The following is a 114,006-nucleotide window of genomic DNA, read 5'->3' as shown; positions in this document are numbered from 1 at the left end:
GGCAGCATCACGTGCACGCCCTCACCCAGCCAGTCCACCTGGGAGCCCGGTTCGAATTCCAATTGCTGGCCGCCGAGCTCAAGCTTCAATGCGTTTTCGATGCCACGGATATCGCTGATGCCCACCGCCAGAAACGCCGGTTCGAAGCGGTAATCGGCAAAGTTCTCGGTAATGCCCAACTGCGCAGGCAGCTCGAAACGCCCGCTGATGCGGTTGTCGGCATGGAACAGCCGCGCCTGGTAGATGCCCCGCGCACGCAGCTCCGTTTGCACCTTGCCGTCCAGCTCGAAACGGTCCGGCAGGAAATACAGACGACCCCGTTCCTCACGGGTGACTTCGTAGCGCTTGTTGAGTTTTTCATTGAGCTTCCACTCGCGCACGGTCTTGCGATACGGCACCACCATCACCGGGCCGGTGAGGCGCTGGCTGTTACTGGAACTGCGGGCGATGTCTTCCAGCACGTTGTCGCGCGTGAACTGACGGTCGGCGATGATGCCGTTGATCATCAGCAGCGGAATCAGCAACAGCAAAATCAGCAGCGCAATCGCGCCAAGTTTGAAAAGCAGGCTGCGGTTCATGGGGTCTCTCCCTGTTTTGATGGGGAGAGTCTGAGCAGCCCGTGTGGGGGATTTATGTGGGCAATGTGGAGACTGTGTGGAGATGCAGCACCGCTTGCACGCCGCCGGGCACGTTGCCGATCTGCAACGCGCCACCGTGCAGTTTCATCACTTCCTCGACAAAGTTGAGGCCCAGCCCGGTACTTTTGCGCCCGCTGGCCGGGCGCGGCAGCGAATAGAAACGTTCGCTCAGGCGCGGCAACGCGTAGTCGGGAATCGGCGCGGCCTGGTTGAACAGGCTCACCTGCACATCGTTGTGGCGCACCTGCGCGCTGAACTTCAACAGGCCGCCGGGCGGGGTGAAGTCCAAGGCATTGTCCAGCAGGTTGCCCAGGGCCTGACGCAGCAGGAACGGTTCGCCATACACCTTCACACCCTCCGCAATCGTCTGCTCGACCTGCAAGCCGGCGCCCTCAATGCGTGCGCACTGAGCCTTGAGCACTTCATCGACCATGGCCGCCAACGGGATACTGGCCTGCTCCTCCAGCCCCTGGCGTTGCTCGACCTGCGCCAGGTTCAGCAAGCGTTCGATCAACTGCTGCAGGCGCGCGCTCTCGCTGTCGATATTGCCGACAAAGCGCTGCTGTTGTTCGCGGCTCATGTCGCCCTGCAACAGCTCCGCCGCGCCGCGTATCGCGGCCAATGGGCTTTTCAGTTCATGAGTCAGTGTATGCACGTAATGTTCGACGTAGGCTTTGCCTTCCAGCTGTGTGCGCATGTGTTCCACGGCGGTGGACAACTGCTTGAGCTCGCCGCCCCGGTAATACGGCAACTCGGCGCGCCGGCCTTCGCTGACCGCCTCGGCGTACGCCGTCAACCGGCGTAGCGCAACGCTCAGCCACCAGGAGAGCAGCGCGCCGAGCAACAGGCCGAGAATCACCAGGCCGGCGCCGTACCACAGCAGGCGGCGCTCGGTGCGGTCGACATAGGGCTGCAATGAGCTGTTCGGCTTGGCCACGGTGACCACGCCGATGATCTGCCCGTTGTCGCGGATCGGTGCGCCCACGTGCATCACCGACGAGGTGGGATCATCCAGTTCGTTGCGCGAAGAACGCGCGCCGTACTCACCGCGCAGGGTCAGGTACACGTCGTTCCACTTGGAATAATCCTGCCCCACCGCCGTACCCGTGGAGTCGAGCAATACGGTGCCCTTGGCGTCGGTGACATAGATACGGTGGTTGACCTGGTTCTTCGGCAGCCCCCAGATGGTCGCCCCCGGCTGGCGATTGCCGTAGGCCTTGAGCAGCTCCGGCCAGTGGCTCTGGCCGAGCGTGCCGTTTTTGACGTCGTCGCGCAGGATCTCGGCCAGCAGGTTGGCGGTGTCCACCAGGGTTTCTTCGGTGGACTGGCGCACGCCGGGGCGGATTTCTTTCATCACGGTGCTGAGCACAAAGTAGCCGGTGAGGCCGATAAACAGCGCATACACCAGGAAAATCCGCAGCCCCAGGCGCATCAGCTGTGGCTCGGGCTGTAGCTGTAGCCGAGGCCGCGATGGGTCTGGATCGGCTCGGCGTCGGCGGCCACGTTGCGCAATTTGCCGCGCAGGCTTTTGATATGGCTGTCGATATTGCGCTCGTAACCGGCATCGGCCGGCACACCGACCGCGTCCAGCAGTTGCTCGCGGCTGAACACGCGCTCGGGTTGCTCCAGCAGGCTTTGCAGCAGGCGGAACTCATGACGCGTGAGGCTCAACGGCTGGCCGCGATAAGTAATCTGCATGCGCTCCAGGTCAACCTGGAACACGATGGGCGCAGCACTCGGGCCAATTCGTTTGAGAATCGCCCTGACCCGCGCGGTGACTTCCCGAGGGCTGAAGGGCTTGACCACGTAATCGTCGGCGCCGATCTCCAGCCCCACCACGCGGTCGATCTCGCCGTCCCGCGCGCTGAGGAACATCACCGGCACTTCGCTGAATCGGCGCAGTTGCTTGCAGGTTTCAAAGCCCGTGATGTCCGGCAGGCCGATGTCGAGGATGATCAGGTCGGCCGGGGTCTGGCGCTGATGCTCCAGCGCCGCCTGGCCGAGTGTCAGCCAGGTGGTGGTAAAGCCCTCGCCTTGCAGGGCGAATATCAGCGTGTCGGCTATCGCCGCTTCGTCTTCGACAATCAGGATATGCGGCATGTGGGTCCGTCAGCAGTCCGGTTTGTCGGCAGTGTAGCGACGGGCCGGGTTTACCGCAGCGTCGAATTCACGCAGGGCCTTGGCGCCGATCAGCAAGGGGTAGTTGAAGCTGCTGCGGTCGGTGAGGTTGACTTCGACGGTGCGCTTGACCTTGCCCAGGCACATTTCCAGGTCGATGACCGGGCGCTTGGCCACGCTGGCTTCGTCCTTGTCGTCGTCCTCGTCGGAGCGACTCTTGATCTTGCTGATACGCGAAACCTTGTGTTCGTAGACTTTGTCGGTAGCGTCCTTGCCGCCAAGGCGGAAACGCACCCAGTCGTCGCCGTCACGGGTGAAGGTTTCGATGTCGCGGGCCGACAGCGAAGCCGTCAATGCGCCGGTGTCCATCTTGGCCTTGAAGGTTTCGCCGATCTCCGGCAACTGGATGTATTCGTAGCGACCGTACAGGGTCGGTTCGGCGGCCATGACGGGCAAGGCAACCAGGGCGAGCGAGGCGAATAGCAGTTTCACGACGTGATTTCCTCGAAAAGAAGTAGGCGGATTCTAGACCGCAAACACAGCGCTTAGTTAGCTCACACCAGCATTGATCGTGCCCACGCTCTGCGTGGGCACGCCTGATGTGACGCTCTGCGTCACGACTTTAACAGCAGACGCAGAGCGTCCGGGGCTGCATTTCCACGCAGAGCGTGGGAACGATCACATTCGGCCGGCGAATCAGGATTTGGCCTCTGGACTCAAGCTGCTTATCATGACCCGCCCACAGGATCCCAAGAGTTATTTATGCGCCGCCTGCTCACCGGCTGTCTGGTCTCATTGCTGCTCTTGCTCAACACCTTGGTCCTCATCGGCCCGTTGACAGTGTTCGCCCTGCTCAAGCTGGTGGCTCCCGGTCGCTACCGCGACTACATGTCATGGGCGGTGATGTGGATCGCCGAAACCTGGGCCGAGATCGACAAGCTGATTTTTGCGCTGTGCATCCCCACCCAATGGGACATTCGCGGCGGTGACGATTTACGCAGTGACACCAGCTACCTGGTGATCAGTAACCACCAGTCGTGGGTGGATATCCCGGCGCTGATCCAGGCGTTCAACCGACGCACGCCGTTCTTCAAATTCTTCCTGAAAAAAGAGCTGATCTGGGTGCCGTTCCTGGGCCTGGCCTGGTGGGCGCTGGATTACCCGTTCATGAAGCGTTACACCAAGGCATTCCTGGCCAAGCACCCGGAACTGGCCGGGCAGGATTTAAAGATCACCAAAGAGGCCTGCGAACTCTTCAAGCGCCAGCCGGTGACGGTGGTCAATTACCTGGAAGGTACGCGGTTCAGCGAAGCCAAACGGGCACAGCAGGGTTCACCGTTCAGCCGCTTGCTCAAGCCCAAGGCGGGCGGCGTGGCGTTTGTGCTGGCCGCGATGGGCGAGCAACTGGATGCGGTGCTTGACGTGACCGTGGTCTATCCGCAGCAGAAGATCCCGGGGTTCTGGGATTTGATCTGCGGGTCGGTGCCCAACGTCATCATTGATATCCGCACCCGCGAGCTGAATCCGGCGTTGTGGCAAGGGGATTACGAGAACGACCCGGCGTTTCGCCAAACGGTCCAGAACTGGGTGAACCAGCTCTGGATGGAGAAGAACGCGCGCATCGAGCAATTGCGCGCCGAATCTCTTTAGCTGCCAGTGCCCCAGGCCTGGGCCAGCTTGCCCAGCAACGAACTGTTGGCGCCCTGGCCGCCCAGGTATTGCAGGATCACCGGGGCAAACTGGCCGACCATGCCACTGTCCATGCCCAAGGCGCTGAAGGCGGTATTCAGGTCGTTGGTGTTCTTGACGTTACCCAGCAGGCCGTCCAGGCCGCTGGTCTTGCTGCCGCCGGTCTGGCCGAGCAAACCGCTCAAGGCGCCGAGGCTGCCCAAGGCGTTATTGCCCGACAACTGGTCAAGACCCGGCACGCTGTTGCCCAGTTGCGAATAATCGTTACCGCTCAGCTTGTTCTTGGCCAGGCCCAGCATGGCGCCCGTGCCGCCAACGGCTTGTTCGGGAGTGATATTGAGTTGGGAGGTCAGTGCGCTGAGCAAGCCGGCCGTCTCGGACGACGGCGCGGCGGCGGCCGCCTTGTTGTTCCCCCCTTGCATGCCGGAGATGGCATTGGCCGCGTCGCCAAGGCTGAACCCGGCAGCGAACACTGGGCCGGCGGCCAGGGTCATCAGGCAGGAAAGGGCGAAACCGCGTGAAATCTTCATTGGAACAACCTCTGGGTGTAGGGGCGAAAGCAGGCGTTTGACTGGGCATCCCGTCGGTTGTTCCAAGGCTCCCGGAACCCAATCGGCAATAAGCCGGTCAATGAACTGACTAAAATTTGTCGGGAAGAGACTTATGACTACGATCCAGCCCCAAGTGATTGAGCACAAGCCTGCGTTCTGGAGCCGCCCTCGCCTGTTTATCGGCGCCTGTGTGGTCGTGGTTGCCGGCATCGGCGGCGCGCTCTACACCCAGGACAGCGTCAAGTCCGCCGCCACCCTGGTGACCACCACCCAGCAGCCGGCTGCGCAGATCATGGCCCACAAGGATTATCTGGAAGTAGAACCGATTGCCTCCACGGCGCCGGCACCGGACCAAAGCCTTGAACTCTGGGCGATACCCAAAGACGGCGCGCCGGTATCCCTTGGCCTGTTGCCGGAGGATGGCAAAGGTATCATTGGCCTGAATCCCCGCCAGCAGGAGACGATCAAACAACCGGTGGATTTGATGGTAAGTTCAGAAACCAAAGGTGGTTCAGTAAGTAAGCAGCCAACCGGCCCTACGGTGTATCAAGGGGCACTGGCAACGCGTTAACCCTCAAAGCATGTGATATGAGCGGTCAGTTGCCCGACATTTTTAAAGCCCCTGCTGCCGCTCATAATGAAATAGACGGAATATACCCCCCTCTTCTTATTTCTTGTCGATATGAATAACTGTCATTTCTCACAGTAGGCTTCGCTTATCACGCTTATTAAGATCCAGTTCCACACCTCGTTTCAGGGAACGGAAAAATGGATAAGACGTTAGTTTTAGGCTTGATGGCTGCCTGTTTATTAGCTGGCAATGCTTATGCTGCCGACATAGATAAATGCCCAAAAGTCAACGAGATAAAGTCAGAGCCCACAAAGCAAGAGTATTTTGTGGGTACGGAAAAGAAATTCGAAGACGGTTTCAAATACACTTCATCTAATGCTGAAGGCTCCTGGACAGGAGAAACTGCTGGAACAACGGATGACTACCTGGCGGACAAGTACGGACTTGCACCCGAGTCCTACGAGGTGGTTAATGGAGTACCTAGGTGCAACTACGGCGGAAAAACCATTGTTGAGGAGGACAAAACCGCCGTTCCGAATTTGAGGCTGAATCTACAAAAATAAGAAAGGGCGACCCACGGGTCGCCCTTTTTCATTTGCCCAACGCCTTACGCCGCACTAAACAACTTGTGCGGATCAATCACAAACTTCTTCGGCACACCCGCATCGAACTCGCCATACCCACGTGGCGCGTCATCCAGGCTGATCACCTGCACGCCGACGATTTCAGCGATGTTGATGCGGTCCCACATGATCGCCTGCATCAACTGGCGGTTGTACTTCATCACCGGGGTTTGCCCAGTGTGGAAGCTGTGGGATTTGGCCCAGCCCAGGCCGAAGCGAATGCTCAGGCTGCCCATTTTTGCGGCGGCGTCGACGGCACCTGGATCTTCGGTAACGTAAAGGCCAGGGATACCGATCTTGCCTGCCACGCGCACCACGCCCATCAGCGAGTTGAGCACGGTGGCCGGGGCTTCGGCCTTGACGCCGTCGTGGCCGTGGCCGCGTGCTTCAAAGCCGACGGCATCGACAGCGCAGTCCACTTCCGGCTCGCCGAGCAGCGCGGCGATCTGTTCGTGCAATGGCGTGTCGGTGGACAGGTCGGCGATCTCAAAACCCTGGGCCTTGGCGTGGGCCAGGCGAATCGGGTTGACGTCGCCGATGATCACCACTGCCGCGCCCAATAGGCGTGCGGAAGCGGCAGCCGCCAGGCCTACTGGGCCGGCACCTGCGATATAGACGGTGCTGCCTGGGCCAACGCCAGCGGTGACGGCGCCGTGATAGCCGGTCGGCAGGATGTCGGACAGGCAGGTCAGGTCACGGATTTTCTCCATGGCCTTATCGCGGTCCGGCAGTTTGAGCAGGTTGAAGTCGGCGTAAGGCACCAACACGTATTCGGCCTGGCCGCCGGTCCAATCGCCCATGTCGACGTAGCCGTAAGCACCGCCCGGACGGGCCGGGTTGACGCTCAGGCACACACCGGTGTGTTGTTCCTTGCAGGAGCGGCAGAGTCCGCAGGCGACGTTGAACGGTACCGAGACCAGGTCGCCGATTTTCAGGTTTTCGACGCCGCTGCCCATTTCGATCACTTCACCAGTGATCTCGTGACCGAGCACCAGGCCGGTCTGGGCGGTGGTACGGCCGCGCACCATGTGTTGGTCGGAGCCGCAGATATTGGTGGAGACCACGCGCAGGATGACGCCATGCTCGATCTTCCTGCCACGGGGGTCCTGCATTTTGGGATAGTCGATTTTCTGTACTTCGACCTTGCCGTTGCCGAGATACACGACACCACGATTACCAGACATGCTTTCACCTCGCTGTTGTTTTTATGGAACTGCGTTGCCGGTTGGATGGGCAGCGCGTTAAGTGCTTGGGTACAGATGCTGTTTCTTGTGTTGTTGCTGATGGCCTCTTCGCAGGCAAGCCAGCTCCCACATTTGATTGGGTTCACACATTCAAAATGTGGGAGCGGGCTTGCTCGCGAAGGCGGCGGTCAGAGCACCACCGTCCGATTGGCGTTCAAGAACACCCGCCGCTCAATGTGATACCCCACCGCCCGGGCCAATGTCAGCCCTTCAATATCTCGCCCCTTGGCGATCAAGTCCTCAGGATAGTGACTGTGATCCACGACCTCCACGCCCTGGGCGATGATCGGCCCTTCATCCAAGTCGTTATTGATGTAATGCGCTGTGGCACCGACCAGTTTCACGCCCTTGTTGTAGGCCTGGTGATACGGCTTGGCGCCCTTGAACCCTGGCAGCAACGAGTGGTGGATGTTGATCGCCTTGCCATCCAGCTTGCGGCACAGCTCCGGCGACAGCACTTGCATGTAGCGCGCAAGGATCACCAGTTCCGCGCCGGTGTCTTCCACCACTTGCCACACCTGACGTTCCTGGGACGGTTTGTCGTTGGGGTCCAATGGAAAATGGTAGTAGGGAATCTGGTGCCAGTCAGCCAACGGCTGCAAATCAGGGTGATTGGACACCACCGCAACCACGTCCATCGACAGTTGCCCAATGCGCTGGCGGTACAGCAAGTCATTAAGGCAGTGATCGGCCTTGGAGACCATGATCACCACTTTTGGCCGGTAGTTCGGCGCCGTCAGCTCGAAGATCATGCCGAAGGCTTCGCCGCGCGTGGCCAGGCCATCGCGGAATGCCTGCTCATCAAAGCCGTCGGGCTGGCGGAACTCCACGCGGATGAAAAACCGACCCGAAAGCCGGTCATCGAACGAATGGTGCTCGGTAACGTAGCATCCCTGCTCGAACAGGTAGCGGGTAACCGCGTCCACCGTGCCGAGCACGCTGGGGCAGTCGGCGGTCAAAATCCATGTATCAGGTGCGCGGCTCATAGTGCAATCCTCAGGCCCTTGTGGCGAGGGGGCTTGTCCCCCGTTGGGCTGCGAAGCAGCCCTTAAACCTGCTGCTCGGTTATTTCAGGAAAAATGCGCTGACCTTAATAGGACCGCTGCGCGCTCCAACGGGGGACAAGCCCCCTCGCCACAACAGCCCTCTTGCGCTCATTCGATCAGGCTTGAACGCTCAGGCCGAATTCGGCCGAGGCATCCTGCAGCCACAACCACCAGTAATCCGAGAAACTGCGACGAATCAGCAGTTCCCAGGTGTCTTCGGCCGTGTGGCGGATCACCAGTTGCGACTTGGCGAACACCGTGCCCACCGCCTTGCCTACCGGGAAGTTGTTGGGGTGCACGTCGTAGCTGGTGGATTTCATCAGCACATCGCGCACGTTCGGGCCGCTCAGTTCGAGGATCTGCTGGCCGCCGCTGACGTTGACGATCTGAATATGCAAATCACCCAGGGCTGCGCGCAGGTTTTGCTCGGCGGCGAACTCTTCGCCGCTCGGCACGATCAACAACCACTCGTCCGGGCCGAGCCATTGCAGGCTGGTGTCGCCGTTGACGATAACCGTCAGGGCGCCGGGAAGCTCGATACCCAGGGCCTTGTGCACGCCGGCGGCGAAGGCCGCGTCATGGCCGTCTCCACGAATGGTCAGGTGGCCCAGGAGTTTCTTTTCGCGCACGGTCACGCCGGCGTTCTTGCGGCCTTTGCCGACCAGGCTGGCGAGGTCGGCATGGTGCAGCGACGACTCGGCCTTGGCACCGGTGGTGGGGCGTTGTTGGTAAACATTGGCTGCTGTCATAAAGCACCTGTCTGAATTCTGTGGTGACTGTTCTGGCCTCATCGCGGGCAAGCCCGGCTCCCACATGTTTTGTGGGAGCTGGCTTGCCTGCGATGCAGGCGCCTCGGTCTGTCAGATGTTCTGCCGCTCACCTTTCGGGTCGAAGAACACCGAAGACACAATCTCCGCCTCGATCACGCTGCCATCGGCCTGCGGTGAGAACACGCGCTCACCGATACGCTTCAAGCCGCCCTTCACCACGCCCATGGCAAACGAATAACCCAGGGAGTTGTGCGCATAGCTGGAGGTGACATGGCCGACCATCTTCATCGGAATCGTCTGCTTCGGATCGAACACCAACTGCGCGCCTTCCGGCAGCCACACGTTCGGATCAATCGGTTTGAGCCCCACCAGTTGCTTGCGCTCTTCACGCACGCAGTCTTCACGGTTCATCCCGCGCCAGCCGATCCACGAGAACGGCTTGGTACGGCCCACGCACCAGCCCATGTTCAGGTCGTCCGGGGTCATCGAGCCGTCGGTGTCCTGGCCGACGATGATGAAGCCCTTCTCGGCCCGCAATACGTGCATGGTTTCGGTGCCGTACGGGGTCAGGTTGTACTGTTTGCCGGCCTCGACGATCTGTTCCAGCACGCCCATGGCGTAGTCGGCCTGCACGTTGACTTCGTACGACAGCTCACCGGTAAACGAAATACGGAACACCCGCGCCGGCACGCCGCCGACCAGGCCTTCCTTCCAGGTCATAAACGGAAAGCCGTCCTTGTCCAGGTCGATGTCGGTGACTTCCGCCAGCAGCTTGCGGCTGTTGGGGCCGGACAGGGTCATGGTCGCCCAGTGGTCGGTGACCGAGGTGAAATACACCTTGAGGTCCGGCCATTCGGTCTGCTGGTAGATTTCCAGCCACTGCAGCACGCGGGCGGCGCCGCCGGTGGTGGTGGTCATCAGGAAGTGGTTGTCGGCGAGACAGGCAGTGACGCCGTCGTCGAAGACCATGCCGTCTTCCTTGCACATCAGGCCGTAGCGCGCCTTGCCCACGTCGAGCTTGGTCCAGGCGTTGGTGTAGATGCGGTTGAGAAACTCACGCGCGTCCGGGCCCTGGATGTCGATCTTGCCCAGGGTGGACGCGTCCAGCAGGCCGACGCTGTCGCGCACGGCCAGGCATTCGCGTTTCACGGCGGCATGCAGGTCTTCACCGTTGCGTGGGAAGTACCATGGGCGCTTCCATTGGCCGACGTCTTCGAACTCGGCGCCGTTTTTCACGTGCCAGGCTTGCAGCGCGGTGTAGCGTACCGGCTCGAAAATGTGCCCACAGTGGCGTCCGGCAATCGCACCGAAGGTGACCGGCGTGTAGTTCGGACGAAACATGGTGGTGCCCATCTGCGGGATGGTCACGTTCAGCGAACGGGCCGCGATGGCCAGGCCGTTGACGTTGCCCAGCTTGCCCTGGTCGGTGCCGAAGCCCAGCGCGGTGTAGCGTTTGACGTGCTCGACCGACTCGAAACCTTCGCGTGTCGCCAGCTCGATGGCGGCGGCGGTCACGTCGTTCTGCAGGTCGACGAATTGCTTTGGCGCGCGGGCGGTGGGCTTATCGTGCGGCACTTGGTAAATGCCCAGGGTCGGTTCTTCCAGGCGGCTCAGGGCTTTTGGCAAGGTGCCTTCGACCGGTGCAAAACCGGCTTCGCTGGCCGCGCGCACGCCGCCTTCAAAACCGTCCGCCAGGGAATCGCCAAGGCCGTAGACACCGTTGATACCGCCGACGCACACGCGTTTCTGCGGCGCTTCGCCCGGCACGAAACCGAGGATGTCTTCACGCCAGGTCGGCTTGCCGCCCAGGTGCGAGGCCAAGTGAACGACTGGGCTGTAACCGCCGGAGCTGGTCACCAGGTCGCAGTCCAGCCACTCGCCGGGACTGGTAACTTTATGGGCCTTGACGTCAATCGCGGCGATACGCGCAGCCGTCACGCGCTTGGTGCCACGGGCTTCGATCACGGCGCTGCCGGTGAGGATACGGATGCCTTTGGCGCGGGCTTCTTCAACCAACGCGCCACGTGGGTTGTGGCGTACATCGGCCACCGCGACCACTTGCAGACCCGCATCGAGCCAGTCCAGCGCAACGCGGTAGGCGTGATCGTTGTTGGTCGACAGCACCAGTTTCTTGCCCGGTGCCACGCCGTAGCGGCGCACGTAGGTGGAGACTGCGCCGGCGAGCATGTTGCCCGGCACGTCGTTGTTGCCGTACACCAGCGGGCGCTCGCACGCACCGGTGGCCAGCACTACGCGTTTGGCGCGCACACGGTGGATACGCTGACGCACCACGCCGATCGGCGCACGATCACCCAGGTGATCGGTGAGGCGTTCGTGAATGGTCAGGAAGTTATGGTCGTGGTAACCGTTGACGGTCGCGCGGGGCAGCAGCACCACGTCCGGCAGGGCCTTGAGTTCGGCGATGACGCTGGCAACCCATTCGGTCGCCGGCTTGCCGTCGAGGCTTTCACGCGAATCGAGCAGCGAACCACCGAACTCTTCCTGCTCATCAGCGATGATCACCCGCGCACCGCTGCGCGCGGCAGCCAGTGCCGCGGCCAGGCCGGCAGGGCCTGCGCCGACCACCAGCACGTCGCAGTGACGGTTGAAGTTGTCGTAGGTGTCCGGGTCGTTCTCGGTCGGCGAGCGGCCCAAACCAGCAGCCTTGCGGATGTACTTCTCGTACGTCATCCAGAACGATTGCGGGTACATGAAGGTTTTGTAGTAGAAACCCGGCGGCATCAGCTTGCCGCCGACCTTGCCGAGAATGCCCATCATGTCGTTGTTCACGCTCGGCCAGCCGTTGGTGCTGGTGGCGACCAAGCCCTGGTACAGCGCCTGTTGCGTGGCGCGCACGTTGGGAATTTGAGTGGCTTCGGTAGCGCCGATCTGCAGCACCGCGTTCGGCTCTTCGGCGCCGGCGGCAAAGATGCCGCGCGGGCGCGAGTACTTGAAGCTGCGGCCGATGATGTCGACGCCATTGGCCAACAGGGCGGCGGCCAGGGTGTCGCCTTCAAAGCCTTTGTAGCTCTGGCCGTTGAAGGTAAACGTCAGGACTTTATTGCGGTCGATGCGGCCACCGTTGGACAGGCGATTGGTCTGGCTCATACCTTCTCTCCAGAAGCCTTGGCGGTGAATTGCGGCTTCTCGCCAATCTTGTAAGTTTCAAGAATTTCGTAGGTCAGGGTATCGCGGGTGGCGTTGAAGTACTGACGGCAACCGGCGGCGTGAATCCACAGTTCGTGATGCAGGCCACGGGGGTTGTCGCGAAAGAACATGTAGTCGCCCCACTGCGCATCGGTGCAAGCATTCGGGTCCAGCGGGCGCGGGATATGCGCTTGGCCGGACGCGTGGAATTCCTCTTCGGAGCGCAGTTCGCCACAGTGAGGACAGAAGATATGCAACATAGGAAATTTCTCCTGTTAGTGGGCGACAGCCGCTGCGCCGTGTTCGTCGATCAACGCACCGTTGTGGAAACGGTCGATGGAGAAAGGTGCAGCCAACGGGTGCATTTCACCCTTGGCGAGGCTGGCGGCAAACACGTTGCCCGAGCCTGGGGTGGCCTTGAAACCACCGGTGCCCCACCCGCAGTTGAAGAACATGTTCGGTACCGGGGTCTTGGAGATGATCGGGCAGGCGTCCGGCGTGGTGTCGACGATGCCGCCCCACTGGCGGTTCATGCGCACGCGGGACAACACCGGGAACATCTCGACGATGGCCTGGATGGTGTGTTCGATCACCGGGTACGAGCCGCGCTGGCCGTAGCCGTTGTAGCCGTCAATACCGGCACCGATCACCAGGTCGCCCTTGTCGGACTGGCTGATGTAGCCGTGCACGGCGTTGGACATGATCACACTGTCGATAATCGGCTTGATCGGCTCCGACACCAACGCTTGCAGCGGGTGGGACTCGATCGGCAGGCGAAAGCCCGCCAGCGAAGCCATGTGCCCCGAGTTACCGGCGGTGACCACACCGACGCGCTTGGCGCCGATAAAACCTTTGTTGGTTTCCACGCCGATGCATACACCGTTTTCCTTGCGGAAACCGATCACTTCGGTCTGCTGGATCAAGTCCACGCCGAGTGCGTCAGCGGCGCGGGCAAAGCCCCAGGCCACGGCATCGTGACGGGCCACGCCGCCGCGCCGTTGCACGGTGGCGCCGAGTACCGGGTAGCGGGTGTTTTTCGAGCAGTCGAGGTACGGGATCTCGTCGGCCACCTGCTTGGCGTTGAGCAACTCGCCGTCCACGCCGTTGAGACGGTTGGCGCTGACGCGACGCTCGGAATCCCGGATGTCCTGTAGGGTGTGGCACAGGTTATACACGCCGCGCTGGGAGAACATCACGTTGTAGTTCAGGTCCTGGGACAGGCCTTCCCAGAGTTTCATCGCGTGTTCATACAGGTGCGCCGACTCGTCCCACAGGTAGTTGGAACGCACGATGGTGGTGTTGCGTGCGGTGTTACCGCCGCCCAACCAGCCCTTTTCGACCACGGCCACGTTGGTGATGCCGTGCTCCTTGGCCAGGTAGTAAGCGGTTGCCAGACCATGCCCGCCGCCGCCGACGATGACCACGTCGTAGACCTTTTTTGGGGTGGGCGTGCGCCACATCTTCTGCCAGTTTTCGTGGTGGCTGAGGGAGTGCTTGAATAGGCCGAAGCCTGAGTAGCGTTGCATAGTCATTACTCCAAAACCGCGCTCAGCGATAAACCGGGAAATCAGCGCACAAGGCAGACACGTGCTTGGCCACGTTGGCCTCGACGTCGGCGTCGCCGAGGTTGTCGAGGATGTCGCAGATCCAGCCAGCCAACTCAACGCACTGCGGCACTTTGAAACCACGCGTGGTGACCGCCGGGGTGCCGATGCGCAGGCCCGAGGTCACGAACGGCGACTGCGGGTCATTCGGCACCGCGTTCTTGTTGACGGTGATGTGGGCACGGCCCAGGGCGGCGTCCGCGTCCTTGCCGGTGAGGCCCTGACGGATCAGGCTGACCAGGAACAGGTGGTTATCGGTGCCGCCGGACACTACATCGTAGCCGCGTTTGATAAACACCTCGGCCATGGCCTGGGCGTTGTCGATCACCTGCTGTTGGTAGACCTTGAAGCCCGGCTCCTGGGCTTCCTTGAAGCACACGGCCTTGCCGGCGATGACGTGCATCAGCGGGCCGCCCTGGGCACCGGGGAACACGGCGGCGTTGAGTTTTTTCTCAATCGCTTCGTTGGCCTTGGCCAGGATCAGGCCGCCACGCGGACCGCGCAGGGTCTTGTGGGTGGTGGTGGTGACCACGTCGGCGTAAGGCAGTGGGTTCGGGTACAGGCCGGCGGCGACCAGGCCGGCGACGTGGGCCATGTCGACGAACAGCAGCGCGCCAACCTTATCGGCGATCGCGCGAAAACGCGGGAAGTCCAGGGTTTTGGAATAAGCGGAGAAGCCGGCCACGACCATCTTCGGCTGGTGCTCCACGGCTAGGCGTTCGACTTCGTCGTAGTCGATCAGGCCGGTGTCGGTGTTGATGCCGTACTGTACGGCGTTGTACAGCTTGCCCGAGGACGACACTTTGGCGCCGTGGGTCAGGTGGCCGCCGTGGGCCAGGCTCATGCCCAGGATGGTGTCGCCGGCATTGATCAGCGCCAGGTACACCGCGCTGTTGGCGGACGAACCAGAGTGCGGTTGCACGTTGGCGTAATCGGCGCCGAACAGCTGCTTGGCGCGCTCGATGGCCAGTGCCTCGACCTTGTCTACGTGCTCGCAGCCACCGTAGTAGCGCTTGCCCGGGTAGCCTTCGGCGTATTTGTTGGTGAGGCCGCTGCCTTGCGCCTGCATCACGCGTTTGCTGGTGTAGTTCTCGGACGCGATCAGTTCGATGTGATCTTCCTGACGTTGCTCCTCGGCGTTCATGGCCGCCAACAGTGCATCGTCGTAACCCTGGATCTGATCTTGTTTGCTGAACATCGCGTCTCTCCCAGCCTTTCGTATTGTTGAGGCCCGTGCAGGGCCCTTTGATGCGATGGTAGGGCTGGCGCGTGCGGGCCAAATGCCTGCGCACGCCACGCAAAGGTGCGTTTACGACATGCCCTGACGCAGATGCGATTTATCGGGAGCAGGCTGCCGTCGGGCTGACAGCAAAGCGCGCAAAGATGAGAAAGGCCCGCCAGGAATAAAACCCACCCAAATGTTTATTTAACCTGAACTAAGCGGGATATATCCCACAAGCAAATACATACACTCATGCAAAATAAAAATTTAAAAGCCACATCCAAATACGCCATTACAAAACTCTTTTTGCAACGCCGTGAAAAACTGTCACTTAATGATCAAACGGGCAGTGCATCTGCTCGACACTTTGCATCCCGCTTGAGACTTACTTTGAAATATCAGGAGTTTAAGCATGGCGTTAATAGAGCAAGTAAAAAATATCTGCACACGTTTAGCCCCGGCCGGTTGGCACGACTTATTGCTTCACCATGGCATCGACATTCTTGCGCCTGACCTTGAAGGCGAACTGCGCAACATTATTCATGCGGACCGAACGCTCCCAGGGTTTGAAGACTTCGCCCTGGCCGGAACACGCGGCATTGAACCCGGCAAACCGGCACAAAGCCTGCTGTATCACGCATTCGCCCACGCCAACGTCACCGTGGATGCCCAGCACAACCCGCTCCAGGCTTATCCCAGCCCGGCAGAGCTGGAAACCCTCATGAACTACGTGTACGGCTGCCAACCTCCGAGCCTTCAACAATTGAAAGAGCGCGCCAATGGCGGCGCGCTAGCGGTGGTGGTGTTTGCTGTGGAATACCGCCCGGCACCGGACACCGTGCACAAGGTGCAGGCCGATTTGTGCTTTTCGCGAACCGGTATCGCGCGCGTGGGCACCACCGCGCCCTTGTACGATGCCAAAAGCAGGGGCTTCCTACCTTTCGTCGAGGACCACGCCCACGCTATTCGCGTCCTGCCGGCCCGGTACAGTGCCTATATCGCGGTACAGCGTAAGGGCGACAGTGCAAGCTTTGGCCCTATGCGTTTTAACAAGAAAGATGCAGGCCATGATTTCTGGGTCCCCCTGCACAAGTTGTTCAACGGCAACGAGTGCATCGCCGGCCTGACACTCGACGTGCAACTTCAGGCACAGCACAAAAACGAGAAGCTTCGCCGTATACACATGGAGCTGGGCGAGGGTTCGGGCTGGGAAGAGCCGGATATCAGCCAACCGCCCTTCGTCATCACCGATGGCCTCGGTGACTGGCTACCCGAACACGCGTTCGGCCCAGGGTTAATGGCAGCTACCGCGCGCAGCAGCCTGGTTGAAGTGGCGCACTATCAAGGCGCTCCACTGTCGTTCAATGTGCCGAAAAAACCAAGCCTGCTGGAATCCAGCCTGAAGCTGGCATCGGACGCGCCAGAATATGTGCATATTCGACATCAAGTCGATGACGCGGGAAACATCGTCAACCTCAATCAGCGGCCGGACATGCTCGACGAACTGATGCAGGGTGGCTTCAAAGCGCTGCACTACCTGGACTTTACCGCCGACGGCTGGATTGGCGCCGAATGCGCCGCGTTGGATATTTTCCTGCCGCAGCGGGTGAGCGCGTATTCACTGATTTGTGCGCCCGACTTCTACCCGTTGTGCAATCAACGCCACCTGAATGAATGGCTCGAGAGCCTGCCTGAGGATCGGCAAATGCCGGTATTTCATACGCCTCCTCAGTGCCTGTGCGACTCACGACACCCCGCTAATTTCCAATCGTTCCCCAAGCACTTTACCTACGCCGATGTCGGCATCACTGCCGTTGTTGCCCAGCAGGGCGCCTGCACTGCCCTTGCCGGGGCCATGCCCAAAGTTGCTCATGCCAGACGCGCCTCTCACCTTCCGGATGCGGCGTCGGGCGATTTCGCACCGGGCTGGGATGTCGGCGTGGTGGACTACGAAACCCCGTGGGGCAACGTAGAACATCTGGCCGCCTACAGGCTGGGCAGCCCTTTCCCCGAAGATGCCAAGCTGTGTGCTGCCCTCAGTTCATTCTGGCCGGCCGTTGCGCCCGATTCGGCCCAATCCTTTGAGCCGGACGGCGGTGCCGGCCCGACCATCAAGCCGATGCTAGATAAGGAGATCGGCAAAAACGGCAGTACGCCCTGGGATGGCGTGCCCCCACCCCGAACCTATGCCGTTGACGGCCACACACATAACGCTTATCAGGCGTTTGTCTACGCCGACTACACCGAGAACGCGCTGGCAGGGAAGTTCTCGCTGGCACTGACAGGCAAAGTCGACTCTCAGGAGTACCAAGCCCGGCTTGACGCATTCCGACGCGTCAAACTGTCACTCGGTGATGCCTTTGTGGACTGGTTTATCGACTCCTTCCAGGTCGCCCTACCTGCCGAGCTGGAAACCGTCGCGACGAATGAGCACTTATTCAACCCACCGTCCGGATTGGGTTACCGATTTGAACTCATTCGTTATGAGCCGGCTGAATCCCCCCAATTCGACCAGGTTCATATCAAAGTTATAGACACTTCCACGTATCTGGTCTGGCCAGACTTCATTTTTCGCAAGCAAGGCGAACAGCCTTGGCAGCGCGTTTAAACAGGGTTCAAGTCAGTCCTGATGAATAACTATGACGTTATTGTTATCGGCGCCGGGCCAGCGGGCTGTTCGGCTGCTATTTCGTGCGCTCAGCGTGGCCTGAAAGTGGCCATTGTCGAGCGCCTTTTTTTTCCACGCCATCGCCCAGGCGAAACATTACATCCAGGCGTAGAACCCCTCTTTCAAAAACTGGGCATCATTGAGCATGTGTTGAGCGCAGGGTTTATCCGGCCGGCGGGAAGTTGGGTGACGTGGGACAGACAGCGCACTTTCGTACCGTTCGGAAACGATGCCAGTGGCGCTTGGCATGGGTTTCAAATTCCGCGCGCAACGCTTGACGGGCTTTTACTCAAGCAGGCCATCGCATCGGGTGTACACGCCCTGCACCCCTGCGAGGCCAAAAAAGTGCTGGTGGAGAAAGGCCGTGTCGTTGGCATCCAGACCCAGACCGAGCAGCTGCTGTGCAGGCACCTGGTCGACGCCAGCGGGGCGCATGGCTGGTTGGCACGCCAACTGCGCCTGCCAACGCGGCGCTGCTCCCCCGGCCTTACCGCGCTCTATGGCTATAAGCGGGGGGATGTCGAGGAAAGTGCTCTGGGTATCTTCGCGGATAGATCGGGCTGGTACTGGACGGCCCATATCGGCCAGCAGTTGTACACCTGGACGCGGCTGTACTTTGCCCACGACCAGGTGTGCAAGGCTTCTGCCGCTCCCCACGCGGTTGCAGCATTGGCCTGCGCGGGAAACATACACGGCGCGGACGTCACCTGGAGAGCCTGCAACCAATCGGCCGGAAACGGCTATTTCATCATCGGAGATGCCGCCACCGTGGTGGACCCAGGCGCTTCCCATGGCGTGCTCAAGGCCCTGATGTCTGGAATGATGGCCGCACAGTGCATCGCCGACGAGGCCGCCGCCCCCGTGAATGGCGGCGCTATCGCAGTGCACTATCGGCAATGGATACAGGACTGGTTCGAACAGGATGTGCAGAAAATGCGCGACCTCTATACCGCCCACCCGTTCGCGCCTCGCTGGCTGGACGAACACGAGCACAACAAGTAGGTACTGGCCGTCAGGCAAGCGCCTGCCGAACCACCAGCAACAGCAAGAAATGTAACGGATACAAGGCATATGCCCAGCGGCGCATCGCAGGTGGCGAGGTTTTCTTCGCCTGTCGCAACACCATCAGGCCAACCCATGGCGCAATCAGGCATGCGGTCAAGCCCATCAACGCCACCGCTGAACCGCTGTTGAGCAAGACCTGCCATTGGTTGGCGGCCACGCACACCACGCCCGGTACGACGCTGAAATACCAGGGCCGCCGAAATACCAGCAGCATCGCCAACGGCAGCAATGAACCAAAGAAACCGAACATCAGTTGCGTGGAAAACACCGCCGCCAGCGTCAGCGCAATCAGCGCCAACCCTCGATCAACCAGTGCCCTGTGCTGCCAGCCTCGGGCAATCAGCAAGCCCAACGCCAATGTCGGCAACACGCTCAACGTATCCGCGTCGTCGATAAACCATCGGTACGGCACTTCGCTGATCACACTGAACAGCAGCAGCCAGCCCAGGTAACGCCAATGGCCGGTCACCGGGGCGTTCGGAGCCCGTTGCAGGTTTGCCGCAATCGCCAGGCAAAACCACGGGAACGCCAGGCGTCCTGGCACATACAGCCCATCCAGGCTCAAGCCGACATAACGCAAGTGATCCAGCACCATACTCAACAGCGCCAGCCACTTGAGCAGATCCAAAGCGCCATCACGGACATGTCCGACAGGCATCGTTCCAGTACCGTGCATAATTCCCCAGTGACTTTGCATTTACAGGGCGTGCGCACCCGCGACAATCTTGGTTACAGTGCGCATCAACATCGACCACAGGAATGGGCCATGACCGACAAGAGCCAACAATTCGCCAGTGACAACTATTCCGGCATCTGCCCGGAAGCCTGGGCCGCCATGGAACAAGCCAACCAGGGCCATCAGCGCGCCTACGGCGATGATGAATGGACCCATCGCGCCGCCGACGGTTTCCGCAACCTGTTCGAAACCGACTGCGAAGTGTTCTTCGCCTTCAATGGCACCGCCGCCAACTCCCTCGCCCTGTCATCTTTGTGCCAGAGCTACCATAGCGTGATTTGCTCGGAAACCGCCCACGTCGAGACCGATGAATGCGGCGCGCCGGAGTTTTTCTCCAACGGTTCCAAGCTGCTCACCGCCCGCACCGAAAACGGCAAGCTGACCCCGGAGTCGATCCGCGAGATCGCCCTCAAGCGCCAGGACATCCACTACCCCAAGCCGCGCGTGGTCACCCTCACCCAGGCCACTGAAGTCGGCAGCGTGTACACCCCGCAAGAAATCCGCGCCATCAGCGCCACCTGCAAGGAACTGGGCCTGAACCTGCACATGGACGGCGCGCGCTTCTCCAACGCCTGTGCGTTCCTCGGCTGCTCGCCGGCCGACCTGACCTGGAAGGCCGGCGTGGACGTGTTGTGCTTTGGCGGCACCAAGAACGGCATGGCGGTGGGCGAAGCGATTCTGTTCTTCAACCACAAGCTGGCCGAAGACTTCGACTACCGCTGCAAACAGGCCGGCCAACTGGCGTCGAAAATGCGTTTCCTCTCCGCCCCCTGGGTAGGCCTGCTGGAAAACGACGCCTGGCTCAAACACGCGCGCCACGCCAACCACTGCGCGCAACTGTTGAGCAGCCTGGTGGCGGATATTCCCGGCGTCGAGTTGATGTTCCCGGTACAAGCCAACGGCGTGTTCCTGCAACTCTCGGAACCGGCCATCGCGGCGCTGACCGCCAAGGGCTGGCGTTTCTACACCTTCATTGGCAAGGGCGGAGCGCGCTTCATGTGTGCGTGGGATACCGAGGAAGAGCGTGTAAGAGAATTGGCGGCGGATATTCGGAAAGTGATGGAGGCCTGAACCTGGCGAATACTGGCGGATTGCCGAGTCTGTCATTTGATATTTCTGACAGCAGCGCCCCACGCTTTCATTGACTAGCCTCTTGGAACCCGGAAGGAAAAGGCCCCTGCAGAGGCCGCCTTTCGGGATAACCACCTGCCGAACAATCGGCTGGAAACGGAAATCCAGAAGAGAGAGCGAACCCCATGGAATACCAAAGCAACGGCAACACCCTGCAAAGCGACGGCACTGTCAGCACCACCGTTATTGACTGGGATGAGTTCCGCAAGTACGCAAAAGTCGGGGATACCATTCGCGAGCCATCGAGGACGCTGAAAATTTACGACAAAGCCTATGAATTGACAGCATCAGGTCAGCACTTCGTTGTCCATATCTACGCCCAGTAACCGTTAACTTGACCATTCCTTAATCACCCAACCATCACTGGTGTAAACCGGCAAAACTGTGGGAGCGGGCTTGCTCGCGAATGCGGTGCATGATCGTTCCCACGCTCTGCGTGGGAATGCATCCCAAGACGCTCCGCGTCCAGCCCTCCCCCCAAAAAATTCAAGGATGAATGCATGGGCAGAAGTCGCTACACCATCACTGAACCCGAAAAACCGCACTTCCTGACATGCACCGTTATGGAGTGGCTGCCTTTGTTTACCCGCGACTACCTCGTCGGCCATCTGCTGGATTGCTGGCGCTATCAGCAAAGCCATAAAGACTTAAACCTTTATGGTTACGTCATCCTTGAAAACCACTTGCATTTCGTCGCTCAGGCTCCCGACCTGGCCAAGTGCGTCAGCCAATTCAAATCCTTCACCGCCCGCAGCATCATTGATGACCTGCAGAGCAAAGGCGCCGAGCGGGCATTAGAACGCCTGCGTTTCAGCAAACGCGCGCACAAGACAGATCGGGTTTATCAACTGTGGCAGGAGGGCTCACATGCAGAGTTGGTGTACAGCGAGAGCGTGATGCGCCAGAAGCTCGATTACAATCACCACAACCCGGTGAAACGGGGTTACGTGGATCTGGCGGAACACTGGCGGTACTCGAGTGCTCGCAACTATGCGGGAATGGAAGGATTAATCGAGATACAACGCTGGTCCTGAAGATCGTGCCCTGATCGTTCCCACGCTCCGCGTGGGAATGCATACCGGGAAGCTCCGCGTCCCCACCACTCAAGCGGGACGCGGAGCGTCCCGGGAGGCGTTACCACGCGGAGCGTGGGAACGATCATCTACGCCGCCCCCCTTACTGATCGTGCCCACGCTCTGCATGGGCATGCAGCCCGTGACGCTCTGCGTCACCACCACTCAAGCGGGACGCAGAGCGTCCCGGGAGGCGTTACCACGCGGAGCGTGGGAACGATCATCTACGCCGCCCCCCTTACTGATCGTGCCCACGCTCTGCGTGGGCATGCAGCCCGTGACGCTCTGCGTCACCACCACTCAAGCGGGACGCAGAGCGTCCCGGGAGGCGTTACCACGCGGAGCGTGGGAACGATTAGTGAGGGTTAGAACTCAATGCGCACATCACCCTTCGGCACGCTGCAGCACGACAGGATGTAGCCTTCGGCTTCGTCTTCCTCGGTAATCCCGCCGTTGTGCTCCATCTCGACCTCGCCGCCCAGCTTCATCACTTTGCACGTGCCGCAGATGCCCATGCCGCAGGCCTTGGGAATCAACAAGCCCAGCTTGGCGGCCGCGGCATGCACGGTTTCGCCCGGGGCCACGCGGATGCTTTTGCCCGAGGCGATGAATTCCACCTGGTGCAGGTCGGCCAGGTCGACTTCCGGCGCGTCGGCAGCTTGTTCGGCTTGCTCCACCGCATCCGCACGGGCTTCCGGTGGCGTGGCGCCAAAGGACTCCTCGTGGTAACGCGCCATGTCGAAACCGGCGGCTTCGAGCAGGCGCTTCACCGCGCTCATGTAAGGCGTGGGGCCGCAGCAGAACACTTCGCGTTCCAGGAAGTCCGGCACCATCAGTTCCAGCATCTTGTGGTTCAAATAGCCGCGATAACCCGCCCAAGGTTCGCCCAGGCCGTGTTTCTCGCAGATCAGGTGCAGGCTGAAGTTATCGATCCGCGACGCCATGTGCTCCAGTTCGCGGTGGTAGATGATGTCCTTGGGTGAACGGGCACTGTGAACGAACGTCATGTCGACATTGGCGTTGGTGTCGTAGAACCAGCGCGCCATGGACATCACCGGCGTGATGCCGACGCCGCCGCTCAGGTACAGCACCTTGGGGCTTGGGAAGTCGATGGCATTGAACAGCCCGACCGGCCCGTGCACCGCCAGTTCCTGGCCTTCGTGCAGCGTGTCATGCAGCCAGTTGGAAACACGGCCGCCCGGCACGCGCTTGATGGTCACCGAAAAGCTGTACGGCACCGACGGCGAGCTGGAAATGGTGTAGGAACGCATGATCGGCTGGCCTTCGATTTCCAGCTCCAGTGTGACGAACTGCCCCGGCTTGAAGAAGAACAGGATCGGCTGGTCGGCCATGAAGCAGAAGGTGCGCACGTCCCAGGTTTCCTGGATGACTTTGACGCAACGGACGATGTGCCGGCCATTGGCCCAGGTCTGGGTGGTTACCGGATTCAGGAAACTATTGGACATGTTGTTCTCCACCGCCGACGTCGGCCTTATGGTGGCGATTCTGCGTAACGCGAGAACCGTCCACTTACCTATCTGCGACATTCACATACTTACCGCGACCAGCCCCCAATAACAGGGGCTTGCGCGTCGGGATCAGATTGGGCCATGTCGCCCATGGATAAGGTTCCACGCAACGCGGGGCCCACACTCGCTCCCAACAACGACGCTTTCTTTACGCCTTGCTGCAAACCTGATCAGCCACTATTCGCCGGCCACACAGAATGGCCATGAGGACACACACGATGGACGTCACCGCAACCTTAAGCTTGGGCGATCCGCTGGAACCCGCACGCAAGGCCACCGCGCAGATGCTGCACGAGCGCGAGCGCACTTTTTCGCTGCCACAGCCGTTTTACTCTGATGAGCGGCTGTTTGATATCGACATGCAGGAGATCTTCCAGAAAGAGTGGTTGATCGCCGGCATGACCTGCGAGATCCCCACCAAGGGCAACTACCTGACCCTGCAAGTGGGCAAGAACCCGATCATCGTGATCCGTGGCGCCGAAGGCGTGGTGCATGCGTTTCACAACGTGTGCCGCCACCGTGGCTCGCGCTTGTGCACCAGCGACAAGGGCAAGGTTGCCAAGCTGGTTTGCCACTATCACCAGTGGACCTACGAGCTGGACGGTCGCCTGCTGTTCGCCGGCACCGAGATGGGCGCCGACTTCGACATGAAGCAGTACGGCCTCAAGCCGGTGAATGTGAAGACCGCCGGCGGCTACATCTTCATCAGCCTGGCCGAGAACCCGCCGGCCATCGACGACTTCCTGTCGACGCTCAACCACTACATGGAACCGTACGACATGGAGAACACCAAGGTGGCGATCCAGACCACCTTGTTCGAGAAAGCCAACTGGAAGCTGGTGCTGGAAAACAACCGCGAGTGCTACCACTGCAACGCCTCGCACCCGGAACTGCTCAAAACCCTGCTGGAATGGGACGACGTCACCGACCCGCGCGCCGACCAGGCGTTCAAGGACCACGTTGCCGCTTCGGCCGCCGCCTGGGATGCCGAGAAAATCCCTTACGCCCACGCCAGCTTCGGCCTGCGTAACCGCATCGTGCGCATGCCGCTGCTCAAGGGCACCGTGTCGATGACCCTGGATGGCAAGCAGGGCTGCGCCAAACTCATGGGCCGCATCAAGAACCCGGACCTGGGCTCGATGCGCATCCTGCACCTGCCGCACTCGTGGAACCACTGCATGGGCGACCACATCATCGTGTTCACCGTGTGGCCGCTCAGCGCCCAGGAAACCATGGTCACCACCAAGTGGATCGTGCACAAGGATGCCGTGGAAGGCGTGGACTACGACGTGGAGCGCATGCGCCAAGTGTGGGACGCCACCAACGACCAGGACCGTCGCCTGGCCGAAGAGAACCAGCGCGGCATCAACTCCACCGCTTACCAGCCGGGGCCATACTCCAAGACCTATGAATTTGGTGTGGTGAACTTCGTGGACTGGTACAGCGAGCGCATGCTCAACAACCTCGGCGCGGCGCCGGCGCCATACCTTAAAGGCGTGGCCGCACACGAATAACTGACACCCCACAGATCAAAATGTGGGAGCGGGCTTGCTCGCGAATGCGCAGTGACAGTCACCAGATATATTGACTGATCCACCGTATTCGCGAGCAAGCCCGCTCCCACATTTGAACCTCACACTGCTCAATATTTGATCAAGTCTCGCGCAGGCCATTATCTGCCTGCCCTCCAGCCTTTACCCAACAACTTATCCACAGAGCCACCCACAGCAATTGTGGGCAAGTGCGCTACGCCTCCCAAATTAAATCAAGAAAATCCGTGACTTATTCAAGGCAGCGGTTTCTGCCCACACTTGGTCATTTATTAACCAATCGCATGAGAGCCACGTTATACGTGGCCTGTAGCGGTACGTGAACACCTTATCCACAGAACCGCCAACAGACTTTGGGGGCAACTTGGGCACTGCTGTGGAAAACCACCTAAAACCGTCATAAACCGGGGTTTTCAGCGTCTTTCGCGCAGCCAAAAGCGTGAATTGATCAAATTTTGACCGAACTCACGAAAGCCTTTATTTACATGGGCTGCAGCCAATAGCGAACACCTTATCCACAGAAGCGCCAACAGAGTATGGGGGCAAGTTTGTCTGGAAAAATGTTTAGAAGTAGAGAAAAACCCAAGGAAAAACCGCCAGTTAGCTTGGTTGTTTTTCGTACAGGAGGCTGCAGGGCTTGATTTACAGGGGTTGTGGACAACCGCGAACAGGTTATCCACAGACGGGTCAACAGGGATTGTGGGTAAGCTTACAAACACTGCAAAACAAAGGTGGGAGCGAGCAAGCCCATTCCCACAGGGGGATCAGCGTACGACACCTTCTTCGATGAGCAATTTGAGGATGGCTTGCGCGCCCTCTTGCGCACTCACGCCCTTGAGCACCTGCCCCCCACCACCACTGGCCTTGGCCGTCGCGGCTTTCATTCGATCAGCACCGCTCTTGGCCTTGATCACTTTGAGGCGCTTGGGACGCGGTTTGGCCGGTTGCAGCACGGCACCTGTGAATAACTCGTCCTGTTCGATTTCGACTTCATGGGCCGCCAGCTCACCGCGCTGCGCCGGACCGTAGGCGCTTTGCCGCGGTTTGGGCGCGGCGTTATCCACCGTCGCAAGGAACGGCAAACGCACCTTCAAGCGCCGCCGTTGACCGCGTGGCAACGCTTGCAGCACATGAGCCACGCCGGCGTCGATGGACTCCACCTGCGCCAGCCCGACAATCAGCGGCCAACCCAATTGCTCGGCCAGCAGAAACGGCAACATGCCCGAACCTTCACCGGTTTCGGCCTGGCTGCCGGCAAGCACCACCTGGGCGCCGGCGTCGCGCAGGTACACGCTGAGTACCGGCAATGCATCGCTGCCCGCCGGTTGTTCCAACACGTGCAACTGTGGCAAGCCCATGCCCAGGTAGCTGCGCAGGGTCGGCTCGGCGATGTTGCCGGCGTGCAGCACCTGCAACTTATCCCCAGCCAATTGCAGGCCCAGCTCCACCGCACGCGCATCCTGCTCCGCACGGCGCGGGCGCCCTGAGGTGGGGTGGGCGCCGATGGACACCAGGCTGATTACATTTGTCGTCATGACCAACTCCTTAGGCCGCATCGCGCTTGGCGCCGTTGCGGTAGGCCTCGACCGCGTCGATCAAGGCTTGCAGTATCGCGGCGCTTTCGCCGATCACCGACAGGTCGGCACGCTTGATCATGTCGCAGCCAGGGTCCAGGTTGATCGCCACCACTTTGTCGCAGGCACCGATGCCCTGCAGGTGCTGGATCGCCCCGGAAATGCCCACCGCCACGTACACCCGCGCCGTGACCCAGGTGCCGCTGGCGCCGACTTGGCGATCACGTGCCATGAAGCCATCGTCCACGGCGACCCGCGAGGCGCCTTCGGTGGCGCCCAAGGCGGCGGCGGCCTGGTGGAAAAGCGCCCAGTCCTTCACGCCATTGCCGCCCGAGAAGATGAATTCGGCCTCGGCCATCGGAATCGCCGCCGGGTCCACGGCCACCGCGCCGAGGTCTTCGATACGCGGCAGGCTGCGCGCCAGGGCTGTGGATAACTCCACCGGCAACGCTTCATGCCGTGTCTCGCTGACGGGCTCGGCGCACTCGACGCCGGCCAGGATCAGGCGCGCCAAGGGTCGAGCCAGGTCTTCCTGGCCGGCACCGGCACGGCCGATGCACTCATTACCTTTGATCTGCCACACCCGTGTGGCCGGGCGTTCCTTGAGGCTGGCGGCAAAGCGCCGGCCCAGTTCGCCGCCCCCGCTGCGGCTGTCCGGCAGCAACCAGTGACGCGGGTTGAACTGGTTATCCACAGCGCGCAAACCCTGCACGCGCTGCTCCGGTGAATAACCGTCGAATTCGCGGCCTTCCAGCACCAGCAGGCGATCAACACCGGCGGTGGCAAAGGCCGTTTCCTTGTGGTCACCAAACACCACGGCCAGCACCGCGCCGTCGTTGCCGGCCAGTTGCCGGGCCAGGCCGAGCAAGTCGCGGTCGTGGCTGCTCAAGCGACCGCCAACCATATCCGGTACCACATTGATGTAGAACGCCGGGGCCGGGACCTGATGCAGTGGTAGTTGCACCTCCACAGCCGCCGTGCGTTTGGCGGCGCCGCCCTGTTGGGCGCCGCTGCGGTCGATGCGCTTGATGCCGTTGGGGCCGAGAAACCCCATGCCATGCACATTCTTGCGGATGACGCCGTTAGGCCCCATCCAACTGTGTTGCACCGGCTGCATCGCCGCGTACAACGGGTGCAGGCGGTTACGGGCGATCCATTCGGCCCGTGGGTCGCGGCGGATAATGTCGCTCATATGTGCACCTGCGCAAGTTCACGTTTAGGGGGAGCTTTGGCGGGTGCGGCGTCTTCCAGCAACGCGTCGGCCACCAGCTCGGCGATGTCCTTGATCAGCGGACGCGGTTCGACCACGCCTTCGAGCATCGCCGTGCACTGCGGGCAACCCACTGCCACCAGCTCGGCGCCGGTCTCGCGGATGTCGTCCATGCGCATGTCCGGAATACGTTGCTTGCCGGGAATGTCAGTGATCGGCGCACCGCCGCCGCCGCCGCAGCAGCGTGAGCGGAAGCCCGAGCGCTGCATCTCCTTGACCTCGATGCCCAACGCGCGCAGCACTTGGCGCGGCGCTTCGTATTCACCGTTGTAGCGGCCCAGGTAGCACGGGTCGTGATAGGTCACGCTGGTGCCTTTGTGCTGGCCCAGGTTCAGCGCGCCGTCGACGATCAGCTCGGCCATGAAGGTGCTGTGGTGCTGCACAAAGTAGTTGCCGTTGAAGGCGCCGTACTCGTTTTTCAATACATGGAAGCTATGCGGGTCGCAGGTGACGATGCGCTTGAAGCTGTACTTGGCCAACGTCTGGATATTGCGCGAGGCGAGCAGTTGGAACGTCGCTTCATCACCCAGACGCCGGGCCACGTCGCCGCTGTCGCGCTCTTCCAGGCCGAGCACGGCGAAGTCCACACCTGCAGCTTTGAGCACTTTGACGAACGCGCGCAGGGTGCGTTGGTTGCGCATGTCGAAGGCGCCGTCGCCAACCCAGAACAGCACTTCGCAGTTGCCCTTTTCACTGAGCAACGGCAGGTTCAGGTCCGCCGCCCAGTTCAGGCGACCGCCCGGGGCGAAGCCGCCAGGGTTGTCGGTGGCGATCAGGTTTTCGAGGACTTCGGCGCCCTTGTTCGGGGTGGCGCCTTTTTCCAGGGTGAGGTGGCGGCGCATGTCGACGATGGCATCGACGTGCTCGATCATCATCGGGCACTCTTCCACGCAGGCGCGGCAAGTAGTGCAGGACCACAGGGTCTCGGCGTCCACCAGGCCGTTGACGATCGGCTGGTGCGGGTTGCCGCCGTGTTCGCCAATCGGTTTGCCGGGGTACGGGCTGCCGGCGAATTTGGCATCGGTGCCGCCGGCCAGGCCGACCACCATGTCCTGGATCAGCTTTTTCGGGTTCAGCGGCTGGCCGGCGGCGAACGCCGGGCAGGCGGCTTCGCACTTGCCGCACTGCACGCAGGCATCGAAGCCGAGCAATTGGTTCCAGGTGAAATCCTTGGGTTTTTCCACGCCCAGGGGCGCGGTCTTGTCGCTGAGGTCCAGCGGCTTCAAACCGGTGGAACGGCCGCCACCGAAACGTTCGGCGCGGCGGTGCCAAGCCAGGTGCAACGCCCCGGCAAAGGCGTGCTTCATCGGGCCGCCCCAGGTCATGCCGAAGAACATTTCGCACACGCCCCACAGCACGCCCACGCTCAATAGTGCTGCGAGCAGCCAGCCACCGAAGTCGGCGGGCAGTATCCCGGCCACTGGCAGTGTGACAAGGAAGAAACTCACCGAGAACGCCATCAGGCTTTTCGGCAGGCGCATCCACGGGCCTTTGGACAGACGCGAAGGCGGGTTGCGACGGCGCAGGTACATGAAGATGGCGCCGACAAACATCAATGTCGAGGCCAGCAGCAGCGCGTAGCCGAGGATACGGTTCTGCAGGCCGAAACCATGCACCAGGATCGCCAGCAGCGCCGACAGCACGAAGCCCAACGCGGTAGCGACGTGGGTGTTGGCGATGTATTTGTCGCGGGCGACCACATGGTGCAGGTCAACCATGTAGCGCTTGGGCATGGCCAGCAGGCCGCCGAGCAGGTCGACTTTCGACGCGCGGCCACGGCGCCACATGTTCGCCCGGCGCAGGGCGCCGAGGACGGCAAGGCCCAGGGCGGCGAACAGCAGGATGGGAAGAAGGGTGTTCAGCATGGTGAAGCTCCCACTATGATCGTTCCCACGCTCTGCGTGGGAATGCATCCTGTGACGCTCTGCGTCACGATCTTAAGAGCGGACGCGGAGCGTCCAGGGCGGCATTACCACGCAGAGCGTGGGAACGATCAGGTGCGTCAAAAATCCTTGCAAAGGCGCAGGGCGTCATAGATCGCAGCGTGGGTATTGCGCTGGGCCACACAGTCGCCGATGCGGAACAGCAAGTACCCATCACCCGTCTCGCTCAGGCACGGCTGCGGCTTGATCGCGAACAACGCTTCGACGTCGATCTGGCCCTTGTTGCGCGAGCCTGGCTTGAGGGCGTAGTAGATCTCTTCGTCCGGACGCACGCCGTTCTCCACCACCACCTGGTCCACCACCCGCTCTTCCTTGGCGCCGGTGTATTCGTTCTCCAGCACCGCCACCAGCTTGTCGCCTTCGCGGTAGACCTTTTCCAGCATCATGTCGCCGGTCATGATCACTTCCTTGGGATACATGCTGCGGTAGTAGGTCGGGAACGACGTACCGCCGATGGCCACGCCCGGCTTGATGTCGTCGGTGACGATTTCCACCTGGCAGCCTTTGTCCGCCAGGAAGTCCGCCACCGACATGCCGGTGAATTCGCAGATGGTGTCGTACACCAGCACGTTCTTGCCCGGTGCTACCTTGCCGTCGAGCACATCCCAACTGCTCACCACCAAACCTTCGGCCGCGCCCCAGTGTTCGTTCTGCTCGATGAACGGATGGCCGCCCACCGCCAGCACCACCACGTCCGGGCGCAGGTCGAGAATGGTCTCGGCGTCGGCCGCAACGCCCAGGCGCAGGTCGACTTTCAAGCGCGCCAGTTCCAACTGGAACCAGCGCGTGATCCCGGCGATCTGGTCGCGTTGCGGGGCTTTGGAGGCCGTGGTGATCTGCCCGCCGATAAATTCTTTCTTCTCGAACAGGGTCACGTCGTGGCCGCGTTCGGCGGCAACGCGTGCGGCTTCCATCCCCGCCGGGCCGGCACCGACCACCACGACTTTGCGCTTGGGCCCGGTGGACTTCTCGATAATGTGCGGCACGCCCATGTATTCACGGGACGTCGCGGCGTTCTGGATGCACAGCACATCCAGGCCTTGGTACTGGCGGTCGATGCAATAGTTGGCGCCGACGCACTGTTTGATCTGGTCGATCTGGCCCATCTTGATCTTGGCGATCAGGTGCGGGTCGGCGATGTGCGCACGGGTCATGCCGACCATGTCCACATAGCCGCCTTCCAGAATGCGCGTGGCCTGGTTCGGGTCCTTGATGTTCTGCGCGTGCAGCACCGGAACCTTGACTACCTCCTTGATCCCGGCGGCCAGGTGCAGGAACGGCTCCGGCGGGTAACTCATGTTCGGGATAACGTTGGCCAAGGTGTTGTGCGTATCGCAACCCGAGCCCACCACACCGATGAAATCGAGCATGCCGGTGTCGTCGTAATACTTGGCGATCTGCTTCATGTCCTCGTGGGACAGGCCGTCCGGGTGGAACTCGTCACCGCACAGGCGCATGCCTACGCAGAAGTCATCACCCACTTCGGCGCGCACGGCCTTGAGCACTTCCAGGCCGAACTTCATGCGGCCTTCGAAGGTGCCGCCCCATTCATCGGTACGCTTGTTGACCCTTGGGCTCCAGAACTGGTCGATCATGTGCTGGTGCACGGCCGACAGTTCCACGCCGTCCAGGCCACCGGCCTTGGCACGGCGCGCGGCCTGGGCGTAGTTGCCGATCACGCGCCAGATTTCTTCCGGCTCGATGGTCTTGCAGGTGGCGCGGTGCACCGGCTCACGCACGCCGGAGGGCGACATCAGGGTCGGCCAGTTGAAACCGTCCCAGCGCGAGCGACGGCCCATGTGGGTAATCTGGATCATGATCTTGGCGCCATGCTTATGCATGGCGTCGGCCAGGTTCTGGAAGTGCGGGATGATGCGGTCGGTGGACAGGTTCACCGAGCTCCACCACTCCTGCGGGCTGTCGATGGCCACCACCGAGGAGCCGCCACAGATCGCCAGGCCGATACCGCCCTTGGCTTTCTCTTCGTAGTACTTCACATAGCGGTCGGTGGTCATCCCGCCGTCGGTGGCATACACCTCGGCGTGGGCGGTACTGAGCACGCGGTTGCGGATGGTAAGTTTGCCGATCTGGATCGGCGCAAACATTGCTTCGAAAGCCATGGCACGGTCCTCGGCTTACAACGGCTTGACGGTGAACAAGCCGTCATCGTGGCCCTCTTCGGAGCCTCCGTAGACTTGTTCGGCGACGGTGCGAATGGTGCTGCCACGCGCTTGAAGGATCTGGTCCATCGCGCCGGCAAACCAGCCGGTGAACATGTAGTCCACTTTGCGCCCGACCTTGCCGTACACATAGACAAACGCCGAGTGCTCGAGCTTGACGCTGGCGGTGCCTTTGTCGAGGTCGATGTCCTGGATCTTGAACAGGCCCCAGCCGCGTTGCGACAGGCGCTTCATGTAGTGCTCGAACACCGCGACGCCTTCCAGGCCGTGGCATTCGGCTTCTTTTTCACACCAGTGCCAGGCGGATTTGTAGCCGGCCTTGTAGAGGATCTCGGCGTAGGCGTCGGCGCCCAGCACTTCTTCGATACCCATGTGGTTGTTGACGAAGAAATGGCGTGGCACGTACAGCATCGGCAGGGCGTCGGAGGTCCAGACACCGGTTTCGCTGTCGACTTCGATAGGCAATTGCGGGGCGATCTTGGCCATGGAAACTTAACTCCAGAAAAATTCGTTGTGGTAGTGCCGGTGGGTGTCTGGCTTATTCGCCCCAGACGTCCTTCAAGACGTTGACCCAGTTTTCGCCCATGATCTTGCGCACCACACGCTCAGGGTGGCCGCGCTTGAGCAGGGTTTCGGTGAGGTTGGGAAACTCGCCCACGGTGCGGATGCCCAGCGGGTTGATGATTTTGCCGAAGCTGGTCAGGCGGCGCGCGTAACCCTTGTCATGGGTCAGCATTTCAAAGAAATCCTGGCCATGGCCCTGGGTGAAATCGGTACCGATGCCAATGGCGTCTTCGCCGACGATGTTCATGGTGTATTCAATGGCTTCGGCATAGTCGTCGATGGTTGAGTCGATGCCCTTGGCCAGGAACGGCGCGAACATGGTCACGCCGACAAAACCGCCGTGGTCGGCGATGAACTTGAGTTCTTCATCGGACTTGTTGCGCGGATGCTCCTTGAGCCCGGACGGCAGGCAGTGGGAGTAGCACACCGGCTTTTTCGATTCGAGGATGACTTCTTCGCTGGTTTTGGAGCCCACGTGGGACAGGTCGCACATGATGCCGACACGGTTCATCTCGGCGACGATCTCACGCCCGAAGCCCGACAGGCCGCCGTCGCGCTCGTAGCAGCCGGTACCCACCAGGTTCTGGGTGTTGTAGCACATCTGCACCACGCCAACGCCGAGCTGTTTGAAGATCTCGACGTAGCCGAGCTGGTCTTCGAAAGCATGGGCGTTCTGGAAACCGAAGATGATGCCAGTCTTGCCTTGTTCCTTGGCCTTGCGGATGTCCGCGGTGGTTTTCACCGGGATCACCAGGTCGCTGTTCTCGCGGATCAGGGTCTGGCTGGCCACGATATTGTTGATGGTGGCCTGGAACCCTTCCCACACCGACACCGTGCAGTTGGCGGCGGTAAGGCCACCTTTGCGCATATCCTCGAACAGGTCGCGGTTCCACTTGGCAATAATCAGCCCGTCGATAACGATGCTGTCGGCGTGCAACTCGGCTGGGCTCATCAGGCGTCCCCTTATTTTGGCGATTCATGCGCCGAATCGTCTGCCGGCGCTTTGGGGCCAGCATATGCCCAGGGGCCGACAGAGCCGGGTGCAAAAACGACAGGGGAATTGCCGAAAGCGTCAATCCGCGACAAAGGCTGTTAAGAGAGGTCTGACTGGCGGCTGTTCTTTGTCTGACGCTTGAGCCAGAATTCCCGCATCACCTGATATGAGACGGCGCAATGAAATCGATTTTCCTGGCTTTGGCACTCATCGCAACCGGCGCCCACGCGGCCGAAGACACCGATAGCACGCCGTGCGACGGCATCGAAAACGACAAGCAAACCCTGGAATGCGCCTCTTACAACAAGACCACCGCTGAGCAGTTGTTAAAAGACAACTATCAGGGCCTGCTGGAACGCATGGGTTCGATCTATGGCAGCGACAAGACCAAACTGGCGGACATTACCGCTCGTCTGAAGGATGCCCAGCAGAAGTGGGAAAAACTGCGCGACGCCGATTGCGCGGTGGACACCTTCCCGGCAGTGAACGGCACCAAGGCCTACGCGATTGCGCAGAATGACTGCCTGGCGCGAATGAGTGATGAGCGGTCGGAGTTTTTGGAGTCGTTAGGGCAGGAATAAGCGACAATCCCCGCCACTTTCTTTCTGAAGCAGGCTATTCATGACTCTCTGCGGCATCGAAATCAAAGGCAGCGAAGCCATCATCGCCGTCGCTTCCCTGGACAACCAGGTGCTGACCCACGTCGCCCTGTCCACCAAGAAAATCGCCCTGGAAGACGATGATGAAGCGGCCAACGTCAAAGCTTTCGCGGCTCAGGTGAAGGCGTTTGTGCAGGCAAACGCCATCACCCGTATCGCGATCAAGAAGCGCAGCAAGAAAGGCGAATTCGCCGGCGGCCCGACCACGTTCAAGATTGAAGGTGTGTTTCAGTTGCTGGAAGGGGTTGAGGTGACGTTGCTATCGCCACAGACCATCAATGCGCAGAACAAGAAGCACAACTTTGACCTGCCAGCGACGCTGAACAAGTATCAGCATGAGGCGTTCAAGGCGGCGTGTTCGGCACTGGTGAAAAAATAAGCCACCTCACATGTAGTGAGCGGGCTTGCCCCGCGCTGGGTGGCGAAGCCGCCCCTATAGAGGCATCGCCGAGCTTCAGGTAGAACGCAGGTGCCGGGTTTGGGGCCGCTTCGCAGCCCGGCGCGGGGCAAGCCCGCTCACTACTGGGAGAATCGCAGGCAAGCCAGCTCCCTCATTTGATCTGCATTTCCACAGAAGCGTTGCGGTGACCGTGCAATCGCCAATCCGTGAAACTGAGATTTATACCCAATTATGGAAACGACTATAAATTATAGTCGGCACTATAATTGTCTAAAAAACGATCAAACCACCTCCCGTCGCCGATCCTCTCTCGGACATTTCGCAAACCGCGCTCGATAGCTCCTGGTGAAATACGACGGCGACTCAAACCCGCAGGCGATGCTCACTTCCAGCACGCTCAGGTCGCTCTGGCGCAATAACTGCCGGGCTTTTTCCAGGCGCAGGCCCAGGTAAAAGTTGCTCGGGGTGTCGTTCAGGTGCAGCCGAAACAGGCGTTCCAGCTGGCGGCGCGTCACCTTGATCGCGTCGGCCAGGGCCAATGTGCTCAGCGGCGGCTCGGTGTGCTGCTCCATCTCGCCGATCACTTGCACCAGCTTCTTGTTGTTGATGCCGTAGCGCGTGGCGATCTGCATGCGCTGGTGGTCTTTGCGCGGGCGGATGCGGCCGAGCACGAACTGTTCGGAGACCTGGATCGCCAACTCCGGACCGTGGGCCTGGGCGATGAGGTCGAGCATCAGGTCGATGGAGGCGGTGCCGCCGGCGCAGGTGATGCGGCGGCGGTCGATCTCGAACAGTTCCTGGGTCACGCTCAGGTGCGGATACGACTCCTTGAAGGCATCGATGGCTTCCCAGTGCAGGGTCAGGCGGTGGCCGTCGAGCAGCCCCGCCTCAGCCAGCACGCAGGCGCCGGTGTCGATGGCGCCGAGGGTCACGCCGTCGTGGTCGAGGCGGCGCAGCCAGTGTTCCAGCGCGGGGGTGACGAACTGCAGCGGTTCGAAGCCGGCGACCACCATCAGCGTCGCGCCCTTTTTCAGCGGTTCCAGCGCGGCGTCGGCGTTGACCGACATGCCATTGCTCGCCAGCACCGCGCCGCCATCGGCGCTCAAGACATGCCAGCGGTACAGCTCGCCGCGAAACCGGTTGGCCACCCGCAGCGGCTCCAGCGCGGAGATAAAGCCGATGGCCGAGAACCCCGGCATCAGCAAGAAATAGTAATCCTGGGACATGGTGGCGCTCTCGTCGGACGGCCAGCGTGGCACTGTGATACTCCCGTTCTCGGGCGGATTCAAGAGGGCTGGTCGCTGCAGTGCAAGAGTGGGTCGCCGCCGTGCGCTTTACCGCCCCCCAAGCTGCGTAACGTGATCCCACGGCGCACAAAGACGCCGGACCCCACAATAACGACCTGCCGAGGGATCCACCATGAACCGACTGATCAGCCGCAGCGTGCTTGCACTCAGCATCAGCGCTATTTTGAGCACCCACGTCATGGCAGCGGATGCCGCTTCATGCCAGAACGTACGCCTGGGTGTGGTGAACTGGACCGACGTCATCGCCACCAGTGCCATGGCCCAGGTGCTGCTCGACGGCATCGGCTACAAGACCAAACAGACCAGCGCATCCCAGCAAATCATCTTTGCCGGCATTCGTGACCAGCGCCTGGACCTGTTCCTGGGCTACTGGAACCCGCTGATGACCCAGACCATCACGCCGTTCGTCGACGCCAAGCAAGTCAAAGTCCTCGACAAACCCAGCCTGGAAGACGCCCGCGCCACCCTCGCCGTGCCGACTTACCTGGCGGACAAGGGCCTGAAAACCTTCGCGGATATCGCCAAATTCGAAAAAGAACTGGGAGGTAAAATCTACGGCATCGAGCCAGGCTCGGGCGCCAACACCCAGATCAAGGCGATGATCGCCAAGAACCAGTTCGGCCTGGGCAAATTCCAGCTGGTGGAGTCCAGTGAAGCCGCCATGCTCTCCGCGGTCGACCGTGCGGTTCGGCGCAAGGAGCCGGTGGTGTTCTTCGGCTGGGCGCCGCACCCGATGAACGTCAACGTCGCCATGACCTACCTCACCGGCAGCGAAGACGCCCTGGGCCCGAACGAGGGCAAGGCGACCGTGTGGACAGTCACCGCGCCGACCTACGCAGCACAATGCCCCAACGTGCACAAATTGCTGACCAATCTCACCTTCACCGCCGCCGACGAGAGCCGAATGATGCAGCCCTTGCTGGATCACAAGGATCCTATCGAGTCGGCCAAGCAGTGGCTCAAGGATCACCCCCAAGACCAGGCTCGCTGGCTGGACGGTATGACCACCTTCGACGGCAAGCCGGCTGCGGCAAATATCCAACTGACCAGCAAATAACCTTATTTAAATCACCGCTTCGCAGCCCCGACCGGCTGCGAACGGCATCACCACGCCCTTGAATCATGCCCGTAAGGAACCGCCCCATGAACCACGACGTCATCATCACCTGCGCACTCACCGGTGCTGGCGACACGACCAGCCGAAGCCCGCACGTGCCGGTCACTCCCAAACAAATCGCCGCCGCCGCAGTGGAAGCCGCCAAGGCCGGCGCCACGGTGGTGCATTGCCATGTGCGTGACCCCGAAACCGGCAAGTTCAGCCGCGACGTGGCGCTGTACCGCGAGGTGATGGAGCGCATCCGCGAAGCGGACATCGACATCATCGTCAACCTGACCGCCGGCATGGGCGGCGACCTGGAGATCGGTGGCGGCGAGAACCCGATGGCCTTCGGTCCCAACACCGATCTGGTCGGCCCGTTGACCCGCCTGGCCCACGTGGAAGAGCTGTTGCCGGAAATCTGCACCCTGGATTGCGGCACGCTGAACTTCGGCGATGGCGACACCATTTACGTGTCCACCCCCGCGCAACTGCGGGCTGGCGCCAAGCGCATCCAGGAGTTGGGCGTAAAGGCCGAGCTGGAAATTTTCGACACCGGCCACCTGTGGTTCGCCAAGCAGATGATCAAGGAAGGCCTGCTGGACGACCCGCTGTTCCAACTGTGCCTGGGCATCCCCTGGGGGGCGCCGGCCGACACCACCACCATGAAAGCCATGGTCGACAACCTGCCCGCCGGCGCTGTGTGGGCCGGCTTCGGCATCGGCCGCATGCAAATGCCGATGGCGGCGCAAGCCGTGCTGCTGGGCGGCAACGTGCGGGTTGGCCTGGAAGACAACCTGTGGCTGGACAAGGGTGTGCTGGCGACCAACGGCCAACTGGTGGAGCGCGCCAGTGAAATCCTCAGCCGATTGGGTGCGCGGGTCATGACCCCGGCGGAAGGCCGAATCAAGATGGGCCTGACCAAGCGCGGCTGACCCACTGCCGAAACCGGATCAAAACTGTGGGAGCGGGCTTGCTCGCACAGGGGTTCATCACATTATTCAGGATCGTCGCCAATGAGCTTTATCACCGAAATCAAAACCTTCGCCGCCCTTGGCAGCGGTGTCATCGGCAGTGGCTGGGTGTCCCGTGCCCTGGCCCATGGCCTGGATGTGGTCGCCTGGGACCCGGCGCCTGGCGCCGAAGCCGCGCTGCGCAAACGCGTCGCCAATGCCTGGGGCGCCCTGGAGAAACAGGGCCTTGCAACGGGCGCCTCACAGGACCGCTTGCGCTTTGTCGCAACCATTGAGGAATGTGTGAAGGACGCCGACTTCATCCAGGAAAGCGCCCCGGAACGCCTGGAGCTGAAACTGGAACTGCACAGCAAAATCAGCGCCGCAGCCAAGCCCAATGCGCTGATTGGCTCGAGTACCTCGGGCCTGCTGCCAAGCGAATTCTATGAGGGCTCGACCCACCCGGAACGCTGCGTGGTCGGTCACCCATTCAACCCGGTTTACCTGTTGCCGCTGGTGGAAGTAGTCGGCGGTAAAAACACCGCGCCGGAGGCGATCCAGGCGGCGATCAAGGTGTATCAATCCTTGGGCATGCGCCCGCTGCATGTGCGCAAGGAAGTGCCGGGTTTTATCGCCGACCGCCTGCTGGAAGCGCTGTGGCGTGAGGCGCTGCATCTGGTGAATGACGGCGTGGCGACCACCGGTGAAATCGATGATGCCATCCGCTTCGGCGCAGGCCTGCGATGGTCGTTCATGGGCACCTTCCTGACCTACACCCTGGCAGGGGGCGATGCCGGAATGCGACATTTCATGGCCCAGTTCGGCCCCGCGCTGCAGCTGCCGTGGACCTATTTGCCAGCACCGGAGCTGACCGACAAGTTGATTGATGATGTGGTGGAGGGGACAAGCGATCAACTGGGCAAGCACAGCATTTCGGCGCTGGAGCGCTATCGTGATGATTGCTTGCTGGCGGTGCTTGAGGCTGTGAAGGTGACTAAAGCCAAACACGGCATGAGCTTCGCCGAATAACCCTGTGGGAGCTGGCTTGCCTGCGATAGCGGTGGTGAATCCTGCATCGCCATCGCAGGCAAGCCAGCTCCCACAGTTGACCGAGTATTCCAGGAATCCAAGTCATGCCTGCACTGACGACCTATACAACGAGCATCCAACCCGACTGGGTCGACTACAACGGCCATCTGCGCGATGCGTTCTACCTGTTGATCTTCAGCTACGCCACCGATGCGCTGATGGACAGGCTTGGCCTGGACAGCGAAAACCGCGAAGCCAGCGGCCATTCACTGTTCACCCTGGAACTGCACCTGAACTACCTGCACGAAGTGAAGCTCGGTGCCGACGTCGAGGTGCACACCCAACTGATTGCTTTTGATGCCAAGCGCCTGCACCTTTATCACAGCCTGCATCTAGTCGGTGATGAAAAGGCATTGGCCGGCAACGAACAGATGTTGCTGCACGTCGACCTCGCCGGGCCGCGTTCGGCGCCGTTCAGCGAGGCTACTATGGAAAAAATCATCGCCCTTAACGCGCAGCAGTTTGACCTGCTCCGCCCTGCACTCCTTGGCCGAGTGATTGGGTTGCCGCCAAAAAAATAAGAAGACACAACCTGTAAACCGCTAGTGGCGCTACATCGACAGGGATCAATTGCTATCGCGAACCCTGGTGCTTCAGCGCAAAGGTAAGAATTACCGAGATCGTTTACTGATGTTCCGGCGCTGGCAAATCAGCCGCTTCCAGAGCCTGTTTCTTTTCTACTGCGGCAGCAATGAGGGGAGCCATTTCACGGAGCATATCTATATCTTTGTTCTTCTCGTAAAGGCTCAGCCATTTGCGTCGAGGCCTTAGTATTCGTTCATCATCCCTGAGCGGTAGCTTTTTGAGGGTGTTTTCGGCTCGTTCTTTAAACGTCTCAGGTACCGCGTCAGTCAGGACGAGTTGGAGAGAGGGCAAACTGATCTCAAACCACCCCTCCTGAACTTCGAAGGGGTCCAATAAATCAGCAGCCACCTGCTTACTTTTAGAACTGTTGATCCATCCATCAATAAATCGGTAGTTCGACCACTCATAGGCGAGGGATGAGTCTTCGTTGAAACTGACGCCGTGATCGACTGTACCGCTGGGAATATACATCGCAGCATAGCCACATCGATCATCAAATCCATCAGCGAGCGCATGCCTGAAAGGAGACCACAAGTCTCTCGGCCGCTCGGCTGTCGGATTTTCCTTCAACCAGACCTCGCCTGGCTTTCGACACTTTTCGTCAAACTTTTCAGGCTCAGGAATAGGATTCAAAACCGGCGTCATTACTTTTTCCCTTCGGACGTTTTTTCAGGTTTTCCTTGAGACACTATCCAACGCGGCCAAAAGTCATCAAGGCCAGGCAACACACGAACCAGCTCTTGATGAATAGCTGATTGCGTTGCCAAGTGTTCTGGCAACCCGTCCTTATCATCACGCATCCAAGCTTCGGCGGCCTCGATAGCTTCCTCTGCGGCGACTGAGCGCGCCTGCTGCAAACCAAAAACATCCGACACCAACCAATTCACCACATCGCCCTGCTTGGACCACACTTCCTTAGTGACCTTGGCCTGTCCGTCTTCCAAATGGATGTTGAAAACCGCATCTTTTTCTTCAATAAACTCAGGCTCGGCAGAAGCCAAGACCAATGGGGAGTGAGTGGCCACAATCAGTTGTACGGCCACCTTCTCTTGCGTCATCTCCTCTACCACTTTCAGCAATGCAGGGACGATTCGACGCTGCCATTGAGGATGCAAATGGCACTCGACTTCGTCGATTAGAAAGATGATCTCTTTGGCGGGGTTAACTTTTCGCTGCTTGCATGCTCGTTTATGGCCGTTCCAGGTCCAAACAATCATGTAGGCCAATGCAGCAATTCGACGCATACCTGCAGAAGCATGAACCAGCGGGACGTCAAGGCCATAAGACATTCGCAATGTCGGGTATTCGGTCTCATCCAGAGGTCCAATATGACAAGGTTCCCCCGGCGATAGCTTCTCGATACCCGACGGAGACAGTGCATCCAGTGCCACCGTCAACTCCTTGAAAGAGGAGTCACCTGTGGTCCGCTGCCATCGCACCCAATCATGAATCAAGCCATTGCAGATATTGGTGCCCTTTTCGGACACAGCGCCTTTCCATACCTCATCAGGAGAAAAGTTAAAGGCCCGGATTTTCTCTTCAGTTCCCGCCTGTTGATCAGTCCAATAGTTACGCGCGGGATCCCAAGCAGAAAAACTACCATCGACTCCCGCATAAATAACGATGCCGGGGATAGATGGACGAGCCTTCGGCTGGCGCCATACACCGTCCTTGAACTGAACCTCACCGGCTTTGTCCCCAGCCGTAACCTTACTAAACGCAAACTCAATACTGGCCGAACTCGACGACTCTCTAGGAATAGCCTCTGACCCACGCGCCCATGTCCGGGTCAGCGCCCACCAGGCAGCATCCAGCAGGAAGCTTTTACCGAGACCGTTGTCACCCGTGATGAAATTGAGGCGAGGTGCGAACTCAACCGGGCCAAACTTTTCAGCAGGGCCGACACCTTTGAGAGACAAGAGCTTTAGCATTGCATTACCTTCTGATTTGCCTGAAAGCCTGGGCTGAGTTAAGCGCCAACAGGGCGAGTACAAGTCCCGGAGTGTAAACCGCTTATAGGCATTGTGTGCGTTTGAACTGTGGCAATGCTAATGCCAAACAATAATGGTAGCCATCCCATGCCCATCAAACCCCTTAATGGAATACCCAAAACAAAAAAGCCCCGACCAGCCGTGACTGGATCGGGGCGCAAGTGCCTTGTGTGGGCGGTACATCTCGAGGGTGACCAAACCGTCAAGCTGTGTGCCTGGGTTCAGTGTGCCGGTTACTGCAGTAAGCAAATGGCTCGAAAACGACACGTTCATAGCCATCCGAGGCATCGGCGCATTCTGCCCTTGCCGACTGTTTGGGCGACTACCAGAATCAAGGTCAAACCCCGCTCCACTCACCAGGATTAAACGTCATGATGCACGCGGATTTGATTGACCAGGACGACCTGCTTAGCCAGTTGCGCTCACTGGGTTTCGAGGTCTCCAGCGGCGCCACCGCCGAACAGGCTTGCGAGTGTGCAGTGCGCGGCTTGAGCGCGGCGCGGGCCAAGGCGCTCAAGGGCATGGTTGAGCAGATGTACACCGGCAGCGCGACGATTTTGCCGGCGGTGAGGCAGGCGATCGATAAGCAGTTGTTGCCGGCCCTGATGCAGTTCAAGCAGAACTCCGGCGCCTGACAAACACCATTCCTGTAGGAGCGAGCTTGCTCGCGAAATCGTCAACGATAACGGGGGGCATCTGACCCCCCCCAGTGGTCTTGAGTTTTCGCGAGCAAGCTCGCTCCTACAGTGAGCTGCGTCGGATTTAGAGCCGTACGCTGGCGAACGTTGACTCATTGCGCGCCTGGCTCAACGCCGACATCGGCCCCGACAACGGTGACAACACCAGCGCCTGCGGAATCGGCATCATCGCCACCTGCTGCGTGGTATTGGAGCCAACGCGCTCATCCCGTGGCGGAATGCCGAAGTATTCGCGGTAGCACTTGGAAAAGTGCGGGGTGGACACGAAGCCACACACCGACGCCACTTCGATGATCGACATCGGCGTTTGCTTGAGCAACTGCCGCGCGCGGATCAGGCGCAGCTTGAGGTAGTAGCGCGACGGCGAGCAGTGCAGGTATTTCTGGAACAAGCGCTCCAACTGGCGGCGGGACACGGCGACATACACCGCCAGCTCATCCAGGTCGATCGGCTCTTCCAGGTTGGCTTCCATCAGCGCGACGATTTCCTGCAGCTTCGGCTGGTTGGTGCCCAGCATATGCTTGAGCGGCACACGCTGGTGGTCCTGTTCGTTGCGGATGCGTTCGTACACAAACATTTCGGAGATAGCGGCCGACAGTTCACGGCCGTGATCGCGGCTGATCAAGTGCAGCATCATGTCCAGCGGCGCGGTGCCGCCGGAACTGGTGAAGCGGTTGCGGTCGAGGGTGAACAGGCGTGTGCTCATGGCCACGCGGGGGAAGGCTTCCTGCATCGAGGCCAGGCATTCCCAGTGCACGCTGCAATCAAAGCCATCGAGCAGACCGGCGCAGGCCAGGGCCCAACTGCCGGTGCACACCGCACCCAGGCGGCGTGACTGGCGCGCCTGGCTTTGCAGCCAGGACACATGCTCGCGGGTCACGGTACGCTGGATACCCACGCCGCCGCACACGATCACCGTGTCCAGGGCCGGGGCTTTTTGCATGGCCGCATCGGGAGTGATTTGCAGGCCGTCGCTGGCCCACACCTGGTTGCCGTCGACGCTTAGGGTCGTCCAACGATACAGCTCGCGGCCGGAAAGCTGGTTGGCCATGCGCAGCGGTTCGACTGCCGACGCCAGGGAAATCAGCGTGAAATTGTCCAGCAGCAAAAAGCCGATGGATTGAGGCGCACGGTTCTGGGGTTGGGCCCCGGCGTTGGACGACGTCATCGCAGTATCTCCTCACACAAAGCGGGTGATGGCCTCAGGCGAGGCTCTTGTTATTGCGCTCTCGCTACAGCAAGGCGAGAGGCTTTGAATTGATAGAGCAAATGCCGTGCCTGAATTTGAATGGCCATCCAATAAATCCTAAAAACGACCTCCTGACGTGTCTAAACAAGCCCGCGCCGGAGGTAGGGATATGGCCGGAATTGTCCGTAGGAACGGGCCTGCCCGAGAGGTGTGAGCAGATCGGTAGCACTTGTGGGAAGGGGCTTTGAGGGGGTGGGAAAAGTCTGTCACCGCAGGCGCGGGGGACGGGAGGTCAGGCGGGAAATCGTTCGCAAGCTACTTATCTGTTTGCGACGCGCTAAAAGGTGGCGGTTTTGGCTCAGGGTGATCACTTTGTGAGCAGTGTTGCCTGGACTATCGCTTTCGCGAGCAAGCCCGCTCCCACATTCGACTGTGTTTCCTCAGGATATATGCAGTCAACTGTGGGAGCGGCGGTGCGACGATTCGACTTGCTCGCGAATGAAGACGACTCGGTTTCAGCACTCTACCGCGCTGACCGCCAACCCACCCCGCGATGTTTCCTTGTATTTGTCATGCATATCCGCCCCGGTATCGCGCATGGTGCGGATCACCCGGTCCAGCGAGATAAAGTGCTGGCCGTCACCCCGCAACGCCATCTGGGCGGCATTGATCGCCTTCACCGCCGCAATCGCATTGCGCTCGATGCACGGCACCTGCACCAGCCCGCCGACCGGGTCGCAGGTCAGGCCTAGGTTGTGCTCCAGGCCGATCTCGGCGGCGTTGCACAGTTGCTCCGGGGTGGCACCGAGGATTTCGGCCAGTCCGGCCGCCGCCATGGCGCATGCGGAACCCACCTCGCCCTGGCAGCCGACTTCGGCACCGGAGATCGACGCGTTCTTCTTGCACAGGATCCCCACCGCCGCCGCGCTGAGCAGGTAGTCGACCACGTTGGCCTCGGTGACGTCCTCGCTGAATTTCATAAAGTAATGCAGCACCGCCGGAATAATCCCCGCCGCGCCATTGGTAGGTGCGGTGACCATGCGCCCGCCAGCGGCGTTCTCTTCGTTGACCGCCAGGGCGAACAGGTTCACCCACTCCATGGCGCTCAAGGTCGAGCCGATCACATTCGGCTTGCCCAACTCAAGCAGGCTACGGTGCAACTTGGCCGCGCGACGACGCACGTTCAAGCCGCCAGGCAGGATGCCTTCGTGCTTGAGCCCTTGCTCGACACAGGCTTGCATGGCGCGCCAGAGCTTCATCAGGCCACTGCGGATTTCCTCTTCGGAGCGCCAGACCTTTTCGTTGGCCAGCATCAACTCGGCCACGCGCAGGTTGTGGGTCTTGCACAACTGCAACAGCTCTACCGCGCTGGAAAAATCATAAGGCAACTCGGTGCGGTCCATATCTGCCACACCGCTTTCGGCCTGGGCTTGATCCACCACAAAGCCACCACCGACGGAGTAGTAGGTGTCACGGTGCAATTCGCCCTCATCCCCCCACACCACCAGGGTCATGGCGTTGGGATGGAACGGCAGGTTTTCGTCGAGCAGGCGCATGTCCCGGGCCCAGACGAAAGGCACCGGCAAACGCCCGTCCAGCAGCAAGGTATCGGTCTCGCGCAGGGTGTGAATGCGCACGCCGATTTGCGACGGGTCAATCGCGTCCGGCCACTCGCCCATCAGGCCCATGATGGTGGCGGTGTCGCTGCCGTGGCCGATGCCGGTGGCCGACAAAGAGCCGTACAGCTGAACTTCGACGCGCCGAACCTGTTCCAACAGTTCGCGTTCACGCAATGCTTGGACGAACAACGCCGCGGCGCGCATGGGGCCGACGGTGTGAGAACTCGAAGGCCCGATGCCGATCTTGAACAGGTCGAAAACGCTGATAGCCATTGCGGTAGAACTCCTCGATAAGCACGGCCAGGCTTGAACGAGGTGCTACGCTCAGATCGCCCAGATGGCGGCATCATCCGGCTTTTCCCCGCCGTCACGGCGTCTCACACCGACGCAACCATGCTCACGAGCGTCGCTTGCGTGCGAACGGCTCGGTCACTGTAGGAGCGAGCTTGCTCGCGAAAAGCGTATCGGCAACGCGGACCACCTGATAGCGCTGCGTTATCGTTGACGACCTTCGCGAGCAAGCTCGCTCCTACGTTTTGCCTGAGGAAAAATCTGTAAGCGACGTCACCGACACTGGATACGACCATCCCTGTACTGGATACGACGCCCCCTGTAGGCGTCAGATTTTCACTGGTACATGATCAGTCTCGACTCGTTTGCAAGGCACCGTGCCATTCGCTTCATCGCACGCACCAACCGCAACCTCTATAAAGCGCGGCGAAGGCCGCCAGAAAAAACACAGGAGTCTACCCCGATGAAAGGTTCACCCTCGTTGTTGTTGGCCGCCATGCTGAGTCTGCCCGTCATGGCGCACGCTGCAGAACCGGAACAGTGCAAGACCGTCAACTTCTCCGATGTCGGCTGGACCGACATCACCGTCACGACCGCGACCACCAGCGAAGTCCTCAAGGGCCTGGGCTACAAGCCGCGCACCACGATGATTTCGGTACCGGTGACCTACAAGTCACTGGCCGACGGCAAGAACATGGACATCTTCCTCGGCAACTGGATGCCGACCATGGAAAACGACATCAAGCAGTACCGTGATGCCGGCACCGTGGAAACCGTGCGCGCCAACCTGGAGAACGCCAAATACACCCTGGCGGTCCCGCAGGCGCTGTACGACAAAGGCCTGAAGGACTTCGCCGACATCGCCAAATTCAAGGATGAGCTGGGCGGCAAGATCTACGGCATCGAACCGGGCAATGATGGCAACCGCACCATCCAGACCTTGATCGACAAAGACGCCTTCGGCCTCAAGACCGCCGGTTTCAAAGTGGTCGAGTCCAGCGAAGCCGGCATGCTTTCCCAGGTCGAGCGCGCCACCAAGCGCGACCAGGCCATCGTGTTCCTCGGCTGGGAACCGCACCCGATGAACACGCGCTTCAAGATGAAATACCTGACCGGGGGCGACGATTCGTTCGGCCCCAACTACGGCCAGGCCACCATCTACACCAACACCCGCAAGGGCTACACCCAGGAATGCAGCAACGTTGGCCAACTGCTGAAGAACCTGTCGTTCACCCTGAACATGGAAAGCACCCTGATGGGTAATGTGCTGGACGACAAGATGAAACCCGACGCCGCCGCCAAGGCTTGGCTGAAGAAGAACCCGCAAGTACTCGACACCTGGCTCGCCGGTGTCACCACCGTCGATGGCAAACCCGGCCTCGACGCCGTCAAGGCTTACCTCGCCAAGTAACCCCCGCTGACCCCGGGGCGGTGCGCTGCCCCGGGATGTATTCCCCTTCGCATGTGGACACTCACTACCATGCTGACTGAACAGAAAATCCCACTAGGCCAGTACATCGCTGCCTTCGTCGAATGGTTGACCCAGAACGGTGCCAACTACTTCGATGCAATCGCATCGACACTGGAAACGATGATCCACGGCGTGACGTTTGCGCTGACCTGGTTCAATCCGCTGGCATTGATCGGTCTGATTGCGCTGCTGGCTCACTTCATCCAACGTAAATGGGGACTGACTGTTTTTGTCATCGCCTCCTTCCTGCTGATCCTTAACCTCGGGTACTGGCAGGAAACCATGGAGACCCTGGCGCAGGTGCTGTTCGCCACCCTGGTCTGCGTGGTCATCGGCGTGCCGCTGGGCATTGTTGCCGCGCACAAACCGATGTTCTACACCATGATGCAGCCGGTGCTCGACCTGATGCAGACCGTACCGACCTTCGTCTACCTCATCCCTACCCTGACCCTCTTCGGGCTGGGTGTGGTGCCCGGGCTGATTTCAACGGTGGTGTTCGCGATTGCCGCGCCGATCCGCCTGACCTACCTGGGTATCCGCGATGTCCCGCAAGAATTGATGGACGCAGGCAAGGCCTTTGGCTGCTCGCGCCGTCAGTTGCTCTCGCGCATTGAACTGCCTCACGCCATGCCGAGCATTGCCGCCGGCATTACCCAATGCATCATGCTGTCGTTGTCGATGGTGGTAATCGCGGCCCTGGTGGGCGCGGACGGCCTCGGCAAACCGGTGGTCAACGCACTGAACACCGCCGACATCGCCCTGGGCTTTGAAGCTGGCCTTGCGATCGTGCTGCTGGCCATCATGCTCGACCGCATCTGCAAACAACCCGACGCTAAAGTAGGGGGTGATGCATGAGCATTATCCGATTCGACAATGTCGACGTGATCTTTTCCAAAGACCCACGCGAAGCGCTCAAGCTGCTGGACCAGGGGATGAGCCGCAATGAAATCCTGAAAAAGACCGGCCAGATCGTCGGCGTGGAAAAAGCCAGCCTGGATGTCGAGAAAGGCGAGATCTGCGTGCTGATGGGCCTGTCGGGCTCCGGCAAATCCAGCTTGCTGCGCTGCATCAATGGCCTCAATACCGTGAGCCGTGGCCAGTTGTTCGTGGAGCATGAAGGTCGCCAGATCGACATCGCGTCCTGCACGCCGGCCGAGCTGAAAATGATGCGCACCAAGCGTATCGCCATGGTGTTCCAGAAGTTTGCCCTGATGCCTTGGCTGACGGTGCGCGAAAACATCAGCTTTGGCCTGGAAATGCAGGGCCGCCCGGAAAAAGACCGGCGCAAACTGGTGGATGAAAAACTCGAGCTGGTGGGCCTGACCCAATGGCGCAACAAGAAGCCGGACGAACTCTCCGGCGGCATGCAGCAGCGCGTCGGCCTGGCCCGTGCGTTGGCGATGGACGCCGATATCCTGCTGATGGACGAACCCTTCTCCGCCCTCGACCCGCTGATTCGCCAAGGCCTGCAGGATGAACTGCTGGAACTGCAGCGCAAGCTGAGCAAGACCATCGTGTTCGTGAGCCATGACCTCGACGAGGCGCTGAAACTCGGCAGCCGTATCGCGATCATGAAAGACGGCAAGATCATCCAGTACAGCGTGCCGGAAGAAATCGTGCTGAACCCGGCGGACGATTATGTGCGCACCTTCGTTGCCCACACCAACCCGCTGAACGTGCTGTGCGGCCGCAGCCTGATGCGCACCCTGGACAACTGCACGCGGGTGAACGGTTCGGTGTGCCTGGACCCGGGCGGCGATTCGTGGCTGGACCTGGCCGAAGGCAACACCATCAAGGGCGCGCGTCAGAACGGCGTGGCGATGAACCTGCAGAACTGGGCACCGGGGCAAGCGGTGGAAGGTCTGGGTCGGGTGCCGACGCTGGTGGACTCCAATATCGGCATGCGCGATGCGTTGCAGATTCGTTACCAGACCGGCAACAAGCTGGTGTTGCATGATAACAACCAAGTGGTGGGAATCCTGGGGGACAGCGAGCTCTACCATGCCTTGCTAGGCAAGAACCTGGGCTAAGACACCACTTGATCGTTCCCACGCTCCGCGTGGGAATGCCGCCTTGGACGCTCCGCGTCCGCTGTTGAAGTCCTGACGCGGAGCGTCACAGGATGCGTTCCCACGCGGAGCGTTGGAACGATCTGAAGTGACTAGCTATAAACCCGGCCAAGGAGCTGCCGATGGCTTTCAAACTGATCGAGCACATCCCGCGTGATCTGCTCCTGAGTGAAGCCCATCAGGTCGTATTCCTGAGCACCGTTGTGCAGGTAGACCTCGGCACGGTAGTAACGCGTGCGCTCTTCTTCGGGCAGGTCGCTCGGCGCCGACGAGTAGGCATCCAGGCTCACTTCGTAGACAAACGGGTTGCCCTCCTCCCTCTCGATCCGTACACCGATGCAGCGCTTGGATTTGCCGAGCAAGGTCTGCACGTGCAAGCCCTGCTCACGCAACGCAGACGCGGCTTCTTCCAGCGCCGGCGTGACGTGCTTGTCCATGAAACGCTGCACGGTGCCCTGGCTCGGTTGCAGGTCCAGCGCGGTCAAGCGCTCGCTGAAACCACGACGGCCGCGCTCGGCCAATTGCGCCTGCTCCTGTTCGATCGCCATGTCCTGGCGCATCGCCTTGTGCAAACCGAACATAAACAGCACCAGCACCACCGAGAACGGCAGCCCCGCCAGCACCACCATGGTCTGCATGGCCTCGAAGTTACCCGCGAACAGCAAGCCGATGGTCACCAGGGTGATCACCGCCGACCAGAAGATCCGCAGCCAATGCGGCGCATCTTCGTCCACATTGCCGCCTTTGCAGGAAAGGTTGGCCATCATCACCGCGCCGGAATCCGCAGGCGTCAGGAACAGCACGAAGCCCACAAAGATCGACACACCAATGACGATTTTCGACGCAGGGTAATATTCCAGCAGTTGGTAGATGGCCATGGATGGCTGTTCCAGGGCGGTCTTGCCCAACTCCACCGCACCGTGGTTCAACACCAGGTCCAGGGCCGAGTTGCCGAAGATCGACAACCACGCCAGAGTAAAGCCCAGCGGGATCAGCAACACGCCCGCCACCAGTTCACGCACCGTGCGACCACGGGAAATACGCGCAATGAACATGCCCACGAATGGCGCCCAGGAAATCCACCAGGCCCAGTAAAACAGGGTCCACAGGCCCATCCAGCGCTCGGTCTTATCGGCGTCGCCTTCGTACACATAGAGGTCGAAGGTTTTCAGGATGATGCCATTGAGGTAGTCACCGGTGTTCTGCACCAGACCGTTGAGCAAATGCAGGGTCGGGCCGAACAACAGCACGAAGATCAGCAAGCCGCTGAACAGCACGATATTGAGATTGGACAGGCGGCGGATGCCGTTCTCCACGCCCGACACCGCCGCGATGGTCGCCACGGTGCTCATCACGATGATCACGATCAGCAGGTTGGTGTTGCTGTGCTGCATGCCGAACAGGTTTTCCAGCCCGGACGAGACCTGCATCGAGCCGATCCCCAGGTTGGTCACCAGGCCCAGCAGGGTCACGAACATACCGAAGCCATCCACCGCATGGCCGGCCGCGCCTTTCACCCAGCGCTCGCCCACCAGCGGGTACAGCGCCGAGCGCAAGGCAAGCGGCTGGTTATGGCGGTACGCAAAGTACGCCACGGCCAGGCCGACCAGGGCATAGATCGCCCAGCCGTGCAGGCCCCAATGCAGGAAGGTCAATTGCAGCGCCTGGCGTGCGGCGCCATTGCTGGCGGCTGCGCCTTCGGGCGGGTTGAAGTAGTGGTCCAAGGGCTCGGAGGCGCCAAAGTACAGCAGCGAGATGCCGATACCCGAGGAGAACAACATGCCGGCCCAGGCGCCGTAGCTGAAGTCCGGGGTGTCGTCTTTGCTGCCCAGTTTCAATTTGCCGTAGGACGAAAACGCCAGGCCGACCACGAACACGAGGTAGGCGGCGATGACCACCATGTAGTACCAGCCAAAGCTTTTCGACAGCCAGGCCTGGGCGACGCCGAGCATGCGCCCGGCCTCCTGCGGGGCGATGATCAGGATGGCGGTCAACAACAGAATCAATGCGGTGGAGGTGTAGAACACCCAACCGTTGACCCGCACCTTTTCCGGCGGGGTCTTTATAAGAGAGGCAGAACTCATGGCGCAGATGCTCCGGGCAGTGCGAGAGAGAAACACAAGGCAACGGTTATCCCGGGACATCGATTTTTCGGCAGTCGACGGACGGGTGTTATAAAGACACCCCGAAAATCCCGGACCCGCCGAAGCATTGGTCACGCCCTGATACGGCCTGTTTCAGGGGTTTTCGCAGGTGTCAGCGGTCGCGGCTCTCAGGTAGGAAATATCTGTAGGCAGCGACCATTTGTCGCAGAGCTTATTCTTTGTTGATTGAACGTTCAATCAAAACAAAATAGACTGGCCTTCAAGCCGATGGACGTGATCGCCCGTCGGCAGGCCTAAGGAGAGGTGCTACATGCCCAAGGTCGGTATGCAACCCATACGCCGCCAGCAGTTGATCGAAGCCACGATGACGGCCATTGATCAAGTCGGAATGGGAGATGCCAGCATTGCGCTGATCGCCCGTTTGGCAGGCGTCTCGAACGGCATCATCAGTCACTACTTTCGGGACAAGAACGGCCTGATCGCGGCAACGATGCAGTACTTGATGAGCGTGCTGATGGAAAACATCCACGCACGTCGACAAGCGTTGAAGGATGACAGCCCGCGCGCCCACCTCCAGGTGATCGTCGCCGGCAACTTCGACGCCAGCCAGGTCAACGGCCCGGCAATGAAAACCTGGCTGGCCTTCTGGGCCTCCAGCATGCACCACCCGTCTTTGCACCGGTTGCAGCGGATCAACGATCAACGTCTGTATTCCAACCTGTGCTGCCAGTTCCGCCGTGCGCTGCCATTGCCCGAAGCACGCAGCGCAGCCCGAGGGCTGGCGGCCCTGATCGACGGTTTGTGGTTGCGCGGTGCTCTGTCGGGAGACGCTTTCGACACGGAGCAGGCGCAACGCATTGCGCACGAATACATGGATTTCCAATTGGCCAAGCAGGTGAGTTAGAGCACCGATAACCGCTCAACTCCCGAACCGCGCCAACCACTTATGCACTTGCGAGGACTTTATGGCCCGTTTCGAACTGCAAAAACTCTACATTGACGGCGGCTACAGCGACGCTGGCAGCGATGCCACCTTCGAAGCTATCAACCCGGCTAACGGTGAAGTTCTCGCCCAAGTGCAACGCGCAACGAAGGAAGACGTTGAGCGCGCCGTGGTCAGCGCCGAAAAAGGCCAGAAAATCTGGGCCGCCATGACCGCCATGGAGCGTTCGCGCATCCTGCGTCGCGCCGTCGACATCCTGCGTGAGCGCAACGATGAACTGGCCGCCCTGGAAACCCTCGACACCGGCAAATCCTTCTCCGAAACCAAGTACGTCGACATCGTCACCGGCGCTGATGTACTCGAATACTACGCAGGCCTGGTGCCGGCCATCGAGGGCGAGCAGATCCCGCTGCGCGACACCTCGTTTGTCTATACCCGCCGCGAGCCGCTGGGCGTGGTCGCCGGTATCGGCGCGTGGAACTACCCGATCCAGATCGCTCTGTGGAAGTCCGCACCGGCCCTGGCAGCGGGTAACGCGATGATCTTCAAACCGAGCGAAGTCACTTCGCTGACCACTCTGAAACTGGCCGAGATCTACACCGAAGCCGGCGTTCCAGCCGGTGTGTTCAACGTACTGACCGGCAGCGGCCGTGAAGTCGGCACCTGGCTGACCGAACACCCGCGCATCGAGAAAGTCTCGTTCACCGGCGGCACCGACACCGGCAAGAAAGTCATGGCCAGCGCGTCCAGCTCGTCGCTCAAGGAAGTGACCATGGAACTGGGCGGCAAGTCGCCGCTGATCGTGTTCGAAGACGCCGACCTGGACCGTGCCGCGGATATCGCGATGATGGCCAACTTCTACAGCTCCGGCCAGGTCTGCACCAACGGCACTCGCGTGTTCGTGCCCAAGCACCTGCAAACGGCGTTCGAAGCCAAGATACTTGAACGTGTTGCGCGCATCCGTGTGGGTGACCCGCAGGACGACAATACCAACTTCGGCCCGCTGGTGAGCTTCGCCCACATGGAAAGCGTGCTGGGCTACATCGCCAAGGGTAAAGAGCAAGGCGCGCGCCTGCTGTGCGGCGGCGACCGCCTGACCGACGGCGAACTGACCAAAGGCGCCTACGTGGCCCCGACGGTGTTCACCGACTGCACCGATGACATGGTGATCGTGCGTGAAGAAATCTTCGGCCCGGTGATGAGCATCCTCACCTATGAAACCGAGGAAGAAGTGATCCGCCGCGCCAACGACACCGACTTCGGCCTGGCCGCCGGCCTGGTAACCAAGGACCTGAACCGCGCCCACCGCGTGATTCATCAGTTGGAAGCGGGTATCTGCTGGATCAACGCCTGGGGCGAGTCCGACGCCAAGATGCCGGTCGGCGGCTACAAGCAATCCGGTGTCGGCCGTGAGAACGGGATCAGCTCGCTCAACAACTTCACCCGCATCAAGTCGGTACAGGTCGAACTGGGCGACTACGCCTCGGTGTTCTAAATCCCCGAGCTGTTTATTGCCCGCGAGGCCGCCATCGCGGGCAAGCCCGGCTCCCACATCTGACTGTGTGAACCCGATCAAATGTGGGAGCTGGCTTGCCTGCGATAAGTGCAAAGCACTCGCCTGACCAGACCATCTCCAAAGAGGGTGCATTCAATGTCCCAAGAATACGATTACATCATTGTGGGTGCCGGCTCCGCCGGTAACACCCTGGCGACCCGTCTGACCGAAGACGAAGGCGTCACCGTTTTGCTGCTTGAAGCCGGCGGCCCTGACTACCGCCTGGACTTCCGTACCCAGATGCCGGCCGCCCTGGCGTTCCCGCTGCAAGGCCGCCGCTACAACTGGGCCTACGAAACCGATCCGGAGCCACACATGGACGGCCGCCGCATGGAATGTGGTCGCGGCAAGGGCCTGGGTGGTTCTTCGCTGATCAACGGCATGTGTTACATCCGCGGCAACGCCATGGACTACGACAACTGGTCGAAACTGCCGGGCCTGGAAGACTGGACCTACCTGGACTGCCTGCCGTACTTCCGCAAGGCCGAAAGCCGCGACATCGGCCCGAACGACTGGCACGGCGGCGATGGCCCGGTCAGCGTGACCACGCCCAAGGCCGGCAACAACCCGCTGTTCCACGCCATGGTCGAAGCCGGCGTGCAAGCCGGTTACCCGCGCACGGAAGATTTGAACGGTTACCAGCAGGAAGGCTTCGGCCCGATGGACCGTACCGTCACGCCGAACGGCCGTCGCGCCAGCACCGCACGCGGTTACCTGGACACGGCTAAAAAGCGTTCTACCCTGACCATCGTCACCCACGCCCTCACCGACAAAGTACTGTTCGAAGGCAAGCGTGCCGTTGGCGTTCGTTACCTGATCGGCGCCGCCGAGGAGCGTGTTGAAGCCCGCGCCCGTAAAGAAGTGCTGGTGTGCAGCGGCGCCATTGCCTCGCCGCAATTGCTGCAACGTTCCGGCGTCGGTCCGGCGAAACTGCTGGAAAGCCTCGACATCCCGGTGGTCCACGACCTGCCAGGCGTCGGTGAAAACCTGCAGGATCACCTTGAGCTGTACCTGCAATATGCGTGCACCCAACCGGTGTCGCTGTACCCTTCGCTGCTCTGGTACAACCAGCCTGCGATTGGTGCCGAATGGCTGTTCAACGGCACCGGCATCGGCGCCAGCAACCAGTTCGAAGCAGGCGGGTTTATCCGTACCCGTGAAGAATTCGAATGGCCGAACATCCAGTACCACTTCCTGCCGGTAGCGATTAACTACAACGGCAGCAACGGTGTGAAAGAGCACGGTTTCCAGGCGCACATGGGCTCCATGCGTTCGCCGAGCCGTGGTCGCGTGCAATTGACGTCGAAGAACCCACGGGACTACCCGAGCATCCTCTTCAATTACATGGCCACCGAGCAGGACTGGCAGGAGTTCCGCGACGGCATCCGCCTGACCCGTGAAATCATGCAACAGCCGGCGCTGGACCCGTACCGTGGCCGCGAAATCAGCCCTGGCATCGAAGTGCAAACCGATGAGCAGCTCGACCAGTTCATCCGCGAGCACGCCGAAACCGCATTCCACCCGTCGTGCTCGTGCAAGATGGGCACCGACGAGATGGCAGTGGTCGATGGCGAAGGCCGCGTGCATGGCATGCAGGGCCTGCGCGTGGTGGATGCCTCGATCATGCCGATCATCACCACCGGCAACCTGAACGCGCCGACGATCATGATCGCCGAGAAAATCGCCGACAAGATTCGTGGCCGCAAGCCACTGCCGCGCAGCACCGCCGACTACTACGTGGCGGGCGATGCGCCGGTGCGGGGCAAGCCGCTGCGTGAAGTGGGGCCTGCTGCGCAGTAACCCGCAACTGATCGTTCCCACGCTCCGCGTGGGAATGCATCCTGTGACGCTCCGCGTCACGACCTCAAGAGCAGACGCAGAGCGTCCAGGGCGGCATTCCCACGCGGAGCGTGGGAACGATCACTTGTGCTAGCCTCAACGGCTGCGTTGCCCTCAGGAGGTCCCGATGTTCGATGCCCACCCGCTGCTCAAACAGCACTTCAGTGCCCTGCGCACCCACGCCGACTTCTTCTCGCTGCGCTACGTCCGTGAATCCGGCCAATACCTGGCCGTACGCAAGAACGTTGCCGAACCGCCGCACCTGAACCACGACGAAGGCGCCATGCTCACCGTGCGTCTCAATGGCGTGGAGGCTTACGCCGCGACCAACGATATTTCCTTGCCTGGCCTGCAAGCCGCCCTTGAGCGCGCCGAACGGCAAGCCCGGCAGATCCTGCCCCACGCCCTGCTCGACCTGCGCGACCAGCACGTCTCCAGCGATGTGGCCGACTACCTGTCACCCGACCTCGACCAGCCTTTCCCGTCCCTGAGTGACTGCTACCAGTTGCTCGGCGATGAATCCGCCGCCGTCCCCAAGGACGAGCGCCTGGTGAACTGGGAAGTCAGCCTGGGCCTGACCCACGTCGAGCAGATCTACCTCAACAGTGCCGGCGCCGAACTGCGCCAGGCCCAGCGTTTTGTGTTCCCGGGCGTGAATGTCACGGCCTTCGATGGCAACGACAGCCAGACGCGCACCTTCGGCGGCACCAACTTCGGCCAGCAAGGCGGGCTGGGCGTGATCAGCCGCTTCGGCCTGGTCGGCGCCGCGCCGCGCATCGCCGACGAAGCCCTGCAATTGCTGCTGGCGCCGAACACGCCCCAGGGTCCGCGCGACCTGTTGTTGATGCCCGACCAGATGATCCTGCAAATCCATGAGTCCATCGGCCACCCGCTGGAGCTGGACCGCATCCTCGGTGACGAGCGCAACTACGCCGGCACCAGCTTTGTGAAGGCCAGCGACTTCGGCCACCTGCAATACGGCTCCGAGCTGCTCAACGTGACCTTCGACCCGGACATCCCCGAACAGCTCGCCAGCTACAGCCATGACGACGACGGCAGCCGCGCCAGCAAACAGTTCCTGATCCGCGAAGGGTTGCTGCTCAGGCCGCTGGGCGGAGCGCTGTCGCAATTTCGCGCGGGCATGCAAGGCGTGGCCAACAGCCGCGCCAGCAGTTGGAACCGCGCGCCCATCGACCGCATGGCCAACCTGAATATCGAGGCCGGCGACAAATCCCTGGTCGAGCTGATCGGTGGCATCGAACACGGCGTGCTGATGTCGACCAACCGTTCGTGGTCCATCGACGATGCGCGCAACAAGTTCCAGTTCGGCTGCGAATGGGGCCAGTTGATCGAAAACGGCGAACTCAAGGGCGTGGTGAAAAACCCCAACTACCGGGCGATTTCCGCACAATTCTGGCGCAAGCTCAGCGCCGTCGGCGATGCCAGTACCTTCCAGGTGTTGGGCACGCCGAACTGCGGCAAAGGCGAGCCCAACCAGGTGATCCGTGTCGGCCATGCGTCGCCGGCCTGTGTGTTCAGTGATGTCGACGTTTTCGGGGGAGATGCCTGATGGATGATTTCAAGGCACTGGTGCAATGGCTCAAGCAGGCCATCACCGACAAGGAGCAATTTCACCTCGGCTACGCGGCGGAAGCGTCCGAGTTCGTGCGTTTCAACCACGCCAAGGTGCGCCAGGCCGGGCAAGTGCAGCAAGCCAGCCTCAACTTCAAGCTGATCAACGACGGCCGCCATGCCGACCTCGCCATCACCCTGGCCGGTGAGCCGGAGCTGGACCGTCAGCGCCTCGCCAATGGCCTGCAACAGCTGCGCGAAACCTTGCCGTTGCTGCCCCCGGATCCCTACCTGCTGCTGAACCACAACGCCTGGCAAAGCCACAATGAACAGGCCCGGCCGCTGCCGGAACTGGCCCAGGTGCTGGATGACATCAGCCAGGCCGCGGACGGCGTTGACCTGGTCGGCATTTACGCCGCAGGTCCCATCAGCCGTGGTTTTGCCAGTTCGAACGGCGCCTTCGGCTGGCACCAGGCCAACAGCTTCAACTTCGATTTCAGCCTGTTCCACGCCAATGGCGAAGCGGTCAAGGCCAGCTACGCCGGGCACACCTGGGACAGCGCCGAGTTCGCCCGGCGCTTCCAACAGGCCCGCGAGCAACTTCAATTCCTGGGCCGCCCGCTGCATGCCCTTGCGCCCGGACAGTACCGCGCCTACCTGGCCCCGGCGGCGCTGGAAGAAATCATCAGCATCATCACCTGGGGTGGGTTTTCCGCCCAGGCCATCGCCAGCAAAGGCAGTTCGCTGCAAAAGCTGTACGCCGGTGAACAGTCCCTGAGCCCGCTGGTGAGGGTCGACGAACATGTCAGCGGTTCCCTCAGCCAGGCGTTCTCCAGCGAAGGTTATCCACGCGGTGACGTCACGCTGATCAATGCAGGCAAGGCTGAAGGCCGGTTGATCAACTCGCGCAGCGCCGCCGAATACGGATTGAGCACCAACGGCGCGAGCAGCGACGAGTCCCCCAGCGCGCTGCAAATGGCCGCAGGTACGCTGGCCCAGGCCGATATCCTCAAGCAGTTGGGCACTGGGTTGTACATCAGCAACCTGTGGTACCTGAACTACTCCGACCTGCCGGCGGCGCGCCTGACCGGTATGACACGCTTCGCCACGTTCTGGGTGGAAGACGGCGAGATCAAGGCGCCGGTCAGCACCATGCGCTTTGATGACAGTGTCTACAGCCTGCTCGGTTCGCAGTTGGAGGCACTGACCGCTGATCGGGAATTGCTGCTGTCGGCCAGTACTTACGGCCAGCGCAATACGGCTTCCAATCTGTTGCCGGGTGCTCTGGTCAAACGCCTGACCCTGACCTTATAGACACCACTGATCCCCCCTGTGGGAGCGGGCTTGCTCGCGAAGACGTCGGCCCAGCAAACATTGATGTTGACTGACCCACCGCTTTCGCGAGCAAGCCCGCTCCCACAGGGGTTCAGTGTTGGTTTCAGACGCCTGGTTTCCCCTCGTCCTACCGCCCATTCCCACCTTGCATACAACTTGTTGTCGTCCATAAAAAACCTCGCTATAACGGTTAGTGGCAGACCGCCAGCCGACAGGAACTATCGCGATGAATCAGGGAAGTTTCGTCCTGCACAAGCTGTTCAAGCACTACAACGTCCATGTCGAACAACTCGGTCACGACCCGCAACGCAAAACGGTGCTGATGGTCAACGGTGCGCTGTCCACCACGCGCTCCTTCGCCCGCACCAGCAAATGCCTGGCCGAGCACTTCAATGTGCTGCTGTTCGACCTGCCGTTCTCCGGCTACTCCCGCGAGCACAACGCTGACCTGGATTTGGTGACCAAGGACGACGAGGTACAGATCCTGCGCGCCCTGGTCGAGCGCTTCCAGGTCAACCACCTGGTGTCGGCTTCGTGGGGCGGTATCTCCACGCTGCTGACCCTGGCCCACAACCCGCCTTCCATCGAGAGTTCAGTGGTGATGGCCCTGGCGCCCAACCTCAACCAGGCGATGCTCGACTATGTGGAGCGCGTGCGCGTGCTGATCGAGGCGGATGACAAGTCCGCCGTCGGCCACTTGCTCAATGAGACCGTGGGCAAATACTTGTCGCCCCGGCTCAAGCGCAACAACCATCGGCATTTGTCGAGCATGGCCACCACCGAATACCGCCAGGCGCGCTTTCATATCCACCAAGTGCTGGCACTGGGCGATGGCAACTACCTGCCGGCGCTGCGGCAGATTGAAACACCGGTGCACTTCCTCAACGGCGCCCTGGACGAGTACACCCCCGCCGCCGACGCGCAGCTGTTCAAGCACTACGTAGGTCGCAGCAGCTTTGCCGTGGCCGAACATACGGGCCACTTGCTTGACCTTGAATCCAGCGAAGCCGCCGTGGCGGTACACCGTGAACTGCTGGATTTCCTGGTGGGAAAAGGCGCGACGAATGACGCATAATCGCCAACACATAGGCTGCTAACAAATAGGTTTTTCCATGCCGAACCGCGTCCCGCTCGATGCCAAGACCGCCCGCTGGCTCCCCTGGGTGGTCGCGATTGCCTTCTTCATGCAGTCGCTGGACGGGACGATCCTGAACACGGCACTGCCGGCCATGGCCCGGGACCTTGCGGAAAACCCGCTGCGCATGCAGGGGGTGGTCATCGCCTACATGCTCACCGTTGCGCTGCTGATCCCGGCCTCGGGCTGGATCGCCGACCGTTTCGGCACCAAGAAAATCTTCTTTGGCGCAATCATGCTGTTCAGCATTGGCTCGCTGCTGTGCGCGTTGTCCAGCAGCTTGAGCATGCTGGTGGGCGCACGGGTGATCCAGGGCCTGGGCGGCGCGCTGATGCTGCCGGTCGGGCGGCTGGTGGTGTTACGCGCGTATCCCCGTTCCGAACTGGTGCGCATCATGGGTTTCATCACCATCCCCGGCCTGCTCGGCCCATTGCTTGGCCCGACGATGGGCGGCTGGATGGTGCAATACCTGACCTGGCACTGGATCTTTTTGCTCAACCTACCGGTGGGCATGATCGGCTGCTACGCCGTGTGGAAATTCATCCCCGACCTGCGCGGCAGCGAGCGCACACGCTTTGACGGGGTCGGCTTCCTGCTGTTCGGCGCGGCGATGGTGCTGATCACCATCGCCATGGAAGGCCTGGGCGAGCTGCACCTGCCGCACCTGCGAGTGATGTTGCTGCTGTTCGGCGGGCTGGCGTGCCTGGCGGCGTATTGGTTGCGCGCCGGGCATATCGACCATGCGTTGTTCTCGCCGGTGCTGTTCAAGACGCGCACCTTTGCGGTCGGCATCCTGGGCAACCTGTTTGCGCGACTGGGCAGCGGTGCCCTGCCGTTCCTGGTGCCGCTGCTGTTGCAGGTGGCCCTGGGCTATTCGCCGTCCCAAGCCGGGATGAGCATGCTGCCCCTGGCGGCGGCGGCGATGGTGGCCAAGTCCATCGCGCGGCCGCTGATCGAACGCCTGGGCTACCGTGTCGTGCTGACCGGTAACACCCTGGCGCTGGGCCTGATGCTGGCGAGCATGGGGCTGGTCACGGAGCAGACGCCCTACCCGCTGCTATTGGCCATGCTGGCGGTGCTGGGGGCGATCAACTCGCTGCAATTTACGGCGATGAATACCGTCACCCTGATCGACCTCGACGACGCCCAGGCCAGCAGCGGCAACAGCTTGCTGTCGGTGGTGGCGCAGTTGTCGCTGAGCCTCGGCGTGGCGTGCGCCGGTGCTCTGCTCGGTGGGTTTACCGCCGAGACCGGCAACGATGGGGTGGAAAGCGTGCTCGGCGCGTTCCAACTGACCTTTCTCACCGTGGGCATCATGGCGATGCTGGCGGCGGCGATCTTCCTGCAACTGTCGCCAAAAGACGGTAAACGCGTGGTCAACCCGGAGCAGCATATCGAGCACTGACCGGCTTCTCGTCTAGAACTTGCAGGGAAATTCCCACGGGACTGGTACACTGCGCGACATTTTGTTTTGCAGAGCCAGTCCCGTGACTACCATCGCCACCGCTTTTAATACTTTGCCCCTGTCCGCCGCCATGCTGGCTAACCTCGACTCGCTGGGTTATGTCGAGATGACGCAGATCCAGGCGCAAAGCTTGCCGGTGATCCTCAAGGGTTTGGACCTGATTGCCCAGGCCAAGACCGGCAGCGGCAAAACCGCCGCGTTCGGTATCGGCCTGTTGAACCCGATCAACCCGCGCTACTTCGGCTGCCAGGCACTGGTGATGTGCCCGACGCGCGAGCTGGCCGACCAGGTCGCCAAGGAAATCCGCCGCCTGGCCCGCGCCGAAGACAATATCAAGGTGCTGACCCTGTGCGGCGGCGTGTCCCTCGGCCCACAGATCGCCTCCCTGGAACACGGCGCCCATGTGATCGTCGGCACGCCGGGGCGTATCCAGCAGCACCTGCGCAAGGGTTCGCTGGTACTGGACGGCTTGAACACGCTGATCCTCGACGAAGCCGACCGCATGCTCGACATGGGCTTCTACGACGCCATCGAAGACATCATCAGCAAGACCCCGCCGCGCCGCCAGACCCTGCTGTTTTCGGCCACCTACCCGGTGAGCATCAAGCAGCTGGCCTCCAAGTTCATGCGTGCACCGCAACAGGTGAAAGCCGAGGCGTTCCACTCCGACGATCAGATCGAACAGCGCTTCTACGAGATCTCGCCGGAAGAGCGCATGGACGCGGTGACCAAGGTGCTGGCGCACTTCCGCCCGGCGTCATGCGTGGCGTTCTGCTTTACCAAGCAGCAGGTGCAGGAAACCGTGGATCACCTGACATCCAAAGGTATTTCCGCCGTCGGCCTGCATGGCGACCTGGAGCAGCGTGACCGTGACCAGGTGCTGGCGATGTTCGCCAACCGCAGTACCTCGGTGCTGGTAGCGACCGACGTGGCCGCCCGTGGCTTGGACATTGACTCGCTGGACATGGTGATCAACGTCGAACTGGCCCGCGATTCCGAGATTCACATCCACCGCGTCGGCCGTACCGGTCGCGCTGGTGAGACCGGCATCGCCATCAGCCTGGTGGCCCCGTCCGAAGCGCACCGTGCCCAGGCCATCGAGCAGCTGCAGAAGTCGCCGCTGAACTGGGACCAACTGGACAACCTCAAGCCGCAAAGCGGTGGCCCGTTGCTGCCGCAGATGAGCACCCTGTGCATCGCCGCCGGGCGTAAAGACAAGGTTCGTCCAGGCGACATTCTTGGCGCATTGACCGGTGATGCCGGCATTCCGGGTGCCCAGGTGGGCAAGATCGCGATTTTTGATTTCCAGGCCTTCGTGGCCGTGGAACGCGGGATCGCCAAGCAGGCGCTGCAGCGTTTGAACGACGGCAAGATCAAGGGCCGCTCGTTGCGCGTGCGCATCCTCTGACCTGATCGTTCCCACGCTCCGCGTGGGAACGCTTCCCGTGACGCTCCGCGTCACAAAGCGGACGCAGAGCGTCCATTGCGGCATTCCCACGCAGAGCGCGGGAACGATCTGATGCAACTATGTATGAGGACACCGTTTTGCGCTCGACCGAAGTTGTGATCATTGGCGCCGGCGCCGCAGGCTTGATGTGCGCACTGACCGCCGCCGGGCGTGGGCGCAAGGTGATGTTGATCGACCACGCGAACAAGGCCGGCAAAAAGATCCTGATGTCCGGCGGTGGCCGCTGCAATTTCACCAATATGTACACTGAACCTGCCAACTTCCTCTCGCACAACGCGCACTTCTGCAAATCCGCCCTGGCCCGCTACACCCAGTGGGACTTTATCGGGCTGGTGGCCAAGCACGGCGTGCCGTACCACGAGAAAAAACTCGGCCAGCTGTTCTGCGACAACAAGTCCAGCGACATCCTCGGCCTGTTGCTGGACGAATGCATACAGACTGGCGTGCAGATGCACCTGGACACTTCGATCCAGGCGATCGCCAAACTCGACGGCGGCTACCAGTTGCAGACCACCTTGGGTGAGCTGCGCTGCGAGTCCCTGGTGATCGCCACCGGCGGCTTGTCGATTCCAACCCTGGGCGCGACCGGGTTTGGTTACCAAGTGGCCAAGCAGTTCGGCCACGAACTGCTGCCGACCCGCGCCGGGCTGGTGCCGTTTACCATCACCGATCAGCTCAAGGACCTGTGCGGCGAACTGTCGGGGACGTCCGTGGATTGCCTGGTCAGCTGCAACGGCCAGAGCTTTCGCGAAAACATTCTGTTTACCCATCGCGGCCTGAGCGGGCCGGCGATTCTGCAGATTTCCTCGTACTGGGAGCCCGGCGACACGGTGGCGATCAACCTGCTGCCCGACCACGACGCCCACGTCTGGTTGCAAGAGCAACAGGCCGAACGTCCCAACAGCGAGCTGAAGACCCTGCTCGGGGAGATCTTCACCAAGAAGATGGCCAACCTGCTGGCGGACACCTGGTTCGCGTCCAAGCCGATGAAGCAATACACCCATGCCGAAATCGCCGATATCGCCGCCAAGCTCGGCAACTGGCAACTGGTGCCGGCGGGTACCGAGGGCTATCGCACGGCCGAGGTGACGCTGGGTGGGGTGGACACGCGGGAAGTGTCGTCCAAGACCATGGAATCGCTGAAAAGCCCTGGCCTGTACTTTATTGGTGAAGTGCTGGATGTGACCGGTCACCTGGGCGGGTTCAATTTCCAATGGGCGTGGGCTTCGGGCTATGCGGCCGCGCAGTACGTGTGACTTCAGACTTGAAATGCAATCCCCTGTGGGAGCTGGCTTGCCTGCGATAGCGGTGTTGGATTCACCGCCGCCATCGCAGGCAAGCCAGCTCCCACATTTGATTTGCAGCGCTTGAAATAAATTGTGATCACCACACTTGCCGTGGCGTCCTTGATAGCTCAATTTAGCGGCATCGCTCCGGAAGACTCCTGCTTTCATGTCATCGACCTCGTTCAAGCAGTCCCTGCGGCGCCTGTGGGCGCTGGATAAATTCAGCTACAGCATTCGGGTGTTCATCGCTCTGACCGGCAGCATGGTGCTGTGCTGGTATCAGGATGAAATGACCCTGCTGATCCCGCTGTTCCTGGGGATTATCGCCAGCGCCCTGGCAGAGACCGATGACAGTTGGCAGGGCCGCCTCAACGCCCTGGCGGTGACGCTGGTGTGTTTCAGTATTGCCGCGCTGTCGGTGGAGCTGCTGTTCCCCTATCCCTGGATCTTCGCGATTTCCCTGGCCCTGGCCACTTTTTGCCTGACCATGCTCGGCGCCTTGGGCGAACGCTATGGCGCGATTGCGTCGGCGACGCTGATCCTGTCGGTGTACACCATGATCGGCGTGGACCAGCGTGGTGGCGCCGTCTCCGACTTCTGGCATGAGCCACTGCTGCTGGTGGCCGGCGCCGCCTGGTACGGCGCGCTGTCGGTGCTGTGGCAGGCGCTGTTTTCCAACCAGCCGGTGCAGCAGAGCCTGGCGCGGTTGTTTCGCGAGTTGGGGCGTTATCTCAAGCTCAAGTCTTCCCTGTTTGAACCGATCCGCCAGTTGGACGTGGAAGCGCGCCGCCTGGAACTGGCCCAGCAGAATGGCCGCGTGGTGGCGGCGCTCAACGCGGCGAAGGAAATCATCCTGCATCGCGTGGGCAATGGGCGGCCGGGCTCGAAAGTCAGCCGCTACCTGAAGCTGTACTTCCTCGCCCAGGACATTCACGAACGTGCCAGTTCGTCCCACTACCCCTACAACGCCCTCGCCGACGCGTTCTTCCACAGCGACGTGCTGTTCCGCTGCCAGCGCCTGCTGCGCCAACAGGGCAAGGCTTGCCAGGCGCTGGGCGAATCGATCCAGCTGCGCCAGCCGTTCATCTATGACGACAGCTTCGCCGAAGCCCTGGGTGACCTCAACGCGTCCCTGGAACACCTGCGCATCCAGAGCAACCCGGCCTGGCGCGGCCTGCTGCGTTCGTTGCGCGCGCTGGCGGCCAACCTGTCCACGCTGGACCGCCTGCTCGGCGACGCGAGTAACCCCGACGCCCTGGCTGACGCCACCGACAGCAACCTGCTGGACCGCGCCCCGCGTAACCTCAAGGAAATGTGGACGCGCCTGCGCACCCAAATGACGCCGACGTCGCTGCTGTTCCGGCACGCCTTGCGCCTGTCGCTGGCGTTGACCGTCGGCTACGGCATGCTACACGCGATCCACGCGTCCCAGGGCTACTGGATCATCCTCACCACACTGTTCGTGTGCCAGCCCAACTACGGCGCCACGCGGCGCAAGCTCGGCCAGCGGATCATCGGCACCGCCATCGGCCTGACCGTGGCCTGGGCGCTGTTCGACCTGTTTCCAAGCCCGCTGGTGCAGTCGATGTTCGCCATCGCCGCCGGCCTGGTGTTCTTTATCAACCGCACCACCCGCTACACCCTGGCCACCGCCGCCATCACCTTGATGGTGCTGTTCTGCTTCAACCAGGTGGGCGATGGCTACGGGCTGTTCCTGCCACGGCTGTTCGATACCTTGCTGGGCAGCCTGATCGCGGGCCTGGCGGTATTCTTGTTCCTGCCGGACTGGCAGGGCCGGCGCCTGAACAAAGTGTTGGCCAACACCCTGACCTGTAACAGCATCTACTTGCGCCAGATCATGCAGCAATACGCCGCCGGCAAGCGCGACGACCTGGCCTATCGCCTGGCCCGGCGCAATGCGCACAACGCCGATGCGGCGCTGTCGACGACCCTGGCGAACATGCTGATGGAGCCGGGGCACTTCCGTAAGGAGGCAGACGTGGGCTTCCGCTTCCTGGTGTTGTCGCACACTTTGCTCAGCTACTTGTCAGGGCTCGGCGCGCACCGCGAAACCCAGTTGCCGGCCGAAGTGCGCGAGCATCTGATCGAGGGCGCGGGTAATTCCCTGGCGGCGAGCATCGATGAAATCGCCACGGGGCTGGCCAATAAACAGCCGATTGCGATCCAGAGCGATGCCGAGGAAGCGCTGGCGGCGGACCTGGAGCAGATGCCGGATGAAATCGACGAAGGGCAGCGGCTGGTGCAGACGCAGTTGGCGTTGATTTGCCGGCAACTGGGGCCGTTGCGCACGTTGGCGGCGCATTTGATCAAAGATACCAGCGCGACCTGAATGGCTATCGCGGGCAAGCCCGCTCCCACATTTTAATTGTGTACTCAGTCAAATGTGGGAGCTGGCTTGCCTGCGATGAGGCCCGCAAGGACACTACATCCCATGCTGTTTCATCAACCGCGCATAACTGCCATCCGCCTTCATTTTGGCAATCTCTCGATCAAACCCTGCAACGATCTGCGCATGCTCGGGGTGCTTGAGGCTGACCAGGATATGCAGGCTGTTTTCGCTCAGCGGTGTGGGCAGGAATTCCACCGCGTCGCGCACCCGCGCGGACTCGCGTGACAGGTAGTAACGCGCCACATATTCATCCTCCAACGTCAGCCGCACCCGCTGCGCCGCCAGCATGCGCACGGCCATGGCAAAGTTGTGCACAGGAATTTTCTGCAACTGCGCATCGCCATCAAACGCCGCCGAATAGGCATACCCGCGCACCACGGCGATCGGGTAGTCGTGCAGTTGCTCAAGGTTCTGGAACTGGAGGGGATCATCGCGACGCTTGATGAAACGCACGCGGTTGAGCAGGTACTCACTGGAGAACTCGCCCAACTGCGTGCGGGCGTTGTCGTACCAGGCATTGACCAGCACGTCATAGCGCCCGTCACCCACGCCCATCAGCGCGCGTGCCCAGGGCACCTGCTCGAAGTCACTGGCGTAACCCGCCCGGGCCAGGGCCGTGCTGACGATATCGGTGGCCAGCCCGCCGTTGATCAAGGTGGCATCGGTAAAGGGCGGCCATGCATCCGCTACCAGGCGCAGACGCTGTGCAAAGGCCGGCTGGGCCAGCAGTAACACTCCAATCAAAGCAACGGCACGAGAGAATCGCGGCATGCTCAAGTCCTTGGCAGGCGGGCTCGGGCGGGGCCCGAGGTGCTAACAGTAGCTCAGATTACACAAAGAAACCGGTCGCGCAGGCACTCAATGATGGCAAATTGACGTCATTCACAAAAATAGCTCATTTAGACAGCGTTGCCCGCTGCGCTTACTATCGGGCAGCAAACATTGACAAGGGAACACGCCATGACGGTTGAATGGGTCTGTAAACATCACGCTGATCTTGGCAAAGAGCAGCTTTACGCCATCCTGCACCTGCGCAACGAGGTGTTTGTTGTCGAGCAGAAATGTGTCTACCAAGACATCGACGGGCAGGACCTATCGGGCGATACCCACCACCTGATGGCCTGGAAGGATGACGCGCTGGTGGCCTACCTGCGCCTGCTGGATCCGGACACCCAGGGCGGCGATGTGGTGATCGGCCGGGTGATCGTGGCACCGGTGGCGCGCGGCACCGGGCTGGGGCATCGGATGATGGAGGAGACGCTCAAGCAGATTGAAGAGATCTGGCCGGATACGCCGATATTCCTCTCGGCCCAGGCGCATTTGCAGGGGTATTACGGGCGGTATGGGTTTGTGGTGGCGGGTGAGGAGTACCTGGAGGATGACATTCCGCATATTGGTATGCGGCGCGGTTGAGGGCCTCTTCGCAGGCAAGCCAGCTCCCACATTGGATCGGGTTCACACGGTCTAAATGTGGGAGCTGGCTTGCCTGCGAAGGCGTCAGCCTATTCACCTCACAGCTCAGGGATAATCCAATACCTGCTTCACCAAGGCCAGATTCACCTCGATCCACCGCCGGTCAATCGCCCCCCAGTCGCGAATCCGATAGTGCCCCGCATGGTTGCGGGCGCCATCCTCCTGCTCGAACTCACACACAATATCCAAATCAGCCAACGCCGCAATCGTATCCTGCGCCGTACGCCGGGGCATGCCCGTGGCGTCGGTGAGTGCAGGCACACTGCTGGCCTGGCCACTGTCGATCAGGTACGCCACGTACAGGCGGCGATAGAAGCTGCTCTTGGTCTTGCTCACATCCATGGTCGGTCGCCTTGTGCGGTCAGGGCTTGCCCTGCAGGTCGCGATAAGTGAGGTAAACGCGCAGATCGAATTCCACCTGGTGGTAACCCGGCATCATGTGCTCACAGAGTTTGTAGAACGCCTTGTTGTGGTCGGATTCCTTGAAGTGCGCCAGTTCGTGTACCACGATCATGCGCAGGAACTGCGGCGCGGCTTCCTTGAACAGCGCGGCGATGCGGATTTCTTTCTTGGACTTCAAGTTGCCGCCCTGTACCCGCGAAATCGTGGTGTGCAGGCCGAGGGCGCGATGAGTCAGGTCCAGGCGGTTATCGAACAGCACTTTGTCGATGGCCGGCGCATTGCGCAGGTGTTCCTGCTTCAAGGCCAGCGCGTAGGCATACAGGGCCTTGTCACTCTGCACGGCGTGGCGTTCGGGGTAGCGTTGCTCCAGGTGAGCACCCAACTGGTCCTTGGCGATCAGTTGGCGCACCTGCTCTTGGAGGGCTGCGGGATAGGCCTGGAGATACTTCAGTGCGGTCATGGGGTCTGCAACAAGGTTCGGATGGGCGCCAGTGTAGCGAATTCAGCGCAGCCGGGCGCGCGACCAGTCGGCCACCTCATCGGCCATCAACGGTTGCGCCGCCAACGGGCCTTGCATAAACGCGCAACCATTGGCCTTGAGCCATTGCGCTTGCTCCTGGGTCTGCACCCCCTCAGCCACCACCGCCACGTCAAAATGCCCGCACAATTCGATAATGCTGCGCGCCATGACCGCGTCCCGCGCAGAGCCTGGCAGGCGCGCGACCAACTGCGGGTCGAGCTTGAGGGTGTCGAAGGCCAGGTCACGCAGATGCGCCAGGGAACAGTGGCCCAGGCCGAAGTCGTCGAGGGCGGTACGCACGCCGAGTTGACGCAGCAACTTGAGCTGCTTGGTCGATTCCTCGAGGTTGTTCATCAAGCTTTCTTCGCTGATTTCCACCTCCAACTGGCGCCCTTGCAACCCATGTCGTTCGAGTACCTGCTGCAGTTGGTTCGCCAGGTTGGGCATACAAAACTGGCTGCGGCTCAAGCTCATGCTCAACACCAGCTCGTCATCGAAGATGGCTTGCCAGGCCTGGCGCTGGACAGCGACCTGCTGGTAGATCCAGGTGCTCAGTTGGCTGATCAGGCGGGCCTCTTCCAGCAAGGGCAGGAACAACCCCGGCGGCACATCGCCAACACTGGGATGCTGCCAGCGCAACAAGGCTTCGACGCCACGCAAACGCCCGTCGTCCAGCGAGACCTGGGGTTGGAACACCAAGGTGAAGTCCTTGTCCTGAATCGCCGTGCGCACGCTGTCTTCGAGCATCAGGCGTGAACGGGCGCGGCCGTTCATCTCCTGGTCGTAATAGCGATATTGCTGACGGCCCGCACGCTTGGCTTCGTACATGGCAATGTCGGCCGCGCGCAGCAGGCCATTCAGATCCGCGCCGCAATCCGGAAAGGTGGCGATGCCGATGCTGACGCCGAGCATCACATCCAGGCCATCCACCTGTTGGCAGATCGACACCCTTTCGATCAGTTTTTCCGCAATCTTCGCCGCCTGCTCAGGAAATTCCAGCTCCAGCAGCGCGGTAAATTCATCGCCGCCCATGCGCCCGAGGATGTCGTAGGAGCGCAGGCACCCCTGCAATTGCTCCGACACCCAGCGCAGTACCCGGTCGCCGGCGTCATGGCCCAGGGAATCGTTGACCCGCTTGAAGCCGTCCAGGTCCAGGTACAGCAACACCAGGGACTGCTCGGCCCGCTCGCTGCGCAGCAAGCTGTTCTCCACCGCCTGGTGGAAACCGCGCCGGTTGAGCAGCCCGGTCAGGGGGTCCGTGACCGCCTGGAACTCCAGCTGCTGATGCAGGTGGCGCACCTCGGACATGTCCAGCACCGTCACCACCATGGCCCTCTGCTCCGCGGGCAGCGGCGCGCAGGACAATGCCACCGGCACCTGCTGGCCACGGCGGGTGCGCAGGATCGCATCATGCAGGCGCCAGGTTTCACCCTTGCGGTAACTGGCGTACATCTGCGATTCCAGCCAGGCCGGCACATGGGGCTTCTGCAGGAAACTCAGGAATTGCTGGCGCTGCAACTCGTCCACGGTGGCATTGAGCAACCGTGAAATCGCCGGGTTGGCGTACTCGATCACGCCTGCATCGCTGACCACCAGGATGCCTTCGGAAGCGTTGTCGAGCACCGAGGCATTGAAGGCCCGGGCCGACTCCAGGTCATGGCTCAAACGCTGCAAAGCCCGGCGATTGCGCTGATGCTCCAGCAGCGCTTCGATCTTGGGCTTGAGAATCTGCGGGTCGAAAGGCTTGAGCAGGTAATCGATGGCGCCACTGGCATAACCTTCCAGCACGGCAGCCGGCGACTGGGCGTCGGCGCTGAGAAAGATGATCGGCGTCATCCGCGTGCGCTGGCTACCACGCATGAAGCGCGCGACTTCAAAGCCGTCCATGCCGGGCATCATCACATCCAGCAGCACCAGGTCGACTTCGTGCGCCAGCAATAATTCGAGCGCTTCGGGGCCGGAGCCTGCGGTGATGACCTGCCAATCTTCGCGCTGCAAAAGCGCGCGCATGCTGATGAGGTTTTTCGGGTAGTCATCGACCACCAAAAGAACCGAATCGCCATCGCCGTGGTGTGGAGCGCATTCCATGCTACGTCTCTTCCTTAGGGAGCTGCTCCGGTCACTTCTAGGGTAAAACCCGGACAAACACTGAGGCCTCACTCTAGCCCCGGCATCGAAAAATCAGAAGTAACCTCAGTGCCATCATTGCGCCAATTTTCAGGAAGCCGACTAACGGTCAGTGCCTGAAGCCCACGGATACTGGGAAACATGGCTTTTTGACACTTCGCTGACGCCAATAAATTGCCAGCCGACGTTTAACAATTTGGTTAACACCACCTATAAAGAACCTGTCTGGCCCAAGGGCCAATGCCTACACCCCTCTGTAAAAAGGCCTACGCCATGATCGACCTATCCACCTGGAACCTCAGCATTCCCGTCGGCTCCCCGCCCACAACCATCCAAACCCCCAGGCTGATGAGCGGCTTCAATGACCAATATTTCCAGGCCGAAGGCAGCAACGTGCAATTCTGGACACCCGTCACCGGCACCCGTACGGAAAACGCCATTTACCCACGCAGTGAACTGCGCGAAACCTACGCCGATGGACGCCTGCGCAACTGGACCTATCCGGAGGCGGACAACTTCCTGCGCGCCACGTTGGCCGTCAACCAGGTGCCGTCCACCGGCAAGATCGTGATCGGGCAGATCCATGCCTATGACAGCCAGAAACCGCTGATCAAACTCGAATACCAATTCAAGGAAAAGACCCAGACCGGCAACATTGTCGCCAAAGTGCGCATGCGCCCGGACGAAGACGAAAGCCGCGTGATCACCGTCGCGTCCAATGTGCCGCTGCAAAAAAGCTTCACCTACGTGATCAACCTGAACAAAGCCGGACTGCTCGCCGTGTATGCCGCCGACAAGGAATGGAACGAGCGTATCGGCGCCGCGTGGGCGTCAAAGCCGCTGTATTTCAAGGCGGGCGTGTATGTGCAGGACAACAGCGGGGATACCAACGAGGGGGCGAAGGTGACGTTTGAGAAGTTGGATATTGATCACGACTGAGCAGTGCTGCATTTCGTGTAGGCCATGTTCTAACGTCCCATAGACCATTCGCACACTTGTACACGCCGACGATCCCTGTGGGAGCCGGGCTTGCCCGCGATGGCGGTGTACCAGTCAATAATTCCAGTGACTGGCCCACCGCCATCGCGGGCAAGCCCGGCTCCCACAGTTAATCTCCTCTGCCTGAGGGGCTGGTGTTCGTCCTACAGGGCCGTTGCGGTGAATCTGGGCGGCGCTTATAGTTCGCCCCGTCGCTGGCATTGATCGGCGATAGGGTTTCGCAGCCCTACAGAGTTAATTCCGCACCCGTCAAAAACAGCCCAGGCTCCCAGCCGACGGTCGTCTTTGTTATGGCGGTTGTGCGTGGGAGACCTTCGGGTCTGCCGGGTCTTAACTCCTCGGTCTGCGAACCCGCGTACAGCTGCCACCCCATTTGTTTCGCAGCAAACGGTGGCCATTCTTCTTTCGAGTTAAGGATTTGCCATGAACAACCAACTTCCGCCCCGCCGTTTTTATCCCTGCACTGAGTCCGCGACCGATTCGCCCGTGCTTTTGATCGACAGCGACGCCCCGCTGCTGGACCTCCACGCGTGCCTGCGCGAACGCCTCAACGCCGCCCTCGAACACCTCAACCTGATGGCCTGCTCCAGCCTGCCGGACTTTGCCGAGCGTGATCTGAATAATGTGGTCAATACGGCGCGCATTCTGGTGCAGGACGTCAGTGATGTGTTCCGCGTGATCGAACATCGGGGTTTTGATACGCCTCACGCCGCCTGATCAAACCCAAGACAAAAAGAAGCCCGCATCGCTGCGGGCTTCTTTTCAAACGCAGAAGGCTTAGCTCACCCTGGCGCTCAACTCACCTTTCAGGTAGCGCTGATACATCGCTTCCAATGAAATCGGCTTGATCCTCGACGCATTCCCGGCCGCACCAAACGCCTCATACCGCGCAATACACACATCACGCATCGCCGTCGCACCAAAGAAGTTACTCGGATCAAACTCGCTCGGCTGGGCGCCATTAACCGGCACACCATAGGTTCGCCGCCGTACTGTTTGATGATCGCCAGCCACTCCAGCGATTAAATAAATCCTTCCCCCTGCTACACTTCTTTATAGATGAATCTAAAGTCCAAACACCTGTCAACGTTGACAGTTGACAAAAATCCAACCGAGTTAAATACATCACCCCTTTGAATTAACCATTTAACGCTATAAGCATCTACTTTATATTTCAAATTAAAATAGAAGACTGTCATCTTTGACAGTTATGCAGACATACCAAAAGTAATAATTTTGCTCAGGCAACTAAGAAGAAAATGACGTTTCTGAAACCACTGAGGGCTTGCAAAATGGCTGTTTACCAGATTACCAACGTCGTGCCAGAGCAAAATGGCGGCGCTAAAAATATTACAGGAAAAGCGTCACCAGGCGCGTTTGTAACTGTTTGGGAAGAAAGAATGGAAGGTGTCATATCCAAGTGGGTACCCATTGGACGCATTAGCGCTGATGCAAATGGAGACTTTAGACTCTGGACGGCAATTTCAGACAGAAATGCTCAAAATTTTTTGGCGAATGATGGCGACACACCGACGGTGTGATTTTTCTTGATGAACATTATCGGATTGATAGATGCTAATAACAGCTTATCCAACCTGAGGAGAGACTCCAAAAAAAGAACCCGCCTTATGCGGGTTCTTTTTTACTACAGGTTTAATTTACCTTGGCATTCAACTCACCCTTCAAATACCGCTGATACATCGCTTCCAACGAGACCGGCTTAATCTTCGACGCATTCCCCGCCGTGCCAAACGCTTCATAACGTGCGACACACACATCACGCATGGCGGTCACGGTAGCGCCGAAAAACTTACGCGGGTCAAACTCACTCGGGTTAGTGGCCATCAGGCGACGCATCGCACCGGTGGACGCCAGACGCAGGTCGGTATCGATGTTGACTTTACGCACGCCGTATTTGATGCCTTCAACAATCTCTTCAACCGGCACGCCGTAGGTTTCTTTGATGTCGCCGCCGTACTGGTTGATGATCGCCAGCCACTCCTGCGGTACCGAGGAAGAGCCGTGCATCACCAGGTGGGTGTTGGGAATGCGTTTGTGGATTTCCTTGATGCGGTCGATGGCCAGCACGTCGCCGGTTGGGGGCTTGGTGAACTTGTAGGCGCCGTGGCTGGTGCCGATGGCGATGGCCAGGGCGTCGACTTGGGTCTTTTTCACGAAGTCGGCGGCTTCTTCGGGGTCGGTCAGCATCTGGCTGTGGTCCAGCACGCCTTCGGCGCCGATGCCGTCTTCTTCACCGGCCATGCCGGTTTCAAGCGAACCCAGGCAGCCCAGCTCGCCTTCAACCGACACGCCGCAGGCGTGGGCCATGGCCACGGTTTGTTGGGTCACGCGCACGTTGTAGTCGTAGTCGGTTGGGGTCTTGCCGTCTTCGCCGAGGGAGCCGTCCATCATCACCGAGCTGAAGCCCAGTTGGATGGAGCGCTGGCACACGTCGGGGCTGGTGCCGTGGTCCTGGTGCATGCACACCGGGATGTGCGGGAATTCTTCGATGGCGGCGAGGATCAGGTGACGCAGGAACGGGGCGCCGGCGTATTTGCGCGCGCCGGCCGAAGCCTGGACGATCACGGGGGAGTCGGTCTTGTCAGCGGCTTCCATGATGGCGCGCATCTGCTCAAGGTTGTTGACGTTAAAGGCTGGGACGCCGTAGCCGAACTCGGCTGCGTGGTCCAGCATTTGACGCATGCTGATAAGTGCCATTGTGTTGTCTCTCCCGGTCGAGGGTCGTTAATTCGTGCAAGCCTGCCGTAGCGGCGGCTGCTATTCAAGTTATTGCAGGTCAGGGTTTGCGTGCCTGGCTTGCTGAATCGTTATTGCTGGTGTGGCTTGGTGCAAATGCCACTGTGAACCGGATCAATGTGGGAGCTGGCTTGTGTGGGAGCCGGGCTTGCCCGCGATAGCATCAACTCGGTACATCTGCTGTACCGAGGTGTCTGCATCGCAGGCAAGCCAGCTCCCACACAAGCCCGCTCCCACATTTGGATCTCATTTCTCTTGAGATCGTGTTTTATTGGGCCTTGCAGCCACGCCCGATCAAATCATCCGTGGCCACCCAGTAAACCAGGCCTTCCTCGCCTTTTGTGTGAAACGCCAATTGGTCGTTGGCATACAGCACGCCCGAGGCGGCAACGTCCTGTTTAAGGCGATAAACCTGGTCGGAACCGCCGAGGCGAACATCCACCTCGGATTTGGCCGGGTTGGCAAAGCGCCAGTTGACCTCGGCCTTGCTGTCGCAGGTCCAGGTGGTCCACTTGTCGGCAGTTTCTGCCTTGTTGAACATGTTCATGCTGCTGCAGCCGGTCAATAAAGCCAGGGCTGCCAGGACAAAAGCGCCTTTCATTGCCAATCCTCAAGTTGATCAGACCCGTCAAGGGCAACCCTGTTCCTGACCGTTTGGCGCGGAGTCGTATTTCTCCAGCCGTTCGTTGCCGATGCGCTTGTTGATCACCGGCATGGTTTCGGCTTGCCAATCAGCCTGGTAGCAGCTTTTTTCCGACGCCGGCACCGGTTTCCCGGGCGCGGGCGCCGCGCTTGGCGTGCTGCCGCAGCCGGCCAACAGGCCCGCTGCGATCACCAGTGCCAACGATTTGATCATGGGAATGCTCCTTTTCCGGATCACGCGCCTTAGCCCTTGGCTCGTGTTTCCAGCACTTCAACGGCCGGCAGGACTTTGCCTTCGACGAATTCGAGGAATGCGCCGCCACCGGTAGAAATGTAGGAGATCTGGTCAGCAACGCCATATTTATCGATGGCCGCCAGGGTGTCGCCGCCGCCGGCGATGGAGAAGGCCGAGCTGTCGGCGATGGCCTTGGCCAGCACTTGGGTGCCGTTGCCGAACTGGTCGAATTCGAACACGCCGACCGGGCCGTTCCACAGGATGGTCTGGGAAGCCTTCAGCAGTTCGGCGAAGTTGGCCGCCGTTTGCGGGCCGATGTCCAGGATCATGTCGTCGTCGGCTACGTCAGCGATCAGCTTGACGGTGGCTTCGGCGCTTTCGGCGAATTCCTTGGCGACTACAACGTCTACCGGCAATGGCACGCTGACCTTGGCGGCAATGGCGCGGGCGGTATCGAGCAGGTCCGGTTCGTACAGGGATTTGCCCACCGGATGGCCGGCCGCAGCCAGGAAGGTGTTGGCGATGCCGCCGCCGACGATCAGTTGGTTGCAGATCTGGCTCAGGCTGTTGAGTACGTCCAGCTTGGTCGAGACCTTGGAGCCGGCGACGATGGCGGCCATCGGTTGGGCAGGTGCGCCCAGCGCCTTGCCCAGTGCGTCCAGCTCGGCGGCCAGCAGTGGGCCAGCAGCGGCGACCTTGGCGAACTTGGCCACGCCGTGGGTCGAGCCTTCGGCGCGGTGGGCGGTACCGAACGCGTCCATCACGAACACGTCGCACAGGGCGGCATATTGCTGGGCCAGTTCGTCGCTGTTCTTTTTCTCGCCCTTGTTGAAGCGCACGTTTTCAAACAGCACGATGTCGCCCGGTTTGACGTCGACGCCGCCCAGGTAATCGGCCACCAGCGGCACGTCGCGGCCCAGGGCCTTGCTCAGGTAGTCGGCCACAGGCTTGAGGCTGTTTTCGGCAGAGAACTCACCTTCGGTCGGGCGACCCAGGTGGGAGCAGACCATCACGGCCGCGCCTTTTTCCAGGGCCAGCTTGATGGTCGGCAGCGAGGCCAGGATTCGCGCATCGCTGGTCACCACACCGTCCTTGACTGGGACGTTGAGGTCTTCGCGAATCAGTACGCGCTTACCTTGCAGATCGAGGTCGGTCATCTTCAACACGGTCATGGGTGGCAGTTCCTGAATTACTGTTGAGGTTGTTTGGTTGCGATATGCAAATAATGCTCGGCAACATCCAGCATGCGATTGGCAAAACCCCATTCGTTGTCGAACCAGGCCAGGATGTTCACCAGCCTTGGGCCGGAAACGCGGGTCTGGCTGGCATCGACAATCGCCGAATGCGGGTCGTGGTTGAAATCGCAACTGGCATGAGGCAACTCGGTGTAGGCCAGCAAGCCTTTGAGCGGGCCGAGGGTGGCGGCGTCGCGCAGGATCCGGTTGACCTCGGTCGCATCGGTGTCGCTCACGGTTTGCAGGGTAATGTCCAGGCAGGACACGTTCACCGTCGGTACCCGTACGGCTTTGGCCTGGATTCGTCCGGCAAGTTCCGGCAACAGTCGTTCGATGCCGCGCGCCAGGCCGGTGGACACCGGAATCACCGACTGGAACGCCGAGCGTGTGCGGCGCAGGTCTTCATGGTGGTAGGCGTCGATCACCGGCTGGTCGTTCATCGCCGAGTGGATGGTGGTGATCGATACGTAATCGATGCCGATCGCCTGGTCCAGCAGGCGCAGCAACGGCACGCTGCAGTTGGTGGTGCACGAAGCGTTGGACACCAACAGCTCAGCGCCGGTCAGGCAATCCTGGTTGATGCCGTAGACGATGGTGGCGTCGACATCCGCCTCGCTGGCCATCGGCTGGGAAAACAGCACGCGCGGTGCGCCGGCGTCGAGAAACCGCTGGCCGTCGGCACGGGTGTTGTAGACACCGGAACACTCCAGCACCAGGTCGACGCCCAGTGCTTTCCAATCGATGCCTTCGGGGGTGGCACTGCGCAAGACCCGCACGCAGTTGCCATTAATGTGCAGACAATCGTCTTCGACCCGCACTTCGCCGGGGAAGCGGCCGTGGGTGGAGTCAAAGCGTGTCAGGTATTCGATGCTGGCCATGTCGGCCAGGTCGTTGATCGCGACAATTTCAAACCCGGCCGCCGCCCCTCGCTCGAACAGCGCACGCAAGACGCAACGGCCAATGCGGCCGTAGCCGTTGAGTGCAACTTTGTAGGGACGCGGGTGGGGCATGGGGTTCTCGCATTGTGGGCGATACAAACCACTGTAGGAGCGAGCTTGCTCGCGAAGAACCTGAGAGCGCCGCGTTAAACCAGAAACGCTGCGTTATCGTTAACGATCTTCGCGAGCAAGCTCGCTCCTACAGTAGAGGCGGTGGCCAGTGGGCCACCGCGTTAGCGCCTTAGTCTTCCAGCAACTCTTCAGCCTGACCCAGGATGTTCTCCAGGGTAAAGCCAAACTCTTCGAACAAGGCTGGCGCCGGCGCCGACTCACCGTAGGTGGTCATGCCGATCACGCGACCTTCCAGGCCCACATACTTGTACCAGTAGTCGGCGTGCGCCGCTTCGATGGCGATACGCGCGCTGACCTGCAACGGCAATACCGATTGCTTGTAGCCGGCGTCCTGGGCTTCGAACACGCTGGTGCACGGCATGGACACAACGCGTACGTTGCGGCCTTGGGCGGTCAGCTTGTCGTACGCCTGGACGGTCAGGCCCACTTCGGAACCGGTGGAGATCAGGATAAGTTCCGGCTCGCCGATGCAATCCTTGAGCACGTAGCCGCCACGGCTGATGTCGGCGATCTGCGCGTCGCTGCGCACCTGGTGTTGCAGGTTCTGGCGCGAGAAGATCAGCGCCGAAGGGCCGTCCTTGCGCTCGATGGCGTGTTTCCAGGCCACGGCGGATTCCACCGCGTCGGCCGGACGCCAGCAATCCAGGTTCGGCGTGGTGCGCAGGCTGGTCAATTGCTCGACCGGCTGGTGCGTCGGGCCGTCTTCGCCCAGGCCGATGGAGTCGTGGGTATACACGTGGATCACGCGTTTTTTCATCAGCGCGGCCATGCGCACGGCGTTGCGCGCGTATTCCATGAACATCAGGAAGGTCGCGCCGTAAGGCACCAGGCCGCCGTGCAGGGATACGCCGTTCATGATGGCGCTCATGCCGAACTCGCGCACGCCGTAGTACATGTAGTTGCCGCTGGCGTCTTCAGCGGTCACGCCTTTGCAGCCTTTCCACAGCGTCAGGTTGGACCCGGCCAGGTCGGCCGAACCGCCGAGGAACTCAGGCAGCAGCGGGCCAAAGGCGTTCAGGGTGTTCTGGCTGGCTTTACGGCTGGCGATGGTCTCGCCCTTGGCCGCGACTTCAGCGATGTAGGCCGAGGCTTTTTCCGAGAAGTCGGCAGGCAGGTCACCGGCCAGGCGACGCACCAGCTCGTTGGCCAACTCAGGGAATTCGGCGGAGTAGGCAGCAAAACGCTGGTCCCACTCGGCTTCGGCGGCCAGGCCTTTTTCCTTGGCGCTCCACTCGGCGTAGATGTCGGCCGGGATGTCGAACGGGCCGTGGTTCCACTTCAGCGCTTCACGGGTCAGGGCGATTTCCGCGTCACCCAGCGGGGCGCCGTGGCAGTCTTCCTTGCCTTGCTTGTTCGGCGAGCCGAAGCCGATGGTGGTCTTGCAGCAGATCAGGGTCGGCTGCGCGCTCTTGCGCGCGGTGTCGATGGCGATCTTGATCTCTTCCGGATCGTGGCCGTCGACGTTGCGGATCACCTGCCAGTTGTAGGCTTCGAAACGCTTTGGCGTGTCGTCGGTGAACCAGCCTTCGACTTCGCCGTCGATGGAGATGCCGTTGTCATCGTAGAAGGCGATCAGCTTGCCCAGGCCCAGGGTCCCGGCCAGGGAGGCGACTTCGTGGGAAATGCCTTCCATCATGCAGCCATCACCCAGGAACACATAGGTGTGGTGGTCGACGATGTCGTGGCCAGGGCGGTTGAACTGTGCGCCCAGGACTTTTTCAGCCAGTGCGAAGCCAACGGCGTTGGCCAGGCCTTGGCCCAGGGGACCGGTGGTGGTCTCGACGCCTGGGGTGTAGCCGAATTCCGGGTGGCCCGGGGTGCGGCTGTGCAGCTGGCGGAAGCTCTTGAGGTCATCAATGGTGACGTCGTAGCCAGTCAGGTGCAGCAGCGAGTAGATCAGCATCGAGCCGTGGCCGTTGGACAGCACGAAGCGGTCACGGTCGGCGAACGATGGATTGCTCGGGTTGTGTTTCAGGTAGTCACGCCAAAGTACCTCGGCGATATCCGCCATGCCCATCGGGGCACCGGGATGGCCGCTGTTGGCTTTTTGCACGGCATCCATGCTGAGGGCACGAATGGCGTTGGCACGCTCACGACGGCTGGGCATCGCTGATCTCCTGGAGTTTGCTAAAAAGAAACGGAAAAAAGGACCGGCATTTTCCCTCAGCCACCGCCTGCGGGCAATGACAGATAGTCACTTGTGGGCGTTTTTCCTGTGCTTTGGGCGCCAATCCCTTGCAGAAAGCTGCGGCCGGTTCGTCTATCGGTTAAGACGGCGGCTTATAACCGCCACTTATCGATCAATATCAAAACTTTTTGATATTGACCTTGCAGGGATATCCACCCGTCACTAGACTGCTGGCCTTATGAATCTACCCATGCCCTCACTGCGCCCCGACGACGGCGATGAACTGGCAGCCTTGTGCAAGGCCGCCGGCGACCCGTTGCGCCTGAACGTACTGCGCGCACTGGCCAACGATTCTTTTGGTGTACTGGAGCTGGCGCAGATCTTCGCCATCGGCCAATCCGGCATGAGTCACCACTTGAAGGTGTTGGCCCAGGCCGACCTGGTGGCCACGCGCCGCGAAGGCAATGCGATTTTCTACCGTCGCGCCCTGCCCCACACCGAGCTGCTCGGCGGCAAGCTGCACGCCGCCCTGCTCGAAGAAGTGGACGGTTTGAGCCTTCCGGGCGAGGTACAAGCGCGCATCGGCCAGGTACACGGCCAGCGCGCAGCGGCCAGCCAAGACTTTTTCGCACGGGTTGCCGAGAAATTTCGCGCCCAGCAAGACCTGATCGCCGGGCTTGCCCAATACCGCGACAGCGTACTGGCGCTGCTGGACAAGCTGAGCTTCAGTGATGAGGCGACGGCACTGGAAGTCGGCCCTGGCGATGGCGGATTCCTGCCGGAACTGGCGCGGCGCTTTCACCAGGTCACTGCGCTGGACAACAGCCCGGCGATGCTCGAACTGGCGCGCCAGCTCTGTGAGCGCGAGTCGCTGGGCAATGTCAGCCTGCAGTTGGCCGATGCGTTGGACAGCACCACGATCAAGGCCGACTGCGTGGTGCTGAACATGGTCTTGCACCATTTCGCCGCACCCGCCGACGCCCTCAAGCAAATGGCCGGGCTGCTGCACCCCGGCGGTAGCCTGCTGGTTACAGATTTATGCAGCCACAACCAGAATTGGGCCAGGGAGGCCTGCGGTGATCTCTGGTTGGGTTTTGAACAGGACGATCTGGCCCGTTGGGCCACCGCTGCGGGACTCGTTCCCGGGGAAAGCCTCTATGTAGGTTTACGTAATGGTTTCCAGATCCAGGTCCGCCATTTTCAGCGGCCGGCTGGCGACACTCACCATCGGTAAAATCAGGAAAACATCGAGATGAGCGAATACTCCCTTTTCACCTCCGAGTCCGTGTCTGAAGGGCATCCGGACAAAATCGCCGACCAGATTTCCGACGCGGTGCTGGACGCCATCATTGCGCAGGACAAGTTCGCCCGCGTAGCGTGCGAGACTCTGGTGAAAACCGGTGTAGCGATCATCGCCGGCGAAGTCACCACTTCGGCCTGGGTTGACCTGGAGCAGATCGTCCGTGACGTGATCACCGACATCGGCTACAACAGCTCCGACGTCGGCTTCGACGGCGCGACCTGCGGCGTGATGAACATCATCGGCAAGCAGTCCCCCGACATCAACCAGGGTGTCGACCGCGCCAAGCCGGAAGACCAGGGCGCTGGCGACCAGGGCCTGATGTTCGGCTATGCCAGCAACGAAACCGAGGTGCTGATGCCGGCACCGATTACCTTCTCGCACCAGCTTGTGCAACGCCAGGCCGAAGCGCGTAAATCCGGCCTGCTGCCATGGCTGCGCCCGGACGCCAAGTCACAGGTGACCTGCCGTTACGACGGCGGCAAAGTCGTGGGTATCGACGCGGTCGTACTGTCGACCCAGCACAACCCGGACGTGTCCTACGCCGACCTGCGCGAAGGCGTCATGGAGCTGATCGTCAAGCACGTGCTGCCAGCCGAACTGCTGACCAAGGACACCCAGTTCCACATCAACCCGACCGGTCAGTTCATCATCGGTGGCCCGGTGGGCGACTGCGGCCTGACCGGTCGCAAGATCATCGTCGACAGCTACGGCGGCATGGCCCGTCACGGCGGTGGTGCGTTCTCGGGCAAAGACCCTTCCAAGGTTGACCGTTCCGCCGCCTACGCCGGTCGCTACGTGGCCAAGAACATCGTTGCCGCCGGCCTGGCCGAGCGCTGCGAGATCCAGGTCTCCTACGCTATCGGAGTGGCCCAGCCTACATCGATCTCGCTGAACACCTTCGGCACCGGCAAGATCAGCGATGACAAGATCGTGAAGCTGGTGCGTGAGATCTTCGACCTGCGTCCTTACGCGATCACCACCATGCTCGACCTGCTGCACCCGATGTACCAGGAAACCGCAGCCTACGGCCACTTCGGTCGTACCCCTGCACAGAAGACGGTCGGCGACGACACCTTCACCACGTTTACCTGGGAAAAAACCGACCGCGCCAACGACCTGCGTACTGCCGCAGGCCTGTAATCGCTGAAACACCCGGCAAAAAAGCCCCGCGTTGTCGGGGCTTTTTTGTGGTCGCGTGAATCATTTAGGCTGGGCACCCTTTCCGGGCAAGGATGCTCATGATGCGTTTACCGTTTGCTCTTTTACTCAGCGCGCTGCCCTTTTGGGCATGGGCCGAAGATTGCCCGCAAGAAGCCCGCTCACAACTCGGCACCCTCGCCGAACAGATCCGTCAGTGGGATGACAGCTACCACCGGCTTGGCCAATCCCCCATCGGCGATGAACTCTACGACCAGGCCCGCCAGCGCTTGACCCACTGGCGCCAATGCTTTCCCGAAGCCCCTGCGAGGCCCGACAACCCGCTCGCGAGCTCACGCGGCACCCTGGCTCACCCCATTGCCCATACCGGCCTGGAAAAATTGCTCGATGAACAGGCGGTCGGCACCTGGCTGGGCACACGCCAGGATGTCTGGATCCAACCCAAGGTGGACGGTGTTGCGGTGACCCTGGTGTATCGCAAAGGGCGTTTGCACCAAGTCATCAGCCGAGGCGACGGCGTAAAGGGCCACGACTGGTCGGCTTCCGCGCGCCATATTCCGGGGATTGCCCAGCAATTGCCCGAGCCCATCGACCTGGTGCTGCAAGGCGAACTCTATTGGCGCCTTGACGACCATGTGCAATCGGCCAGTGGGGGGCTCAATGCCCGCAGTAAAGTAGCTGGGCTGATGAACCGCCTGCGACTGAGCGACACTGACGCCGCCGGCATTGGCCTGTTCGTCTGGGCGTGGCCTGAAGGGCCTGGGTCGTTTACCGAGCGCCTGGCCACCCTGGCACGCTGGGGGTTTACTGACAGCCAGCGCTACAGCCAGCCCGTTCGGGACATCGCCGAAGCCGCGCACTGGCGCACCTATTGGTACAACCACCCGCTGCCCTTCTCCAGCGATGGGGTGGTGCTGCACCAGGCACAACACGCGCCTGCCGAACGTTGGCAGGTCAGTGCGCCTTACTGGGCGGTCGCCTGGAAATACCCGGTGGTCAAGGCCCTGGCACTGGTGCGCAACGTGCAATTCAAAGTCGGCCGCACCGGGCGCATCACGCCCATGCTCGAACTGGAGCCGGTGAAGTTGGATGACCGCTCGATCAGCCGGGTAAGCGTCGGCTCATTGAAGCGCTGGCAATCGCTGGATATCCGCCCTGGCGACCAGGTGTCGATCAGCCTGGCGGGTCAGGTGATCCCCAGGCTGGACGAGGTCATCCTGCGACATACCCACCGGGCAGATCTGCCGGTACCTGACCCGCGAAACTTTCATGCATTGAGCTGCTGGCAACTGGACCCCGGCTGCGAAGAGCAGTTGCTGGCGCGCCTCGCGTGGTTGAGCGGCAACCAGGGCCTTGCATTACCCCATATAGGCCGCGAGACCTGGAACGTCTTGATCCAGGCCGGTCTAATCGCAGGCTTTCTCGATTGGTTGACCCTGGATGCGGCAGAGCTTGCTAACATTGAAGGCTTCGGTGATCGCAGCCGTGCGCGAGTGCTCGAGAGCCTTCAAAGCGCGCGGCAACGGCCCTTTGCCCAATGGCTCAAAGCCTTGGGTGTACCGCCTGCGGCACGTAACAACCTTGAAGGTGACTGGCACACGCTGGTCGCCAGAGACACCCAAGCCTGGCTGGCCATCGATGGCATCGGTCCGGGCCGCGCAGCGCAATTGAGCGCCTTTTTCCGCGACCCGCAGGTACAGGCCTTGGCAGACACATTACGCGTGGCCGGCATCGACGGGTTTTGAGCCCCAGCCGGCCATCAGATTGCGACCTTGGAGTTCCACATGAAATTTCTAGCCCCCTTTGCCTTGCTGACCTTCGCAGGCTTCATGGCCACGCCACTGCTGGCTGCAGAGCAAGCGCCCCAACTCACCGGCTGCGCCGCCAAGCGCCAAGCCATCAGCACCCAGATCGAACAGGCCAAGGCTCACGGCGACAGCGCGCAACAAGCCGGCCTGGAAAAAGCCCTGAGCGAAGTCACCGCCAACTGCACCGATGCGTCCCTGAAGAAAGAACGGGAAAACAAGGTGCTCGACGCCAAGCAAGAAGTCAGCCGCCGTCAAGCCGACCTGGACAAAGCCATGAAAAAGGGCGACGCGGAAAAGATCAACAAGCGCAAGGACAAGCTCGCCGAGTCCCGCAAGGAGCTGCAGGAAGCGGTGGAAGAGCTCGATCAGTAAAGCCGGTCAATGGTCCCGGAACTGCTTATGGCAGGCGCTGCAGGCATCTTCGACTTTCTGCACCGCTGGCCCCAGGTTGCTGGCCTTATAGGGCTGGATCCGGCTGGCGGTCACCAATTCACCGGTGACCGCTTCCAGCTCGCGCGCCAGTTGCTGGAATTGCGCCTGTTTGCGCCACACATCGTCCTTGGCGCTGGTGTGATCGTCTTCGCGCACGCTCGGGAAATGCTTCCACGGTTCATGGGACAGCGCGTCCAGCTTGACCGCGCCTTCGGCGAACCTGGCGCCGTCGAACGGGATACGCCCACGCAGCATGCCGCCCAGGTCTTCATTGGTCTTGAGCATCTGCTTGAAGATGGCCTTGCGCTGGCCCAGCGGCGAATTCGGATCAACGCCGCCACAGGCGGACAGTGCCAGGCAGGCCAGCAGTACAACAGTCAGTCGTTTAAAAGTCATGGTGGCTTCGAGGTCACGGGAAACGGCGGCCAGTATCCTCGCCCCGCCCCTAAAGACCAATAGCCCTATTATTAATAAGGGTTGCCCAACAGCGCCGCGGCGCGGGCAATCGCTTCAGGAAATATTTGTATGAATGTCACCTTGAAACCCTGGAGCCGCCGCCTGGCGTGGGCTCTGCCGATGATCGCGCTGCTGGCCGGCTGTGACGCGGGCAAAGAAACAGCCAAAGATGAAACTGCCAAACCCCACGCCGTCGCCACTTATGTCAGCGCGCCATGGGAAGCGCTGCCAGCGGTGTCCGACAGCGACCTGCTGGCCGGTTTCGAATCCTGGCGCAGCGCCTGCCAACGCCTCAAGGCCGACCCTGTGTGGGGTACAACCTGCGCAGCCGCCGCCGCAGTGCCCAGTAATGCGGTGGCAGTGCGCGGGTTTCTCAAGGAGCGCCTGGATGTGTTCGGCCTGCGCTCGGCCGACAACACCCCGAACGGTTTGATCACCGGCTACTACGAACCGGTCTATCCCGGCAGCCTGACCAAGACCGCTACCGCCAACGTTCCGGTGTATGGCGTGCCGGATGACCTGATTATCGTCAACCTGGAAAGCATCTACCCCGAGCTCAAGGGCAAGCGCCTGCGGGGTCGCCTGGAAGGTCGCGTGCTAAAACCCTATGAAGATGCCAGCGCCATCAACGGCCAGGGTTCAACGGCCAAACCGATTGCCTGGCTGACAGACCCGATGGACCTGCAATTCCTGCAGATCCAAGGCTCGGGCCGGATCCAACTGCCCGGCGGGCGCCAACTGCGCGTCGGTTATGGCGACCAGAACGGCTACCCCTATCGCCCGATTGGCCGCTGGCTGGTGGAGCAAGGCGAACTGAAGAAGGAAGACGTGACCATGGGCGCCATCAGCGCATGGGCCAAGGCGCATCCGCAGCGTATTCCGGAACTGCTGGCGAGCAACCCCAGCTATGTGTTCTTCAGCGCACGGCCCGATAGCAACGAAGGGCCGCGCGGCTCACTGAACGTGCCACTGACGGCCGGCTACAGCATGGCGGTGGATCGCAAGGTGATCCCGCTGGGCAGCCTGTTGTGGCTGTCGACCACAAAACCGGACGGTTCACCGATCACCCGGCCGGTGGCGGCGCAGGACACCGGCGGTGCAATCACGGGTGAGGTGCGTGCGGATCTATTCTGGGGCACCGGCGCAGCAGCAGGTGAGCTGGCAGGCAACATGAAACAGCAGGGGCAAATCTGGATGCTGTGGCCCAAAGGCGCGGCGCTGCCGCAGGTGCCGGATGTAAGCACCGGGAGCTAACCAACGCTGAAGATCAAAAATGTGGGAGCGGGCTTGCTCCCACAAGGGATGCGTCAGGCTCTAGATCGACACGAAGAAGAAACTCGCAATCAACACCATCCCCACAAGCCACACCAGCGAACGCAGCATCGCCCAGTCCGCCAGGTAGCAGATGATGTACAGCAGGCGGCTGGTGATAAACAGCACCGCCAGCACATTGATGGTGACCAATTCGGCCGTGCCCGCCAAATGCGCGATAATCACGGCCGCCGCAAAAGCCGGAGTCACTTCAAAGCTGTTGAGCTGGGCATTGTGAGCACGTTTGGCAAGCCCTTCGAGTGTCTCCAGGAAGGCCCGTGGATCGTGATTGTGTTGCGGGCGGAATTTACCGCCGCTGAACTTGGCGACCCCTGTGCACAGGTAAGGCAGAAAAATAGCGATCAACACGCACCAGAAAGCGACCGTCATGACTTATTCCTTTTTTGGTTTTTAAACAGCAATTTGAGTTTTAGCACTAAAAATGCCAGGCCGCACCCACCCGTCAAGAACCTTATCAAGCCCGAAGGTTCTATCGCGCGGATGCCCAATGCCTTCCTGACTGACGAACTTCGGCGTATTGATCGCCCATGAAGCCATTGGCGGGTTGCTGCTGTTGCCGTTCAACTGGCTGCACGTGTTGAGCATCGGCAAACGGGTCAAGCGCGTGACCCAGGGCGAGCCCCAGGCCGCGCCAGAGAGTCACTGATCTTTGTTGATGGGCTGTGGATGCCTCGGGTCCGCGGCCTTCTTGCCGGGCAGGCTGCTTTCGCTGCGAATCTGCGCATGGCTGATCAGCGCAAAGATGAAGCTGCCACCGATGATATTGCCCGCCAGGGTTGGCCCGGCAAACACCAGCCAGAAGTCTTCCCACGGCAGTTCGCCGGCAAACACCAGATAGGACACTTCCGCCGAGCCGACCACGATATGCGTGAAGTCTCCCAGCGCCATGAGGTAGGTGATCAGGATAATGATGAACATCTTGGCGCTTTCCATGGACGGGATCATCCACACCATGGTGGCGATCATCCAGCCGGAAATAATGCCCTTGGCGAACATCTGGCCGGGGTCGTTTTCCATGATTTTGCGCCCGATTTCGAGAAAGGCCAGGTCGGTCTTGGTGTCGAATATCGGCAGGTGCAACATCACATAAGCCACCAGCAAGGTACCGCACAGGTTGCCCACCAGCACCACTGTCCATAACCGCAAGAGTCGGCCGGCGTTGCCCAGGGTGGGCTTGCTCATCACCGGCAGTACGGCGGTCAGGGTGTTTTCGGTGAATAATTGCTGGCGCGCCAGGATCACCGCGAGGAAGCCCGCGCAGTAACCGAAGCTGGCGATGACCTTGAAGCCTTCGGCGTCAGGCAGGCGCGAGTTGAGCAGCCCCATCGCCATCAACGACAGCCCCATGGTCAGCCCGGCCGCCAGCGCCGACCACCACAACGCGGCGACACTGCGTTCCAGTTCCTGGTCGCCCTGTGTGCGGATAATCTCGTGTAGCACAGCCGCGCGCGGCGGCTGGTTCTTGTCGACGTCGTGCTGCTCTTCCTGCGACAGGTTGGGGGTCTTGCCGTCTGCTTGATTGGCCATGATGTACCAGAGTCCGAGGGATGCCTGTAGCTACGACATGCCGCCGCGATGGCTGTTCAGTGGCCCGGCAACTAAACCGGGATTCGCCAGGCCTTGGCCTGCTCAACCGTGGTAGAGCTGAACGGTGTGCTCCAGGGTTTATTACGTGCCCGGTAGTGTTGAATAATGCCATCGAGCACACGATTGAACTCCGCCGGCGTCGTTGCCTCGCGCAAGTCACGTGCCGCGCGCTGTAACAGCTCAACGTTGGCGGACGGCTGGCCGGGACGGTACAGCGACGGGTAGATGACCTCTCGCGTAAAGTTTTCGGCCTTTACGCCTATATCCCGTCTTTGCATTTCGGCGACAGCGCTGCTCAACACCTTGGACAGGCCTGACGCATCGCCTAATGCCTGCCTGGCGCCCGCTTGCAGCAACTGTTGAAAATTACGGTGGCCCGGCGCATTCAGGCGCTTGCCCAGCCACTCGATATCCTCGGGCCTGCGGGCAAGGGCATCCAGGTTGCGTAGCGCCGAGGCCAACTTCGGCGTAATCACCAGCGATGTGCCAGATTGGTTAGCCTCGGCAATCGCACTGTCCAACGCTTGCAAGGCCTGCTGCGCACTCTTGCGAAAGCGCAACGCCTGCGCGCCGGCCGGGTCCTTCTGCAGGTCATCCTGCACGCTGTCCAGCATTTGATCGTCCATTGCCATCACCGCGTCGTCCAGGGAGGCGAACACATGGCGCTCACGTACCTGCGCTCGTTTTTCCAGGTGGTCCGATACCGTTTGGTGGGCCCGGGTTTGCAAATGCTGTTTCTGCTCCGGGGTCATGGTGAAGTTGACGGTGCCGTCGAGCAGGCCGCGAAAGTCACCTTTGCTCGAGTTCAGCGGCAACGTTACGGTTTGCTCCGAGAACGCTTTGAGCCGGTCATCCTGGTAGGTTTCAGCAGCGGTATGCGGCGTGCCGGTGAACGTGTCAGCCAAATAGCTGAAAAAACCACCGCTTTTGGGCGGTGCTGACGTCGCGTCGGATTCGAACTTGACGATCAGCGCTTCGTCCTTGCCCAGGGGGCTCTCGGGGAACGAACGCTCAATGACGCCGGGCGCCGGCGTATTGAGGAGCAGCCCTCCGTCTTGAAACGCCGTGGTTTGCGCCGCCGTTTGAAACCCATGGCCTTGTTCGGACGGGCTTTTGAACAGACCCGGCAACGCGCCTGAAATAAGTGCGGCACGAGCGATATCCATATCCGGAGTCAGGCTGGCATTGAACACCACCAATTGCGAGCGACCGTCAAACATGCCCGTGCCGGTGATGTTGAGCTGTTTTATTGCAGGAATATGGCGGCTCAACACCTCCAGGTCGCGAAAGGTAGGCCCTGCACCGGTGCTGAGCCGGTCGGCGATTTGCGTGACTTCAGGCGGTCGGTTGGCCTCGGGCATGCTTGCGATATGGGCAAGAATGGATTTACGCGACTCGTTGCGAATCAGGTCCTCGAGGGGCTGCCCCTCGGTTTGCAGGCGCGGCAACAGGGTCAGCAGCAGTTGAGAAATATTACCGGCCGGGCCAGACAGTTTTCCCGCAAGCTTGCCAAGCTGGGAACTGACACCTTGCAGCCAGGCCAGTACCGGGTCTTTGCTGTTGAGCAGGCTGGGCAGGTCAAGATCGTTCGACAGCTGCGTGAATGCCTTGGCGTCCATGCCACTGGCGAGCAGCGCCGCGGAAATCGCACCGGCGGAAGAGCCGGAAACCACCTTGATGTTCTGCAGTTTGTCGGCGTCTTCAAGCGCCTGCACCATTCCCGGAAAAGCGATGCCCTTGGCGCCACCACCACTGAGTACCAAGTGAGCGGGCGGCGGCGGTGAGTGCGCCACCTCTACACGCCCATCGCTGTAGCGAAAAACGCTGATCTTTCTTTCGCCCGCGCCTTTGACCAGCGGCGTCTTCACGTCCTGATCGACGGTTTGAGGCAATGACGGCTGATTCTGCACAACGGAACTGGAGACTTTCATACACGAGGTTCTCTCGACAGGATGTAGGCCTGAGTGATGAGAGAGCCTCGGAAAGATCCATGCGGAATAGTTTGGTAAAGCAAATCACGCCGTGCGGTTTGTTACTCAGTAAGACTGTCGTCCTGGAACTGGTCCTTCACGTACTTGATCTCGGTGCGACCATGGGGCGCCGGTAAACCGTCCTCACCCAGGTTGACGAAGACCATTTTTTCCACCGTCAGAATGCTTTTTCGCGTGATTTTATTGCGCACTTCACAGGTCAGGGTGATGGAGGTGCGGCCGAATTCTGTGGCGGTGATGCCCAGCTCGATGATGTCGCCCTGGCGCGAAGCGCTGACAAAGTTGATTTCGGAGATGTATTTGGTCACCACGCGCTGGTTGCCCAGTTGCACGATGGCGTAGATGGCCGCTTCTTCGTCGATCCAGCGCAGCAGGCTGCCACCGAACAGCGTGCCGTTGGGGTTGAGGTCTTCGGGTTTTACCCATTTACGGGTGTGAAAGTTCATGGTCACTCCAAAGCGTCTTGCCAAATGATGGTCAGCATCATGGCAGAGCCCAGCGCCAAGCTCTATGAGCCTTTGCCTATCAACGCCATGAGCGATCTTCATGTGGCCGACGGAAAGGCTTGGGAAGTCTGGCGCACACGGCTATAATCGCCCCCGTTTCAAAACGGTCATCTTCAATTGATACCGTTCTCCCGCCACCTGTCCGAGGGGCGCTGCAGCAGGCTTGGCCTGTCAGGCTCGGATGGGGCGTTGTCCGGCCTGGTTGCCCTGGCCTGATACTAAACGCACAACGGCGCCCATTCGCACACTACGAATGGAGGCTCTTCATGAGCGCTGTAATTACGCCTGCAGAATTCAACGACTACAAAGTCGCCGACATGTCCCTCGCCGCCTGGGGCCGTCGCGAAACCTTTATCGCCGAATCCGAAATGCCTGCCCTGATGGGCCTGCGTCGCAAGTACGCCGCAGAACAACCGCTCAAGGGCGCGAAGATTCTGGGCTGCATCCACATGACCATCCAGACCGCCGTGCTGATCGAAACCCTGGTTGCCCTGGGTGCCGAAGTGCGTTGGTCGTCCTGCAACATTTTCTCGACTCAAGACCAGGCCGCCGCCGCCATCGCCGCCGCCGGTATCCCGGTATTCGCCTGGAAAGGCGAGACCGAAGAAGAGTACGAGTGGTGCCTGGAGCAAACCATCCTCAAAAATGGCGCGCCATGGGACGCCAACATGATCCTCGACGACGGCGGTGACCTGACCGAGCTGCTGCACAAGAAGTACCCGCAGATCCTCGACCGCGTCCACGGTGTGACCGAAGAAACCACCACCGGCGTGCACCGTCTGCTGGACATGCTGGCCAAGGGCGAGCTGAAAATCCCGGCCATCAACGTCAACGACTCGGTGACCAAGAGCAAGAACGACAACAAGTACGGCTGCCGTCACAGCCTCAACGATGCGATCAAGCGTGGTACCGACCACCTGCTGTCGGGCAAGCAAGCCCTGGTGATCGGCTACGGTGACGTGGGCAAGGGCTCGTCCCAGTCCCTGCGCCAGGAAGGCATGATCGTCAAGGTCTCCGAAGTTGACCCGATCTGCGCCATGCAAGCCTGCATGGACGGCTTCGAAGTGGTTTCGCCGTTCATCGACGGTATCAACGACGGCACCGAAGGCAGCATCGACAAGGCCCTGCTGGGCAAGATCGACCTGATCGTGACCACCACCGGCAACGTGAACGTCTGCGACGCGAACATGCTCAAGGCCCTGAAGAAGCGCGCGGTGGTCTGCAACATCGGCCACTTCGACAACGAGATCGACACCGCTTTCATGCGCAAGAACTGGGCATGGGAAGAAGTGAAGCCACAGGTACACAAGGTTCACCGTACCGGTAGCGGCGCTTTCGACCCACAGAACGACGACTACCTGATCCTGCTGGCCGAAGGCCGCCTGGTAAACCTGGGCAACGCCACCGGCCACCCAAGCCGCATCATGGACGGCTCGTTCGCCAACCAGGTACTGGCGCAGATCTTCCTGTTCCAACAGAAGTACGCCGACCTGTCGCCCGCCCAGAAAGCCGAGCGCCTGACCGTAGAAGTACTGCCCAAGAAACTCGACGAGGAAGTGGCCCTGGAAATGGTCCGCGGCTTCGGCGGCGTCGTGACTCAACTGACCAAGACCCAGGCCGACTACATCGGCGTGACCGTTGAAGGTCCGTTCAAGCCGCACGCTTACCGCTACTGATCGACCCTGTAGACGCCGGCTTCATGTGGGAGCTGGCTTGCCTGCGATAGCATCGCCTCGGTATGCCTGATGCACCGAGGTGCCTGCATCGCGGGCAAGCCCGGCTCCCACATGAAGCGGGTGCCTGCATTGACGGTGTACGCCTTCCGGCACTCTGAGTTTCAAAGGGTATTACCATGTCCCAAGACCGTCGCTACAGCTTCGAGTTCTTCCCGACCAAGACCGATGCTGGGCATGAAAAACTGATGGCGACCGCCACGCAGTTGGCCAGCTACAACCCCGACTTCTTTTCCTGCACCTACGGCGCTGGCGGTTCGACCCGTGATCGCACGATCAACACCGTGTTGCAGCTGGAAAGCCAAGTCAAAGTTCCCGCCGCTCCGCACCTGTCGTGCGTGGGCGACAGCAAGGAAGACCTGCGCGGCCTGCTCACCCAATACAAGGCCGCCGGCATCCAGCGCATCGTTGCCCTGCGTGGCGACCTGCCGTCCGGCATGGGCATGGCCAGCGGTGAGTTGCGCTACGCCAATGACCTGGTGAGCTTCATCCGTGAAGAGACGGGCGATCACTTCCATATCGAAGTGGCGGCCTACCCGGAGATGCACCCCCAGGCGCGCAATTTCGAAGACGACCTGCGCAACTTCGTGCGCAAGGCCAACGCCGGCGCCGACAGTGCCATCACCCAATACTTCTTCAACGCCGACAGCTACTTCTATTTCGTCGAGCGCGTACAGGCCATGGGTGTAAACATCCCGATCGTGCCGGGCATCATGCCGATCACCAACTACAACAAGCTGGCGCGTTTCTCCGACGCCTGCGGTGCCGAAATCCCACGCTGGGTGCGCAAACAACTGGAGGCCTATGGCGACGACGTCAAGAGCATCCAGGCGTTCGGCGAACAGGTCATCAGCACGATGTGTGAAAAATTGTTGCAAGGTGGCGCACCAGGCTTGCATTTCTATACCCTGAACCAGGCCGAACCGAGCCTGGCCATCTGGAACAATCTCAAGCTGCCGCGCTGAGGTTGTTCAAACAACATCCAGGCCCTCGTTCATACGGGGGCTTTTTTATTCAAACATCCCCGGAATGGAAACCAGCAGTAAATGAATACAGCGTCCCCGACTCCCCGCCCGCAGCTGGTTTACCTGGTATTCGGCGCCGAGACCTACCATCAGGAAGCGGTATTCAGCATTGCCAGCGCCCTGACGCATCTGGGTGGCGCACAGGACCTGCCACTGGACATCCAGGTGTTCAGCGACAACCCGGCGCCCTACCAGGGTTTGCCGGTGCAGGTCCATACGCTGGACCAAGCCACGCGCCAACGCTGGAGCGAGCCTCACGGTTACCATTTCCGCACCAAACACGTGCTGTTGCGCCAAGTACTCGAAACGGCGGAACAAGCGCTGCTGATTGACACCGACACGTTTTTCCACGATTCGCCCATGGCGCTGTTCGAACGCGTAGCCCCCGGCAGCTTGCTGTGCAACGCCTTCCACGCCAAATACGGCGATAACCGCGAAAGCGTGCTGTACGTGACCCTCGCCAGGCACCTGGCCGACAAAGGCCTGGCCGACGACACCATGTGGTTGCTCAACTCCGGCGTCATGGGCCTGACCCGCCAAGACGCGTTCCTGCTGGATCAATCGATCGAGCTGATGGACGAACTGTTCCCGATGGCCAACGGTGCCTACACCCTGGAAGAGTTCTGCCTGTCGGTCGCCGCCTACCGCAAGGTCAATGTGCGCCAGTGTCCGGACCTGATTCATCACTACTGGAGCCGCAAACAGCTGTTCCGTGCCAAGGTCAAGGCGTGGATAGCCAAGCACGCCGGCGACCCTATCAGTGCCCAGGCACTGGCCGATACGCGCAAGGTGTCCGCCCACCTGCCGCGTCCACCGCGCCCGCAGCGCCTGATGTACAAGCTGATCACCCTGGCCCTGCCCAAGCGCCAGCAACAATTTATCCGCGAGATTCTCTACGGTTGCTACGAACACGAAAACGAGTTTGACCAGGCATGCGGCCCGGTCTGGTGGGACAAAGCCCGGCAGAACCAGGAAGAGCGCCAGAAATGCCCGGTCGACGCGCACCAACTGGAACACTGGTTCGCCAACCCGGTGGTGCGCCTGATCCTCGGCGAGCGCCGCACCGCCATCTACGATCACCTGATGAGCTCAGGAACAAAATAGCGCTGCCCGCGAATGCCTGTGCCAGAGCTTCTATTTAGCACGGGAGCATCGTAACCTCAGGGCATGCCCGTGATCCTGAAACTTGCGACTGCTGCCCTTTTTGCTTGCCTGAGCCTGGCCGCTCATGGCGAGAAATTGCGCATTGTCACCGAGCCCTGGGCGCCCTATGTGTATGAAGAACAGGGCACCATGCAAGGGCTGGACTACGAAACCACCGTGATCGTGTTCCAGCGCCTGGGGGTGGAGGTGCAATGGCAATTCCTGCCCTGGAAGCGCTGCCTGGCGATGCTCGAGCAAGGCCAGGCTGACGGGGCGCTGGATATTTTCCACAGCCATGAGCGCGACACCTTGCTTCTATATCCCAGCGAGCCGTTGTCGGAGGTGGAATTCGTGCTCTTCTATGCCAATGATCGCCCCCACCCCGTGCAAGGCCTTGAAGATCTGCACGGTCTTACTGTCGGCACGTCGCCCGGCTACCTGTACGGTGCGCAATTCAGCGATTCAAGCCTGTTCAACCGCGAAGCGGCCCCCAGCCATGAAGCCAACTTCGGAAAATTGATGCGCGCGCGCATCGATCTGGTGATTACCGACCGCCGGGTAGGCCAGCATGCGATCAAGGCATTGGGCCTGGAAGGCAAGGTCAGCCAGGCGCCGGCAGTGCTCAGCCGCCAGCAGCAGTTCCTCGCCGTGCGCCGTGGCGCGGGCATGGACTTGCTGGTGCAACGCTTCGCCGCCGAACTTAAACGCTTCAAACAAGAGCCGGCCTACACTGCGTTGAGCGCCAAATACGGTGGAATCCAAGCAATTACGGGCTTCGAACACACCGTTGAGCAGCAGGAAAGCAGCGCGCAGTGATTGCTCTGTTATACTCCGGCCTTTCCGCCAGGCTTACGCCCGGCCGCTCGGGTCTTGAAAAAGGCACCCAACCCCGCTACAGCGCAGCTTTCAGCCCGCGCGAGCCGGTGGAGTGCCCGCCAGACGCAGCAGGACCGGACGGGATTGCGCTCCCCTAAGCGCCATTCACGCCCGGCAAGATTATCCCTTTGGGCCAAGCCCTAACTAAAACAGGATTACTCATGTCCTTTGCTTCCCTCGGTCTCTCCGAGGCTTTAGTCCGCGCCATCGAGGCAGCGGGCTATACCGAGCCTACTCCGGTGCAACAGCGGGCCATTCCCGCCGTGTTGCAAGGTCGCGACCTGATGGTCGCGGCGCAGACAGGTACTGGTAAAACCGGTGGTTTCGCCCTTCCGATCCTGGAGCGGTTGTTCCCTAACGGTCACCCGGACAAATCCCAGCGTCACGGCCCGCGCCAACCGCGCGTACTGGTCCTGACCCCAACCCGCGAACTCGCCGCGCAAGTGCACGACAGCTTCAAGCTGTATGCCCGCGACTTGAAGTTCGTCAGTGCCTGCATCTTCGGCGGCGTTGGCATGAACCCACAGGTTCAGGCCATGTCCCGAGGCGTGGACGTGCTGGTGGCGTGCCCGGGTCGTTTGCTCGACCTGTGCGGCCAGGGCAGCGTCGATCTGTCCCACGTGGAAATCCTCGTGCTGGACGAAGCCGACCGCATGCTCGACATGGGCTTTGTCCATGACGTGAAAAAGGTCCTCGCCCGCCTGCCGGCCAAACGTCAGAACCTGCTGTTCTCGGCGACGTTCTCCCAGGACATCACCGCCCTGGCCGGCAAGCTGCTGCACAACCCGGAACGCATCGAAGTCACGCCGCCGAACACCACGGTCGAGCGTATCGAGCAACGGGTGTTCCGCCTGGCCGCCAGCCACAAGCGCTCGCTGCTGGCGCACTTGATCACCCACGGTGCCTGGGAACAGGTGCTGGTGTTCACCCGCACCAAGCACGGCGCCAACCGCCTGGCCGAATACTTGGACAAGCACGGCCTCACCGCCGTCGCCATCCACGGCAACAAGAGCCAGAACGCGCGCACCAAAGCCCTGGCCGACTTCAAGGCCGGTTCCGTGCGCATCCTGGTGGCAACCGATATCGCCGCCCGCGGCCTGGATATCGACCAACTGCCACACGTTGTCAACTTCGAGCTGCCGAACGTCGATGAAGACTACGTGCACCGTATCGGCCGTACCGGCCGCGCCGGTCGTTCGGGTGAAGCCATCTCCCTGGTTGCACCGGACGAAGAAAAACTGCTTAAAAGCATCGAGCGCATGACCAAGCAGAAAATCGCCGACGGCGACCTGATGGGCTTCGATTCCAGCGCCGTAGAGGCCGAGAAGCCTGAAGCGCGCGAGCGTCCGGACGTGCGTAACCCGCGCAACCCACGCGGTCCGAAGGGCGATGGCCCGAACGGCGGTGGTGGCGGTGGCGGTCGTCGCGACAAGGGCAAAGACAAAGGCAAGGAAAAAACCGCGACCAGCAGCCGCGGCGAACGCCCGGCCCGCGAGCAAAAGCCACGTGAAGGCACCCCGGCCCGCGAACAGCGCCAGCCGAGCCAGCCGCCACGCGCCTCAGCCGACCGTGCCCCGGACGAGTTCCTTGACGACGACGTGGACAACTTCGGTAACCGTGTCGACTACGTGCCACAAGCCAAGCCGGCACAAGGCCGTGGCCGTCGCCCAGGTGCCCCGGCACAAGGCACGGGCGCAGCCGCTCCACGTGGCGGCCAACCACAGGGCGCTCGCCAGAACGGTCCACGCAACAGCAGCGGCGGGACCACCGGTACCCCGCCTGCCAAACGCAGCGGCCCGCGTAACGGCGCACCGCGTGACGGCCAGGCGCGTCGCGAAGACTCGCGCAGCAACAACCGCCGTCCGGCGCGCGACGACCAGCCTTTGTCCGAGCCAGCCGTGCAGAACCCGCGCGGTGGCCCGGCGCCGAAGATCATCCACAAGGAGTCCAAGGCTGATCGCTTCCCGACACCTGAGCAGTTGGATCAACTGCCAGGTCGTCCTCGGGGTGAGAAACCAGCGTTGCTGACACGTAACCGCTGAGTTTCAAAGCGCCATAAAAAATGCCCCGCCTCTTTCGAGACGGGGCATTTTTTTTGATTCCACAAAATAAAATGAGCTCTTCTGTGGGAGCTGGCTTGCCTGCGATTGCATCGACTCGGTGTACCTGATGCTCCGAGGTGCTCGCATCGCAGGCAAGCCAGCTCCCACATTGACTGCATTCCAGGCATAAAAAAACCGGATCATGGGATCCGGTTTTTTCAAGCAACCAGCAGAAATTACTTCTGCTTCACGCCTTCCAACGAGATGTCCAGGTCGACAGTCTGCGACGTCGGGCCTGGGCCTTTCACGCCGAAGTCGTTCAGGTCGATCGTGGTCTTGGCGTTGAAGCCGGCACGTTCGCCACCCCATGGGTCTTTGCCTTCACCGTTGAAGGTAGCCTTGAAGGTCACGGGCTTGGTCACGCCGTGGAACGTCAGGTCGCCGGTCACGTCAGCGGTTTTGGCGCCGGTGGATTTAACCGCGGTGGACACGAACTTGGCGTCGGCAAACTTGGCCACGTCGATGAAGTCTTTGCTGGCGATGTGCTTGTCACGTTCGGCGTGGTTGGACCACAGGCTGGCGGTTTTCACGTCGACTGCGATTTTGCTGGCTTCCGGCTTGGCCGAATCCCAACTGAAGGTGCCGTCCCAATCCTTGAAGGTACCGTGAATGAAGCTGTAGCCCAGGTGGCTGATTTTCCAGTCGATGAAGGCGTGCTGGCCTTCTTTGTCGATCTTGTAATCGGCGGCCATTACCTGGCCTGCCGACAGCAGAGCGGTACCGATTGCCAGGGCAGCGAGGGTCTTTTTCAACATGCTTTCTATTCCTTGTGAGTCGAGGTTGAACATCAGGCTTTGCGCCCCAGCATTCGCGTCAGGGTCACATCACGATCGATAAAGTGGTGTTTCAACGCAGCCACGCCGTGCAAGCCGGCGAAGACCACCAACACCCAGGCGAGGTACAGGTGCACCACGCCGGCGGTGTCTGCCTGGTCCGGTAGCCCGGACACCAGGGCAGGAATTTCAAACAGGCCAAACACCGGGATACCGACACCGTCTGCGGTGGAAATCAGGTAACCGGCGATCATCACGGCAAACAGCCCGAAATACAGGAACACATGGCCAAAGGCAGCGCCAAGGCGGGTCATGCGGCTGTAACTGGCCAGCGGCGCGGGCGGCGGGCTGAGCAGGCGCCAGACGACACGCACGAGCATGATGGCGAACAGCGTGATGCCGATGCTCTTGTGCAGGTCCGGTGCCTCTTTGCGCCAGGCGCTGTAATAGTCGAGACCAACCATCCACAAGCCCAGGGCGAACAAGCCAAACACCACCAGGGCCACGCCCCAGTGCAAAACAATACTGACCCAACCATAGCGGGCCGGTGAATTGCGTAATTGCATGTACTTAAATCCCGTAAGAGCTGCGCCCAAGACTAGCGATTTACCTATCGAATTAAAGCGAAAAATTTCGCTTTGAAATATCGAGAAATACGATCTTGAGGGTATGAAGCGTAAATTAACATCGGATTAAGGACTATCCAGGAGAAACGTGACAGACCGTCCTGTGTTTACCGCCAATTCACAGGTAATGGCTTGTGACACACGCGCCCATTGCATAGGCTTGCGCGATTGTTTTACCTGCGCAGGCCGCAGGACCGCTTCGAGGAGATCACCGATGGGCTTGAACGACCAGTGGATGCAACGCGACCTTGCGGTGCTGTGGCATCCCTGCACCCAGATGAAAGACCACCAGCAACTGCCGCTGGTCCCGATCAAGCGCGGTGAAGGCGTATGGCTGGAGGACTTCGAGGGCAAGCGTTACCTCGACGCCGTCAGTTCCTGGTGGGTCAACGTGTTCGGCCACGCCAACCCGCGTATCAACCAGCGCATCAAGGACCAGGTCGACCAGTTGGAACACGTGATCCTCGCCGGTTTCAGCCACCAGCCGGTGATCGAGCTGTCGGAGCGCCTGGTGGCAATGACGCCAGCGGGCCTGACCCGTTGCTTCTATGCCGATAATGGTTCGTCGTGCATTGAAGTCGCGCTGAAGATGAGCTTCCACTATTGGCTCAACCGCGGCCTGCCGAACAAAAAGCGCTTCGTCACCCTGACCAACAGCTACCACGGCGAAACCATCGCCGCGATGTCGGTGGGCGATGTGCCGCTGTTTACCGAAACCTACAAGGTACTGCTGCTGGATACTATCAAGGTGCCCAGCCCGGATTGCTACCTGCGCCCCGAGGGCATGAGCTGGGAAGAACACTCGCGCACGATGTTCCTGGCCATGGAGCAGACCCTGGCGGACAACCACGACAGCGTCGCCGCGGTGATCATAGAGCCGCTGATCCAAGGCGCCGGCGGCATGCGCATGTACCACCCGGTGTATCTCAAGCTTTTACGCGAGGCCTGCGACCGCTACGGCGTGCACCTGATCCACGATGAAATCGCCGTGGGTTTCGGCCGCACCGGAACCATGTTCGCCTGTGAACAGGCCGGTATCCGCCCGGACTTCCTGTGCTTGTCCAAGGCCCTCACCGGCGGTTACCTGCCCCTGGCGGCCGTGGTCACCACCGATGACGTGTACGACGCCTTCTACGACGACTACCCGACCCTGCGCGCCTTCCTGCACTCCCACAGCTACACCGGCAACCCGCTGGCGTGCGCGGCGGCCCTGGCGACCCTGGATATTTTCGAAGAAGACAACGTCATCGAAAACAACAAGGCCCTGGCACAGCGCATGGCCACGGCCACTGCGCACCTGGTGGACCACCCTCACGTCGCGGAAGTGCGCCAGACCGGCATGGTCCTGGCCATCGAGATGGTCCAGGACAAAGCCACCAAGACCGCCTACCCGTGGCAGGAACGGCGCGGCCTGAAGGTGTTCGAGCACGCCCTGGAACGCGGCGCGCTGTTGCGCCCGTTGGGCAGCGTGGTGTACTTCCTGCCGCCGTACGTGATTACCCCGGAGCAGATCGACTTTCTTGCCGAAGTCGCCAGCGAGGGGATCGATATTGCGACCAACAGCAACGTCAGCGTTGCGGTACCAACCGATTTCCATCCAGGCTTTCGCGATCCGGGTTGATCAGGTTCATTCGGCTGATCGGGTGCCTGGCCCACCGCTATCGCGGGCAAGCCCGGCTCCCACAGGTTTTGTATGATCGTTCCCACGCTCTGCGTGGGCATGCAGCCCTGGACGCTCCGCGTCCGCCCTGCACATTTTCAGAGAACAGACATGAGACTGTCCCGCTTTTTCACCGACACCCCGCTGAGCCTCGGCGACCACGAATTGCCCGAAGCCCAGGCGCATTACATCAGCCGCGTGCTGCGCATGACCGAAGGCGACGCCGTGCAATTGTTCGACGGCTCCGGCCAGGAGTTTCGTGGCGCATTGCTGGAGGTCGGTAAAAAACGCGTCAGCGTACAGCTCACGGAAAGCTTCGCAGGCCAGGCCGAATCGCCGTTGCACATCCACCTCGGCCAGGGCCTGTCCCGGGGTGAGCGTATGGATTGGGCGATCCAGAAAGCCACTGAACTGGGCGTCAACCAAATCACGCCGATCTTCAGCGAACGCTGCGAAGTGCGCCTCAAGGACGAACGCGCCGACAAACGCCTGTTGCACTGGCGCCAGGTGGCAATCAGCGCCTGTGAGCAATGTGGACGCTCCACGGTGCCGGTGATTCACCCACCGTTGTTGCTGGCGGACTGGTTGAAGCAGACCGAGGCGGACCTGAAGCTGGTGTTGCATCCGGTGGCCGAGCCGATGGTCAGCCACGCCAAGCCATCCAGCCTGGCCTTCCTGATCGGGCCCGAGGGTGGGCTGACGGACAATGAAATTGAAACCGCCCAAGGCGCGGGCTTCCACGCAGCGCGCCTGGGCCCACGGGTACTGCGCACCGAGACCGCACCCGTGGTGGCGCTGGCCGTTGCCCAGCAATTGTGGGGCGATTTCTAACCTCGCTTTGCAAACCCAATCAAAATTGTGGTTATCACTCCACCGGATCGCTCACCGGCTTGGCAATAATTGCCTTCAACTCGCTGGTCATCGGGAATTCCAGGTTCAAGCCCTTCGGCGGGATCGGCTGTTCGAACCAGCGCTGGTAAATCCCGTTGATCTCGCCACTGCGGTAGAGGTCGCCGAGCGTCTCGTTGACCACTGCGAGAAACTGCGGGTCGTCTTTGCGCACCATGCAGCTATAGATCTCCCGCGACTGCTCCTCGCCCACCACCACCCAGTTGTGCGGGTCCCTGGCCTTGGCACGTTCGCCGTAGAGCAACGCATCATCCATGTAGAACGCTGCCGCACGGCCGGTCTCGAGCATCTTGAAGGCCTCGCCATGGTCCTTGGCGCTGATCACAAACATAGTGCTCTCGTGTTCGGCGTTATAACTCTTCAAAAAACGTTCGTTGGTGGTACCGGCGGTCGTCACCACATTCTTGCCCTTGAGGTCGGCGAACCCCTTGATGCCGCTGTCCTTGGCGGTCAGCAACTGGCCTTTCACATAAATAAACCCGTAGGAAAACGCCACCTGCTTCTGCCGCTCGGCGGTCACCCCGGTAGAGCCGCATTCCAGGTCGACGGTGCCGTTCTGCACCAGCGGAATACGGGTCTGTGAGGTCACCAAGTTGTACTTGACGTTGAGGTTGGCCACCCCGATTTTCTGCTGGATACGCTCGACGATCTTGCTTGCCAGTTCCACTGAATAGCCCATGGGTTTGCCACTGTTATCCCCCACGTAGGAAAACGGCACCGACGCATCGCGATAGCCCAAGGTGATGGTCTTGGCGTTAGCGATCTTGCTCAACGTGCCGTCCAGGGCCGGTTCATTCGCCTGGGCCTGGGCACCCAACAAAAGCCCAAGCGCACAGCCGGTCAATAGGATCGTTTTCATTGTTGTTCTCCTAGGTCTGTGAAGTTATTTGCGTACGGCAATCACGCTGATTTCCACCAGTACACTGGGCCGCGCCAGCTCGGCTTGCAGGGTGGTGCGCGTTGGCGCCACCCCCGGTGTCAGCCACGCGGACCACACCTCGTTCATCGGCGCGAAACCGCTGCCGATGTCCTTCAAGTAAATGGTCGCATTGAGCAGGTGATCCTTGTCGCTGCCCGCCTCGACCAACAGCGCGTCGATCCTGGCCAGCACTTCGCGGGTCTGGGTCGCCACATCCTGGCCGTCGCCAGGCACCTGGCCAGACAGGAACACCAGGTCCTTGAAAATCACGGCTCCACTGAGACGTTCGTTGCTGTTGATTCGAGTAATAGTCATGGTGGATGCTCAAGCGCAGCGGGGCGTCAGGCCCTGCATATCAATGGAAGGATTGCGTTGGCCGATCAGTTCGGCGAGCAACTGGCCGCTGCCGCAGGCCAGGGTAAACCCCAAGGCGCCATGGCCGAGGTTCATCCACAGGTTGCGGTAAGGGCTTGCGCCAATCAGCGGTACACCGGTCGGCGTGGCCGGCCGCATACCGGCCCATTCCAGCGCACGGTCATAATCGCCGGCCATAGGAAAAGTCTCCAAAGCCTGGCGTTTGATCAGGGCCAGGCGCTTGGGCTCAAGGCCAGCGTCGAAGCCGACAATATCCACCATGGCCGCGACCCGCAGCTGTTCGCCGAGGCGTGCGTAGACAACCTTGCGGTCGTAGTCAGTGATGCTTATGCTCGGCGCCTGGTGCTGCGCGCCAATCGGCACGCTCAAGCTGTAGCCCTTGAGCGGGTAAAGCGGCAGCGCCAGGCCGGGCAATCCCAGCTCGCCACTGCGATGGCCCGCCGCCAATACCAGGTGCTCGACCGGCATCACTTCGCCGCCCAGTTCGATTGCCTGCACCGCCCCTTCTGCATGGTGAATGCCGGTGACTTTGCGCCCCAGCACAAAGCGGCAGCGCCCGGACGCCTCAAGCCGCGCCGCCAGCCGCTGGCAGAAGGCATGGCAATCCGCGACTTCCTCGTTTGGCGTATAAATGCCGCCGATAAAATCAGCGTCCGCCAGCGTCGGCTCCAGCCGCGCGCAGTCGGCGGCTGACAGCACCTGTTGGTGCACAGCGCTGACCTTGCTGCGTGCACGCTCAAAATTGTTGGCATTGCGGAAGGTCACCAGCTTGCCGTTGCGGCGCCAGTCGAAGCCCTCCAGGCGGTCGTCCTCGCGCCATTGCTGCAAAATGCCTTGGCTCAGAGAGGCCAGGCGCAGCAAGTGGGCCGCATTACGCTGGTTCACCGAGCCACGGCAGGCGCCGATAAAGGCCGCCATCCAACGCCATTGCTGCGGGTCGAGCCGTGGACGCAGCTTCAACGGCGAATCACCGCGCAGCAGCCAGCCAATGGCCTGCAGCGGTACACCGGCATCCGCCAACGGTGCGACATAGCGATACGACAGTTGCCCACCATTGGCAAAACTGGTTTCACTGCCCAGCGTGTCGCGTGCGTCGATCACCACCACCTCATGGCCGGCCCGCACCAACGCATACGCACTGGCCAGGCCGATAACCCCACCGCCGATGATACAAACCTGCCTGGCCATCCCAGCCCCCAGCCATCGATTAAGAAGGGCCAAGCATAGAAGCAAGCGGCAAGCCGCCGATAATGACTAAAGAGGGCCCGCCCATAACCAAAAGCTATACACGCTGCATTCGTTGAAATCAGGCAATTTTGGGCAAAAACGCCCGAGTGTCGATGGACGTGGATTTTGCTTCGATCATTTCGGCCAGCAATTGCCCACTGCCACACGCCAGGGTAAAGCCCAGTGCGCCATGGCCGAGGTTAAGCCAGAGATTGCGAAAGGCCGTAGGCCCCACCAGCGGCAACCCGGTGGGCGTTGCCGGGCGCATGCCGGCCCATTCAACGGCAGCGTCATAGTTGCCTGCCATAGGAAAAGTCTGTCGGGCCAAGCGTTTTATTACCGACAGACGTTTGGGCTCCGGTGCGCTGTTGTAACCCACAATGTCGACCATCGCGGCGATCCGCAGTTGTGCGCCAATGCGGGCATACACGGCTTTGCGGTCATAGTCGGTGATATTGATGCTCGGTGCGGCGTGCTGCGCTTCGATCGGTACGCTCAGGCTATAGCCCTTGAGCGGATAGATCGGCAGACGCATGGCCGGCAACAGGCTTTGACTGTTATGGCCCGCAGCCAGGATCAGATGTTCGACTGGCAGCACTTCGTCCTGAAGCTCAATAGCCACCACTGTACCAAAGGCCTCGTGGACCTTTAAGACCTTGCGCCCAAGCAGCATCCGGCATTTTCCCGAGGCTTCGAGATGCTCCGCCAGGCGCTGGCAAAACGCATGGCAATCGGCGACCTCTTCGGTAGGGTTATAGATACCCCCAATGAAATTGCCTGAATTCAGCGATGGCTCCAACCTTCGACAGTCTTCGGCCGACACGACCTGTTGCTGCAAAGGGTCGCGCACTGTGCGGCGAGCCTGTTCAAAACTCTCGGCAGAACGAAAGGCCAGCAGCCTGCCGTTGCGCTTCCAGTCGAACCCTTCCAGCCTGTCCTCATGACGCCAGCTTTGCAGTGTCTCCTGACTCAGCAGCGCCAAGCGCAGAAGGTGTTCGGAGTTCGCATGGTTGACCGAGGTGCGACAGGCGCCGAGGAACTGCGCCAGCCAGCGCCACTGCGAGGGGTCCAGTCGCGGTCTCAGCTTGAGCGGCGACTCGCCCCGCAGCAGTCCGACCAATGTCTGCAGTGGCACGCCCGCATCGGCCAGCGGCGTGACATATCGGTAGGAAAGCTGACCGCCGTTGGCGAAACTGCTGGCACTGCCCAGGCTGGCTTGCCCCTCAACCAACGTGACATCCATGCCTGCACGCACCAACGCGTAGGCGGTTGCAAGTCCAATGACACCGCCACCAATGATACTTACATGCTTTGCCACAACGCTTCTCACATTTAATGAAACCAAATCGAGACTAGAGGTAAGTGACAACGCATGAATAATGAATAAAAGTAAGCCACCTATAAACAACGGTTATGGATATATGCGCTTACGTCATATCGAAATCTTCCAGGCCATCCGCCAGTCCGGCTCCATCAGCGCCGCGGCGCAGTTGCTGCATGTGTCGCAACCGGCCGTGACCAAGGTGCTGCAGCATGCCGAATTGCAGCTGGGCTTTGCGCTGTTTTTGCGCGTGCGTGGCAAGCTGCAGCCCACCCCGGAAGCCCTGGCGCTGGAAAGCGAAGTCGAGAAGGTCACCGAGAGCCTGCAAGGTGTGCGGCGTCTGGCCAAGAGCTTGCGTCGCGCGCCTGGGCAAAGTGTGCGCATCGGCGCGATCCCGGCGTTGGCCATGTCGCTGCTGCCACCGGCGATCCTGGAATGGAAGCGCGACTACCCGGACATCACCTGCGAGCTGTCCAGCGACCATAGCCGCGAACTGGTCCAGAAGCTGTTGATGCGCGAGATCGACCTGGCGTTGACACTGAATTTTTCCGGTCATCCGGGGTTGACCACGCAAGTGCTGGCCAATGGCATGTTGGTGGCGTTGGCGTCGAAAGGTTATTGGCCAGAAGCCGAAGTGAGCACACCACTGCCATTGACCGCGTTGGCGGGCGCACCGTTGATTGGGCTCTCCAGCGCGGATCCGCTGGCAGCCAAGCTCGGCAGCTACTTGGAAAACGTCGACCCTGCGCCCCGCGTGACCATTTCAGTGCAAACCTATTCCCTGGCCCGCGCGATGGTGGAATCCGGCGCGGGCCTGACCGTGATCGATCCCTTCACCGCCCTCGGTGCCTCTACCGCCACCACCTGCATTCGCCCCCTAACGCCGCCGCTGCCGATCACCCTGTATGCCCTGACCCGCGCCGACGAGCCACCGCCGCATATGCTGGCCAATTTGCTGGAGATTTTCGGCAACCGCGCCCGCGAACTGCTGGAGCGCCTGTGAGAACACGCTCCCGAAACCACTGGGTATCCAATGTGGGAGCGGGCTTGCTCGCGAAGGCGGTGGTTCAGTTACATATGCATCGACTGATTCACCGCTTTCGCGAGCAAGCCCGCTCCCACAGTTTTTACTGCATCGTTTGTTAGAGCACGTAGTGCATGATCGCCACGAAATGCAGCACGCTGCCGCCGATTACGAACAAGTGCCAGATCCCATGGGAATGCCGCAGGCGATCCTCCAGGGCAAAGAAGATGATGCCGACGGTGTACAACACCCCACCCGCCGCCAGCCAGGTAAACCCCGCAGTGCCCAGCGCCGCCAGCAGCGGCTTGACCGCCACCAGCACAATCCAGCCCATCACGGCGTAGATCACGATCGACAGGATGCGCGCCTCGGAGCGCGGCTTGATCTCTTGCAGGATACCGATCACCGCCAGCCCCCATACAATGCCGAACAGCGTCCAGCCCCATGGACCGCGCAGCGTCACCAGGCAAAACGGTGTGTAGCTGCCGGCGATCAACAGGTAGATGGAAAAGTGATCGACCTTCTGCATGATCGCTTTACGCCGGCCCTGCACGCTGTGGTAAACGGTCGACGCGCTGTACAGCGCCATCAACGTAACGCCATAAATCGCCACGCTGACGATCTTCCAGGGGCTGCCGTCCAGGCTCGCCACCACCAACATCCACACGACGCCAATACACGCCGCGACAGCACCGAGCAAATGGCTCCAGGCGTTGAATCGTTCACCGTGATACATCTGCAACCGACCTCCTGTGACCAATATGGGTTGGCTGGCAAGCCTCCAGCCTTCGCCATAAGAGTGCAAGCGGCTTATGACGTTCCGAGGACGCCGAGCGCATTTGCGGGCACAATCGAATGCATTCGAACAAGAGCCCACGGCCATGCTGATCGACGAAGAATTCACCCTCAAGAAGCTGGAAATCTTCCTGGCGTTCATGCGCACCGGCAACCTGGCACGCGCCGCCGCTGAGCTGCAAACCAGCAACGTCAGCGTGCACCGCGCCATCCACTCCCTGGAAAACGCGCTGCGCTGCCCGCTGTTCAAACACGAAGGGCGCAACCTCACGCCGCTGGAAAGTGCCTATGTATTGGAAGAACGCGCGCAGAAACTGGTGGCCGACGTCGTCGACAGCGTGCGCCTCACCCGCGAAGCCGCCGGCTTCTCCGCCGAGCGCTTCAAGCTCGGTTCGCTGTACTCGCTGACGGTCAAGACCGTGCCTCAATTGATTATGGGCCTGAAAATCCGCCGCAGCGAACTCAACATCGACCTGATCCTGGGCTCCAACTTCGACCTGCTCTACAAGCTTAAGAACATGGAGGTGGACGCGATCCTCATCTCCCTGGATGAACACGCCAACGACCCCGACTGTGAGCAGATCGCGCTGTTCAGCGATGACATCTTCCTCGCCACCCCGGCCGACTCGCCCTTTGACCGCGAACAGCAAATCGATCTGGCGGACGTGCGCGACGCGACCTTCATCACCCTCACCCAGGGCTTTGCCACGCATCAGGACGGCAACCGGGTGTTCAAGCAGGCGGGCTTTGAACCCAAGGTGGCGATGCAGGTGAACGACATCTTCACGCTGCTGAGCATGGTCAGTTCAGGCGTGGGTTATGCGCTGCTGCCGGGGCGGATTGCGGCGGTGTATGAGAACCGCGTGAAGCTGATACCGCTGCAACCCAGGTACCGGTTGCAGCAGCACATTGGCGTGGTGTTCTTGAAGGCCAAGGAGCGCGACCCGAATTTGCTGGCGTTGCTGGCGGAGTGCCGGATGTATGCCAACCGCCAGGCTTGAGACCGCTATTTTGAGATCAGCCCGCCAGCCCGCGCATGATCAGAAACAACAACGATGGCCCCAACAGGCACCCCAGCGCGGTATAAAACGCCGCCGTCAGGCAACCATAGGGCACCAGCTTCGGATCGGTCGCCGCCAGCCCTCCCGCGACACCGCTGGACGTGCCCATCAGACCGCCGAAAATCACCGCGCTGCGCGGGTTGTTCAGGCCGATCAGAGGCGCCACGAAGGGCGTCATCACCATCACCAGAATAGCCTTGATCAACCCGGCGGCAATGGACAGCGCCATCACTTCGGAACTGGCACCAATGGCCGCACCGGTCACCGGGCCGACGATGTAAGTCACCGCGCCGGCACCGATGGTGGTAAGACTCACCGCATCGGTGTAGCCGAACGCCATGGCGACCCCCACGCCCGCGATGAACGATGAGCCCACGCCCACAAACAAGGCCAATACGCCAACGTACCCTGCCCGTTTCAGCTCATCGACACTCACGCCAAACGCCGTGGCCACAATGGCAAAGTCGCGTAGCATCGCCCCACCCAGCAGGCCGATGCCCGACAACAACGGAATATCCACCACACCCTTTGAGCCACCGGTAAATGCACCGCCGACGTAAGACAGCGCCAGGCCCAGCAAGATGGCGATGGCCGAGCCGTGCAAGCGGCCTTTAGTGAAGGTGTCGGAGATCCAGTAGGAGACCCACATGGTCAGGCCGATCACAGCAAAGCCACTGATCAGGCCGTAGCCGGTGATCACTTTCATCATCGATTCATACATGGCGATCACCCGGCTTCTTTGGTGGGAACAACAGCGTCAGGCTCAGGGTTGCCGATGCGCACCAGCACCGGCACCAGGGCAAAGCCCAGGACCACTGCCAAGGTGCCCGCAAGAATCGCCATCGGGCCACCACTGATAGCGCCGTACACGTTTTGCTGCGCCGCCATCGCCACCACGATGGGGATATAAATCGCCGCCCAGAAACTCACGCCCGGCTCCGACTTGCGGGTAAACCACCCGCGCTTGCTGAGGTAGCTGCCCAGGCCGATCAACAGCAACATGGCAATGCCCACCCCGCCGACGTTGGCCGGGATGCCCATCCACCTGCCCAGCAATTCGCCGACAAACAAGCCGGCCAAGGTACAGAACGCCAGAAACGCCACACCGTAAATAATCATTGTCGTTGTCCTCAAAGTGCTCGATCGAAATTGTTGTTTTTGTGCTTCGAAAGCCTTGGGTGGTGCTTTATCGGTGGCGGCGCTCCTCCTCTTGCAGCAGGGCCTGCAAGGTGTCCAGGCGCGCGCCTTCGCAGGCGATCACCGTGCCTTGTTCAAAGACGCGCCGTGACAGGCCGGTGAGCACGGCGCCCGGCGGCAGTTCGATTTGCAGGCGCACACCGCGTTCAACGGCGCTTTGCACGGTGCCGCGCCAATCGACGACGCGGCACATGTTGAAGGCCAGGTCGTCGCGCAGTTGCTCGGGGTTGTGGATCGGCCGCGCGCGGGTGCTGCTCAGGTAGGTGATGCGTGGCGCCTTGAGCGGCATGAAGGCCTGCGCCAGCGCCTGGGCCGGTTGCTCCAGCAGCGCGCAATGGGACGGCACGCTGACGGCCAGGCGCTTGGCAACGCCGTTGCCTTTCACTCGGCTGGCGACGCGCTGCATGGCTTCATCGCTGCCGGCGATGACGGTCTGGTTATCGGCGTTGATATTGGCCAGGTACACCGGGGTGTCGGGGCCGTGGATTTCGGCCAGCAGCGTTTCGACGGTGGATAACGCCGGGCCGATCAGCGCGGTCATGCCGTAGCCGTGTGGATAAGCGTGCTGCATCAGCTCGCCGCGCAGGCTGACCAGCCTGAGCGCATCAGTGAAGTCCAGCGCACCGGCGATCACCGCCGCGGGGTAAGCCCCGATCGACAAGCCCGCGACGTAATCCGGGGTGTGTTGCAGCAGGCGCGCGTGGGCCACGCCGACGATCAACAGGCAGAGTTGGACCGCACGGGTGCTCGCGAGGGCTTCAGCCGAATCCAATGCACGAACGTCTTCACCCAGCGCCTCACTGGCCTGCTCCAACACCTCGGCAGGCAAGGCCTTGAGCATGCCCGGCCGTTGCGCGCCCTGCCCTGGGAACACCAAAAGGCTGCTCATGCCACCGCCTGCCAAGGATCAAGCACCAGGTGGGCACCGCTGGCGGTTTTCAACAGCACCCGGCGCGATGAACCAGCCCATTCACGCAAGGCAACGGCGCCCAACGGTGTTTGCAGTTGCATATCCACGACGCACACGGCCTTGTCCAGGGCGGCCAGAAGGTCGCGGGCATCACTGCGCTCAAGCGGCTTGGGCATGCGCAGAATCAAATCCAGATCGCTTTGGGCATGCAGCGCTTCAATGCCCGTGGCCAGCTCAAAACCCGCACTGCCAGTAACGCCCCAGCTCAGTGGCGCCAGCACTGGGCGCAGTTGGTCGAGGGCCTGCAATGCCGGCAGATCCCGTGTCGAGACAGCCTCGCGCAACGCTTCCGGTGCGACTCGCCGCTGCACGGCGTCAATCGGCATCACGGCCGCAAAGCGCTGCTCACGCAAACGCCCGCGCACTCCCACCGCGACAAACCCCGGCGCGACCACGGCGCGACGCACCACCACCGTGCCAATCGCACCCAGTGCCCACCCCGGTGCATCAGCGGGCAAGTGCGCTGGGGTCATGCCCCAGAGCAGGTCGTGGGCGTTCACCATTGTTCCCGCAGCAGTTGGCGCACATGGCTGGAGGCGGCGCGATGGGTTGCGCCGAGGCGGGTGCTCAAATCGGGGGTGTCGATGTCCTTGATCGCGCTCACCAGACAATCGCTGACGCGCGCCATATCCTGCGGCGTGGGTTGTTCGATCTGGCTGACCGACAGCGTTTCCCACAACAAGCCAAGGCTGGCATAGCTGTCGATGTCATAGGCCATTGGCGGCACGCTGGCGGCCAGGTTCTCCAGCTCTTCGACGCTGCGCAGGGTCACCCGCGCCGCCGACGCCTTGCCCATGGCGTGCACCATCACACCGGGGTCGCGCAGGGCGATCAGGCGGTTGGCCTGGTAGCCATGGGCGAGAAACGCCCCGGACATGGCCTTGCCCACCAGCAGCGCGATCACCGGGTGCCCGGCCAGTCGGGCGCGCGCGTAGCTGTCGGCGGCGGCCGCCAGGGCCTGGTGAATACCGAGGGCTTCTTCACGACGGCCGTAGGCTTGGCTGGGCACGTCGACGATGGCGATGATCGGGCGTTTGTCGCCTCGGGCGATGGCTTCATCAACAGCCTTGGCCAAGCCCCAGCCTTCCAGCAAGCCGACTTCGCCGTTGCGGGCCCGAGGGAAGCGGTTGTGTGCATCGGTCACCACGGCGATAAAGCGCACGGCGTGTTCGCCCAGCACGCCATCGGCCACTTTCAATGAGTGCGGCAAGCCCGAAACGGGCGTCGCGCCGGTGCTCAAGGCGTTGAACCAGTGCAAACCTCTCATGGGCGTTCTCCTTGATACAACGCGCGCACCGTCGCCGGGTCGATCTGTGGCGCAGCGTCCAGTTCGGCCAGACGCGCCAGGTAATAATCCGCTCGGCGGCTGCGTTGCTCGGCGGGCACGCCTTGTTGCAACAGCGCGCTGACGGTCTGCGGAATCTCGGCCACATCGTCCGCCACATAACGATCGGCCAGGCCGCTGTTGAAGCGCTGCTCACCACCGGTAAGGCTCCAGATGAACGGCCGGTCGCGCGAATCGTATTCTTCCAGTCCTGCTTCCTGCTCGATCACTTGCGGGCCATTCAGGCCCAGGCGTGCTTCGCGGGTGACCACAAGGTAACTGCACAACCCCGCCGCGATGGACATGCCGCCAAAGCAACCGACGCTGCCGGCCACCACGCCGATCACCGGCTGGTACTGGCGCAGGTCGACAATCGCCGCGTGGATATCCGCGATGGCGGCCAGGCCAAGGTTGGCTTCCTGCAGGCGCACGCCGCCGGTTTCCAGCAGCAGCACGGCGCGGGTCGGGATGCCCTTGCGGTTATCTTCGGCGGCCAGCTCCAAAGCACCGGCGATTTTCGCGCCGCCCACTTCGCCGAGGCTGCCGCCTTGAAAGTTGCCTTCGATGGCAGCGATGACGACAGGTTTACCGCCGATGCTGCCCTTGGCGATCACCACGCCGTCATCGGCCTGCGGCACCACGCCCTGGCGGCTGAGCCACGGCGACATGACGCGCTGGAACGGGTCGATCAATTCGCGATAGGAACCGGCGTCCAGCAAAGCCTTGGCCCGTTGCCGCGCGCTGAGCTCAACGAAGCTGTGTTTGGCGAGCAAGTCAGTCATGGCCGATCTCCTCAAAACCCTGCTCCAGGCGCAGGCGCACCACGCCGGGCGTGGCGCCGAAATCGTGGATATCAATGTTCAAGGCCGGTGGCGTCTGTTCCTGGAAGATGCGTTGAAACAGATGCTGCCAGCGCTGTTCGGCACCATTGACCGAGGTTTGCACCTGGATCGTCAGCGTGCCCGGCGTGCCCGGTTCCAGCAGCACTTCCAGGTCGCCCGAACCAACGCAACCCACCAGCGCGCGGCCTTTGGGCGGCTGCCCGGCGGGGAATTCAAAGGATAGGGTTTCCATCAAAACGCTCCGTCGAGGCGGTCGATAAACAGGCAGGCGGCCAACAGGTCGGCGGCGCCGCCGGGGGAGGCATTCAGGGCCAGCAATTGGGTGTCGAGTGCGTGCAAGTGGCGGCGTCCGGCAAGGGTCGCACTGCCGCCGGCGTCCAGCACCGCCTGGGCGCCTTGTTGCATCGTCCGTAAGCCTTCCGGGCCTGCGCGGTAAAGCACGCAGGTGTCGGCCAACTCGGTCATGATCGCGAGCAAGGCATCCAGGCGCGCGTTCTGTTCGCCGGCATTTTGCAGGCGGCTTTTGCGCAGTTGCGGCAAGCCGCGCTGGATGACCGACGGGAAGCCAAGCTGAGCTTCTTCACGGGCACCGCGTGCGCCATAGCGTCGGGCAACCTGAGCGCCATGGCTCATCGGCCGTGGCGCAAAACGGTCATCGAGCAGGGCCAGCCGGGCTGCGTTCAGAGTGACGTCGCGTGAGTCCAGGGCGGCGGCGGCGGTGAGCAGGCCGAGGGCCCAGATGGCGCCGCGATGGGTGTTTACGCCGCCGGTGGTGGCGAGCATGGCCTGCTCACCTTCACGCCCGAGACGGCCGAGGGCTTCGCGCAGGGGCAAGCCGACTTCGCCGAATTCCAGCGCCGCCTCGGCCATTTCCTTGAACATCGGCCATAGCGACAACGCCGAAGCGTGCATCAGGCCCAGATGCAAATCGTCATGGGCGCCGTTGCCACGCCGGTCGACCAGCGCAGGTTTGGGCGACAGGTCCGCTTCATCGATCAGCGCATCAACGGCTATATCGGCCAGGCGCTCCGCGAGGGTGAGTTCATGCAGTTTAAGGGCGCGCATTTACCAGCTCCTGAATTTGGCGGGCGGGTTGTACAGGCCACCGGACCACTCCACCAGGTCGGCCACGCTCTTGGCGGCCAACAGCTCGCGGGTAGCGTCGGTGCGGCGGATGCCCAAGTCTTCGGGCAAGGCGATCAGGCCTTCGCGGCGCATGCGCGCGGTGTCCTTGGGGTTGTGGCGCAGTCCGATGACGGTCACCCCGGCGACAGCGGCGATCATCGCCTGGCGCTCCTCGAGGGAACGCGCCTTGTATAGGTAGGCGATGCCTTCCTCGGTGAGCAGGTGAGTCACGTCGTCGCCGTAGATCATGATCGGCGCCAGGGGCATGCCGCTCTTGCGCGCCACTTCCACCGCGTCGAGGGTGTCGACGAACGTGGGCTTGCCGCCTTCCTGGAAGGTCTCGACCATTTGCACCACAAGCTTCTTGCCGCGCTCAAGCAAGGCTTCGGGCGCGTCGCCGTGGCGCATGTCCAGCCAGGCGGGCGTGCCGTGACGACGCCCGCGCGGGTCGTGGCCCATGTTCGGTGCGCCGCCAAACCCGGCCAGTCGGCCGCGGGTCACCGTGGAAGAATGCCCGTCGCCGTCGACTTGCAGGGTGGCGCCGATAAACAGGTCCACCGCGTATTGGCCAGCGAGTTGGCTGAACATCCGGTTGGAACGCATCGAGCCATCGCGACCGGTGAAGAACACATCCGGGCGAGCGGCGATGTAGTTTTCCATGCCCAACTCGGTGCCGAAGCAATGTACGCTTTGGACCCAACCGCTTTCAATCGCGGGGATCAGGGTTGGGTGCGGGTTGAGAGTCCAGTTGCGGCAGATCTTGCCCTTGAGACCCAAGGATTCGCCGT

General features: G+C 61.0%; 105 protein-coding genes, 1 pseudogene and 1 riboswitch (2 of these 107 cut by a window edge). Of the genes and pseudogenes, 48 read left to right on the top strand and 58 right to left on the bottom strand.

The genetic code is table 11. The annotated features are described in order from the left end of the window. The 4 genes in view from creD to ACLH0H_RS11470 are tightly spaced (at most 52 nt apart) and all read right to left on the bottom strand, a layout consistent with a single transcriptional unit that may run on beyond the window. A protein-coding gene (gene creD / locus ACLH0H_RS11485) for a cell envelope integrity protein CreD (RefSeq protein WP_411382080.1) crosses the window boundary here: on the bottom strand, positions 1-578 show its start. It extends 796 nt beyond the left edge of the window; the window shows 578 of its 1,374 coding nt (coding positions 1-578); it begins with the start codon at positions 576-578; its stop codon lies off the left edge, out of view. 52 nt (positions 579-630) lie between these two features. Next, a complete protein-coding gene (gene creC / locus ACLH0H_RS11480; RefSeq protein WP_411382079.1) occupies positions 631-2,070 on the bottom strand; it encodes a two-component system sensor histidine kinase CreC in 1,440 nt (479 codons plus the stop codon). Further along, complete coding sequence (gene creB, locus ACLH0H_RS11475; protein ID WP_186694085.1) at positions 2,070-2,738, bottom strand: two-component system response regulator CreB; 669 nt, start codon at positions 2,736-2,738, stop codon at positions 2,070-2,072. Before creB ends, creC begins: the two co-directional genes overlap by 1 nt. Positions 2,739-2,747: 9 nt before the next feature. Then, positions 2,748-3,248, bottom strand: a complete 501-nt coding sequence (locus ACLH0H_RS11470) for an ATP-dependent zinc protease (protein ID WP_411382078.1) — start codon at positions 3,246-3,248, stop codon at positions 2,748-2,750. 270 nt (positions 3,249-3,518) lie between these two features. Here ACLH0H_RS11470 and ACLH0H_RS11465 point away from each other — a divergent pair, with 270 nt between their 5' ends. Continuing rightward, a complete protein-coding gene (locus ACLH0H_RS11465) occupies positions 3,519-4,406 on the top strand; it encodes an acyltransferase (RefSeq protein ID WP_411382077.1) in 888 nt (295 codons plus the stop codon). On the opposite strand, the gene ACLH0H_RS11460 is transcribed toward ACLH0H_RS11465, so the two are convergent. Continuing rightward, positions 4,403-4,975, bottom strand: a complete 573-nt coding sequence (locus ACLH0H_RS11460) for a DUF2780 domain-containing protein (protein ID WP_076953249.1) — start codon at positions 4,973-4,975, stop codon at positions 4,403-4,405. The two genes, ACLH0H_RS11465 and ACLH0H_RS11460, sit on opposite strands and share 4 nt — an antisense overlap. A gap of 133 nt (positions 4,976-5,108) precedes the next feature. Here ACLH0H_RS11460 and ACLH0H_RS11455 point away from each other — a divergent pair, with 133 nt between their 5' ends. Continuing rightward, entirely contained in the window at positions 5,109-5,567 is a 459-nt protein-coding gene (locus ACLH0H_RS11455; RefSeq protein ID WP_411382076.1) for an anti-sigma factor domain-containing protein, read from the top strand. A 197-nt stretch (positions 5,568-5,764) separates the two neighbouring features. Continuing rightward, positions 5,765-6,130 carry a hypothetical protein gene (locus ACLH0H_RS11450; RefSeq protein WP_411382075.1) on the top strand — a complete coding sequence of 122 codons (366 nt, stop codon included), beginning with the start codon at positions 5,765-5,767 and terminating at the stop codon, positions 6,128-6,130. A 44-nt stretch (positions 6,131-6,174) separates the two neighbouring features. On the opposite strand, the gene fdhA is transcribed toward ACLH0H_RS11450, so the two are convergent. The 7 genes from fdhA to ACLH0H_RS11415 form a co-directional block, all read right to left on the bottom strand. After that, entirely contained in the window at positions 6,175-7,374 is a 1,200-nt protein-coding gene (gene fdhA / locus ACLH0H_RS11445; RefSeq protein ID WP_076953248.1) for a formaldehyde dehydrogenase, glutathione-independent, read from the bottom strand. Between the two features lie 188 nt (positions 7,375-7,562). Next, positions 7,563-8,420: a formyltetrahydrofolate deformylase gene (purU, locus tag ACLH0H_RS11440; RefSeq protein ID WP_076953247.1), complete on the bottom strand. Its 858-nt coding sequence runs from the start codon at positions 8,418-8,420 to the stop codon at positions 7,563-7,565. Positions 8,421-8,596: 176 nt separating this feature from the next. Then, the gene (locus ACLH0H_RS11435; protein ID WP_411382074.1) at positions 8,597-9,229 is read right to left on the bottom strand and encodes a sarcosine oxidase subunit gamma; all 633 of its coding nucleotides are present in this window, start codon (positions 9,227-9,229) and stop codon (positions 8,597-8,599) included. Positions 9,230-9,340: 111 nt separating this feature from the next. Continuing rightward, positions 9,341-12,358: a sarcosine oxidase subunit alpha gene (locus ACLH0H_RS11430; RefSeq protein ID WP_411382073.1), complete on the bottom strand. Its 3,018-nt coding sequence runs from the start codon at positions 12,356-12,358 to the stop codon at positions 9,341-9,343. After that, a complete protein-coding gene (locus tag ACLH0H_RS11425; RefSeq protein ID WP_307388585.1) occupies positions 12,355-12,657 on the bottom strand; it encodes a sarcosine oxidase subunit delta in 303 nt (100 codons plus the stop codon). Before ACLH0H_RS11425 ends, ACLH0H_RS11430 begins: the two co-directional genes overlap by 4 nt. A gap of 15 nt (positions 12,658-12,672) precedes the next feature. Continuing rightward, entirely contained in the window at positions 12,673-13,923 is a 1,251-nt protein-coding gene (locus tag ACLH0H_RS11420; RefSeq protein ID WP_010207084.1) for a sarcosine oxidase subunit beta, read from the bottom strand. 22 nt (positions 13,924-13,945) lie between these two features. Beyond that, on the bottom strand, positions 13,946-15,199 hold the full coding sequence (locus ACLH0H_RS11415; RefSeq protein ID WP_124360105.1) for a serine hydroxymethyltransferase: 1,254 nt from the start codon (positions 15,197-15,199) through the stop codon (positions 13,946-13,948). Between the two features lie 436 nt (positions 15,200-15,635). Here ACLH0H_RS11415 and ACLH0H_RS11410 point away from each other — a divergent pair, with 436 nt between their 5' ends. Both ACLH0H_RS11410 and ACLH0H_RS11405 read left to right on the top strand, forming a co-directional pair. Then, entirely contained in the window at positions 15,636-17,831 is a 2,196-nt protein-coding gene (locus ACLH0H_RS11410) for a hypothetical protein (protein ID WP_411382072.1), read from the top strand. A 21-nt stretch (positions 17,832-17,852) separates the two neighbouring features. Then, complete coding sequence (locus ACLH0H_RS11405; protein ID WP_411382071.1) at positions 17,853-18,893, top strand: NAD(P)/FAD-dependent oxidoreductase; 1,041 nt, start codon at positions 17,853-17,855, stop codon at positions 18,891-18,893. Between the two features lie 10 nt (positions 18,894-18,903). On the opposite strand, the gene ACLH0H_RS11400 is transcribed toward ACLH0H_RS11405, so the two are convergent. Beyond that, positions 18,904-19,632, bottom strand: coding sequence for a TraX family protein (locus ACLH0H_RS11400; protein ID WP_411382070.1), 729 nt, complete (start codon positions 19,630-19,632; stop codon positions 18,904-18,906). A 90-nt stretch (positions 19,633-19,722) separates the two neighbouring features. Here ACLH0H_RS11400 and ACLH0H_RS11395 point away from each other — a divergent pair, with 90 nt between their 5' ends. From ACLH0H_RS11395 to ACLH0H_RS11385, 3 genes are all read left to right on the top strand, one after another. Next, entirely contained in the window at positions 19,723-20,763 is a 1,041-nt protein-coding gene (locus ACLH0H_RS11395) for a threonine aldolase family protein (RefSeq protein WP_076953241.1), read from the top strand. A gap of 185 nt (positions 20,764-20,948) precedes the next feature. Beyond that, positions 20,949-21,149, top strand: coding sequence for a hypothetical protein (locus tag ACLH0H_RS11390; protein WP_411382069.1), 201 nt, complete (start codon positions 20,949-20,951; stop codon positions 21,147-21,149). Between the two features lie 174 nt (positions 21,150-21,323). Beyond that, the gene (locus tag ACLH0H_RS11385; protein ID WP_411382068.1) at positions 21,324-21,857 is read left to right on the top strand and encodes an REP-associated tyrosine transposase; all 534 of its coding nucleotides are present in this window, start codon (positions 21,324-21,326) and stop codon (positions 21,855-21,857) included. Positions 21,858-22,261: 404 nt separating this feature from the next. Here the strand turns inward: ACLH0H_RS11385 and gbcB are convergent, their stop codons facing one another. Further along, entirely contained in the window at positions 22,262-23,362 is a 1,101-nt protein-coding gene (gbcB, locus tag ACLH0H_RS11380) for a glycine-betaine demethylase subunit GbcB (RefSeq protein ID WP_057723602.1), read from the bottom strand. Between the two features lie 281 nt (positions 23,363-23,643). On the opposite strand from gbcB, the gene gbcA reads away from it, so the two are divergent. After that, positions 23,644-24,939, top strand: coding sequence for a glycine-betaine demethylase subunit GbcA (gene gbcA / locus ACLH0H_RS11375; protein WP_411382067.1), 1,296 nt, complete (start codon positions 23,644-23,646; stop codon positions 24,937-24,939). An 800-nt stretch (positions 24,940-25,739) separates the two neighbouring features. On the opposite strand, the gene ACLH0H_RS11370 is transcribed toward gbcA, so the two are convergent. The 6 genes from ACLH0H_RS11370 to ACLH0H_RS11345 all read right to left on the bottom strand — a co-directional run bounded on the left by ACLH0H_RS11370 (position 25,740) and on the right by ACLH0H_RS11345 (position 33,458). After that, positions 25,740-26,510: an electron transfer flavoprotein subunit beta gene (locus ACLH0H_RS11370; protein ID WP_411382066.1), complete on the bottom strand. Its 771-nt coding sequence runs from the start codon at positions 26,508-26,510 to the stop codon at positions 25,740-25,742. Positions 26,511-26,520: 10 nt separating this feature from the next. Continuing rightward, positions 26,521-27,741: an electron transfer flavoprotein subunit alpha/FixB family protein gene (locus ACLH0H_RS11365; RefSeq protein WP_411382065.1), complete on the bottom strand. Its 1,221-nt coding sequence runs from the start codon at positions 27,739-27,741 to the stop codon at positions 26,521-26,523. Continuing rightward, positions 27,738-29,684: a dimethylglycine demethylation protein DgcB gene (gene dgcB / locus ACLH0H_RS11360; protein ID WP_411382064.1), complete on the bottom strand. Its 1,947-nt coding sequence runs from the start codon at positions 29,682-29,684 to the stop codon at positions 27,738-27,740. The genes ACLH0H_RS11365 and dgcB overlap by 4 nt, the downstream gene beginning before the upstream one ends. A gap of 137 nt (positions 29,685-29,821) precedes the next feature. Continuing rightward, on the bottom strand, positions 29,822-31,882 hold the full coding sequence (dgcA, locus tag ACLH0H_RS11355; RefSeq protein WP_411382063.1) for a dimethylglycine demethylation protein DgcA: 2,061 nt from the start codon (positions 31,880-31,882) through the stop codon (positions 29,822-29,824). 15 nt (positions 31,883-31,897) lie between these two features. After that, positions 31,898-32,428: a DUF5943 domain-containing protein gene (locus ACLH0H_RS11350; RefSeq protein WP_122542214.1), complete on the bottom strand. Its 531-nt coding sequence runs from the start codon at positions 32,426-32,428 to the stop codon at positions 31,898-31,900. Between the two features lie 52 nt (positions 32,429-32,480). Next, entirely contained in the window at positions 32,481-33,458 is a 978-nt protein-coding gene (locus tag ACLH0H_RS11345) for a dipeptidase (protein ID WP_010207105.1), read from the bottom strand. A 221-nt stretch (positions 33,459-33,679) separates the two neighbouring features. Between ACLH0H_RS11345 and ACLH0H_RS11340 the strand changes: the two genes are divergently transcribed. Together ACLH0H_RS11340 and ACLH0H_RS11335 are read left to right on the top strand one after the other, a co-directional pair. Beyond that, positions 33,680-34,081 carry a lysozyme inhibitor LprI family protein gene (locus ACLH0H_RS11340; protein WP_411382062.1) on the top strand — a complete coding sequence of 134 codons (402 nt, stop codon included), beginning with the start codon at positions 33,680-33,682 and terminating at the stop codon, positions 34,079-34,081. A 40-nt stretch (positions 34,082-34,121) separates the two neighbouring features. Then, the gene (locus ACLH0H_RS11335; protein WP_411382061.1) at positions 34,122-34,538 is read left to right on the top strand and encodes a DUF3010 family protein; all 417 of its coding nucleotides are present in this window, start codon (positions 34,122-34,124) and stop codon (positions 34,536-34,538) included. 302 nt (positions 34,539-34,840) lie between these two features. Here the strand turns inward: ACLH0H_RS11335 and ACLH0H_RS11330 are convergent, their stop codons facing one another. Next, positions 34,841-35,785 (bottom strand): GlxA family transcriptional regulator, encoded by a 945-nt coding sequence (locus ACLH0H_RS11330; protein WP_411382400.1) that lies wholly within the window; start codon positions 35,783-35,785, stop codon positions 34,841-34,843. A gap of 193 nt (positions 35,786-35,978) precedes the next feature. Between ACLH0H_RS11330 and ACLH0H_RS11325 the strand changes: the two genes are divergently transcribed. The 4 genes from ACLH0H_RS11325 (at position 35,979) to ACLH0H_RS11310 (ending at position 39,525) form a co-directional block, all read left to right on the top strand. Next, positions 35,979-36,923, top strand: coding sequence for a choline ABC transporter substrate-binding protein (locus tag ACLH0H_RS11325; protein ID WP_411382060.1), 945 nt, complete (start codon positions 35,979-35,981; stop codon positions 36,921-36,923). An 86-nt stretch (positions 36,924-37,009) separates the two neighbouring features. After that, positions 37,010-37,897, top strand: a complete 888-nt coding sequence (locus ACLH0H_RS11320) for a 3-keto-5-aminohexanoate cleavage protein (RefSeq protein ID WP_411382059.1) — start codon at positions 37,010-37,012, stop codon at positions 37,895-37,897. A gap of 81 nt (positions 37,898-37,978) precedes the next feature. After that, a complete protein-coding gene (locus ACLH0H_RS11315; protein ID WP_411382058.1) occupies positions 37,979-38,944 on the top strand; it encodes an L-carnitine dehydrogenase in 966 nt (321 codons plus the stop codon). 104 nt (positions 38,945-39,048) lie between these two features. Continuing rightward, entirely contained in the window at positions 39,049-39,525 is a 477-nt protein-coding gene (locus ACLH0H_RS11310; protein WP_411382057.1) for a thioesterase family protein, read from the top strand. A 103-nt stretch (positions 39,526-39,628) separates the two neighbouring features. Here the strand turns inward: ACLH0H_RS11310 and ACLH0H_RS11305 are convergent, their stop codons facing one another. Both ACLH0H_RS11305 and ACLH0H_RS11300 read right to left on the bottom strand, forming a co-directional pair. Further along, entirely contained in the window at positions 39,629-40,234 is a 606-nt protein-coding gene (locus ACLH0H_RS11305; protein WP_411382056.1) for a hypothetical protein, read from the bottom strand. Continuing rightward, positions 40,234-41,520: an AAA family ATPase gene (locus ACLH0H_RS11300; protein ID WP_411382055.1), complete on the bottom strand. Its 1,287-nt coding sequence runs from the start codon at positions 41,518-41,520 to the stop codon at positions 40,234-40,236. Before ACLH0H_RS11300 ends, ACLH0H_RS11305 begins: the two co-directional genes overlap by 1 nt. A 431-nt stretch (positions 41,521-41,951) precedes the next feature. Here ACLH0H_RS11300 and ACLH0H_RS11295 point away from each other — a divergent pair, with 431 nt between their 5' ends. Then, positions 41,952-42,215: a hypothetical protein gene (locus tag ACLH0H_RS11295; protein WP_076953226.1), complete on the top strand. Its 264-nt coding sequence runs from the start codon at positions 41,952-41,954 to the stop codon at positions 42,213-42,215. A gap of 127 nt (positions 42,216-42,342) precedes the next feature. Here the strand turns inward: ACLH0H_RS11295 and ACLH0H_RS11290 are convergent, their stop codons facing one another. Both ACLH0H_RS11290 and ACLH0H_RS11285 read right to left on the bottom strand, forming a co-directional pair. Continuing rightward, entirely contained in the window at positions 42,343-43,446 is a 1,104-nt protein-coding gene (locus tag ACLH0H_RS11290; RefSeq protein WP_076953225.1) for a GlxA family transcriptional regulator, read from the bottom strand. A gap of 536 nt (positions 43,447-43,982) precedes the next feature. Continuing rightward, complete coding sequence (locus ACLH0H_RS11285) at positions 43,983-45,359, bottom strand: L-serine ammonia-lyase (RefSeq protein ID WP_411382054.1); 1,377 nt, start codon at positions 45,357-45,359, stop codon at positions 43,983-43,985. Positions 45,360-45,840: 481 nt separating this feature from the next. On the opposite strand from ACLH0H_RS11285, the gene ACLH0H_RS11280 reads away from it, so the two are divergent. The 3 genes from ACLH0H_RS11280 (at position 45,841) to choV (ending at position 48,878) form a co-directional block, all read left to right on the top strand. Next, a complete protein-coding gene (locus tag ACLH0H_RS11280) occupies positions 45,841-46,788 on the top strand; it encodes a choline ABC transporter substrate-binding protein (protein ID WP_411382053.1) in 948 nt (315 codons plus the stop codon). Between the two features lie 69 nt (positions 46,789-46,857). Continuing rightward, positions 46,858-47,703: a choline ABC transporter permease subunit gene (choW, locus tag ACLH0H_RS11275; protein WP_411382052.1), complete on the top strand. Its 846-nt coding sequence runs from the start codon at positions 46,858-46,860 to the stop codon at positions 47,701-47,703. Beyond that, positions 47,700-48,878 carry a choline ABC transporter ATP-binding protein gene (choV, locus tag ACLH0H_RS11270; RefSeq protein WP_076953222.1) on the top strand — a complete coding sequence of 393 codons (1,179 nt, stop codon included), beginning with the start codon at positions 47,700-47,702 and terminating at the stop codon, positions 48,876-48,878. Before choW ends, choV begins: the two co-directional genes overlap by 4 nt. Positions 48,879-49,009: 131 nt before the next feature. Here choV and ACLH0H_RS11265 read toward each other — a convergent pair whose 3' ends face one another. Then, complete coding sequence (locus ACLH0H_RS11265; protein ID WP_231999011.1) at positions 49,010-50,944, bottom strand: BCCT family transporter; 1,935 nt, start codon at positions 50,942-50,944, stop codon at positions 49,010-49,012. Positions 50,945-51,332: 388 nt separating this feature from the next. On the opposite strand from ACLH0H_RS11265, the gene betI reads away from it, so the two are divergent. The 10 genes from betI (at position 51,333) to yccS (ending at position 65,970) form a co-directional block, all read left to right on the top strand. Then, complete coding sequence (betI, locus tag ACLH0H_RS11260; protein WP_076953220.1) at positions 51,333-51,926, top strand: transcriptional regulator BetI; 594 nt, start codon at positions 51,333-51,335, stop codon at positions 51,924-51,926. A 61-nt stretch (positions 51,927-51,987) separates the two neighbouring features. After that, positions 51,988-53,460 carry a betaine-aldehyde dehydrogenase gene (gene betB, locus ACLH0H_RS11255; protein WP_411382051.1) on the top strand — a complete coding sequence of 491 codons (1,473 nt, stop codon included), beginning with the start codon at positions 51,988-51,990 and terminating at the stop codon, positions 53,458-53,460. 156 nt (positions 53,461-53,616) lie between these two features. Next, positions 53,617-55,320: a choline dehydrogenase gene (betA, locus tag ACLH0H_RS11250; RefSeq protein WP_411382050.1), complete on the top strand. Its 1,704-nt coding sequence runs from the start codon at positions 53,617-53,619 to the stop codon at positions 55,318-55,320. A gap of 166 nt (positions 55,321-55,486) precedes the next feature. Beyond that, positions 55,487-56,929 carry a TldD/PmbA family protein gene (locus ACLH0H_RS11245; protein WP_411382049.1) on the top strand — a complete coding sequence of 481 codons (1,443 nt, stop codon included), beginning with the start codon at positions 55,487-55,489 and terminating at the stop codon, positions 56,927-56,929. Then, positions 56,929-58,245, top strand: coding sequence for a TldD/PmbA family protein (locus tag ACLH0H_RS11240; RefSeq protein ID WP_411382048.1), 1,317 nt, complete (start codon positions 56,929-56,931; stop codon positions 58,243-58,245). Before ACLH0H_RS11245 ends, ACLH0H_RS11240 begins: the two co-directional genes overlap by 1 nt. A 247-nt stretch (positions 58,246-58,492) precedes the next feature. Next, positions 58,493-59,341 carry an alpha/beta fold hydrolase gene (locus ACLH0H_RS11235; RefSeq protein ID WP_411382047.1) on the top strand — a complete coding sequence of 283 codons (849 nt, stop codon included), beginning with the start codon at positions 58,493-58,495 and terminating at the stop codon, positions 59,339-59,341. A 37-nt stretch (positions 59,342-59,378) separates the two neighbouring features. Further along, positions 59,379-60,806: a multidrug transporter subunit MdtD gene (gene mdtD, locus ACLH0H_RS11230; protein ID WP_411382046.1), complete on the top strand. Its 1,428-nt coding sequence runs from the start codon at positions 59,379-59,381 to the stop codon at positions 60,804-60,806. A 130-nt stretch (positions 60,807-60,936) separates the two neighbouring features. Further along, on the top strand, positions 60,937-62,274 hold the full coding sequence (dbpA, locus tag ACLH0H_RS11225) for an ATP-dependent RNA helicase DbpA (RefSeq protein ID WP_231999012.1): 1,338 nt from the start codon (positions 60,937-60,939) through the stop codon (positions 62,272-62,274). 137 nt (positions 62,275-62,411) lie between these two features. Further along, positions 62,412-63,590 carry an NAD(P)/FAD-dependent oxidoreductase gene (locus ACLH0H_RS11220; protein ID WP_411382045.1) on the top strand — a complete coding sequence of 393 codons (1,179 nt, stop codon included), beginning with the start codon at positions 62,412-62,414 and terminating at the stop codon, positions 63,588-63,590. Positions 63,591-63,786: 196 nt separating this feature from the next. Continuing rightward, the gene (gene yccS, locus ACLH0H_RS11215; protein WP_076953211.1) at positions 63,787-65,970 is read left to right on the top strand and encodes a YccS family putative transporter; all 2,184 of its coding nucleotides are present in this window, start codon (positions 63,787-63,789) and stop codon (positions 65,968-65,970) included. A gap of 93 nt (positions 65,971-66,063) precedes the next feature. Here yccS and ACLH0H_RS11210 read toward each other — a convergent pair whose 3' ends face one another. After that, positions 66,064-66,801, bottom strand: a complete 738-nt coding sequence (locus ACLH0H_RS11210; RefSeq protein WP_411382044.1) for a substrate-binding periplasmic protein — start codon at positions 66,799-66,801, stop codon at positions 66,064-66,066. Between the two features lie 189 nt (positions 66,802-66,990). Between ACLH0H_RS11210 and ACLH0H_RS11205 the strand changes: the two genes are divergently transcribed. Further along, positions 66,991-67,443 carry a GNAT family N-acetyltransferase gene (locus ACLH0H_RS11205; RefSeq protein WP_411382043.1) on the top strand — a complete coding sequence of 151 codons (453 nt, stop codon included), beginning with the start codon at positions 66,991-66,993 and terminating at the stop codon, positions 67,441-67,443. A 105-nt stretch (positions 67,444-67,548) separates the two neighbouring features. Here the strand turns inward: ACLH0H_RS11205 and ACLH0H_RS11200 are convergent, their stop codons facing one another. From ACLH0H_RS11200 to ACLH0H_RS11190, 3 genes are read right to left on the bottom strand one after another with little or no spacing between them, the layout of a single operon-like run. After that, a complete protein-coding gene (locus ACLH0H_RS11200; protein ID WP_411382042.1) occupies positions 67,549-67,845 on the bottom strand; it encodes a winged helix-turn-helix domain-containing protein in 297 nt (98 codons plus the stop codon). A 19-nt stretch (positions 67,846-67,864) separates the two neighbouring features. Beyond that, on the bottom strand, positions 67,865-68,365 hold the full coding sequence (locus tag ACLH0H_RS11195) for a M48 family metallopeptidase (protein ID WP_411382041.1): 501 nt from the start codon (positions 68,363-68,365) through the stop codon (positions 67,865-67,867). Positions 68,366-68,407: 42 nt separating this feature from the next. Then, a complete protein-coding gene (locus tag ACLH0H_RS11190) occupies positions 68,408-70,513 on the bottom strand; it encodes a putative bifunctional diguanylate cyclase/phosphodiesterase (RefSeq protein ID WP_411382040.1) in 2,106 nt (701 codons plus the stop codon). A 312-nt stretch (positions 70,514-70,825) separates the two neighbouring features. Here ACLH0H_RS11190 and ACLH0H_RS11185 point away from each other — a divergent pair, with 312 nt between their 5' ends. Next, entirely contained in the window at positions 70,826-71,491 is a 666-nt protein-coding gene (locus ACLH0H_RS11185; RefSeq protein WP_411382039.1) for a polysaccharide lyase family 7 protein, read from the top strand. Between the two features lie 483 nt (positions 71,492-71,974). Then, positions 71,975-72,268, top strand: coding sequence for a fructose-bisphosphate aldolase (locus ACLH0H_RS11180; RefSeq protein WP_411382038.1), 294 nt, complete (start codon positions 71,975-71,977; stop codon positions 72,266-72,268). A 60-nt stretch (positions 72,269-72,328) separates the two neighbouring features. Here ACLH0H_RS11180 and ACLH0H_RS11175 read toward each other — a convergent pair. Then, positions 72,329-72,505 (bottom strand): annotated as a pseudogene (locus ACLH0H_RS11175) (fructose-1,6-bisphosphate aldolase); the annotation flags it as partial. Positions 72,506-72,810: 305 nt separating this feature from the next. Between ACLH0H_RS11175 and ACLH0H_RS11170 the strand changes: the two are divergent. Beyond that, entirely contained in the window at positions 72,811-73,092 is a 282-nt protein-coding gene (locus ACLH0H_RS11170) for a hypothetical protein (protein WP_411382037.1), read from the top strand. Positions 73,093-73,204: 112 nt separating this feature from the next. On the opposite strand, the gene fba is transcribed toward ACLH0H_RS11170, so the two are convergent. The 6 genes from fba to tkt form a co-directional block, all read right to left on the bottom strand. Then, positions 73,205-74,269 (bottom strand): class II fructose-bisphosphate aldolase, encoded by a 1,065-nt coding sequence (fba, locus tag ACLH0H_RS11165; RefSeq protein WP_411382036.1) that lies wholly within the window; start codon positions 74,267-74,269, stop codon positions 73,205-73,207. Between the two features lie 307 nt (positions 74,270-74,576). Continuing rightward, positions 74,577-74,909, bottom strand: coding sequence for an MliC family protein (locus tag ACLH0H_RS11160; protein WP_169378935.1), 333 nt, complete (start codon positions 74,907-74,909; stop codon positions 74,577-74,579). A 27-nt stretch (positions 74,910-74,936) separates the two neighbouring features. Then, a complete protein-coding gene (locus ACLH0H_RS11155; RefSeq protein WP_169378936.1) occupies positions 74,937-75,164 on the bottom strand; it encodes a hypothetical protein in 228 nt (75 codons plus the stop codon). 29 nt (positions 75,165-75,193) lie between these two features. Further along, positions 75,194-76,357: a phosphoglycerate kinase gene (locus ACLH0H_RS11150; protein WP_307388525.1), complete on the bottom strand. Its 1,164-nt coding sequence runs from the start codon at positions 76,355-76,357 to the stop codon at positions 75,194-75,196. Positions 76,358-76,374: 17 nt separating this feature from the next. Further along, positions 76,375-77,430: an erythrose-4-phosphate dehydrogenase gene (epd, locus tag ACLH0H_RS11145; RefSeq protein WP_411382035.1), complete on the bottom strand. Its 1,056-nt coding sequence runs from the start codon at positions 77,428-77,430 to the stop codon at positions 76,375-76,377. 169 nt (positions 77,431-77,599) lie between these two features. Then, complete coding sequence (gene tkt, locus ACLH0H_RS11140) at positions 77,600-79,597, bottom strand: transketolase (protein WP_411382034.1); 1,998 nt, start codon at positions 79,595-79,597, stop codon at positions 77,600-77,602. A gap of 259 nt (positions 79,598-79,856) precedes the next feature. Between tkt and ACLH0H_RS11135 the strand changes: the two genes are divergently transcribed. The 4 genes from ACLH0H_RS11135 to ACLH0H_RS11120 all read left to right on the top strand — a co-directional run bounded on the left by ACLH0H_RS11135 (position 79,857) and on the right by ACLH0H_RS11120 (position 84,259). Continuing rightward, positions 79,857-80,852: an ArsR/SmtB family transcription factor gene (locus tag ACLH0H_RS11135; protein WP_411382033.1), complete on the top strand. Its 996-nt coding sequence runs from the start codon at positions 79,857-79,859 to the stop codon at positions 80,850-80,852. 18 nt (positions 80,853-80,870) lie between these two features. Next, positions 80,871-82,061: a methionine adenosyltransferase gene (gene metK / locus ACLH0H_RS11130; protein WP_076953194.1), complete on the top strand. Its 1,191-nt coding sequence runs from the start codon at positions 80,871-80,873 to the stop codon at positions 82,059-82,061. A gap of 98 nt (positions 82,062-82,159) precedes the next feature. Beyond that, the gene (gene ligB / locus ACLH0H_RS11125) at positions 82,160-83,824 is read left to right on the top strand and encodes an NAD-dependent DNA ligase LigB (RefSeq protein WP_411382032.1); all 1,665 of its coding nucleotides are present in this window, start codon (positions 82,160-82,162) and stop codon (positions 83,822-83,824) included. Positions 83,825-83,863: 39 nt separating this feature from the next. Beyond that, on the top strand, positions 83,864-84,259 hold the full coding sequence (locus ACLH0H_RS11120) for a DUF1090 domain-containing protein (RefSeq protein ID WP_411382031.1): 396 nt from the start codon (positions 83,864-83,866) through the stop codon (positions 84,257-84,259). A 6-nt stretch (positions 84,260-84,265) separates the two neighbouring features. Here the strand turns inward: ACLH0H_RS11120 and ACLH0H_RS11115 are convergent, their stop codons facing one another. Then, positions 84,266-84,715, bottom strand: coding sequence for a c-type cytochrome (locus ACLH0H_RS11115; protein ID WP_411382030.1), 450 nt, complete (start codon positions 84,713-84,715; stop codon positions 84,266-84,268). A 129-nt stretch (positions 84,716-84,844) separates the two neighbouring features. Here ACLH0H_RS11115 and ACLH0H_RS11110 point away from each other — a divergent pair, with 129 nt between their 5' ends. Next, complete coding sequence (locus tag ACLH0H_RS11110; RefSeq protein WP_411382029.1) at positions 84,845-86,029, top strand: murein transglycosylase A; 1,185 nt, start codon at positions 84,845-84,847, stop codon at positions 86,027-86,029. Positions 86,030-86,089: 60 nt separating this feature from the next. On the opposite strand, the gene ACLH0H_RS11105 is transcribed toward ACLH0H_RS11110, so the two are convergent. Then, the gene (locus ACLH0H_RS11105) at positions 86,090-86,476 is read right to left on the bottom strand and encodes an MAPEG family protein (protein ID WP_307388513.1); all 387 of its coding nucleotides are present in this window, start codon (positions 86,474-86,476) and stop codon (positions 86,090-86,092) included. Positions 86,477-86,624: 148 nt separating this feature from the next. Between ACLH0H_RS11105 and ACLH0H_RS11100 the strand changes: the two genes are divergently transcribed. Then, a complete protein-coding gene (locus ACLH0H_RS11100; RefSeq protein ID WP_411382028.1) occupies positions 86,625-86,753 on the top strand; it encodes a hypothetical protein in 129 nt (42 codons plus the stop codon). Here ACLH0H_RS11100 and ACLH0H_RS11095 read toward each other — a convergent pair. The 3 genes from ACLH0H_RS11095 to ACLH0H_RS11085 form a co-directional block, all read right to left on the bottom strand. Beyond that, on the bottom strand, positions 86,747-87,634 hold the full coding sequence (locus ACLH0H_RS11095) for a formate/nitrite transporter family protein (protein ID WP_411382027.1): 888 nt from the start codon (positions 87,632-87,634) through the stop codon (positions 86,747-86,749). The two genes, ACLH0H_RS11100 and ACLH0H_RS11095, sit on opposite strands and share 7 nt — an antisense overlap. Positions 87,635-87,705: 71 nt before the next feature. Further along, the gene (locus ACLH0H_RS11090) at positions 87,706-89,625 is read right to left on the bottom strand and encodes a patatin-like phospholipase family protein (RefSeq protein WP_411382026.1); all 1,920 of its coding nucleotides are present in this window, start codon (positions 89,623-89,625) and stop codon (positions 87,706-87,708) included. A 101-nt stretch (positions 89,626-89,726) separates the two neighbouring features. Next, the gene (locus tag ACLH0H_RS11085) at positions 89,727-90,131 is read right to left on the bottom strand and encodes an acyl-CoA thioesterase (RefSeq protein ID WP_411382025.1); all 405 of its coding nucleotides are present in this window, start codon (positions 90,129-90,131) and stop codon (positions 89,727-89,729) included. A 198-nt stretch (positions 90,132-90,329) separates the two neighbouring features. Further along, a riboswitch (S-adenosyl-L-homocysteine riboswitch) is annotated at positions 90,330-90,436 on the top strand. Positions 90,437-90,457: 21 nt separating this feature from the next. On the opposite strand from ACLH0H_RS11085, the gene ahcY reads away from it, so the two are divergent. From ahcY to ACLH0H_RS11060, 5 genes are all read left to right on the top strand, one after another. Then, on the top strand, positions 90,458-91,867 hold the full coding sequence (gene ahcY, locus ACLH0H_RS11080) for an adenosylhomocysteinase (protein WP_411382024.1): 1,410 nt from the start codon (positions 90,458-90,460) through the stop codon (positions 91,865-91,867). Positions 91,868-92,043: 176 nt separating this feature from the next. Continuing rightward, positions 92,044-92,889 (top strand): methylenetetrahydrofolate reductase [NAD(P)H], encoded by an 846-nt coding sequence (gene metF / locus ACLH0H_RS11075; RefSeq protein WP_411382023.1) that lies wholly within the window; start codon positions 92,044-92,046, stop codon positions 92,887-92,889. A gap of 81 nt (positions 92,890-92,970) precedes the next feature. Beyond that, the gene (locus ACLH0H_RS11070) at positions 92,971-94,053 is read left to right on the top strand and encodes a hypothetical protein (RefSeq protein WP_411382022.1); all 1,083 of its coding nucleotides are present in this window, start codon (positions 92,971-92,973) and stop codon (positions 94,051-94,053) included. Between the two features lie 63 nt (positions 94,054-94,116). Then, positions 94,117-94,908 (top strand): substrate-binding periplasmic protein, encoded by a 792-nt coding sequence (locus ACLH0H_RS11065; RefSeq protein WP_411382021.1) that lies wholly within the window; start codon positions 94,117-94,119, stop codon positions 94,906-94,908. Positions 94,909-95,129: 221 nt separating this feature from the next. Further along, complete coding sequence (locus tag ACLH0H_RS11060; protein ID WP_076953181.1) at positions 95,130-97,010, top strand: DEAD/DEAH box helicase; 1,881 nt, start codon at positions 95,130-95,132, stop codon at positions 97,008-97,010. A gap of 236 nt (positions 97,011-97,246) precedes the next feature. Here the strand turns inward: ACLH0H_RS11060 and ACLH0H_RS11055 are convergent, their stop codons facing one another. Next, the gene (locus tag ACLH0H_RS11055; RefSeq protein WP_076953180.1) at positions 97,247-97,825 is read right to left on the bottom strand and encodes a YceI family protein; all 579 of its coding nucleotides are present in this window, start codon (positions 97,823-97,825) and stop codon (positions 97,247-97,249) included. A 32-nt stretch (positions 97,826-97,857) separates the two neighbouring features. Further along, complete coding sequence (locus ACLH0H_RS11050) at positions 97,858-98,409, bottom strand: cytochrome b (protein ID WP_411382020.1); 552 nt, start codon at positions 98,407-98,409, stop codon at positions 97,858-97,860. Positions 98,410-98,683: 274 nt separating this feature from the next. Between ACLH0H_RS11050 and ACLH0H_RS11045 the strand changes: the two genes are divergently transcribed. Both ACLH0H_RS11045 and ACLH0H_RS11040 read left to right on the top strand, forming a co-directional pair. Then, positions 98,684-100,090: an adenosylmethionine--8-amino-7-oxononanoate transaminase gene (locus ACLH0H_RS11045; protein WP_411382019.1), complete on the top strand. Its 1,407-nt coding sequence runs from the start codon at positions 98,684-98,686 to the stop codon at positions 100,088-100,090. Between the two features lie 150 nt (positions 100,091-100,240). Further along, complete coding sequence (locus ACLH0H_RS11040; RefSeq protein ID WP_411382018.1) at positions 100,241-100,960, top strand: 16S rRNA (uracil(1498)-N(3))-methyltransferase; 720 nt, start codon at positions 100,241-100,243, stop codon at positions 100,958-100,960. 34 nt (positions 100,961-100,994) lie between these two features. On the opposite strand, the gene ACLH0H_RS11035 is transcribed toward ACLH0H_RS11040, so the two are convergent. The 4 genes from ACLH0H_RS11035 to ACLH0H_RS11020 all read right to left on the bottom strand — a co-directional run bounded on the left by ACLH0H_RS11035 (position 100,995) and on the right by ACLH0H_RS11020 (position 104,877). Then, entirely contained in the window at positions 100,995-101,897 is a 903-nt protein-coding gene (locus ACLH0H_RS11035) for a transporter substrate-binding domain-containing protein (RefSeq protein WP_411382017.1), read from the bottom strand. 24 nt (positions 101,898-101,921) lie between these two features. Then, the gene (locus tag ACLH0H_RS11030) at positions 101,922-102,272 is read right to left on the bottom strand and encodes a RidA family protein (RefSeq protein ID WP_411382016.1); all 351 of its coding nucleotides are present in this window, start codon (positions 102,270-102,272) and stop codon (positions 101,922-101,924) included. Positions 102,273-102,281: 9 nt separating this feature from the next. After that, complete coding sequence (locus tag ACLH0H_RS11025) at positions 102,282-103,520, bottom strand: D-amino acid dehydrogenase (RefSeq protein WP_411382015.1); 1,239 nt, start codon at positions 103,518-103,520, stop codon at positions 102,282-102,284. Between the two features lie 118 nt (positions 103,521-103,638). Further along, positions 103,639-104,877 (bottom strand): D-amino acid dehydrogenase, encoded by a 1,239-nt coding sequence (locus ACLH0H_RS11020; protein WP_411382014.1) that lies wholly within the window; start codon positions 104,875-104,877, stop codon positions 103,639-103,641. A 103-nt stretch (positions 104,878-104,980) separates the two neighbouring features. On the opposite strand from ACLH0H_RS11020, the gene ACLH0H_RS11015 reads away from it, so the two are divergent. Further along, the gene (locus tag ACLH0H_RS11015; protein WP_411382013.1) at positions 104,981-105,883 is read left to right on the top strand and encodes a LysR family transcriptional regulator; all 903 of its coding nucleotides are present in this window, start codon (positions 104,981-104,983) and stop codon (positions 105,881-105,883) included. A gap of 139 nt (positions 105,884-106,022) precedes the next feature. On the opposite strand, the gene trhA is transcribed toward ACLH0H_RS11015, so the two are convergent. After that, entirely contained in the window at positions 106,023-106,640 is a 618-nt protein-coding gene (gene trhA, locus ACLH0H_RS11010) for a PAQR family membrane homeostasis protein TrhA (RefSeq protein WP_411382012.1), read from the bottom strand. A gap of 145 nt (positions 106,641-106,785) precedes the next feature. Between trhA and ACLH0H_RS11005 the strand changes: the two genes are divergently transcribed. Continuing rightward, positions 106,786-107,700: a LysR substrate-binding domain-containing protein gene (locus tag ACLH0H_RS11005; protein ID WP_124360166.1), complete on the top strand. Its 915-nt coding sequence runs from the start codon at positions 106,786-106,788 to the stop codon at positions 107,698-107,700. 16 nt (positions 107,701-107,716) lie between these two features. On the opposite strand, the gene madM is transcribed toward ACLH0H_RS11005, so the two are convergent. The 9 genes from madM to mdcA all read right to left on the bottom strand — a co-directional run. Next, the gene (madM, locus tag ACLH0H_RS11000; RefSeq protein ID WP_411382011.1) at positions 107,717-108,481 is read right to left on the bottom strand and encodes a malonate transporter subunit MadM; all 765 of its coding nucleotides are present in this window, start codon (positions 108,479-108,481) and stop codon (positions 107,717-107,719) included. A 5-nt stretch (positions 108,482-108,486) separates the two neighbouring features. Next, positions 108,487-108,879, bottom strand: coding sequence for a malonate transporter subunit MadL (gene madL, locus ACLH0H_RS10995; protein ID WP_186686853.1), 393 nt, complete (start codon positions 108,877-108,879; stop codon positions 108,487-108,489). 67 nt (positions 108,880-108,946) lie between these two features. After that, positions 108,947-109,846, bottom strand: coding sequence for a malonate decarboxylase subunit epsilon (mdcH, locus tag ACLH0H_RS10990; RefSeq protein ID WP_411382010.1), 900 nt, complete (start codon positions 109,844-109,846; stop codon positions 108,947-108,949). Next, positions 109,843-110,430 (bottom strand): malonate decarboxylase holo-ACP synthase, encoded by a 588-nt coding sequence (locus ACLH0H_RS10985; protein ID WP_411382009.1) that lies wholly within the window; start codon positions 110,428-110,430, stop codon positions 109,843-109,845. The genes mdcH and ACLH0H_RS10985 overlap by 4 nt, the downstream gene beginning before the upstream one ends. Then, positions 110,424-111,194 carry a biotin-independent malonate decarboxylase subunit gamma gene (gene mdcE, locus ACLH0H_RS10980; RefSeq protein WP_411382008.1) on the bottom strand — a complete coding sequence of 257 codons (771 nt, stop codon included), beginning with the start codon at positions 111,192-111,194 and terminating at the stop codon, positions 110,424-110,426. Before mdcE ends, ACLH0H_RS10985 begins: the two co-directional genes overlap by 7 nt. Further along, positions 111,191-112,033, bottom strand: a complete 843-nt coding sequence (locus ACLH0H_RS10975; RefSeq protein ID WP_411382007.1) for a biotin-independent malonate decarboxylase subunit beta — start codon at positions 112,031-112,033, stop codon at positions 111,191-111,193. The genes mdcE and ACLH0H_RS10975 overlap by 4 nt, the downstream gene beginning before the upstream one ends. After that, the gene (locus tag ACLH0H_RS10970) at positions 112,026-112,325 is read right to left on the bottom strand and encodes a malonate decarboxylase subunit delta (protein ID WP_076953165.1); all 300 of its coding nucleotides are present in this window, start codon (positions 112,323-112,325) and stop codon (positions 112,026-112,028) included. Before ACLH0H_RS10970 ends, ACLH0H_RS10975 begins: the two co-directional genes overlap by 8 nt. Further along, the gene (locus ACLH0H_RS10965) at positions 112,325-113,158 is read right to left on the bottom strand and encodes a triphosphoribosyl-dephospho-CoA synthase (protein WP_411382006.1); all 834 of its coding nucleotides are present in this window, start codon (positions 113,156-113,158) and stop codon (positions 112,325-112,327) included. The genes ACLH0H_RS10970 and ACLH0H_RS10965 overlap by 1 nt, the downstream gene beginning before the upstream one ends. Further along, positions 113,159-114,006, bottom strand: the 3' portion of a protein-coding gene (mdcA, locus tag ACLH0H_RS10960; RefSeq protein ID WP_411382005.1) for a malonate decarboxylase subunit alpha. It continues 823 nt past the right edge of the window; only the last 848 of its 1,671 coding nucleotides appear in the window; its start codon lies beyond the right edge, outside the window — the gene reads right to left on this strand; it ends in the stop codon at positions 113,159-113,161.

It is taken from the genome of Pseudomonas sp. MPB26 (genome assembly GCF_046605355.1).
Classification (GTDB): domain Bacteria; phylum Pseudomonadota; class Gammaproteobacteria; order Pseudomonadales; family Pseudomonadaceae; genus Aquipseudomonas; species Aquipseudomonas cedrina.
The sequence above is the reverse complement of the archived record's forward strand: the minus strand, read 5'-3'. Positions and strand labels throughout refer to the sequence as shown.

Coding starts and splice junctions, on each gene's coding strand:
- creC (WP_411382079.1), bottom strand. CDS start 2,070: ATGCGCCTGGGGCTGCGGATTTTCCTGGTGTATGCGCTGTTTATCGGC.
- creB (WP_186694085.1), bottom strand. CDS start 2,738: ATGCCGCATATCCTGATTGTCGAAGACGAAGCGGCGATAGCCGACACG.
- ACLH0H_RS11465 (WP_411382077.1), top strand. CDS start 3,519: ATGCGCCGCCTGCTCACCGGCTGTCTGGTCTCATTGCTGCTCTTGCTC.
- ACLH0H_RS11460 (WP_076953249.1), bottom strand. CDS start 4,975: ATGAAGATTTCACGCGGTTTCGCCCTTTCCTGCCTGATGACCCTGGCC.
- ACLH0H_RS11455 (WP_411382076.1), top strand. CDS start 5,109: ATGACTACGATCCAGCCCCAAGTGATTGAGCACAAGCCTGCGTTCTGG.
- ACLH0H_RS11450 (WP_411382075.1), top strand. CDS start 5,765: ATGGATAAGACGTTAGTTTTAGGCTTGATGGCTGCCTGTTTATTAGCT.
- fdhA (WP_076953248.1), bottom strand. CDS start 7,374: ATGTCTGGTAATCGTGGTGTCGTGTATCTCGGCAACGGCAAGGTCGAA.
- purU (WP_076953247.1), bottom strand. CDS start 8,420: ATGAGCCGCGCACCTGATACATGGATTTTGACCGCCGACTGCCCCAGC.
- ACLH0H_RS11435 (WP_411382074.1), bottom strand. CDS start 9,229: ATGACAGCAGCCAATGTTTACCAACAACGCCCCACCACCGGTGCCAAG.
- ACLH0H_RS11430 (WP_411382073.1), bottom strand. CDS start 12,358: ATGAGCCAGACCAATCGCCTGTCCAACGGTGGCCGCATCGACCGCAAT.
- ACLH0H_RS11425 (WP_307388585.1), bottom strand. CDS start 12,657: ATGTTGCATATCTTCTGTCCTCACTGTGGCGAACTGCGCTCCGAAGAG.
- ACLH0H_RS11420 (WP_010207084.1), bottom strand. CDS start 13,923: ATGCAACGCTACTCAGGCTTCGGCCTATTCAAGCACTCCCTCAGCCAC.
- ACLH0H_RS11415 (WP_124360105.1), bottom strand. CDS start 15,199: ATGTTCAGCAAACAAGATCAGATCCAGGGTTACGACGATGCACTGTTG.
- ACLH0H_RS11410 (WP_411382072.1), top strand. CDS start 15,636: ATGGCGTTAATAGAGCAAGTAAAAAATATCTGCACACGTTTAGCCCCG.
- ACLH0H_RS11405 (WP_411382071.1), top strand. CDS start 17,853: ATGAATAACTATGACGTTATTGTTATCGGCGCCGGGCCAGCGGGCTGT.
- ACLH0H_RS11400 (WP_411382070.1), bottom strand. CDS start 19,632: ATGCACGGTACTGGAACGATGCCTGTCGGACATGTCCGTGATGGCGCT.
- ACLH0H_RS11395 (WP_076953241.1), top strand. CDS start 19,723: ATGACCGACAAGAGCCAACAATTCGCCAGTGACAACTATTCCGGCATC.
- ACLH0H_RS11390 (WP_411382069.1), top strand. CDS start 20,949: ATGGAATACCAAAGCAACGGCAACACCCTGCAAAGCGACGGCACTGTC.
- ACLH0H_RS11385 (WP_411382068.1), top strand. CDS start 21,324: ATGGGCAGAAGTCGCTACACCATCACTGAACCCGAAAAACCGCACTTC.
- gbcB (WP_057723602.1), bottom strand. CDS start 23,362: ATGTCCAATAGTTTCCTGAATCCGGTAACCACCCAGACCTGGGCCAAT.
- gbcA (WP_411382067.1), top strand. CDS start 23,644: ATGGACGTCACCGCAACCTTAAGCTTGGGCGATCCGCTGGAACCCGCA.
- ACLH0H_RS11370 (WP_411382066.1), bottom strand. CDS start 26,510: ATGACGACAAATGTAATCAGCCTGGTGTCCATCGGCGCCCACCCCACC.
- ACLH0H_RS11365 (WP_411382065.1), bottom strand. CDS start 27,741: ATGAGCGACATTATCCGCCGCGACCCACGGGCCGAATGGATCGCCCGT.
- dgcB (WP_411382064.1), bottom strand. CDS start 29,684: ATGCTGAACACCCTTCTTCCCATCCTGCTGTTCGCCGCCCTGGGCCTT.
- dgcA (WP_411382063.1), bottom strand. CDS start 31,882: ATGGCTTTCGAAGCAATGTTTGCGCCGATCCAGATCGGCAAACTTACC.
- ACLH0H_RS11350 (WP_122542214.1), bottom strand. CDS start 32,428: ATGGCCAAGATCGCCCCGCAATTGCCTATCGAAGTCGACAGCGAAACC.
- ACLH0H_RS11345 (WP_010207105.1), bottom strand. CDS start 33,458: ATGAGCCCAGCCGAGTTGCACGCCGACAGCATCGTTATCGACGGGCTG.
- ACLH0H_RS11340 (WP_411382062.1), top strand. CDS start 33,680: ATGAAATCGATTTTCCTGGCTTTGGCACTCATCGCAACCGGCGCCCAC.
- ACLH0H_RS11335 (WP_411382061.1), top strand. CDS start 34,122: ATGACTCTCTGCGGCATCGAAATCAAAGGCAGCGAAGCCATCATCGCC.
- ACLH0H_RS11330 (WP_411382400.1), bottom strand. CDS start 35,785: ATGTCCCAGGATTACTATTTCTTGCTGATGCCGGGGTTCTCGGCCATC.
- ACLH0H_RS11325 (WP_411382060.1), top strand. CDS start 35,979: ATGAACCGACTGATCAGCCGCAGCGTGCTTGCACTCAGCATCAGCGCT.
- ACLH0H_RS11320 (WP_411382059.1), top strand. CDS start 37,010: ATGAACCACGACGTCATCATCACCTGCGCACTCACCGGTGCTGGCGAC.
- ACLH0H_RS11315 (WP_411382058.1), top strand. CDS start 37,979: ATGAGCTTTATCACCGAAATCAAAACCTTCGCCGCCCTTGGCAGCGGT.
- ACLH0H_RS11310 (WP_411382057.1), top strand. CDS start 39,049: ATGCCTGCACTGACGACCTATACAACGAGCATCCAACCCGACTGGGTC.
- ACLH0H_RS11305 (WP_411382056.1), bottom strand. CDS start 40,234: ATGACGCCGGTTTTGAATCCTATTCCTGAGCCTGAAAAGTTTGACGAA.
- ACLH0H_RS11300 (WP_411382055.1), bottom strand. CDS start 41,520: ATGCTAAAGCTCTTGTCTCTCAAAGGTGTCGGCCCTGCTGAAAAGTTT.
- ACLH0H_RS11295 (WP_076953226.1), top strand. CDS start 41,952: ATGATGCACGCGGATTTGATTGACCAGGACGACCTGCTTAGCCAGTTG.
- ACLH0H_RS11290 (WP_076953225.1), bottom strand. CDS start 43,446: ATGACGTCGTCCAACGCCGGGGCCCAACCCCAGAACCGTGCGCCTCAA.
- ACLH0H_RS11285 (WP_411382054.1), bottom strand. CDS start 45,359: ATGGCTATCAGCGTTTTCGACCTGTTCAAGATCGGCATCGGGCCTTCG.
- ACLH0H_RS11280 (WP_411382053.1), top strand. CDS start 45,841: ATGAAAGGTTCACCCTCGTTGTTGTTGGCCGCCATGCTGAGTCTGCCC.
- choW (WP_411382052.1), top strand. CDS start 46,858: ATGCTGACTGAACAGAAAATCCCACTAGGCCAGTACATCGCTGCCTTC.
- choV (WP_076953222.1), top strand. CDS start 47,700: ATGAGCATTATCCGATTCGACAATGTCGACGTGATCTTTTCCAAAGAC.
- betI (WP_076953220.1), top strand. CDS start 51,333: ATGCCCAAGGTCGGTATGCAACCCATACGCCGCCAGCAGTTGATCGAA.
- betB (WP_411382051.1), top strand. CDS start 51,988: ATGGCCCGTTTCGAACTGCAAAAACTCTACATTGACGGCGGCTACAGC.
- betA (WP_411382050.1), top strand. CDS start 53,617: ATGTCCCAAGAATACGATTACATCATTGTGGGTGCCGGCTCCGCCGGT.
- ACLH0H_RS11245 (WP_411382049.1), top strand. CDS start 55,487: ATGTTCGATGCCCACCCGCTGCTCAAACAGCACTTCAGTGCCCTGCGC.
- ACLH0H_RS11240 (WP_411382048.1), top strand. CDS start 56,929: ATGGATGATTTCAAGGCACTGGTGCAATGGCTCAAGCAGGCCATCACC.
- ACLH0H_RS11235 (WP_411382047.1), top strand. CDS start 58,493: ATGAATCAGGGAAGTTTCGTCCTGCACAAGCTGTTCAAGCACTACAAC.
- mdtD (WP_411382046.1), top strand. CDS start 59,379: ATGCCGAACCGCGTCCCGCTCGATGCCAAGACCGCCCGCTGGCTCCCC.
- dbpA (WP_231999012.1), top strand. CDS start 60,937: ATGCTGGCTAACCTCGACTCGCTGGGTTATGTCGAGATGACGCAGATC.
- yccS (WP_076953211.1), top strand. CDS start 63,787: ATGTCATCGACCTCGTTCAAGCAGTCCCTGCGGCGCCTGTGGGCGCTG.
- ACLH0H_RS11210 (WP_411382044.1), bottom strand. CDS start 66,801: ATGCCGCGATTCTCTCGTGCCGTTGCTTTGATTGGAGTGTTACTGCTG.
- ACLH0H_RS11205 (WP_411382043.1), top strand. CDS start 66,991: ATGACGGTTGAATGGGTCTGTAAACATCACGCTGATCTTGGCAAAGAG.
- ACLH0H_RS11200 (WP_411382042.1), bottom strand. CDS start 67,845: ATGGATGTGAGCAAGACCAAGAGCAGCTTCTATCGCCGCCTGTACGTG.
- ACLH0H_RS11195 (WP_411382041.1), bottom strand. CDS start 68,365: ATGACCGCACTGAAGTATCTCCAGGCCTATCCCGCAGCCCTCCAAGAG.
- ACLH0H_RS11190 (WP_411382040.1), bottom strand. CDS start 70,513: ATGGAATGCGCTCCACACCACGGCGATGGCGATTCGGTTCTTTTGGTG.
- ACLH0H_RS11185 (WP_411382039.1), top strand. CDS start 70,826: ATGATCGACCTATCCACCTGGAACCTCAGCATTCCCGTCGGCTCCCCG.
- ACLH0H_RS11180 (WP_411382038.1), top strand. CDS start 71,975: ATGAACAACCAACTTCCGCCCCGCCGTTTTTATCCCTGCACTGAGTCC.
- ACLH0H_RS11170 (WP_411382037.1), top strand. CDS start 72,811: ATGACGTTTCTGAAACCACTGAGGGCTTGCAAAATGGCTGTTTACCAG.
- fba (WP_411382036.1), bottom strand. CDS start 74,269: ATGGCACTTATCAGCATGCGTCAAATGCTGGACCACGCAGCCGAGTTC.
- ACLH0H_RS11160 (WP_169378935.1), bottom strand. CDS start 74,909: ATGAAAGGCGCTTTTGTCCTGGCAGCCCTGGCTTTATTGACCGGCTGC.
- ACLH0H_RS11155 (WP_169378936.1), bottom strand. CDS start 75,164: ATGATCAAATCGTTGGCACTGGTGATCGCAGCGGGCCTGTTGGCCGGC.
- ACLH0H_RS11150 (WP_307388525.1), bottom strand. CDS start 76,357: ATGACCGTGTTGAAGATGACCGACCTCGATCTGCAAGGTAAGCGCGTA.
- epd (WP_411382035.1), bottom strand. CDS start 77,430: ATGCCCCACCCGCGTCCCTACAAAGTTGCACTCAACGGCTACGGCCGC.
- tkt (WP_411382034.1), bottom strand. CDS start 79,597: ATGCCCAGCCGTCGTGAGCGTGCCAACGCCATTCGTGCCCTCAGCATG.
- ACLH0H_RS11135 (WP_411382033.1), top strand. CDS start 79,857: ATGAATCTACCCATGCCCTCACTGCGCCCCGACGACGGCGATGAACTG.
- metK (WP_076953194.1), top strand. CDS start 80,871: ATGAGCGAATACTCCCTTTTCACCTCCGAGTCCGTGTCTGAAGGGCAT.
- ligB (WP_411382032.1), top strand. CDS start 82,160: ATGATGCGTTTACCGTTTGCTCTTTTACTCAGCGCGCTGCCCTTTTGG.
- ACLH0H_RS11120 (WP_411382031.1), top strand. CDS start 83,864: ATGAAATTTCTAGCCCCCTTTGCCTTGCTGACCTTCGCAGGCTTCATG.
- ACLH0H_RS11115 (WP_411382030.1), bottom strand. CDS start 84,715: ATGACTTTTAAACGACTGACTGTTGTACTGCTGGCCTGCCTGGCACTG.
- ACLH0H_RS11110 (WP_411382029.1), top strand. CDS start 84,845: ATGAATGTCACCTTGAAACCCTGGAGCCGCCGCCTGGCGTGGGCTCTG.
- ACLH0H_RS11105 (WP_307388513.1), bottom strand. CDS start 86,476: ATGACGGTCGCTTTCTGGTGCGTGTTGATCGCTATTTTTCTGCCTTAC.
- ACLH0H_RS11095 (WP_411382027.1), bottom strand. CDS start 87,634: ATGGCCAATCAAGCAGACGGCAAGACCCCCAACCTGTCGCAGGAAGAG.
- ACLH0H_RS11090 (WP_411382026.1), bottom strand. CDS start 89,625: ATGAAAGTCTCCAGTTCCGTTGTGCAGAATCAGCCGTCATTGCCTCAA.
- ACLH0H_RS11085 (WP_411382025.1), bottom strand. CDS start 90,131: ATGAACTTTCACACCCGTAAATGGGTAAAACCCGAAGACCTCAACCCC.
- ahcY (WP_411382024.1), top strand. CDS start 90,458: ATGAGCGCTGTAATTACGCCTGCAGAATTCAACGACTACAAAGTCGCC.
- metF (WP_411382023.1), top strand. CDS start 92,044: ATGTCCCAAGACCGTCGCTACAGCTTCGAGTTCTTCCCGACCAAGACC.
- ACLH0H_RS11070 (WP_411382022.1), top strand. CDS start 92,971: ATGAATACAGCGTCCCCGACTCCCCGCCCGCAGCTGGTTTACCTGGTA.
- ACLH0H_RS11065 (WP_411382021.1), top strand. CDS start 94,117: ATGCCCGTGATCCTGAAACTTGCGACTGCTGCCCTTTTTGCTTGCCTG.
- ACLH0H_RS11060 (WP_076953181.1), top strand. CDS start 95,130: ATGTCCTTTGCTTCCCTCGGTCTCTCCGAGGCTTTAGTCCGCGCCATC.
- ACLH0H_RS11055 (WP_076953180.1), bottom strand. CDS start 97,825: ATGTTGAAAAAGACCCTCGCTGCCCTGGCAATCGGTACCGCTCTGCTG.
- ACLH0H_RS11050 (WP_411382020.1), bottom strand. CDS start 98,409: ATGCAATTACGCAATTCACCGGCCCGCTATGGTTGGGTCAGTATTGTT.
- ACLH0H_RS11045 (WP_411382019.1), top strand. CDS start 98,684: ATGGGCTTGAACGACCAGTGGATGCAACGCGACCTTGCGGTGCTGTGG.
- ACLH0H_RS11040 (WP_411382018.1), top strand. CDS start 100,241: ATGAGACTGTCCCGCTTTTTCACCGACACCCCGCTGAGCCTCGGCGAC.
- ACLH0H_RS11035 (WP_411382017.1), bottom strand. CDS start 101,897: ATGAAAACGATCCTATTGACCGGCTGTGCGCTTGGGCTTTTGTTGGGT.
- ACLH0H_RS11030 (WP_411382016.1), bottom strand. CDS start 102,272: ATGACTATTACTCGAATCAACAGCAACGAACGTCTCAGTGGAGCCGTG.
- ACLH0H_RS11025 (WP_411382015.1), bottom strand. CDS start 103,520: ATGGCCAGGCAGGTTTGTATCATCGGCGGTGGGGTTATCGGCCTGGCC.
- ACLH0H_RS11015 (WP_411382013.1), top strand. CDS start 104,981: ATGCGCTTACGTCATATCGAAATCTTCCAGGCCATCCGCCAGTCCGGC.
- trhA (WP_411382012.1), bottom strand. CDS start 106,640: ATGTATCACGGTGAACGATTCAACGCCTGGAGCCATTTGCTCGGTGCT.
- ACLH0H_RS11005 (WP_124360166.1), top strand. CDS start 106,786: ATGCTGATCGACGAAGAATTCACCCTCAAGAAGCTGGAAATCTTCCTG.
- madM (WP_411382011.1), bottom strand. CDS start 108,481: ATGTATGAATCGATGATGAAAGTGATCACCGGCTACGGCCTGATCAGT.
- madL (WP_186686853.1), bottom strand. CDS start 108,879: ATGATTATTTACGGTGTGGCGTTTCTGGCGTTCTGTACCTTGGCCGGC.
- mdcH (WP_411382010.1), bottom strand. CDS start 109,846: ATGAGCAGCCTTTTGGTGTTCCCAGGGCAGGGCGCGCAACGGCCGGGC.
- ACLH0H_RS10985 (WP_411382009.1), bottom strand. CDS start 110,430: ATGGTGAACGCCCACGACCTGCTCTGGGGCATGACCCCAGCGCACTTG.
- mdcE (WP_411382008.1), bottom strand. CDS start 111,194: ATGAGAGGTTTGCACTGGTTCAACGCCTTGAGCACCGGCGCGACGCCC.
- ACLH0H_RS10975 (WP_411382007.1), bottom strand. CDS start 112,033: ATGACTGACTTGCTCGCCAAACACAGCTTCGTTGAGCTCAGCGCGCGG.
- ACLH0H_RS10970 (WP_076953165.1), bottom strand. CDS start 112,325: ATGGAAACCCTATCCTTTGAATTCCCCGCCGGGCAGCCGCCCAAAGGC.
- ACLH0H_RS10965 (WP_411382006.1), bottom strand. CDS start 113,158: ATGCGCGCCCTTAAACTGCATGAACTCACCCTCGCGGAGCGCCTGGCC.